The following is a 115,343-nucleotide window of genomic DNA, read 5'->3' on the forward strand; positions in this document are numbered from 1 at the left end:
AGTTACGCAAGAGCATCTATGGGCAAATGCGAAATATTTTCTCGATGAAATTATTCCGTTTGCTGCTGAGCATGACATTAGAATGGCCATTCACCCCGATGATCCGCCTTGGCCGATTTTTGGTCTGCCGCGCATCATTACAGGGCAAGATCATATTCGCCGTTATCTCCAATTGCATGACAGTCCTTATAATGGTCTTACTTTATGCACTGGATCGCTGGGCGCTAATCCGGAAAATGATATCGTGTCGATGATTCACGAGTTTGCCGATCGCATACCGTTCACGCATATTCGCAACGTACGCGTCTATGAAAGCGGCGATTTCATCGAAGCGTCACACCGGACACAGGATGGTACAGTCGATATCGCTGGTGTCGTGCAGGCTTACCATGAGGAGCAATTCGAGGGCTACTGCCGTCCGGATCACGGCCGTCATATTTGGGGTGAAGTATGTCGTCCAGGCTACGGCTTGTATGACCGCGCCCTCGGCATCATGTACCTTTGGGGCTTATGGGATGCATTTCAGAAAGCTGCCAACACGAAAGGAGCTGCTGTGAAGTGAGCGAAACGATAAATTTACCAAACCATGCCTCTATCGGGGGCAAGGTCGTCGTCATTACAGGCGGCGCAGGCGTATTATGCCGCGCAATGGCGCTGGAGCTTGGACGGCAAGGAGCGAAGATCGCCGTGCTTAACCGCACAGCGGAAAAGGGCGAGCAGGTTGCGGTAGCTATTAACGCCGCAGGCGGACAAGCTATTGCCGTTGCATGCGATGTCACCAACCAGCAAAGCGTTGCGGCAGCAGCGGAAACGGTGCTAGCCAAGCTTGGTCCTTGCGACCTGCTCATTAATGGCGCAGGCGGTAATCATCCAAGCGCCAACACGACGAATGAGACGTTCCAGCCAGAGGATTTGGACAATCCTGACGTTACATCATTTTTCGACTTAAACGTTGACGGCTTCCGCAATGTGCTGGATTTAAACTTTGTCGGCAGCCTTATTCCGACTCAGGCTTTTTCCAAGCAGATGCTTGGCAGGGCTGGCGCAGCCGTTATTAACATTTCGTCGATGAGCGCACCGTCGCCAATGACGAAGGTTCCGGCTTACAGTGCAGCCAAAGCGGCGATCAACAATTTCACGCAGTGGCTCGCGGTCCATTTGGCTGATGCCGGCATTCGCGTAAATGCCATTGCACCCGGCTTCTTCCTGACCCAGCAAAACGAGCGCCTGCTGCTGAATGAAGACGGCTCCCATACGGCGCGGGCTGGCAAAATCATCTCTCACACGCCAATGCGCCGCTTCGGCTCGCCGCAGGATTTGCTCGGCACGCTGCTATGGCTGGCGGATGAGCAAATGTCCGGCTTCGTCACCGGCATTGTCGTGCCGGTAGATGGCGGCTTTATGGCCTATTCTGGCGTCTAAGCTCATGCCTTATGCCTTGTGCCGTTAGATGAGATCAGTTGCGGATAGGCACTATGAGAGTATGGATGAGTATACGTCTTCTGGTTTGCATACACAATCTAACAAGCAGCGCCCCTCCTAAATGAAGCAGAGGCGCTGCTTGTTATTAATCGACTTTCAGTAATATATATGACATCGCTAAATTACCTGTGGCAGCGCAGCGAGCTGCTCCTTCAGCGCCGCCACCTCCTCCGCGCCAAGATCAAGCTGCGGCGCGCGCATACAGCCGGCATCTATGCCGCGAAGCTTGAGCGCTTCCTTGAAAAAGGACATATTCGCTCCGCTTCTCAGCACCTCGCAATATTGAATCGCAATGCGCTGCCATTCGCGGGCCTTATCCAAATCCTTCGCCTGGTAGGCGTTATATACCGCCACAAAAGGCTCTGGATATACACACGACACGCCAGATATCACACCGTCACAGCCCATCGCAAGCGCCGGAAGGAATAAACGGTCGGCCCCCTGCATCACGGAGAAATCGCCGCCTTGTATAGATAAATATTCATTCGTGCGCAGAAAATCAGGATAGCTGTACTTGACGCCGACTACGTTGCCGCAGCGCTCTGCTACCCTCCGGGCAACATCCGTCTTGAGATCATTAGATGCACATTGCGGAATATTGTACAAGTAGACGGGGAAGTCAGCAGGCAGGCTCGACGCTACCGTCACATAATATTGCTCCAGCTCCGCATCGTTTGCGCCAAGGAAAAACGGCGTAACTACACCAACGCCGTCAGCCCCAATATGATGGGCATGCTGCGCCAGCAAAATCGTATCACTTTGTGTTGCCGCGCCTGCATGAATAAATACCGTAACTCTTCCAGCCGCTGTTTTCACGACCGTCTCCGCAACCGCTTTGCGCTCGTCAACCGACAGCCGCACCATCTCTCCTGTCGTTCCTAGGGGGAACAGACAGTGTACGCCCTTGGAAATCAGAAATTCGGTCAGCGCCTCCACCTTTGTCAAATCCACCCGTCCTTCTTTTGTGAACGGCGTCACCATCGCCGTCGTTACACCGTACAATCGTTTCATCGTGCCAATCCCTCTTTCTATTTATCGTTTAGGTTAAGGCTATAAGTTACCGAAGCAAATGCTCAGGGTCCTTGCCTGTAAAAATGTCCAGCAGCGCCTGCGCCGTATTTAGGCCAACCCGGTAATACGTCTCAGCCGTTTCCGCTGCGGTATGAGGCGTTGCAATTAGCTTATCCAGCTCAAAAAGCACATTGTCCGCCGCTACCGGCTCCTGCTCGTACACATCAATAGCCGCTCCGGCGATACTGCCCTTTTTCAATGCGCTGTACAATGCTCGCTCATCGACTAGCGCACCCCGCGCCGTATTGACGAAATAGGCTGTCGGCTTCATCTGTTCAAATTGCTTATCACTCATCATATGGTAGGTCTCCTTGAGACTCGGCAGATGCATGCTGACGACATCGCTCTGAGCGAGCACTTCATCGGAGGAGACAAGCTTGACCCCAAGCGCCTTCGCCTTCTCTTCATTCGGGTATTTGTCGTAAGCGATGATTTCTACATCGAAGCCGTGCAGCTTCCTCGCTACCATTTGGGCAATATTGCCGAAGCCAAGCAGCCCGATTGTGCGATCCGCCAGCTCCATGCCAACCGTGCGATCCCAATAACCGCGTCTTGCCGAGCGTTCAAGCGTCGGGATGTTGCGAAGCATGGATAAAATGAGGCCAATCGTCAGCTCCGCTACTGCATTGGCGTTGCCGCCCGGCACATTGGCAACTTTGATGCCATATTCCTCTGCCTTCGCCAAATCAATATTGTCGACGCCAACGCCGAAGCGGGCAATGCCCTTAAGCTTTGGCGCCAGCTTAAAAATCGCTTCATCCCATGTATCTACGCCAGCCACAACCCCGTCGATATCCGCGACAAGCGGAGCAAGCTCCTCATACGTATGGGGCCGACCAAGCTGGTTTTCGATAATTTCACAGCCTGCCTCCTCCAGCATTCGCTTCGCATCGGCACATAGCAGCGAATAATTCGTCGCCGTCACTAGAACTTTATACTTTGTGCTCATTATTTGACTCCTCCAACGGTCATCCCGCTAACCATATATTTTGATGTAAACAAATACATAATAATGACTGGAATTGAAGCGATAATCGAGCCGCCCATCAGCGGACCCCAAGCGAATACATCGCCAACGATCATATCTGATAGGCCAAGCGTAATCGTCTTATCGCTCGTTTTCGTTACGATAACGAGGGCATATAAATATTCGCTCCAGCACAGCGTGAAGGCAAAGATAAAGGTGGCGGCAAGCCCAGGTGCAGCGAGGGGAAAAATAACGCTCCACATCGTGCGCGCCCGACTGCAGCCGTCGATCATCGCCGCTTCCTCAATCTCTCCCGGAATTGATTTAAAATAGGAGACCAGCATCCATGTCGCATACGGGATCGTAATGGTCGGGTATATAAGCATGAGACCATAAACCGAATTGCTAAGACCAATCGCATTTACCAGCATATATAGCGGAATGAACAGCACCGCTCGCGGCATCAAGTAGGCGTACAAGATTCCTCTGGATATAAAGCCGCGGCCCTTGAACTGCAATTTGGAAATGGCATAGGCAGCCAGCATGCTGAACAAAATCGACAGAAAAGATACGATTAACGATACGTAAAGGCTATTTTTAATATTTGATAAAAAGCCCTTCTCCGTCAGCAGCTTCTCATAAGCGGACCAGCTGAACACCTGCGGCCAGAAGGATGGCGTCATATTGTAGATTTCCCCCTGCGACTTGAAGGACGTATTCAGCATCCAATACAGCGGGAACAAAGCAAAGAGTAATAAAAAAGCTAAAGTTCCATAGACGAGAACCTGTTTGCCGATTGATTTATTTTCCATCCTATATCACCTAATCTCTGGATGATAGCGAGCGCTTCGTCACGTAGTTGATCAGCAGAATCAACGGCGGCATCGTCATAATGGCGATGGCGATCGCTTTTCCAAGGCTCATATTCAAAAATCCGATCGTATAGCTCAGCGTAGACAGCACCTGTGTCGCATTGGCAGGCCCGCCGCGCGTCAGCAGCCAAATAATTTCGAAATCGTTCAAGGTCCAGATCGTAGTCATCACTGCAGCGAGTATCGTAACTTCCTTCACGGAAGGCAGCGTCATATGCCAAAATCGCTTGACCGCACCCGCCCCGTCCAGCATAGCCGCTTCATACATTTCCTTCGACACGGTCTGAAGGCCAGCTAGAATGGCGATTCCCATAAACGGAATGCCTCGCCATACGTTAACCAGAATGACCGAGAACATCGCAAGGTCCGGCCTTGCCAGCCAGCCGAGCGGTTGATCAATTAGATGAGTCTTCAATAGCAGAAAGTTCAGCACCCCGCCGACATCGGAGTAAATCCACTGCCAGGTAAACACCGAGACGATAGTCGGGATCGTCCAAGGTAAAAATAAAAGAACACGGAACGTATTGCGGAATATAATTTTCTCATTAAGCACAAGCGCCATAATCATGCCAAACACCGTTTTGAACAACACGGCTACGCCGGTAAAAACAACCGTATTCCACGTCGCCTTCCAAAATGCCGAATCCTGCAGCAGCTCCAAATAATTGCCGAGCCCGATAAAAACCGCATCCGCGCCTACGACTTTATTCGTAAAGCTTAAATAAAGCGCCCAGCCGAATGGCAGCACCATTACCGCAAGCAGATAAATCAATACCGGGCTCATGAGGAAATAAGCCAGTTTATTGTTTTGGTTTGTATTCAAGCCTCATCCCGCCTTACTTAAAGGCATTGGAGGGCCAAGCGTTCTGGCCGTCCTCCGCCGAATTAATAACAGCTTACTTTACTAAACCTTATTTGCTGTAAACCTCTTGAATTTTAGCCTGCATATCTGTGATGGCCGCTTCCGGCGTGTAGCTCGTTTCAAGCAGCAGCTTCTGGAACGTATCATTGACGATGCGAAGATTGAACACTTCCCCCGCCCTCGCATTGTACTCGCCAGGATAGCCGAGGAAATTAAAGCCAGCAACAGATTCGACAAATGCTTTGTTTTTCTCATCCTGCCATACCGCTTCCTTCGCGAGCTCGTCATATACAGGTGCCGTCAGTGGAGCGCCCTTCTCAATCCATGACTTATACCAGTCTTTATCCAGCATGTAGGAGATGAATTTTTTAGCCAAGTCCTTGTTTTTCGAATCTTTGAAAATGCCGAGATTGTTGCTGATGCCTGGAATAAAGATGCCTTTAGGACCGGCCGGGTAAGGCGCGATGCCCGTTTTCTCATACAAGTCCGGGTTGTCCTTCTTAATCGTCGCGAGCACGCTGCCCGTGTTAAAAATCATCGCCGCTTGGCCGCTCAAGTAAGCTTTATTGTTGCCTGCGTCATCCCAACCGATTGCGCTTGGCGGCGTGCTTTTATCCGTTAAGAAAATATCGCGGATAAACGAAGCGGCTTGTACCGTTTCCGGCGAATCCGCAATGACCGTTTTGCCGTCCTGCGTATCGACAGACCCGCCGTAGGACCAAATAATGCCGCGAGTCAGAAATTCGGCGTCAGAGTTGCCCTTGCCATAGCCCATGCCGATGCCATATAGGCCTTTGCTTGTGTCTGTCAGCTTTTTGCCCATTTCCCTAAGCTCGTCCCATGTTTTCGGCGGCTCTGTATAGCCTGCACTGGCAAGCAAATCCTTGCGATAGTAGAGCACCTGCGTCTCGGTCCAGAAGGGCACGCCATATTGCTTGCCGCTGAACGTAATCGCTTTTTTCGTATTTTCATTAATGGCGTTATTGCCTTGCAGGCTGGCAACCACATCGCTTACATCCTCTAAAACGCCTTTTCCGTAAAATTGCCCAATTTCCTGATAGCCGAAAAAGGAAACATCCGGCACCGATTTGGATTCAATCGCCGCCGTCCACTTCGGATAAAAATCCTCGTAGGCAATCAGCTCCACATTTACGTTCACGTTGTTGTCCTCACCAAACTGCTTCGCACGCTCTGTAATTAGCGTATTTTGATCGTCAAACAGTTGCTTCTTCATCCAAAAGGTAAGTGTTGGCTTCTCGCCGCTGCCCGCTTGAGCGGTCGTCCCGCCATTGCTTCCCGTTCCCTGATTGCCTGCATTACCGCAGCCTGCCACGACAACTGTCAACAAAGAAACCGCTACTGCCTTTTTCAATCCGTTTTTCATAGAAATGCTGACCTCCCGTTTCGCTTTTTTTCACGTACAGCATCATCTTAGTTGAAGCGCTTTCATGCTTCTGTCCCTATCTTAATTCGAATAGCTAAAAGATAATATGACAACAATTTAATCGAATGATACAAAATTAACAGGATTCCGCTACAGCATTTTTACAGTGAAAAAGAGTACAAAAAAACAGCACCGCTCCATCGCTTGGATTGCGGCGCCGCTGCTATGGCCCTTCGCTATTTCATTTCTTTACCGCCCTCCAGCTTTTGCCGGTACTCCTGGGGCGTCAGGGAATAATATTTTTTGAACACCTTATTGAAATAATTCGGGTTCTGATAGCCTAGCTGGAGCGCGATTTCATAGCTTTTCAGAGTTGGATTTGCCAGCATGGATGCTGCCAGCTCCATCTTGAGCCGCAGCACATAGTCACTCACATTTTCGCCCGTCGCAAGCTTAAAGATCCGCGACACATGAACCGGATGCATAAATAGATAATCAGCGATCGCTTGCAGCGTCACATCGGTGACGAGATTTTTCTCAATGTAGCTGCGAATTTTGCCTACCGTTATTTCACGTTCATTTCTCGTATCATTTTCCATGCTTTGCCGCAGCAGCCGAAATGCTTCGTCTATCCAGCTTTTCAATGCCGTAATGGAGCGGCTTGGCAGCAGCCCGCTCATATCCGATAAGCCGGAGCCGATCATTTCCCCCAATTCACGACCGTTCTTGTGGGCAAAGGAGCAAAACGAGGCATAGATGGAGAAAAACACTTCCATCAGATGCTCCGGGGAATCCGGCCAGCCTTGATTCAGCTCGCTCCATATGCCGCCAAGCTTCTGCTCGGCCGCTTCCCAGCTGCCCGACTCCATCAAATGAATGAGCATCGGCGGCTCGTATAGGCGCTGAAGCGAATGAACTGGCTGCTGGCGGGCGATATCGCAAGCGACATGGATAAACAGCCCGCTCTGGCTGCCGACCTGACGACGCAGCGCCAGCAAAACATCCTCATACCGCTGCCTGACATCTTGCGGGAACGACCCCCACTGGCTGACGAGCACGGATACCTCTCCACTCAAATAATGATTGACGCTGAGCTGAAGCTGCGAGGCTTTGAGCTGGAGCTCCTCATCCGGGGCCTTGCCCTCATCTGATGAACCATACAGCGGCTCCTCACCCTCTCCTTGCTTGTCTGCGATAGGCGGCTCGCCAGCGCTTGCTGGAATTTCCGTAACAATGCCCACCAAATAGCCGTGAATGGTTTTACATGTCCAGAGACGGAAACGCTCCTCAAACAGCTCCTCCGCCATATTGCTCACGGCATATTCCATCAGAGACAGACTATAGAAATCCATCTCCGACAGCTTGCCCTCAAGCCGTACGAGCATCAGCGCAAAGCGTTGACCCATGGCAACTGGAATTTTGAGCGATTCCAGCTTTTCGGGCAGCCGCTCGGCTGAATATTTACGTCCCTCAAGCAATTCATTCAAGAGCTCGCCCTGAAGCTTGGGCAAGTTCTCTTGAAAGGCTCTTGCTACGCGCTGATGGAAGCTCTTCTCGTCCAGCTCCTTCTTTAATGCTTGAACCGCCCCGCCCACCTTTTCCAAAATGTGGCCGTCACTGATCGGCTTTAATAAATAGTCATATGTTTCATGGGCAATGGCCTGCTGCGCATAAGCAAACTCGGCATGGCCGGACAATAAAATGCATTTAATCCGCTTCCAGCTCCTGCGAACCTGCTGGAGCAGCTCCAATCCGCTGATGCCCGGCATCTGGATATCCGTAATCAGAATATCAATCGTATTCGTATTTAATATTTCAAGCGCCTCTACGCCAGAATAAGCTTTAAACACAGCGCCGATGCCGATTTGCTCCCATGGAAGCGTATCGGCAAGGCTGTCCACCACGCTCGCCTCATCGTCCACAAGCAAAAGTCTAAATGCCCGCTGCTCATCCATCACGCTTCCTCCTTGTCCTCCCATATAACCTCCGTTCGAAAGCCATTCAGCGGCGAAGGGGAAGCAGAGAACCGCAAGCCCGATTGACCGCCGTATAGCTGTGCCAACCGCTGATGTGTATTCCATAGGCCGCAGCCAGTGTGCTCATCCAAAGGAACAGCAAGCGACATACGCAGCTTAACCATCTCCTCCTTCGTCAGGCCGCCGCCATTATCATCAACGATGAGCCGATTCACGCCGTTATGGCGCAGCCCTTTAATTTGGACAATGCCAAATTGCAGCTGGCTTTCAATTCCGTGGACGACTGAATTTTCCACAATAGGCTGAATGAGCAGCCGCGGAATTTTCAAATCCATCATTTCCTCAGGAATATCAATTTCATAGTGCAGACGCTGGATACGGAGCTGCTGAATAATCAAATAGTTTTCCACCAGCTTAAGCTCCTCACGCACCGTCGTCATGCTATTTTCCATTCGTGTCGTGTAGCGATAGTATTCACCTAAATTTAGTGACATCGCCACGACAGCCTCCTTATCGCCAAGATTCGCCATATTTTTAATATAAAATAAACAGTTATATAAAAAATGCGGGTTGATCTGCGATTGGAGCTGCTTCAGCGTCGCTTCCTTGGAGCGCAGCGTCTCCATGTAAACCTTGTCGATCAGCTCCTGAATCTGCTCCGCCATCTCATTAAAGCTGCTGAACAGAAACTCAAATTCATTGTTAGGACGCTGCTTCAGACGGGTAGAAAACTGTCCGTCCTTGATACGCTGCACTCCCCGCACCAGCAGCACAATCGGTCGCTGAACATTGCGATACAGCAAAAGGGTAGACAAAACGCCCAGCGCCATTAATAATCCAATGGAGATATAAAACAAATTGCGGCTTGTATTAATCGGCGCAAACACGCTCGCGAGCGGCACAGCATCAACCAAATACCAGCCAAGGCTGGCGGACCTAATATAATTTACAATATACTGCTGGCGATTAATTTCAAGATTAAGGCTGCCGCTGCCCGCAAGCTGCAAGCTTTCCAGCTGCTCCATCGCCTGTGTGACAAGCCGATAGTTGCCGTTAAAGCCCATGATCGGCGCTTCGCCCGGATGATAAAGAAAAGGCTCGCGCGCCTCATCCTGCTGGAGCGAGTTGAGCATATTTTTTAAATTGGCATCGGTGAACCGCACCTCTACATATAAATTTGGCATGTCCGACTGCTGCATGCGACTGAACAGCATTTCCTTAATGCCGAACGTTGTCGCATATTCATGAACCCACTTGCCCATGTCTCTGGCTGCAAGCTTCTGCTCGTCATAATGGGCGGAATAATCCGTCGAGATCAGCTCCTTGGTGTCGCGCAAATATAAAATAATTTGATTCGTCCAAGCGCTCGTCGTCGTTTGCATATTCAGCATATCCACAAGGCGCAAGTGGCGCTGGAGCTGAACAAGCTCATCATTTTTCCCCCGGCCCTCCACATACTCTCGAATGCTGTAATCGCGGCTTGCCGAGGTGGAGTGCTTCACCAGCTGATCCACCATCATGTCGAGCTGGCTCATAAAAAAACCGAGGCGGTTAAGATTCTGCTCCTTAATCGTCGTCTGCACCACGTCTACGCTTACTTGGTTCGAATAGCCGTAAAGCAAAATAATCGGGATGAGCAGCGCAATAATCAAAGCTATCATTTTCCGAAATGTCGTCATCTTCATCGCTTTTCCTCCGCCTTACGTTATAAGTTCAATCTCCTGGTCTGCTGCGGATCACGGGAATCAACGCCATTCTACCATCATTTTCGCGCAAAAGAAAACGCTTACCTAATGTTGCATAAGGAGAAACCGCTATGTATTCAAAACAAATTGCAAAGCAAACAGGCATTTTCCGCACATGTCGCTGGTGCAGAAAAATGCCTGTTTTCGTATGCAAAATAAAAAATTGCTGCTGTCCTCCAGCAGAAAGAGATGGCCGGCGTCTACACGATGGCCAACCAAATGGAAGCTAGAAAAATAAGCTTTCACATATTACAACTGCGTGTCACATTTGGCTGAACAATTCGTCTTATTTTAAAGTTTAATGTCAAAAGCTCTCAAAATATTCTCTTCTATTAGTAGTTCTAATTTAAGCACTTCATTTTCATCATAAACATTTTCTACGAGTTTTTTAGTGAGATTAATAGCTTCAAGAGAATTTATATTTAACGGATCTGGCAGTAAATAATTTTTTACGTATTGAGTTAAGTATCTTTTTCTCCCTGAATAAAGCACATTTTGAAACTCAATTTCATGATATTTGTTCATTATTTTTGAGTTAGCTACTGCTGTTGCTAAATATAATAAATCTGAATTTCGATCATCTATAAGGGATAACCAATAACAGTTTCCATCAACCATATAACCCGTCAAATCAATCGCAAATTTAGGAGACGGGCTTATATCTGGAAAGATTACTTTAGGTTTATTTAGAGCGTTTGGATCCTGAGGAACCCAAATTTCATACCAATTCCTCTTAGCTCTTATGACATATTTTCTTCCTTCTAGTTGTTGCCTATGCATATTCAAATATTTTTGTGCATTAGGATACTTCGTTATATCAATAGCTTCTTTTTTTTCATGATTGCTAAAATGAGTATATAATATTCTTTTTTTAACCTTAGCAGAATCAATTCTCCATTTCGAAGCACTATCAGAAGATACAAGTAGAAAAAGTAAATCTCCCTCCGGGATAAACTCCTCTTTTTCCCATTTATCACTTATGAAAACATTATCAGCAGTAGTCTTTATCCCTACTCTCACCTTGAAAACATCCTCAAATTTACAGTGCGAATTTTTTCTAAGTTTATCAGCCCATTCTTTATCCTCTTTGGAAGCCATCACCCAGAGTTCCGCCGGATCTTCTGATATACCTAAATAACCAACCGTTACTTTATATTTTTTATCATTAATATTATATATACCACTGCTATTTTTATTTAATGCGTGAAAAAGGGTTTTCGCATTTACTACTTTATCATCTATATCATGATTTGCTTCCTCGTAAACCTTCATGAAATTTACTTCTTTATTTCTCTTAATTTCATTATTTTTTTTCTTCCTCCCGATAAAGATAGCAGGTAATACAGCAGCATTAAAAAGTTTTGTATCTCCTAGATCAATGACCTCTAATATTTCGTAATTATCATCCAAAAATTTGCGGGTGTCTTTCCCCCCAGTTGTAGTCAAATATCTGTTTGATGTAATTACACAGATTATACCGTCTTCCTTTAACTGTTTGGTCATCGCAACAAGAAAAACTTGGTACAAATCAACTCTACCCTTTAAGTTGAATTTTAAACTTAATTGTTGTGCTTTATCAGCCCCCATAACTTGCGTTCTAACGTAAGGAGGGTTAGCTATAATTAAATCCGCTTTTTTTATTATTCCATTTTCATGTAATGGACTTACTTGAGATGATTCAGTTTGAGAAAACAGATCATAATCTGCTTCATTCTCGAATAATTCTAAATAGTCCATATTGAATGTATCTATATTATTTTTACTATAGTTAAGATTTAATTGATCAATAGCTTCTTTACTAGTATCAATACCAATTAAATGAGAGGGGTAATTATGAAATATATTATTAACAGCTTTAAGTAACTCTCCATCCCCACAAGAAGGATCAAGAATCGTTAGTTCAGAAGGTGCATTATTTGATTGCTGTTTAAAGTAATGAAGCAATTTTTCAGCCATAAAATTAGAAAGATCAGCCGATGTATAATGTGAACCCGTCTCTTTAGTTGATAAAACATTCATATTTTATAAAACCCCTTATTTATTTTTTGAATCTATAAAATTTATCAACACCTTAATGATGCTTATTTACATCTCAAAGATGCTTATCAACATCCAAATGATGCTTATAGACTGTCGAATATAATCTTTATCTTTGGGATAATTATAACATGAACAATAACATAAAATATCAAAAAAACGAAAAAACGAATGAGGATTTTTTAAGGCAAGTAGGAAAAAAAGTGAAGTTTTTCAGGCATTTGAAAGGTATCACTCAAGAAGCACTAGCACATGATGCTGGGCTAGATCGTACTTTCCTTGGCTACGTAGAAAGGGGAGAAAAAAACATCAGTGTTTTAAATTTAAAAAACATAGCTGATGCACTTGAAGTTGAAATCTCAGAATTATTACCACAGGAGGAAACATGAAAAGGGCATACACAATCAAAAATAATATCACAGTCGACCGTTTGAGCATTTATGACGTAATTGAAATAGGTGATGAACATTATTGGTTACCTTCGAAAGAACTAGAATTTTTGCTTTCCGAACAATTAGTTGGGCTCAATTTAAATGGGCTTCCGTTACGCACACGATCTAAAGTTGTAAAATCTCATGTATGCTTAGCATTAGGCTACCCCGTTCCAAATTCTTTCAAAAAAACCCAACCGCGTTTTGCATGTCAAAATTTTGATGTTTATACTCAAAAATCAAATAATTTACAAATATGGAATGAAGAGGTTTCACCTTCGCGTCGATATGTGTTAATAAGAATAACAGATGATGATGTAATATCTCAAGTTAAGGTAGTATCAGGAGATACAATATCGGATTTAGATAAGACAGGAAAATTAACTACGAAATATCAAGCGAGCTTAAACAGACCTAAAACATTAATTGCTGAGCAATTGAGTTCGAAAGATACAGATTTCGTGCAATCAATCTATTCAGAAAATTATGAAATATCAAAAATGGTTTCTCCTTCAGCTTATCCTGAGTTTCAACAACTAATGCCCCTTGATAAAATTTTTAAAAAATTATGTGCAATTGTAGGACAACGAATACCTTATGAAGGTGCATTGCAAGAGAGGAATCGTGGCGGAAATTTACACAAGTTAGTTTGTAAGTCGTTAGGATATTCCTATTTTAATGACGATGGTAAATTTCCAGATGTAAAGCATCAGCTTCTAGAAGTTAAATTGCAGACTTCCCCTACAATCGATTTAGGTTTATTCCTGCCAAATGATGCCTCTTATTTAGATCTACCTAAAATTGCAGGTGAAAATATACGCATGTGTGATGTAAGATATGCAATCTTTTATGGCGAGTTATTTGGGAATGAAATTGAAATCACCAATTTTTACTTAGTTGTTGGAAAGGATTTCTTTAGTCATTTTAGACAATTCGAAGGTAAGAAAATTAATAGAAAGCTACAAATCCCATTAGGTAGAGAATTTTGGGAAGAAGATTAGTTCATTTCCTTACTATACTCAGTGGGGTATATGTTAATTGGCTTTTGATAAAGTAACTTTACGTATTACTATAGTCCTGTTTTGTGATGAACTAACATTCCTTACATGCAAGTAATTTAAAAAATGAAGCAAAATAGCCGTCTAGCATGGACGGCTATTTCAATTTTCACTCTAATTGAAGAATAAAATTCTACAGTTTACAGTTTAAAGCTGCCTACTTTGTTTTGCAGCTCGGAAGCAATTTCCGACAGACCGACTGCTGATGAGGAAATGCCCTCCATGGCGTCGAGCTGCTGGTTGCCAGCCTGCGTCACCTGGCGGAACGATTGTGACGATTCGTTCGCAATACCCGAAACCTCATGAACGGATGCCGCCACCTCCTCAGCACTTGCCGACATTTCCTCCGTCACAGCTGAAACATCATGAATTTGCTGGACGATCAACCTCGTGGATTGCTCAATGCTTGCCAGCGCCTGCCTCGCTTCCTCTGTTACGCGCAGTCCCCCCCGCATATCCTCCGAAACTTTGTATTTCATCATATCGTAAGTAGCTGCAACCAGCTTCGTCATCCGGCCAATCGTCTCCAGTATTTGATCCGCTGTCGTCTTCGACTGGTCTGCCAGCTTCTGCACCTCCTGTGCAACGACGGCAAAGCCTTTCCCGTGATCGCCCGCCCGTGATGCTTCAATGGCCGCATTAAGCGACAGAAGATTCGTCTGCTTGGCAATGCCTGCAATCGCTGTACTCATCTGCGTCACCTGTGCGCTAAGCTCATGCAGCTGCTCGATCTGCTCGGAGGAGCGGTCGATGGATTCGCCGATTTTTCTCATTTGGACCGTTACTTCCTGTACTTTATCGCTGCCTTCCATAACATTGTGCTCCGTCTCCTTCGACGATTGCACAATTTCAGACGAGGCTTCGGCAATTCTCGTAATGCCGATCGCCATTTCCTCCATCGTTCTGCGCGTCTCGTCCGTCATGCGCGCTTGATTTTCCGCCCCTTGTGCCGCTCCACCGATCAGCTCCGATACAAGCTCCACCGTCTTCGTATTTTCCGTTGTGCTTGCACTAAGCTGCTGGCTGGCAGCCGCTAGCTGATTCGACGAATCCGCCACCTCCATGACAATGCCGCGGAGAGAAGCAACCATCGCGTTGAAGTTGCCGGCAAGCTCCCCGATTTCGTCCCGGCGCTTCGTCTCGACTTTTTCCTGCAAGTAGCCCTCGCTTACTCTTCTGGCTGCACGGTTTAATTGCTCGATAGGCCTTGTAATAGCGCGGATAATAAAAAATAGAATGAGAAATGCCGCAACGAGCGAAATGACCATAACGAGCAGCGAGTTAAGCAATATAGGCTGTGCGGCCTCCGTAAACTCCTGAGTTGGCAGAGCCCCGACCAATTTTAGTCCGGTATCCTTATTCGTTACGTAAAAGGCTTTGCGTTCCACATTATTAATCGGATCATTGTAGAATAGCTCTCCGCTATCCTGCTCCAAAATCGTCTGAATACCTTCATTATTAATCGGCGTTCCCACTTCAATGGTAGGATGCGCTAGAATAACGCCCTGCTGATCCATTAAATAAACAAAGCCCTCTGAACCGATTTTGACATTCTGAATTAATTGCCCAATGGCCTCTACGCTCAAAGCAACGGTAACCCCGCCCTGACCATCCGCAAACGCTTGAGATACCGTAATCGTATACTTATTCGTCGTTGCTGATAGACCCGGCTGGGATACGACAACTTCTCCCGGGGCCGCCATAATCGCCTTGTACCAAGAGCGCTCACGCGGGTCGTAATCCTCCTGTCCCGGATTCGGTGATTTCATCCAGTTGCCGTTCGCGTTGCCAATCGTTACAATCTCTACCTCTGGATGGCTTGCTGTAAAATTGTCTATAAGCGCCTGAGCAGTCTCAGACCTTTCATCTACTGCTGCCGATGAGAGCAAGTAGGCTAATTGCTTTACATTGGCTTTCTCAAGCCCAATTATCTGATCGATTGAAATATCGAGCGAGGACACTGTAGAAGCTGCTGTTTGTCCCATTTTATCCTGAAGCTGAATTTTAGCGTTGCTGTAAGAAAAAAACGTAGAAACGGCCAGTGATAAAATGAGCATCAAGGAAATGTAGAGAAGGAGCCTGCTTCTGAGCCTCCTCATATAAAACTTTTGCTGCCACTGCGATTTTTTCTTCATCTCTCTCTTCTCCTTCATGATAGGATTCCCCCAGCTTGCATTTATTGTATATGTAACTATAGTCGACAGAGCTCACTTGAAAATTGATAGAATTTTCTTTGTATTTGTAACAACTTTTCAACAAAATGATTATGGTATCCGTATCATCTTCCATTCACGGTTGCTAAATCGTTCCATACTAAAAGGCATTGTTTCCTTTCTATTCCTTTTTGCATATTTCAAAAAAAAGAAAGAGGAGCAAGATTGGCTCCTCTTTCCGTTGTATGCTCATTCGTTTATGTTCGGATTATATGCGAATTAGTCGTTTCGCGGCCTAGCGGATATCGCTTGTTTTGCGCACTAAGGTATGCGCTTCTCATAGCGATGCTCCTCGCCCGTTGGATCGGTAATAACAATCGTCATATCCCATATATCGCCGACCGCAGGCACGGGAGCCTTCGACAAATACGTATATTTGTCAAAGCCCTCATAGCCGTAAGGATCAGGCCCGCCCTTGTTGAACTCAAAGGGAATGTCCCGCAATTCCCTCTGCTCGCTGTCATCCTTCGCTTGTACCGCGATAAGCGTTGGAGCCCCCATACCAGTCGGCAGCCACACATCCAGCTGATAGCTCTGCTCTTCTGGCTTAATTCGCATAGACATATGAGCTTTATCGCCCATCACATGCCAGTACACAGGCTCAGCAAAAGCAGGCTGCTCTGGCGGCGCAGTGGAAGACAGTATGCCAGCTGCGATAAAAGCAGCCAACGCCAGCAGCGCCTCTATACGCACCGCTTGCACAAATTTAGGAGCGGAGCTGCTGCCTGCTGCCCCTTTCTCCATCCCTGCCGCCAAACGCGGCATGAGGGAAAAGCGATGATAAGCGCCAATGCCGATAACGGCAGCCAGCAGCAGCGTTTTTAGCACGACCAAGCGTCCATAGCTGCTGTCTGCGAGCTCCGTCCAAGCGTTAAGCCGCTGCAAGGACAACAGAATGCCTGTTGCGGCCAGCAAAATAATAATAGGCAGCGCGACCTGTGAAAATCGCTTGATCATGAGCATTAACGCATCTCGCTGCTTCTCGACGCTAGGAAAACCAGTCTTCCAAGTAGCCCCAATGATGGCGAGGATGCCGCCGAACCATATGGCTGCGGTCCATATATGCACAATATGCGACAGCACCGCCACTGAAAGGAGACTAGAAGCATTAGCATGACCCGTTAATGGGTAAAGCACCGTTAACAGCAAAGCCATCAGCCACTTCAGCGGCGCAACCCAGCGTTCATCACGCTGCGGCGCATAGGCGAGCAGCAGTATAAGCGCCGCCAATGCAGGCCGCAGCCATGCTGCGCGTCCCACCATCGTTGTGGATAAAATCTTCTGATACAGCGCGCCGCCGCTTCCCATATCAAATGCGCTAAGCTGCTCTGCTAACAGCCATACATGGAAAAACCCTGTGGCGCCAAGCACTAGCGCCGCACCTATAAACAACAGGCGCTCGCTGCGCTTGCTAAGCAGCCGTGGTATCTCCGAGCTATCCGCACGCGACCAAAGCACATATCTGGCATATAAAAAAGCAGCTATACACGCCGCAGCGATGACCTCAACAATCCGCAGCAGCGTGTAAATAACGGTTCGCCAATCGCTCTGATGTCCAGCGTCATGATCATCCGAATGGCCGATCATATTGCCGTCCATATCCATATCCATGTCATGATCGGCTCCATGATCGCCAGACATTGAATGCCCATGCGATTCATTCGCTGCTTGCTCCGCTTCTCCCGCTGCTCCATCCCCTTCCGCCGCAGTAGGCGAATTGGGGACCCTGCTTGATGGATCAAGACCTGCTACAGCTTGCTGCTCGCTATTAGCCGTTACAGCAAACTCGTCGCTTGCCGATTTCCCTTCGCTCCCTTTAGAGGAGCCCGCAGCCTCTTCACTTCCTGCGGGTATTTCGCTGCCCCCGACTGCGGGCGATCGACCCGGTTCCGTTACCGAGCTAGTTCCGCCTTGACCGGAGCTACTGGAGGCTTCCGCTGTCCCAGCGCTCGCTCCAGTGTCACTTCCTACTCCTTTAACGCTTTCTGAGCCAGCACTTGTTACAGGATTCGCCGAGCCGCTTCCATTGCCATTCGTCTTGCCTTCTGAGGAAGTTCCTCCAGATGCCGCGTCTCCAGACACCTTGCCTCCAGAGCCGCTGCCGGTAGCGTTAACACAACCCTGCGAGCCGCCTTTACCGCCAGCGGCGGCGCTGCTACTGCTGACGCTTCCGCTGCCCGGCTGGCTAGCCGCTCCCGCTGAAGCATCCTTGCCCGCGCTCGCGCTTCCAGTTCCGGCACTAGGCGAGACGGAGGCGCTAGGCTTCGCCGTAGCCGTAGCTGCCGGTGGCGGCGAGGCGTTGCTATCACCGCCGTCAAGCGAAATCGTATCGCTTGGCTTCGTCGTCGCGAGCGGCACGCCGACCGCAAAGTGAAAGGAACCGTCCGTGACATGTGTATCCACGGACAGCACCTGCCATTTTACCTTATAGATACCTGGAGACAGCTTAGGAATCGTATAAACGAGCCATCTGTCCTTCTCCGCAGACAGCTTGCCCTTTATCGCAATGCCAGCCTCATCCTCCAGCACAATCCGGCTTAAATCGGGATCGAACTCTTCTGTATATTGAATGCGAATGGATGAAGGCGATTCGCTTAGCTCGGCATCCTGAAGCGGAGTCGAGCGCTCCATATTCGCATGCGCGTCTGCAAGGGCCGGATTGCAAAGCATGAACAGCAGCAGCGCCGCCAGCGCAAGCAGGTTTATTTTCAACTTATAAGGAATCATTCGCCTCTCCTTCCTTCTCATGCAAACAGAGCCGCCGAATGATGGCGACCCCGCTATGCGTAAACAGCACTGCGCGTTTAGGGCAGCTGCTTTCCTTTGATGTTCGCTGGCAGGCTAAGCACGTTTGCCCGCTGCCGCTTTAGGCGTTCTATTTTTTCGTATATATCAGCACAGCCGCACGGGTGTCGCCAACTGCTGGCAAAAATTCGACAACCGCTCCCGCTTTTTCAGCTGTTTGACGCAAGGACGCTGCGTTTTTGCTGCTGTAGCTTGGATCAATATACTGCTTCAGGAAGTCGGCGCTCGCGTTCGTTGAGCCTTTTACAAGGGTCAGGCTATCGCTGGACACAAGCTTCCCATCGACATATACATAAGGAATGGGGCTGACTTTACCTGCTGGCAGCTTGACGGCTGCATTTTGCACCGTGTAGGTCATCGTTGCCGTATAATTGACCTTCGTATATTCGCCCTCTTTGCTCTCGTCCGTAGACGTCGAAGCACGAAGCAAATAATAGTCGGCCGCTCCCGTCTTATAAGTCACAAAGCCATTGTCATCCGTTGTCAGCGTCTGACCTTCGGAGTTGCTGCGGCGAATGAGCGATACCTCTGCATCCGCTACCGGCTTGCCCTTCAGCAGCAGTTGCACCTTTACCTCCTGCCCTGGCACGGCAGCCGCCGGATTGAACTGTGGAACGAATTCCGCACGGTCAAGGCTTACCGGATTTGCAAAGCCTTTCAGCGCGCTGACCCGGGCAAGAAGAGGAAGATCGCTGATGGCTACGAACGATTTCGCACTGCGCATCGAGCGGCTGAGCGAGGTCGTATTCACGCTGTCCGACTCACCGGTCACAATGTAAGCGCCTGGCGATGCCGCCGAGAAGGAAGCGACAAAACCATTGTTTACGGCTGGTTCCGTCTCTGTAGCTGCTTCCCCTGTGTAAAACCGTGTTGACGTAATGTCCGTCTTCACACCTGCTGGAGAGGTCACATAAACCTTTGAGCTGTCTACGCCCCATTGGCCGGTAATGCGATAGCTTTTGTGATCATTGGAGTGGTTGCCGAAAAGCATATCCACATACGCAACCTCACCCTGCGCGATAATCGGCGCATTCGTCTGTGTCCAGCCGTCATGAGCGAACGCCGTCGCCGAGACGCTGAATGTTAGTACTGCGGCAAGCGCTGCGGCTGCCAGTTTCTTTTTCCAAACGATCATTAAAATAGCCCCCTGAGCATTGATATTGGATAACTAAATCCTATTATATCGACCTGCCCGCAGGGAAAGAATGACTACAAAGGGCTATTTCCGCACCAGCATTACCGCCAAGCTGTGAACCTTTGATGACGCTTCGCCTGCCTTGCACAAGCCCCCTTCAAAGCTCTAGTCCCGCAAATATCCTTGCTCGAACGCATATTTCGCCAGCTGTACGCGATTGTCCAAATGAAGCTTCTGCAAAATGTTTTTGAGATGGTTCTTCACCGTATGCTCGGAAATCATCAGCATGCTGGCAATATCCCGATTGCCCGCTCCCTGTGCCACACAACGCAAAATCTCCTGCTCCCGCGCCGTGAGCGGACTTTCCTCCTGCTGCCTGCCCGCTCCTGCAAGGGCAAACTCCTGCAAAATGCGCTGCGCCAGCTCCCGCGACAAAGGCGCTTCATCAAGCGCAATCGCCTTCAAATATTCGCGCCAGGCTCCGGGATTTAAATTTTTAAGCAAATAGCCTTGCGCACCTTTCTTTAGCGCCTCAAACAGATGCGTTATATCATCCGATACGGTTATAATCACGATTTTCACATAAGGGTAACGGGCTTTGATTTCCTTCGTCGCTTCTAGCCCGTCCATCTCTTTCATATTAATATCCATCAAAATCAAATCCGGCATTAGCTGCTCCGTAAGGGCAAGCGCTTCAAGCCCGCTGCTTCCCTCGCCGACCACCTCAAACAAAGGCTCCGCCTGCAAAATCGCCCGAATACCCTCGCGCGCATGATGATGGTCGTCCACAATTAATATTCGAACCGGCTGAGTCAAGCCGCATCCCTCTTTTCTCATTGACGTCTGGCCCTCGCGCCACTGCCCTGCTATTCTATGACTAGATAGAGTATACCCATTGTACACCTTTCATTGTGCCTGAAAATAACTCGTTTGAATATGGCTCGAACGGGCTATGCCTTACCTTATCTTACCTTGTCTTGTGAAAAAGTTCACAATTCCGACCTTGTTTTCAGGCATCGAATGCATTATGCTAAGACCAACAACACATTGTGAATCATTTCACATTAAACATTATGGTTGTGAAAACATTCACATACACTCGAGGAGGCCCCTACTATGAAGGTTACCGTTATTGGATGTACACATGCAGGAACTGCCGCTATAAATCAAATGATCAAGCTACACCCTGAGGCGGAAATTACCGTTTTCGAGAAAAATGACAACATTTCCTTCCTGTCGTGCGGCATCGCCCTTCATGTCGGCGGGGTCGTCAAAGATCCAACCAAGCTTTTCTACGCTTCGCCTGAGCAGCTCGCTGTCATGGGCGTTCAAACGCATATGCAGCATGAGGTACTGAACGTCGATACCGAAGCAAAAACCGTAACCGTCCGCAATCTGCTGACGAATGAAACGTTTGCCAACAGCTATGACAAGCTCGTCGTAACGACTGGCTCGTGGCCGATTATTCCGAAGCTTGAAGGCATAGAGCTTGAAAATATTGTTTTATGCAAAAACTACAATCACGCCCAAACGATTATTGAAAAAGCGAAATATGCAAGCCGCATTGCTGTCATCGGCGCGGGCTACATCGGCATCGAGCTGGTGGAAGCGTTCGAGCAGCTCGGCAAGCAGGTGACGCTGATTGATAATATGGATCGTATTTTGTATAAATATTTGGATCAGGAATACACCGACGTCATTGAAGCCGATCTCGTCGCCCATGGCATTGAGCTTGCGCTTGACCAGACCGTTACTGGCTTTAAAGGCACGAATGGAGAAGTGAAGCAGATTTTGACGACCAAAGGCGAATACGAGGCTGATCTTGTCATTATGTGCATCGGCTTCCGTCCTAATACGGAGCTGCTGAAGGGCCAAGTTGATATGCTGCCCAATGGCGCAATTATCGTCGACGAATACATGCGCACCAGCCAACCGGATGTATTCGCTGCCGGAGACAGCTGCGCCGTTATGTATAACCCAACTGGCCAGCACGCCTACATTCCGCTCGCAACGAATGCGGTTCGGATGGGAACGCTCATCGGCAAAAACCTGCTGCAGCCGCGCGTGAAATATTTAGGCACGCAAGGAACGTCGGCGATTAAGCTTTTTGACTACAATATTGCTTCGACAGGTCTAACTGAGACGGCTGCGCTTGCTGCCGAAATGAATGTGAAGACGGTCACCATTGTCGAAAACTATCGTCCTGAATTTATGCCAACGTTCGAAGAGGTCACGCTAAAAATCGTTTATGAAGCGGACAGCGAGCGTATCGTAGGTGCACAAATTTTATCGAAGGCCGATCTGACGCAAATGATGAATACGATGTCGGTATGCATTCAAAATCGCATGACGATTGATGAGCTTGGCTTCGTCGACTTCTTCTTCCAGCCGCATTACAATAAGCCGTGGAGCTTGCTTAACCAAGCAGCGCTTCAAGCGGCAGCGCCTGCCCCTGATGAGCAGGTGGAGACGCAAGCACAAGCAAGGATGGCTGCCCCTGATGCAGTAAAGACACAGGCTGCTCCGGCTGCCGAAACGATCTAACAGCTTGAGAGGCTTATGATTCAAATACAAGGGCTATATCTGGAACTAAACATTCCGGGGATAGCCCTTGTTATATGCTTTAGGCAGCATACGGATAACGATTTGTTAGTGTTATTATCCCTTTTTCCAAACCAGTTTATTATGAATGACGATGGGGGTAAGTACTAGAAAAATACCCGCCAGCACGAATACAGCTCCATAAATAATTAGAGATTGTGTGTTTAAAGGGATATCCATACCAAATACAATAATATCCATATCCCCACTTTTTGTCGGCAGCAGCATCAAATTTATGCCCCGATAACCAATATATAAACCAGCGAGGCATGCAATCATTTTAATATAAAGCCAAGATCTTCGCAGTTGCGCCGATTTAATTTCATCGATGTACAGCCAATAGCCAATTACATTGAATAAAGTGAAAATGACAATCCATTTCCATTTATTTCGAGTATGATTGACATACAAATTTGTAGTGGCCCAGACGATAAAGAGCAGCCAGTATATAATAAGCAATACACGCCCCAAAAAATAAAATTGATATGGATACTTCCATTGCATCACATCAATAGCAAAAGTTACAGTACGATCGGTGCTTTGAGCCAATAATGAATATTTATAGTTTTTAATAAGCCAAACACCGTTTGGAGTAGGAGTTTTAAATTCCCCATAAGAATTGATAGGCGTGTTCGCAGGATATATATATTCATAAGGATACTCTAGACTAGATTTTCCGGCAGGAACCCGTTTAAACCCGATTGCCGAAATACTCGTATTATTTTCCAAAATATCGACTAGGAGCTCCTCGGACATTTCATCATTATTAGCGTATGTTTTAGCCACATCAAAAACCTGATTTAATTTGTCTTGTGAAATATTGTCGTTCCATACGCTATATAGAAGTAAAATAGCAGAGCCTAAAACACCAAGTATCACAATGAGCGCTAAAAATCTCCTTGCTCGCGTACGGCGAATAACATCATTTTCGGTTAATTCCTTCTTTAGTTTATTTACATCGCCGAATTTTTCAAAGGCAGTTCGAATGCTCTCTTCCAAAGAAAGACCTTGGCTTTGCAATTCATCTATAGACTCCAGCAAGTGGACACGCATTTCTTCCTTAAGCTCTCTTACTTGAGCGGTATCCCGTACATTTTGGTATAGCTCATCAATAAATGCATCAATTTGCTTCATCATTCGACCCCTTCCAAAAAAGTGGAAAGCACTTGATTAATTTCAATCCACTCCTGTTTTTTCTGCCTCAATCGATCTACACCGCCGGTAAGAATTTTATAATACTTCCTTCTGCTGCCCCCAGACTCGCTGTCATTCCAATATGATTCAATAAGCCCGTTTTTCTCCATTCTTTTCAAAGATAAATACATCGTTCCCTCTTTTAATTCAAATTGTGATTTATGATGAGCCATCTTAGCCATCTCGTAACCGTACATATCTTTCTCAAACAACAACGAAAGAATAATAATATCGATATAGCCCTTCAAAATCTCTTTCTCAATTGGCAAAAGGTGTCACCTCCTAAACTGCATTATATATTTATATACATTGCTATGCAAGGTAGTTGATCAAAATAGACACCCAACCCGCACAACCTTTAAGCAGCAAGTGAAAAAGCACCCCCTCGCTCTCATTGAGCGAAGGGGTGCTTCGATTAGGATTGATAATACGTTCTGAAGTAAGCTCCTGAGTCGGTTTTAAGGTGAGGCGGATAATGGTTGCTTTTCAGATAGGTGCCAAAGGTCCAAAAGCGTCTGACGCTATCCTTAGTAAAATAAGTGGAGGTTGCCATCGGAACGGTAGTCAGTCCGTTTTTGTCCATCGTTTCGGGAGCGAGACGGCTGAATTTGAAAAATCCGTTCCCATTCCCATTGCCAATGGCGTTATAGAAGCCCATAAGATCCATTTTCTCCGCATGCGTCTGGATGGTCATTTCCGTGAAGGCCATGTAAACACTGTTATCAAGCTTGCCCCAAGAAGCAATAGAATCAGCAAAATAGCTTGCATAAACCCCCTTCGCCTCCCCCTTGCCCGTCACGGGAACATCGACGAAAATCATTCGGTGAAGCTTGACCGTAGCGACCTTCTTGGCTTTAATCGGGCTGTCAACCACATCAGCAAAGGAGGTAAACGGCATTCGGCTCTGCTCTACATTAATATAGGCGTCCTCATGAGAAAGCAGCAATTTCAAATCTTTTGGACTAAGCTTGCTTGGCTCCTCCACTCCGAGTCTAGGAGAATAACCGCTGTCATAGGCTTCAGCGACAGCTTCCTCAAGACTCATTCCAAGCTCCTCAAGCTTGACGAATTTATAACGTTGGCTATAGCCATTTACATACTGCTGGTAATCCAGTCCGATGCCAGGAATGCTGAGATACGGCTCTAATGTACGGGCATCAATATGCTGATCCAAGTTAATTCCAACCTTGGCAACAGCTTCGAGCCGATAGCTTCCATCTTCGTTGTAATAAGATTCCCGCGAATATTTATATTTCGTAATGCTGGTCAGGTTAGTGCCGGTTAATCCTACCTCGCGCAGCTCATTTAAAGCCTGATAGCCTTCGGCTTTGGTGCCCTCCACTCGCTTATAGCGGAGCAGACTAGCTGCTAGCTCCGCTTTCGAAATGGGATCAGCAGGCCGAAACGTGCCATCCTGCATCCCTGTAATAATGCCCGTTCCTCGAATAACGGCGATGTACGGAATTTGCTTGTCCGCAATGCCGCCTTTAAAAGTCTCAGGAGTAGGCAGCAACGTATTCACCGTATCCGCTAGCGCTTGCTTGAAGCTTTCGTCGGACGCCGCAAGTCCGCTAGCCATCCATTTCATGATCTCATAGCGGGTCACCGCCTTGTCAGGCTGGAAGCCATTGGGGTAGTCATTTTTCGCAATCATTCCAAGGGCAACAAGCTTACGCACATCGCTGCGGCTGCTATGGTTGTCCAGATCGGGAAATACCGACGCTACATTCGCCATATCGGGCTTTGGCAATTGAGTAACCCGGCTCAGCATGCTCGCCGCCTCGGCTCGTGTAAGGTTTTTATTCACCTTAACGGCCGAGCTTGACGCAAACTCTTGAACAACCTCCCTCGCAGATACCGCTTGCTCCTTAGACAAATAAACCAATGACATAAGCAGAATAATTAAGCCTGTTACACTGATACGAAAATAAAAGTTAAAAATGATGCTTCAATCCTCTCAACTTTATAATGTTATAAAAATAAATAATAAGCATAACCCCAAAATAATTTTACCCATCCAATTCTACCACTATATAGGTGTTTTTTATAGATTAAAATAGGACAAAACGCAAATGAGTAATCATCTATTAGCTCATAATTAATGTAACTTTATATGACATTAATATAACATAATCTGAAGCTGAGCTAGTAAAAAAGACTAGCTTCTACACGTAATAACATTGATCCCAGCTAGAAACCCGAAAAACACTCCTAAAAACCATCCTTTCAGCCCATTCAAAAATAAATATTGACTTACAAAGTGCTTTTAATTTACTATTCATGTTATAAAACATTACAAACACTTTCGTTTGACTGATCCACCTTTGAAAGGAGAGGTTCCCTGTGGGGATAGCAAATGAACTTGATATTTATATAGCAATTAAAGATGCCATTATTCAGCAAAAGCTTCGCCCCAGCATGCAGCTCGTCGAGGAGGTTATTGCCGAATCGTTTGGCGTCAGCCGTACGCCTGTACGCAATGTGCTGCGCAAGCTGGCCGGAGAGAAGCTGGTGACGGTTATTCCATACAAGGGAACATTCGTTGCCTGCCCTACCGTCGAGGAAGCCAAGGAAGTTTTCGAAATGCGCAGAGTCATTGAAGCTTCCGGGGTGAGGAAGGTAAGTGGAAGGCTGACTAAAGAACAGCTCAAACAGCTTAGCGAGCTGCTGGATGAGGAGCACGCGGCTCACCATAACGGAGACCCTTTGCTCGCCGTTCGGCTCTCGGGCAACTTTCATCTAAAAATCGCCGAGTTCACGGGCAACCATTATTATTTCCGCTATTTAGAGGAGCTTATTTCACTCACCTACGTCATCATCGCTTTATATGGCATGAGTAAGCACATGCACTGCAGCGATCATCGACGATTAGTGCTCTTGATTGAGCAAGGCGAGGCGGAGCAGGCGGAACGGTTAATGATCGAGCATTTAAAGGAAATCGAGGATACGCTTCAGTTTGAAGAAAAAGGAACGGCTCCTCAATCGTTAAGCGAGGTTTTCCGCTTGGCAAACGCTCCTTACGCCAGCGTGAAAGGCTGAAATAGAAGCTCATCATTTTTTTTAATTAGGATTGTATCCAATCTTGGATTAGATGTTGTGTGGAATATTCGCATATATCGTGTACAACGCAGCACTTAAATGAGGGAAGGCGAGGGATAGCTATGAAATTGATGGTGCGTAATGTAGGAAAAAGCTTTGGCGAACGGACGATTTTGAAAAATGTCGATTTGACGGTGGATGCCCATGAGTTTATATGTATACTCGGTCACAGCGGCTGCGGCAAATCTACGCTGCTTAATATGATCGCTGGCTATTTGCTGCCTGATGAAGGGGAGCTACTTGTAGATGGCGAGCTCATTGGCGGACCTTCCAAAGCCCGTGGAATGGTGTTTCAGGATCATGCCCTGTTCCCTTGGTATACGGTACTTGAAAACATCAGCTTCGGACCAGAGGTTCAAGGAGCAGGCAAAGCCGAAGCGAAGGAAATCGGCAAACAGTTTCTAGACCTGGTAGGCTTGGAAAAATATGCAGACCAATACCCTGCCGAATTGTCAGGCGGCATGAAGCAGCGAGTCGGGATTGCCCGGGCGCTCGCAAGCTCTCCCGATATTTTGCTAATGGATGAGCCATTCGGCGCTTTGGATATTTTAACCCGCGATATGATGCGCAGAGAGCTCCGCCGCATATGTGAGAAGCTGAAGCCGACTACTTTGTTCGTGACTCATAGCATAAGCGAAGCGATTTATTTGGCTGATCGTGTTGTCGTCATGAAGAACGGTGTCATTGCTGATGAATTCAAGGTCGATATTCCGCATCCCCGCACCTTCGATATGCCCGGCTTCGGCGAGGCCATGCAGCGAATCGAGCACGTTTTGATGGAGAATGAATTGGAGGCGACTATACAATGAGCGAGACATCGGGTTCTTTCACGGCCGAGCGGGCGCAAGTGGCCAAGCTTGGAGCACATAAGATCGCACGCAAGACGCAGACAAAAGCAGGATCTAGCTTTATGAAAACATCGAATTTCATTCCCTATCTGACCTTTTTCATTTTGTGGGAAGTTTTTTCTCAAATGAATATGAAGCTGGCCTTGTTCAATCCGCTTTTTCTTCCACCACCTTCACTCGTCATCGTTGATGCTTGGTCCCTAGCGCAAACCGGGCTTCTCTTTGACAGCCTGCTGTCCAGCACCTTGCGCATTGCAGCCGGTTTTGTAATCGGATGTGTGCTTGCGGTTTTCATGGGCGTATTAATGAGCAAGTTTCGCCAGGTGGAGCGCTGGATGTCTCCCCTGCTTAATCTAGTAGGCCCGATCCCGGCACTCGCCCTGCTTCCGCTCATTATTATCTGGTTCGGCATCGGTGAATTCCCGAAGGTGCTGCTCATCGCTTGGACGACTTTCCTGCCGGTATTGGTGTATACGGTAGACGGATTCAAAACGGTTCCGTCCACCCTTATTCGCTCGGCAATGAGCCTCGGCGCTTCGGAGCGTCAAATTTTCAGAAGAGTGCTGCTTCCCTCCGCTATTCCGAGCTTCATAGTAGGAGCCAGAGTCAGCCTCGGCTTATCCTTCTCCGCGCTAATCGTCTCCGAGATGATGGGAGCCAAATCCGGGCTCGGCTATATTATCGTAGACGCACGGAATTATTTTAAAATTTCCAATATGTTCGTCGCCATTATTTTTATTGGCTTGATTTATAGCATTTTCTCCGCATTGCTTAAGCTGATGGAGAACAAAGTTCTTAGCTGGCGTAAAGGAGGGATGAACGAGGCGGTTGAGAAATAGCGTGTGCACGCAGGGGAGCATGATCCACTTAAAACTGCTGGAAGCCCCGGATATTTAGCAAACTAGAGACAAAAAAAACATTGGGTATAGGGAGAGATTACGATGGCTAATCACAAAAAATGGGTTCAACAATTAATGGTCGTTTCCGCTTTGGCAGTCGTGTTGACGGCATGCGGCGCGAAGGAAGAAGCTACGAGCGCAAGCAGTGGAAACGCAAGCTCGGCCCCAACTGCCGCGGCAGCGGAAACGAGCTCGCCTGAGGCTCCTGCCGATGACACTCCAGAGACGACAACCGTTACACTCGTAGGGGTACGTGACGCCCAAATTTCCTCTCAGCAAATTATTGCCGACAAGCTGGGCTACTTTAAAGAAGCGGGCCTAGATGTAACAAGTCAGCTCATTGAAAGCGGCCCGGATATTGCACCATTGGTTGCTGGGGGCAGCGCTCCCGTCAGCATTCAGACGAACTTTATGGATATAATTTTGAAATCCTCCAATGTTCCCGTGAAAATAGTAGCCCCGCTAGCTCAAATTGCCGGAACACAGGCAGTCGTTGGCTCAAGCAAGCTCGAATTGAAAAGTGCAAAGGATCTGGAAGGTAAGACGATCGGTATTCCAAGCGGAGCAGACGTCAAGTTTGCCATTGATAATATGGGCAAGGAGCTCGGCGTTGACGTAAGCAAAATTAAATATGTGAACCTCGCGCCAAGCGACGCCGTTGTTGCTCTGCAAAATGGGTCTATTGATGCTATGGCAGCTTGGGAGCCATTCATAACGAAGGCGATTCAAGGCGGCGGCAAGTTTCTGTTCAGCGGTACGAAAAGCGAGCTTCCAGATAAAACGGGCGCTGTGAACTGGATGAGCGTACACACAACGCTGCAAGTAACGGACGAGTATTTGAAGGAAAATCCAAACACGATTAAAGCGATGCTTGGCGCTTTAGAGAAAGCGACGGCTTATATTAATGACAACCGGGAAGAAGCGATTAAAATTTTGGCGCCTGAGCTGCATTTAACCGAGGACGAGCTCAGAGAGATTATGAATCGCAATGTGTATTCGATGGAAGTCAATGATACTTACATGAACGGAAGCAACGGTCAGGCTGTAGGCGAATATTTGAAAAGTGTAGGCAACATTAAGAGCATACCTGAATTCGCATCTTACCATGATCTAAGCCTGCTCAAGGCGCTTAATCCTGCGCTAGTTACAGAGTAATAAAGCCAGCATTACAAAATAAGATGCGTTCAACAGGAAGGCTGAGCCCTTGTGGTTCTGCCTTCTATGTTTATATTCTCCTAACAGGACAGAGGTGAGCTTATGAAGGAACCATTGGATTTAATCATCCGGGACGGGTCAGTTGTTCTGAGCCATGACGTATGCCAAATGGATATTGGAATCAGCAATGGGCGAATTGTACAGCTTGCCAAGCAGCTGACGACTCCTGCTAAAAAAACGATTTCGGCCGCCGGCATGATTGTAATGCCCGGAATGATAGATGCCCATGTCCATTTGAACGAGCCGGGACTCGGAGCTTGGGAGGGCTTTGCCAGCGGCTCCGCAGCTCTTGCAGCAGGCGGCTGCACCACTTTTATTGATATGCCGCTAAATGGCATTCCACCAACCGTTACCGTTCACGCATTGGAGCAGAAGCTTGCTGCCGCGCAAGGAAAATCAGTTGTAGATTATGCGTTATGGGGCGGGCTTGTTCCGGGGCATCTCGATGACTTGCGAGCGCTCGATGAGGCTGGAGTTATCGGCTTCAAGGCCTTTATGTCTTCTCCCGGCGATCCATCCGAGGATGCCTTCCGCGAGGTGGATGATGCGACGTTGCTGGCAGGCATGAAGATTATCGCAGAGCTTGGACATGTACTAGCGCTTCATGCGGAGAGCGAGCCCATCGTAGCTGCCTTGACGAAAGAAAAGCTGGCTGAGGGCGCCAAATCTGCGGCAGATTATACAGCTTCACGCCCGGTGCGTGCTGAGCTTGAGGCGGTTAATCGGGCTCTGCTGTTCGCGGAGCAGACGGGATGCGCTCTACATTTTGTCCATATAAGCAGTGCGGCTGCTGTCCAGACGATAGCCGATGCCAAGCAGCGCGGGGTCAATGTGACCTTGGAAACTTGCCCTCATTACTTGGTGCTCACAGACCGTGATTTGGAGCGGATTGGCCCCGCGGCGAAATGTGCCCCACCACTGCGGAGTCCATCAGAGCAGGAGCAGCTTTGGGCTATGCTTGCTGCTGGACACATTGACATGATTGCCTCCGACCATTCTCCCTGCCCGAGCGAGTTGAAGCAAACGGACAATTATTTTACGGCGTGGGGAGGCATAGCTGGTGCACAAAATTCACTGGAGCTAATGATAGACGAAGGCTACACAAAGAGGGAAATACCACTCCCCATGCTAAGTCGCATGCTTTCGTTCGCACCAGCTAAGAGGTTTGGCCTTAGCGATACGAAGGGCGAAATACGGCTTGGAGCGGATGCCGACCTTGTTATGCTCCAGCTTAATGCCCCTTACACGCTTGAAGCGCAGCATCTTTATCACCGTCATAAGCATAATCCTTATATCGGCAGAACATTTGGCTGCCGGGTCATGGCTACCTGGAGCAGAGGAAGCATGGTGTATGAGGCTAAAAGCGGCATTGCCGAGCCATTTGCAGGGCAATGGTTAATCGGTGCTCCTACTTGTGCGAAGCAGGAGGCGTGAGCTTTCGCCTGTCCCTCCTATCTTAGCTGACAAAATGCAGCTGCCCTAAAATCCTCTCGCAAGATGACTCTAGGGCAGCACCTTGTTACACAGCTGTTCGTTCTGCAATATTTAGCAGCCTTGTGGCATTGTTTCAGTCAGTTCAAATGTATAATTTCCTAATACCCTTGAGAGTTCTCCGTCAGCCGAATCGCTTTGATATCGAACACTGCTAATCTATCAACTTTCCAGTTTTAACTCTTTAATATTAGGTATCCAATATTTGAGGTTATGATCTGTTTAAATAAATTCCCCAGCTAAGATACGCCTCTAACAAATCCGGTTTTAGTTCAATCGCCTTAGAATAATCATCTAAGTTTGGTCTAAGCTTGAATGTTCACGACGAAGGGGACGATAAACGTTTTCCCGCCACGCTGAAATTGCCCCCATATTTTATATAGGCCCGGCTCTGGGAACTCGGTGGCAAACACAGCTTCCGGACCAGCTGATGCCTCATCCAGTGGATGCACATGCAAATATTTTTCCAAATCGCTGCTGATAATGACGACATGGCCAACAGCGCCCAGATAAGGCTCTAAATCTTTAACGGGCTCACCTGTCGCCGCATCCTCAAAGGTGTACGTGAGCTTAGCTTCCTCTCCCGCTTTCGTCGTAGACAGCGCAAGCTTCACCTTCTGGCCTTCAATCGTTTGCACAAGCTCATCGTCTGCCTTCAGCTCGACTTTAGCAGAAGCCTGTCCCGATGCTTCCATCTCTGTACTCACCGTCTGCTGCGAAGCTCCTGTTGGTATGAAATCAGCAAACAGCCTGTATGAACCCGCCTCCGGGAACGTTTCCTTTACTGTAAACTTGCCGCCACTTTCATAACTCGGGTGTATATGCGAAAAATAGCTGAGGTCACTGCTTACCGCAATTAAATGCATGAGCTTCTCATGATTCAAGTCAAACTTCTCGATGGGCGTATCCGCAGCATCGGTGACCTTAAGCTCAATAACGGTTTCAGATCCGGCTGCCGGCTGCCCACTTTGGAAGCTCCACTTTACCTGGGCGTTTGCCTGCTCATGCTCCATACCGTCCATGTCGCCATGACCGTTATAGATCTCTGCCTTCTCATCCCCTGCTGTATGTCCACTATGCGCGTCACCTGAGTTCGAAGCCTCCGGCGCAGCTGCCGGGCTCGTCTGCTGATGACCCTCATGTTCACTTGTGCTTGCATCGCCTGTGTTTGCAGATTTTTCTCCGCATCCTGCCAGCATGCCCGCAAGAGCGATCATCGTCATATAGAGCGCTGCTTTTCTTTTTGCCATCATTCTTTTCCCAGCTCCCTTCCCCTATTTTAAAAACACAAAAAGCCGCTCCTTCTCCAAAGCCCAAACCATATTGCTATGTTCGCTTTGGAAAAAGAGGGCTGTGCAAGCTTAACTTATGCCCTTGTTATACGACGTCGAAACCAGTGTTCTCAATCGCTTCTTTAATGGAAGCCAGCGATACCTTCGCTGTATCAAACTCCACAGCTACTTGTCCCGCTGCTAAATCGACTTTGCCGCTTGCTCCCGCTTCATTTATCGCCTTCTCTACCGTGCTCACGCAGTGCCCGCAGGACATGCCTTCTACCTTAAGTGTTACGCTCTCCATCTTTATTGCCTCCTTGAGTGAATTTTATTATTTTAATAATTTCTTAACCGTAATTAACAGCTCGTCGATAACCTCATGCTCACCTGCCTGAATACGATCCACAATACAGCTCTTCATATGGCCCTCCAGCAGCAGCTTGCCCACCCCGTTTAATGCCGATTGCGCAGCCGCTATCTGAGTAAGCACATCATCGCAATACGTATCCTTCTCAATCATCGCCTTCACGCCGCGGATCTGGCCTTCCACCTTGTTCAAACGCCTAATCAAATTTGCTTTCATTTCATCGGAATGATGGCTCAAGCGCTCCATGGACTGGCCGTCGCCTGCACCGCCTGAGTCCATATGCTGATGCAAACAAGCCGATTTCGTTTCCTTGTCCATTCAAATACCTCCAGGGGGTATGTCATACGCTTATTTTTATATTAACATACCCCCACAGGGTATGTAAAGCCGTAGATAGAGACGTATTTATGGGATCAAAAAAAGCAGCAGCTCCAGACGAGAAATACGCGTCCAGAACTGCTGCCTTGGGGAGATATAGAATCATCAGTTAGTGAATTTCCTTCTTGCTAAAGTTGCCGCCGCTAACATCAGATACATGCTCAATGGCCACGAATGCACGGGGATCAATGTCATGAACGATTGATTTAAGCTTCGCCACTTCCAGACGATTGACTACACAATAGATCATTTGTGTTTCTTCTCTGGAGTAGCCGCCTCTTGCCTGAATATACGTTGTGCTTCTGCCTAAGCGACTCATAACCGCTTCAGAAATTTCCTCGTATTCAGCAGAAATAATGGTGACGGATTTGGACTCGTCGAGACCCTCAACTACAATATCCATTACTTTCGTCGCTATATAATACGTGAACATCGAATACATTGCGGAATCCCATTGGAAGACAAAGCCCGCCAAAATAAAGATGAACACGTTGACGATCATAATAAACTGACCTACCGGCATGGAAAATTTCTTCGAGGCTAAAATCGCCAAAATTTCCGTGCCATCCAGCGATCCGCCAAAACGGATAACGAGACCGATACCGCCGCCTAGAATAATACCGCCGAACAATACAGCAAGCAGCTTATCCTCTGTAAAGGCGTCTACGTGATGCAGCAGCTGCGTCGTTACGGACATGACCACGATACCGTATAAGGTAGATATTGCAAACGTCTTGCCAATTTGCTTGAAGCCGATGAACAGAAATGGCAGGTTTAGGAGGAAAATAAAAATACCCAGAGGCTTGTCTGTCAGGTGAGAGACCATAATCGAAATACCGGTAATTCCTCCGTCAATGACGCTGTTGGGGACGAGGAACAGCTCCAGCGCGACGCCCATGAGGATGGCTCCAACTGTAATGAACAGCGCTCTTTTTAAAAATTCGAGCTTTGAAAGTTTCTTGTGTGCTTTTGCCATGCTTTGCCTCCGACTATTTTCTTTTAAGACTAGCATAGAAATGGATATTTTTCAAAACAACGGTTGGAAATATTGCAAGTTAGCTTTTAACCCGCTATAATTAGACCGATCAGTCGGTCTAGTAGGAGGTCATGCAAATGGTTAAAGGACGATCGGATGGCGAAGAAACCAAACGCCGCATCGCCAGTGCAGCTAAGCAATTGTTTATGCATAAGGGCTATGGAGCCGTATCCATGAATGAAGTATGTGATCACGCTAAAGTCAGCAAAGGCAGCCTCTATCACCATTTTCCGAGCAAGGTGCAGCTTTTCCTTGAGGTGGTTGAGGAGGATAGTGAGCAGTGGCGTTTGGCATGGGATCGTAAGCGAGAGAAGCTGGCTACTGTTGAGGAACAGCTTTATGCACTTGCAGAGCATTACGCCCATGACTTTCAAAATCCGCTCATGAAAGCCATGGAGGAATTTTCGTCCAGCCAGGTGTATACCCAAGATGTATTAGATCGTCTGCTGCTTATTATGAAAAATAATTCGCAGGCATGCCGCGGCCTTATACGTGAAGGGCAGGCGAGCGGGATCTTTGTGTCCAGTGACGAAGAGGAGCTTGTGTTTATTGTCAGCAGCATGATGGAAGGCCTCGGAAAAGTCTACTTTACGCTAGACTCTGAGCAGCAGCCCGATCAGATATCAAAATTATTCCGTCAAGCAGCCAGTATGCTATTAAACGGAATACGCGCTAAGTAAGGAAGTACTGGCGCTTTTTTTTGAGATTAAATTAGACCGGTTGGTCGGTCTATAAAGGAGAATGACTAGGATGCTCTATCAAAACCGAACGTTTCGCATTATTCTTTTTTCGGATGTTATTCAGCAGCTCGCGATTTGGATCCGCAATATGGCCCTTCTCTTTTTTGTCATGGACAAAACGAACGGAGATAAGGTAGCCGTATCCTTGATGTCTATTTTTGAATATGCGCCCATTCTCATCTTCTCCATTATTGGAGGCGTGCTTGCCGACCGCTGGAATCCGAAGCGCACCATGATTGCCAGCGATGTTCTTAGTGCTGCGTCGATTGGCGTCATTTTGCTTATGCTTGCTAACGGCTGGTGGGGCGCGCTTTATGCGTCGGTATTCGTGTCGGCCATACTCAGCCAATTTTCGCAGCCTTCGTCGGCTAAGGTGTTCAAGCGACATATTCCAGAAGATCAGATTCCTGGGGCTATCGGCCTCTCGCAAAGCATGTCGTCACTGTTCCACATACTCGGCCCTATTATTGGAACAGCGATTTATCAGTGGGCTGGACTCACGATGTCTCTTCTTGCGCTGCCCGTCTTGTTTCTCGCTTCTGCAGCCGCGCTGACTATGCTGCCTAAAGAAGCACATATCGAGGAGCAGGAGAAGCTTTCATTGAAAAATGATTTGTCCTCCGGCTATCGTTTTATTGTCGCAGAGAAAGGACTGCTGCGGTTATTTCTAACCTTCGCCTTCCTCGGTCTGGCGGCTGGGCTCGTTCAGCCCCTTGAAATTTTCATCGTCACGGAGCGGCTTGGCCTTAATAAAGAAAATGTGCAATGGTTCGCTGCTGCTGACGGAATTGGCTTACTGCTAGGCTCACTCATAGCCGGTATGCTCCCCAAGCTGCTTAAGGCCAAATACTTGCTGCCAGTCGCCTTAGCCTTCCTCGGCATTACCTTTTTAGTAGAAGGCTCCTCCATTTGGCCGCTTGTGACCGGGGCCTTTCGTTTTGGCAACGGCCTATTGCTGGCCATTTTGAATACGGCAGTGGCCAGTTTCGTTATTACCCGAATTCCGGATACAATGGTCGGCAAAGTGAATGGACTAATGACACCGCTATTTACAGGGTCCATTTTGCTAGGAACGGCTTCCTCTGGACTGCTGGCTTCATCCCTCGGCTTGTTTGTCGTTTATGCAATGTCTGCTGTCCTTTGCTTTATTTCTATCGTTCCGTCACTAAAGGTCGGTTTGCAGAAGGAAGCAGCCTAGCTCATTCCCTTTCACAGGACGCTTAATCCGTTCAAGAAACGGGCTAAGCGTCCTCTTTGCGTATCCTTCTGCTTGTCAGCCCTCCAGCCACTCGCTCGCCTCCAGCTCCTTCATCGCCCATTCGCAAAAAGCTAAGGACGCCCGCGTATCCATCTTTCGTTTGCTAAGAAGCAAATATCGCCCGAGCAGCCGTGCGTTATGCTTGCGCGCATTCTCCCCGCTTACCCGCTTCTCCTCCAGAGCCCGCATAAGCCCATCGTAGCGCACAAGCTCGCTCCTGCAAAACGCCTCGCGCGTAACGAGCAAGGCTTTCGCCTTTTCTGGCTCTGACAGCCATAAGCCATACAGCTTAAAATGAAGCTCATCCCGCAGCACGGGGTTTTCCGCAGGCAGCTCTACCCATTTTCCCAGCTGCGTTAGCCCTTTGTCGGTGATGGAATATTCCTTTTTGTCCGGCTTATCCTGCTGCTCGATCCGTTCAAAGGCGATATAACCGTTCTGCTCCAGCGCAGCCAGCAGCGGATAAATTTGACTGTGGCCCGCTTGCCACAGCGGCTTGATTTTTTGAGCCAAATCATAGCCTGTCAGCGGACTTGCACTTAGCAAAGCAAGCAATCCATAGGATAATGTGTTTAATCGCATCGTATAACGACCTCCCAATATGTCATTATTGACATATAAAATGCATAGGTGTAACATAAATAATACAGATTATTATATGTAAAAGTAGACATATAAGCAATGACAGGAGGACATTTGTTTTGGAGGAGCAGACGACTACCATACGATTTTGGCCAATTATGATTGCGATATTCTTTGGAACGTTCCTTTCCGTGCTAAGCACAACGACGATTAATATTGCGCTTCCGCTGCTGATGGAGCATTTTCATTCGGAGCTTTCCACCATGCAGTGGATGGTGACGGGCTTTATGCTGGCTACCGGCGTTATTTCACCACTGGTTGGGTATTTAGGAGGACGATTCAGCTATAAGCGATTATATTTATACGCGCTAGTCGGCTTTACGCTGTTTTCGTTTTTGTGTGCGGCCGCATGGGATACAAGCTCGCTGATCGTATTTCGGATGCTGCAAGGGGCATGCAGCGGGCTGATCATGTCCTGTACGATGACGATTATTTTTCAGGTCGTGCCGAAGGAGCGCCGAGCGTTTGCAGTGAGCCTATGGTCGCTGTCGGCAATGGTCGCGCCTGCGATTGGACCGACTTTCAGCGGCTGGCTGCTGCAGCAGGCAAGCTGGCATTGGCTGTTTTTGTTCAATGTGCCGATCGGGCTGATTGCGATTATTTTGACCCAAAGGCTGATTCCTTATTATCGAATGAACATCCCGAAGTCGCTCGATATTCCGGGCGTCATGACCGTTATTCTCGGCAGTCTGGCGCTGCTCATCGCTTTCAGCGAAGGCAACAGCTGGGGGTGGAGCTCATGGAAAACGCTGCTGCTTATGGCTGTAGGCGTTGCCTTGCTAGTGCTTTTTGTTTGGCGGGAGCTGACAGCTAAGGAGCCGCTGCTGAATTTACGCGTGTTTCGCATTCGCCGCTTTACGATCATGCTGAGTATTTATGGCATGGTGACGGTCGCGCTGTATACAGGTACTTATTTGACGCCGCTGTTTTTGCAGCAGGTGCAGCTCCAAAGTCCGCTGGCGACAGGGCTGATTTTGCTGCCCTCCTCCATCATATTGGCGCTTCTAAGTCCGCTAGCAGGAAAGCTCTATCCGAAGCTTGGAGCGGTGAAAATGATCAGCATCGGCATCGTTTTTATTTTCGCTGGGCTGTTTATGCTGAGCTGGCTGCATGTGAATACGGCATACAGCTTCGTGCTATGGGGGATGATTATTCGCAATATCGGGCTTGGCTTTGCTTCCGTTCCGAGCAGCACCGCCTCCATGGAAGAAATTCCGCCCGAGTGGTCCGGCCATGCCGCCTCCATTAGCAACTGGCTTCGCAATGTGCTCAGCTCGTTCGCTATAGCCGTGTTTACAGGGTTAATCTCCAGCCGTTCCGCCGTTCACAGCAGTGAGCTTATTCAGTCTGGGGCTGCCGACACAAATACGATTCGCCTAATGTCGTTTACAATGAGCATTAATGATGTATTTGTGATTGGAGCTATTACGGTGCTGGCTGGCTTCCCTCTTTTGCTGCTGCTTAAGCAGCGGAGGGGTCGGGAAGCGGTTTTGCAGCCAAGCGGATAAGGAATGTGTGGTGCATCCCTACAGCAAAACACCAATGAAATAGGCGACTTTGCCTTCTTCATTGGTGTTTTTTGATTCAAAGCTTATAGGCTGGAGCAGCTCATTCCATTGCAGCTGCTAATATGCGTGATTGCTCTATAGAAGCTGTTGCTTTACAGCTCAAGCAGCTCTCGTTTGTGAGCATCGGGATCAGAAATAACCTGAGTAGCATGATTGAAAATGAACGTCGAGCGCTCCGGCTTGCTGTATACAGGCCACGCAATATGATCAGTCTCAGGCGTGCCCTGTTTGGCAAAAGCAATCCACGCATCCTGCATGCGCCAAGCGAGCTGCCTCATGGATTCATCGGGCATCACGCCCATGCTCTGCATATGCTCCAGCGTGTTGAACACAAAGAAGATTTCAATGCCATGAATCGATTTATGAAGCAGCGGATGCTCCGGCAGCACCCAGTCAAAGCGATACATCCATACCGGCGCATACTCGCTTTGAGCGGTGGCGAACTGCAAGGATGAACGCCAGAAGAAGGCTTCGGTCATCATTTGAGCCTGCCCGTCTGACGTTGGCGGATAAGCTGCAGCGGCGGCAGCGACGTTTTTGATATCAGGCGCCATAATGGTCAACGCTTCAGACATATTAATGTTATCACCATAGGGCATATCGGGCCTGATGAACAAATGCCCTTCATCTAAGTTCGTCCCGATCAGCAGAGGGATGTCTGCGGCAGCACCTTCTTGAATCGCCTCCAGCGGCGACTGCGGGAGCGTTGCCTCATCAAGCACGGGTTGAAACAGCAGCGCCAGTCGATCCCCTGCCTGCTCCTTCAGCTTTTCTCCCGCTGCAAAAATTTGCTCCGCTGGCACGGCTCTAAGCTTCTCAGGCTCGGATGGACTAATGCCGAGCAGCTGAAGCAGGCCCGCCCGAACGCCATCTGCCTGCTGCTGAGGAATAATTTGCGAGGCTCCGCTTTGCATAATGGCACGACTGAACAAGCCCTTCGCCTTCGCCATACTGAGCAGCGCTGCAATGCTCATGCTGCCTGCCGATTCTCCAAAAATAGTGACGGCAGCCGGATCTCCGCCAAACGCCGCAATATTATTTTTCACCCATTCCAGTGCAGCTATTTGATCGAGAAGCCCTGCATTGGATACGAAGGAGCCGCCAAGCGGCGCTAGATGCAGAAAACCAAACGGCCCCAGCCGATAATTGATCGTCACGACGACTATATTTCCGCGCTTCGCCAGCTCCGATCCATCATACAGAGGCCAGCTTCCAGCTCCGGTCAAAAAAGAGCCGCCATGAATCCATACCATAACCGGAAGCGACGCGTCTGCGGCGTCTCCAGCAACGGCTGATTCCGGAGCCCAGACATTCAAATAGAGGCAGTCTTCGGATTCTAGGCGCGTATCTGCTGCAAGCTCCAACTCTGCCCCATTTTGCCGAGGCTGTATATTTTCAGGACCAAAATGGAAGGCTTCTTTGACGCCCTCCCACCGCTCTGGCGGAACTGGCGCTGCAAATCGCAGCTCATCTACTGGCGGCTTGGCATAGGGAATCCCCTTCCAAACCGAAATTCCGTTCAACTGTTGACCGCTAACTCTGCCATCCTTTGTACTGACCTCGATCGTTGTCATGCTTCACACTCCCTCATTGCCCATGATTAATCGTTAAAATAGTTCGAACTAACGAAATGACTGAATTGTTTTTTTGGTCACATTCTTACTAATTATGATAGCAAATGAGCGTTTGCTTATCAATTTTCTCCTCGCTGAATTGAAAAAGGAATCAAAAACAAGCCCCCTTTACACAAGAATGTTGGATAAGGGAGGCTTGATGAATAGACGAAAGCGGCATGTGCCTGCACTAGATGTCCATTTTGCCGCTATATTAAGTTACTGCTTGCGTTCGTTCGTAGTCCCGTTTCTATTCCTGCTCGACTGGCGTCACTGCATAATGCAGCTCCTGCTCAAGCTCAGCAGCATAAGCTGCGCTTGTCTCCTCCGACCAGCCGAACAGCGCTGCCATCTCGGCATGGACTGCTTCCTTCCACTTCAGAACGCGAGCGCGGTCAAACAGCAGGCTGCCTGTACGGCGAATCCAGAAATCCGCAGGCTTCGTTGTCAGCTCATTCTCTAGAGCATACATCAGCTCAATGCGCAGACCGAGTGAGAGCTCTTGACCGCTAGCCGTTGCCTGCCCTTTGTATTGCGGAATAAGTCCAAACACATGATCCACATTTGTGCCAAAATGGCGGGCAAGGCGCTCTGCCTCTTCACGGGAAAGCCCCGCACGAACGCCCTCCTCCGTTTTCTTGGCAACGAAGGCCGGGAATTGCGCCGAGCCGCCGAAGTCGCCGCCCGACAGGGGCAGGTTTTTCGTACCGCTTGGGCGAATGCCGCTGCGACCTTCAGCTGTGAGCTGCGTGCTCACCGTGTTCACGACGCTTTCCGCCATTTTGCGATAGCCTGTCAGCTTGCCGCCTGCAATTGAGATTAATCCGGAGCTCGCTACGAACACCTCATCCTTACGGGAAATTTCCGAAGGGTCTTTGCCTTCTTGATGGATAAGCGGACGGAGACCCGCCCAGCTTGACTCCACATCCGAAGCCTTCAGCTTAATCGAAGGGAACATGAAATTTGCCGCCTGCAAAATATAATCCAAATCCTGCTTCGTCATGCGCGGATGCGCCTTGTCTGCCTTATAGTTTGTATCCGTTGTGCCGATATACGTTTTGCCATCGCGCGGAATCGCGAACACCATACGTCCATCCGGCGTATCGAAATAAACCGCTTGGTGCAGCGGGAAACGCGATTGGTCGAATACCAAATGCACCCCTTTGGTCAAATGAACCGTTTTGCCCTGCTTGGAGCCATCCTGTTCACGCAGCGTATCGACCCAAGGGCCTGTCGCATTGACAACTTTAACGGCACGCACCTTGCTTTCCGCTCCAGACAGCAGATCGCGCACATTAGCGCCAACCACTTTGCCATTCTCATAAATGAACGATTCAACCTTTACATACGGGATCGAAAGAGCGCCCATGTCAACAGCCTTCTTCATCACTTCAATCGTCAGACGCGCATCATCGGTGCGGTACTCTACATAATAGCCGCCGCCCTTCATGCCTTCGCGCTTCAGCAGCGGCTCTCGGCTCATCGTTTCGTCTACGCTGAACATTTTCCGGCGCTCGCCGCGTTTGACGCCTGCCAGAAAATCATATACGCGGAGGCCAAGCGAGGTCGAGAATTTACCAAAGGTACCGCCTGTATAAAAGGGCAGCAGCATCCACTCTGGTGTCGTTACGTGTGGCCCGTTCTCATATACGATTGCGCGCTCTTTACCAACCTCTGCTACAACGCCGATCTCAAGCTGCTTCAAATAACGCAGACCGCCGTGAACGAGCTTCGTCGAACGGCTCGATGTGCCTGCGGCGAAATCCTGCATATCTACAAGAGCCGTCTTAAGGCCGCGCGTCTGGGCATCAAGTGCAATTCCTGCTCCTGTAATGCCACCGCCAATAACGAGCAAATCGAATGTTTCCTCGCCTAGACTACGGTAAAGCTGTTCCCTATTTAATGCGCTAAAAGCACCCTGTTTTGCCGTTCCTGTCTGTTTGCTCATCGTCTTCTCCACCTTTTCAGCTAGTTCTGGTCCAATATCCTGCTTAAAAAAGGAAAACGAAAAAACCGCAAATACCTTAAGCTGCGCAACATCTAGCGCAATGCAAAAGGTTTCTGCGGTGTCTCCGTTTCTCCGACCGAATATTAACTTATGCCCACATTATAGCACAACGGGGCCTGCTCGTAAACAGACTAAAAAAGGGAAGCGCGATGGAAAACCTAACCTTTCACGCAGCAAAGAGCCTTGTTCATCCTGTTATTATATTTTCGAGCAGCTATTCCTAATCGTCAAGGTCGTAGGAATGACGACCTTTTTCGGAATAGATCGCTTCGTGGTCAGACGTTCCGCGAGCAGCTCCACCGCCGTCTCGCCCATATATTCCATATGCACCTTGACCGTCGTCAGCGGCGGCTGAACAAATTCCGAAATCGGAATATCATTGAAGCCCACGAGCGACACCGTACCTGGAACGTCAATTCCCGCCTCATGGAGCGCGCGCAATGCGCCTACAGCCATGGAGTCATTTTCGATAAAAAAGGCTGACGGAAGCTCCCCGCTCTCTATTGCACGGGACATCTGAACATAGCCATCCTCCGAAAACAAATTTTCACCGGTGAATATATATTGGGGATGAAATAGGTTTTTAGCTATCAAGTAGTCCCGCAGCGTCACTTCACGTTCATCCCGTACCCGCTTATTATTGACCATATTATGCCCGCCAATGTATCCAATTCGCTGATGACCCATATCTACAAGATAATCCAGCACTTCCGTAACGGATTTGCGTAAATCAATAATGACAGAATCAAAACGCTGATCATCTGGTGAAGAATCGACGAATACGATTTTGTCCATAGAAGCCGGGAACATATCCAAATCTTCCTTCTCGAAACGTCCAATCGCAATCATGCCATCCAATTCGCCGACCCATTCGCTATAATACGAGCGCTCCTGACGGAACAGCTTGACAACCTTCATTTGACGCTGAAAGCATTCCCGCTCTACTCCAAGACGTACCGCCATATAATAAGGATCAAGCATCTCTTCCTGATCGGAATACCAGTTCACAATGCCGATCCGTGTTATTTCCTTCGCTGCTGCCCCATTACGCTCGCGCAGTGTTTTATAATTCAGCTCTTGTGCAATTTCGAATACCCGCTTGCGTGTATCGTCTCCAACCGATAGAGAGGGATCATAATTCAATACCCTTGATACCGTCGCAATGGACACGTTCGCCAGTTGCGCAATATCTTTAATTGTAGCCACTTCATCATACCCTTTCCTGCCTTAAGATCCAGAGAATGTACATCCGCTGCATCATCAGGCTTTACCGCCACCTAACTAACAGGGATCTATTACAATACTAGCATATGGACTCAGGTTATGTCCGCGAAAATGCTTATGCTCGGCCGTATGATTCATAATAAACCACAATTGGCGCTTGCCGTGCTCCCGCGCATAAACTTCCACACCCTGCTCACTTTCAATATGCCAGATATCCTGTCGAGTTACAATGTCTTTAGATAAATGCTCCATTACATCATTATGGACGCCGCAGCCGATATAATAAACCAGCCCTTGTCCGTAACGATTGCGTGTAATAGCAGCTTGTGGGAAAAAGGGATCATCATAGCTGTATAAGCACTCAGCTGTCTTCGGAATAACCATATCGCGCCATACGGTTGCTGTCGTTTGCAAGCCCTCAAACTCACCGCTGCCGATCAGACGAACCTTGGTACCCTCTGCCAAAGATTCAGAATCCTGTATTTCGACACCACACATATCCGCCACATAACCCGGAAGCGGCAGCTCGAAATGAATATTGTTATTGCGATCCTTAAGTCCTGTACGGAAGGAGAAAATAACGGTACCGCCTGCCTCCGCAAAACGGCTAAGTCGCTCACCCAGCTGCTGATCAATGATTTGCAGTGCCGGAACAAGCAGCACCTTATAGCTGCTAAAATCCCGCGCTGCCGGAATGACATCTATTCGGGCATTACGATTATAGAAGGGCGTGTACAAGCGAAGCAGCTCATTCGTAAAATCAAACGCTGCGCTTTGCCTTTGCGAGCGCCACGACCACACATTATCATAGTCATAAAGCACCGCCACATCCGCTTGAATTTCTGCTTGGAGTGCATTTGCATAAGGAGCAATTCCCTCGAATACCGCCTTTGCCTCATCGAATTTACGGCCATAGCGACCATCGTGATCGACGATGCCGTAGCAGAACTGCTCGGCACCGCGCGTCATGCCGCGCCAACAAAAATACAGCATGTTCGTGCAGCCATGCGCAAACGCTTGAAACGACCACATTTTCGCCTGATCAGGCTTCGGCAAATAGCCAATGACATCGTGACCCTGCATGCCCATCAGTTGCTCGACAATCCAGAAGTTTTGCCCCTTTAGTCCGCGGTTAAAATCATGCCCGAGGGCAATCGCCGCTGGCGTAATCGGCTCTGTCAGTCCGCCCCAAACCGGATAATTGTCGTACGAGACAAAATCCATCGTTTTCACATTTTCCTCATGATCGAACCATTTGCCGAAGAAGCCGCCCGACACATTTGTCGTTACTTGCTGGTGCGCTCCCTTATGCTTGTGAACGATGGCCGTCATTTCCTGAGCATAACGATTGAGTGAATCCGAACGGAAGCGCGCCCAATCGAGCTGTAAGGAAGGATTATGCGTCGTGATCGTTTTGACGGGCATTGGAATTTCAGCAAAATCGTTATACGTCTGCCCCCAGAAAATCGTGCCGTACGTTTCATTAAGCACAGCAATATCGCCGTATTTGTCAGCCAAATAAAGCTGGAAGCTCTGATGGCACTGCGCACAGTAGCACATATCGCTGCCCTCATGGCCGAATTCATTATCTACCTGCCAGACGACAATGTCCGGCTCGCTGCTGTAATGCTCCACCAGCTTGCGCGTTATACGTCCGCTGTACGCGCGGTATTCCTTTGAGTTGTAGCAGTATTGGCGTCGCCCGCCAAAAGCACGTGCTTGACCATTTTCATCCTCAGACAAAATCGTCGGATATTTATGCGCCAGCCAAGCCGGAAAGGTCGCCGTTGGTGTGCCAAACATGACCTTCAGACCCTTCGACTTGATCTGCGCCAGCGCTTTGTCATAGAAGGAAAAGTCGAAAACGCCGTCCTGCTTCTCCATGCCATGCCAGCCGAACTCACCAATACGCACCATATTAGCGCCCAAGCTGATAATGCCGGACAAGTCCGACTCCATCAGCTCCTCCGGCCAATATTCAGGATAATAATCTACCCCGACAAACATAATAGGTTCCTCCTAACGAAAGTAAGGCTCTAGCTGTCTATTCCTTGACGGAGCTTCCGAGCATCCCTTGAATGAAGTATTTTTGCAGCATTAAGAAGAAAAGAATAATCGGGAAGGTTGCGAGCGTTACCCCTGCCATTACTTGACCATAATCAATGCGCGACAAGCCGAATAGGCTCGAGAGCGCAACTGGCATTGTATACATATCCTCGGAGGTTGCAGAAATGAGCGGCCAGAGGAAATTGTTCCATTGGTACATGAACAAATAAATTGCCGTTGCGGCTAGCGCAGGCTTGGAGGACGGCAAAATGATTTTAGTAAACAGTCCCCACTCGCTCACACCATCAATTCTTCCAGCTTCCATCATAGCGTTCGGGACAGCCATCATGTTCTGACGCATGAGAAAAATCGCAAATGGATAGGCGATATTTGGCAAAATCAATGCTTTGTAGGTGCCTAGCCAGCCCCAAGCTGCCATCATTTTAAATACTGGAATAACAATTGCATGGTAAGGAATCATCATGGAAAGCAGAAATATACCGAAAATGACCGTCTTCCCTTTGAAATTAAACTTTGCGAATACATAACCAGCCATCGTGGAAACGACAAGCGCCAGTATCGTATAAACAATCGTTACAAACAAGGAGTTGAACATAACCCGGCCAATGCCGATCGACTCGTTCAAATTCCGGATATTTTCGAACAATTGGTTACCTGGCAAGAGAACAGGCGGTTTAGCAAAAATTTTACCGCTCTCATTCGTGCCTCCAATAATCGCCCAATAGAAGGGAAATAAGGAGATAAAGGAGCCAATAAGCAAAATCAGAGTTGTTATAGAGACGCGTACACGTTTGGCTACCATTTACTCATCCCCCGTTACTTTAAATTGAATGTAGCTGAGAATGCCGATCAAAATAACGATGACATAAGCAAGCGTTGAAGCATAACCGAAGTTGAAATAACGGAAGCCCGTCTGGTACAAATACATGCCGATTGTAATCGTCGCATCACTTGGACCACCTTTAGTAAGGGTATAAGGCTCCTCGAACAATTGCAGCGTACCGATTGTCGACAAAATGGCCGTGAACAAAATAATCGGCTTCAGCTGCGGAATGGTAATGTTGAAAAACTGGCGTACGCGGGTTGCGCCGTCGATGCTTGCTGCTTCATAGAGGGATTCCGATACGTTTTGCAAGCCTGCCAAATAAATAACCATATTGTAGCCCGTCCATCTCCAGGTCATAGCGATAATGAGCGATACCTTCGCCCAAACGGGATGGGACAGCCATGGAATCGGATCAATGCCTACTGCTCCAAGCAGTTGATTCAAAATTCCGTCATTCATTAGAATGATGGAAAAAATGATTGATGCTGCGATAAGGGACGTTACAGCCGGCATGAAAAAAGCCACTCTGAACAGCGCCTTGAAGCGCTTAAGGGAATTAAGCAGCGTCGCCAGCAGCAGGGATGTAAACAGCATGAGCGGCACTTGAACGATCAAAATAATAAACGTGTTTAACAACGCTTTGCCAAATATTTTATCGCTGAACAGCTTAGCGTAATTGTCGACACCAGTAAATACAAGTTCTCCGCTTACGCTGGTCTGGAAGCTCAGCAATAGCGAATAAACGATTGGGTAGCCCATAAATATCGCGAATAGCACGAGTGCCGGGGTAAGAAACAAATACGGAACAAATACTTTTGTTCTCATACTCACCCTTCTTTCTATGTTAGTTTTAGAAGCTTAAGGCGAAAAAGTGTCTGCGCTGCGTAAAAAGCTTGGCTTCCGATCGCCATTACCCTTGAATTTCTCCGAACTCATTTCCCAAGGTGGAAATTCAAGGGTAAAAGCATATGCTTACGAAGCTGCTTTCCTACGGAAAGCTTTAAGCGAACGCTAACGCTTCTCCAGCACAAGCTTTTTACTCCGCTGCGACATTTTCGCCATAAGCTTCATTTTGTAGGCAATTGAAAAACAGGAGATAGCCTTCCTGTTTTGCAGGTTTAATAATCAGGAAATTAGAGCTTAAGATAATAGGAACCTCTGAGAATAGTGTCATCAGAGAATAATGACATGACAGAATAATGGCATAAGTGAATAAGAGATCCAGGCGTAAGCGCTGAATCTCTTATCGGACTGCTTTTTTAAGCGTATTTGATTCTTAAAATGCTGGCTTGTTTAAGCCCGGTTACAGGCTGCTACAGGCTAGGCACCGAGACCGTATTACGTATTAACCGCCGTTAACTTCGCGGCTTGTGCGATCCTTCAGACGAGCTGCCGCTTCCTTCAAAGCATCAGCTGCCGGCTTGCCGTTGAATACATCGGATTGTGCTTTAACCGATTCATCAAGAGCAACGGAGTAATCTTTTGTGTAGTAAGGAGTTGGTACCGCATTCATCTCTTGTGCGAACAGCATCCAGATGTTTTGGTTGCTGAAAAACTCAACGCCCGTTGTGAAAACATCCTCGTTATAAACGCTAGTCAGCGATGGGAACAAGCCGTATTTCTCCATAGCTACTTTTTGAACGTCAGGTGTCAAAGAGAAGTATTCCATGAAGCTGTATGCTGCATCTACATTTTTGCTAGTGGAAGTCAAAGCCCAGCTGCTTCCGCCAAGGTTAGCTGCGCGGTTGCCGCCTTTTTCAAAGGCTGGAACCTGCATTACGCCCCATTTACCGCTCAAATCCTTCGCTTGATCAGAAATTGTACCTGTGTACCATGCGCCGAAAGCAATGGAAGCGATCGAACCGTCAACCGTTGCGGAAACCGTGCCATCCCAGCCGTTAACGTCCTTGATCAGACCAGCATCGTCGAATTGCTTTAACGTTTCCAACGCTTTCACATATTTCGGGTTGTTGAAGTCAATATTGCCGTCTTTGTCAAAATAGAAGGCGCCTTGCTCATTGAGCATAATACGAAGCGTTGCATCATCTTTGAATTTATCTGCTGGGAACAGCTGTGCACCTGTTTTTTCTTTAATCAGCTTACCTGCTGCGAGGTAGTCATCCCAAGTTTCAATTTTGGAAGCATCCACGCCCGCTTTCTCAAACAGATCCGTGCGATAGAATACGCCAGTTGGACCCGCATCAAAAGGGAAGGCATAGCTTGCGCCATCTTTTTTCGTCAGCTCTTGCTTGAACGTCGGGAACTCGGAAAGCTTAGCATCAAAGCCTTTTTCCGAAAGGTTCACAAAGCCTTTAGGGAATGCGTCCAGGTACCCTTGCAGCCTGTCATCTTCTACAAGCACGATATCAGGAAGGCCAGCGCCGCCAGCTGCGAGGCCAGTCGACAACTTATCATATACATCAAGGCGACCAATGTCTTGAACCTCAAGCTCAACATTCGGGTGATCCTTCTGGTAAGAAGTAACCGCTTCATTTAAAGCGCCTACATTTACATTCCAAGCCCAAGCTGTCAATTTCACTTTTTCACTGCTAGCCGTGCTGGCAGGACTTGCATTGCCTGCTGTACCAGTGTTGCCTGTGTTGCCTGTTCCGCTGTTGGTGCCGCATGCTGCAAGCACGGTTGACAACAAAAGCAAAGTAGCCGCTGATTTAAAAGATTTCTTCATGTGTAATTCCCCCTCAGAAATATTGTGCCTGTATTTTTGTGCAAGAACGAAAATGATGCGGTTTGCATCCTTCCATCCCAAGGCAAGCTTTCTTTTTTTGAAACCGCTTGCATTGCCTGAGTAAAATATTATTACGTTTTTTACTTAAAGTCAACTTAAAATTTTACTTGTTTTTTAACTTGTTTTTATTGGTTATTTACCTCATTTTCATAATTATCGTGTCCAAAACAAACAAATATAAAGATATTTTCGAAAATAGGTTATACTGAACAGGTTACAAGCCTATACATTTCACAAATGGGAAGGATGCTGCACAATGGCGAGGCTCACGACTTATTTTTTCTCCGAGGATGCTAAAGCACAGGCTGATTTTTATATTCAGGCGCTTGGAGGCGAAATCATTTCCATGATGAAATTCGGTGATTTGCCGGATACGCAAGAGGATGTAAAGGATAAAATTCTTCATTTGGAGATGAAGGCCGCCGGTATAAGCTTCATGCTTTGCGATGCCGTGTACCAGACGCTGACCCATGGAAGTGCCATTAATCTAAGCTTGGAATTTGAAGGAGAAGCGGAAGCACACGACGCATTCCATAAATTATCAGAGGGCGGAACGGTGAAAAAAGAGCTGAGTCCAGAATTTTGGGGCTCGCTGTTCGGACAGCTGGAGGATAAATTCGGCATCCAATGGATGATTACGACGGCTGCAAAGATAAGCGCAGTTTAGCTTTACTTAAGCAGAATTTCTATAAAAAAAGCAAACTCTTTCGCTTATTAAGGAAAGAGCTTGCTTTAATGTTATTTATCGGATAAATCTATTCCTTCTTATAGCCTTCATCCACCAAATCAAGACGTCCTGTCTCTGGATCAATTACGAAGCCATGTACAGGAATATGAGCAGGCATTAGCGGATGGTTGCGAATAATGCCGATGCTGTCCATAACGCCTTCCTCTACCTTGTCGAACCCCTTCAAGAAACGATCCATCTTAATACCCGAGCTCTCAAGCGTCTCAATAACGACTTCAGAAATCCCGTTTTGCTTAAATTTGCTGACCATGCCCTGCGTGTCCAAATTATTCATACCGCAGCCGTGATGCCCGATAACGAGTACTTCCTCAACGCCTAGCTCATAAACAGCAACCAAAATACTCCGCATCGCACTACCGAATGGCTGGGTCAAAATGGCGCCTGCGTTTTTAATGATTTTGGCATCGCCATTGCGCAAATTCAGCGCGTTCGGCAGCAGTTCAACGAGCCTAGTGTCCATGCACGTCAAAATCGCCAGCTTTTTCGCTGGAAACTTATCCGTTAGAAACTGCTCATATCGTTTTTCACCAACAAATTTCTCATTATATGACAATAAATCATTTACAACACTCATTCTTCATTTCCCCCTCTGCAATTGCTAAAGATGCCTTGTACATGAAGACTTGCTCATACAAAAAAAGAAGAGCAGCAGCTCCCCCTTCTTCATTATCCTGCATCGCTCATGCCATCTAAGTAAGCTTGTCTCACACAGGATCAGAAAAGCTAAACTTACTTTAGCATAAGTCGCATTATATGGGCAATAGCAAGAATTAGGCTACAGCTCTACCATCGCTTTAATGACCTTCGATTCAGGTTTCAGCCACTCGTCGAATACGCCAATTAAGCCTTCAAATGACGAACGATGTGTAATTAACCGCTCTACTTTAATACTGCCGCTGGCTACCGCTTCTATTACGATGTCAAAATCCTCACGGGTTGCATTACGGCTGCCCATCAGCGTCAGCTCACGTTTATGAAATTCTGGATCATGAAAGGCAATGTCCGCTTTCACGAGTCCAACATAGACCAGCTTGCCGCCATGCGCTGTCAGGCCGAAGGCATCCGTCATCGAGCGGGCATTGCCCGTTGCGTCAAATACGACGGTCGGAAAGTCTCCCTCCGTCAGCTCGGCGATCCGCTCTTGCGGCTGCTGCAAGGCATGAACCGTTTCATCAACATCAGCCCAATCCTTGCAAAAAGCAAGCCGCTCCTCATTAATATCCATCGCAATAACCCTTGCTCCCCGATGCTTCGCAAACGCCATAACGCCAAGCCCTATCGGCCCTGCACCGATGACGAGCACGGTCTCGCCCGCCTCCAGCTCCGCACGGCGAACGGCATGGGCGCCGATGCTGAGCGGCTCCAGCATGGCCGCCATATCCAGCGACAAGCCATCCGTCTTGATCAGGTGGGTTGCAGGTACCGCGATCAGCTCGCGCATGCCGCCATCCTTATGAACGCCCAGCACCTGCATGGCGGTGCAGCAATTTGTTTTGCCGCGCCTGCATGCGATGCAAGTACCACAGTGCATATAAGGGATGACACTAACTTGATCCCCTGGCTCAAGCCCGGTCACCTGTTCGCCAACTGCTTCTACAATTGCCGCCAGCTCATGGCCGAGAACGCGCGGATATTGGAAAAAAGGCTGGTTTCCTTTATACGCATGCATATCTGTGCCGCAAATACCGATGCGGCGGATGCGAATAATCGCATCCCCTGGGCCAGCGGCAAGTGACCCTTCACCGCCGCCGCCAAAAGCAGGCTGCTCCTGAACGGTCAGCTTGAGAACGTCCGGCTGCTCACATACGATTGCTTTCATGATGTCGCTCTCCCTTGCCCAGCGCCGCCGCTGATGTGCTCGTTATATTCCGGCAAGCCGCTGACCCAGCTTTCATCTGCAAAGGGTGCCAGCAATTGAAGCACTTCCTTAAGCAGACGCTCGTCCATAGGCTCCTCTATCCATGCCGTATTGCGACGGATGTTTTCCGGATTCGCGGTGCTAACCAGCGTCGTCGGAATTTGCTCATTCGCTACGGCAAACTGCATCGCCAGCTTCGCAATATCTGTTCCTTGCGCTGCACAATGCTCGGCAGCACGCAGACAGGCAGCCTTCAGCTCGGCGCTTGCCGGATGCCAGTCTGGCGTTCCTCTTGTACCAAGCAGACCCATCGACAACGGCGATGCGCTCACCAAGCCGACATTGTGCTGCTCAATAAGCGGCAGCAGGCCCAGCAGCGACGTATCATTTAATGAATAGTGGCAATAGGATAAAATAACATCGACTTCCGTATGCGGCAGCCATTTTTCGAATAGCTGCAGCGGCAAGCCAGAAATGCCATAGTGACGGATTTTACCCTGCTCCTTGAGCTTTTGCAGCGCTGGAATTCCCTGTGCTGCATGCTCAGGGGAAACAAACTCAATATCGTGAAGGAACATAAAATCAACGTAATCCGTATTAAGCCGCTGCAAGCTTTCTTCCAAGGAGCTCATAATTCGGCTCTCGGAAAAATCAAAGCTGTCCACGCCATATCGGCCCGCTTTAGTCGAGAGCAGAAACTGGTCGCGCGGCAGCTCCTTAATCGCCTTGCCGAGCACCGTCTCCGCCTTTGTCATCCCGTAATATGGCGAAACGTCGATATAGTTGATTCCTGCATCCAAGGCGGTATGAACGGTGCGAATCGCTTCTTCCTCATTCGTTTCCCTGAATACAGAGCCGAGGGAAGACGCGCCGAAGCTGAGTACGGATACATCCAGCCCGGTTTTTCCTAGTTGTCGATACTTCATCCTGTTCCCTCCGATTACAAAATAACGCCGTCTTTGAAAATCGCAATTTCCTTAAAGCCATTGCGTTCATTATTCGTCTTTGCCTCGCCAGAGGCAAGCGCCAGCAATTGATCCCACAACTCATCGGTCAGCTCATTCATCGTCTTGCCTTCAAGCAGCTGTCCTGCGTTGAAGTCGATCCAGTTCTTTTTGCGTCCCGCCAGTTCGCTGTTCGTCGCAATCTTCACCGTTGGCACCGGACCGCCGAACGGCGTTCCCCGACCTGTCGTAAACAGCACGATATGTGCGCCGCCTGCGGACAATGCCGTTACCGATACGAGATCATTGCCCGGCGCCTCCAGCAAGTTCAGGCCAGTATGCGTAATTCGCTCGCCATAAGGAACTACGTCCTTCACCAAGGCGTGACCGCCCTTTTGCGTGCAGCCGAGCGACTTTTCCTCCAAAGTACTGATGCCGCCAGCCTTGTTGCCCGGCGAAGGATTTTCATAAATTTCCTGATCATGACGGATAAAATATTGCTTAAAATCATTAATTAAATGTACGATTTTGCCAAAAATCTGCTCATTTTCAGCGCGATTCATCAATATCGTTTCGGCGCCAAACATTTCCGGCACCTCGGTCAAAATCGCTGTGCCGCCCGCCTCAATCAAGCGATCCGAAACCGTCCCAACTAGCGGATTAGCGGTAATGCCCGACAAGCCGTCCGAGCCGCCGCATTTGAGCCCCAGCTTGAGCTTAGCAACCGGTACCGGCTCTCGCTTGAAGCGCTCTGCGAATTCGACGAGAGCGTCGATTTCCTCAAGCGCAGACTCCAGCTCGTCTTCAACATCCTGCGACTTAATAAACTTGACGCGCTCTGGATTGTAGTCCCCGATTGCCTGCTTAAACAGGTCGATCTGATTATTTTCACAGCCGAGTCCCATGACGAGCACGCCTGCCGCATTCGGATGGTTCACAAGCGAAGCGAGCAGCTTCTGCGTGTGCTGGAGATCGTCGCCAAGCTGTGAGCAGCCAAACGGATGAGCAAAATGATAAATGCCATCAACGCGTCCCGCATACATCGCATCAGCCCGCCGTGCTACGATTTCACAGGTTTTGTTAATGCAGCCGACCGTATTAATGATCCAAATTTCATTGCGGATGCCAACCTCGCCGCCATCGCGCACATACCCTTGAAACGTCTGGTTGGCACGATTCGTCGAGCTCTTAGCTGGCGCTGCCGATTCCTCGCGACCCTTGGCCGGATCATACGAATATTCCAGAAAGCCTTTGAGTCCAGTTCCAATATTATGCGTATGCACCCAGCTGCCTGCCGGAATATCCGATTTGGCGATGCCGATGGAATAGCCAAACTTGAGCACATGTGCGTCCTGCGGGATTGGCGTCGAAGCAATTTTATGCCCTTTGGGCACATCCTCAAGCAGTTCCAGCTCCCTGCCGTTTTCAAGCGTCAGCTTATCTCCTCGGGAAAGCGGCGTAAGCGCTATAACGACCTGATCCTTCTCATTTAACCGAACCCAGTTATTCATGCTGATCACGCTCCAGTTCCTCTAGTTGGGAAGCTACCGCTTCTACCAAGCCCGGTACGTCCTGCAAGTTGCGTCCCCACAGCTCGCTTAAGGCCAGCAGCCGCTCTGCCTGTGCTTGTGCCGAGCCCGCCGCTGCTGCGCCTTGTCCCGTTTCTTCCGAAGCCCACGCCGCTGCAAGCGCCGCTAGTGCCCCAGCATCGTCGCGTACTGTATACGCATTTCCGAGCAAATCCGTACCTGTATATGCGCCTGCTCCATCGCTCTCTACTTTATAGTAGCGCAGCAAGCCGGCAAAAGCGCGCACCAGCCGTGCTGGCACTAGCTGGCCGCGATCAGCATAATCCAGCAGCGATGGCAGCAGTCTGACCTTGAACTTACTGATGCTGTTCATCGCAATATCTGCAAGCCGGTGGCGAATGAACGGATTGAGAAAGCGCTCATAGACCGCAGCGGCATAATCCTTCAGCTCACCCTCAGGCAGCGGCAGTGCCGGAATAATCTCCTTCTCTACGGCCTCACGAACATAGGGGCCAAACTCCGCATGCTCCATTACCTCGCGCACCTGCTCCAGTCCATGGACGAGCGCAAGCGGTGTCATTAGCGTATGGGCGCCATTCAGTATGCGTACCTTCCGCAGCTGAAATGGCTTCAAATCGTCCACAAAATGCACATTAAGCCCTGCGCTGCGCAGCGGCAGCTGCTTATCCAGCTCCGGCCCCGCTTCAATCGCCCAAAAATGGTATGGCTCCGCTGTCGTCAGCATCGGGTCCTCATAGCCCCACTCCGCAAACCATTGCTGCGCCTGCTGCTCATCAGGGTAGCCCGTCACGATTCGGTCTACAAGCGAGTTAAGGAAGCGATTATGCTGCTCCACCCATTGCTTGAACGACTGCGGGAAGCCCCAATCCTCGCTATAGCGCAGCACACAAGCTTTCAGCTCGTCGCCATTGCGCTCCAGCAGCTCGCATGGCAGGCAAATCAACCCGCTATCCGCAGCGCCTTGGAATGCGAGAAAACGGCGATACAGCAAATAAGCAAGCTTGCCCGGGTAAGACTGAATCGGCTGGCCTTCCAGCAGCGGCTCCGGCCTGTAGGCAAGTCCCGCTTCTGTCGTGTTGGAGACGACGAATCGCAAATCCTTGCTTTCCGCAAGCTTCACTAGCGACTCCCATTCCGAATAGGGATCAAATGCCTTTGCAAAAACGGTGACCACTTCCTTACGCTCTACCGCAGCGCCATTTTCCAATCCTCGAATGACTAGCGTATAAAGACCATCCTGCTTGGCCAAAGCGTCAATTTTCGGCTTGCCGCCTGGACGCGGCTGCGTCACCGCGACTCCGCCGCCGAACAGACCTTGCTTATGGCATTCCTGAAGCATCCAATCCGCAAAGCCGCGCAAAAAGTTTCCTTCGCCAATTTGCAGCACCGTTATTGCGCCTGCTTGAACCGCCTCGTACCGTTCATTATCTTCCTGTGTCAAAAGCTTCTTATTTAACTGGCTCATAGTTTATAAAACTCCTTTGCATTTAGTCCGAAAAGCTTGCTTCTCTCTGCTTCTCCCCATGAGGCTGGCAGCGCCTGCTCCAGCACATCCACAACCTCATCGTAGCCTGCCGCCAGCAGACAAACCGGCCAATCACTGCCGAACATGACTCGGTCTGGTCCGAAGGCCTCCAGCACATGGCGAATATACGCGATAAAATGCTCGGGCCGCCAGCTGTCATGACTCGCCTCTGTGACCATTCCCGACAGCTTGCAATACAGCTTCGGATATCGCGCCAGCTCCGTTATTTGGCTGCGCCAAGGGTCAAGCTCGCCCGCCGCAATTCGCGGCTTCGCCAAATGATCAATAACACCGCGCAAATTCGGCACCTGCTTCATAATCTGAACGAGCGAATCAAGCTGATTCGAGGTGAGGAGCAGGTCAATAGGCGTATCCCGCGTCTCATACTCCCTCATCGCATTAACGAACGTCTGCTGCAAAATCACTTCCGCATCCTTCAGCTCTTGGATCATCACGCGGAACCCCACGAACCGCTGATGACGAGTAAACTGCTCGAAGTGACTTAAATGCTCGGGATCAAACAAATCGAGATAACCGACAACACCCGCAATCGACTCCGTGCGGTCGCTCAGGGCGAGTAAATATTCGGTCTCTGCCAGCGTTGGAGCGGCTTGCACCGCGATTGTATGGCTAATGCCATGCCGATTCAGGCTCGGCTGCAAATGCTCCGGCCCATAATCGCGGTAAAGCACAGCAATCTCGGGTGTAATCCAGCCGTAATCGCCCCGCTCAATTGCCCAGTAATGCTGATGCGCATCAATCCTCATCGTTGCTTCCCCCTATAAGATGATATTTTCAAATGAATATAGACGTGTAATTGTTAACGTTTTCAAAGCAGTATCCGCTCTTATACCGAAACCTGCTCCCACTGCTGTTTATTCCTTTGCTCTTATTATAAATGCCAATAATGACATTAAAAATAACGTATTCCTGCATATTTGTACTGTATTTTGATTTTTGTTATGCTGGACTATAGAAGCCTATCGCGCTTGACCTAGACTGCCGCAAGGAGGTGTCGTTTCACTTATGAAGCCGTTTCGCAAGCCGTTCGAGGTTGGCAGCTCATTCCCTTTCGATCTCGTCTACCGTGACCGCAAGCATTGGCAGACCGAGCTGCCCGATCATCTGCATGACTGGTATGAGCTTGTCTACATTTATGAGGGCAAGGGCACTTTTTTTATCGACCAAACCTTTTACGATATGAAGCAGGGCGATTTATTCATTATCCCGGGCAATACGATACATCGCTCCTTTCCCGATAAGGAGGAGCCGGTGACATCGACGGCGATTTTCTTCAGTACCTTATTCGTCCAAACCGCATCGTTCGGGGACAGCTTCTCCTATTTGCGCTGCTTTGACCATGCTAAAAAGCATAAACGCTACAAATTTGAGCCGACTATGCAGGAGCGGCTTAAGCTGGAGCGGCTCATTGATGAGCTAGAGCTTGAGCAGCGTGAGCAGCAGCCCGGCTATCGGCAGGCGGTATTGCTGCAGCTGGAGCATATATTGCTGCTGATGAACCGCCGGATTATTGCGAGCAGCCGCGAATATGCGAAGGCGGATAGCCCATTGATCGGCCCGCTATGGATGCGAAGCATCCTTCACTATATTGATGAGCATCCCGAGAGCCCGCTGGGCTTGTCCGTATTGGCGCAAATGGCGGCGGTCACGCCGGCCCATTTTTCCCGCGTATTTAAGCAGCTCACCGGTATGAATGTCACCGACTATGTGACAGCGAAGCGCATTATTCGCGCCAAGGAACTGCTGCTGGCAAGCGACGACAACGTTCGGCTCATCGCCGAAGCCTGCGGCTTTGAGAGCCTGCCCCATTTTCACCGCATGTTCAAAAAGGTAACCGGGCAAACGCCTGCCGCATATAAAAAAGCGACGCCAGCCGAATAAAGTAACGGCAGAGGCATTCCCGGTATTAGTCGGAAATAGCTCTGCCGTTATTCAAGCATCAGCTTAGCTGCTCTGCGCCAAGCCCGATTTTTTTGAGCAGCTGGATCAGCAGCTCTTTCTCCGAATCATCAATGAAGGACAGATTACGTGAAATCATCTTCGCATGTTTTGGGAAAATTTCATTAAACAGCTGTGTACCCGCTTCCGTAAGGGCAGCATTGGAGGCTCTGCGATCGGTCGGGCTTGGGTGCCGCTTGACGTATCCCTTTTTCTCAAGCTTGTCTACGACATAAGTAATGCTTCCGGTTGGGATGGAGAAGGTTTCGCTGATTTTCGTAATCAGCTGCGGCCCCTTGCTGTATAATAGCTCCAGAATAATGAATTGCTCCGGCTCAACGCCATGGCTTGCGATGTCTTTTTTTACATTTCCAAACACAGCCATCGACGCTTTGCTCCACACGCGGAACAGCCGCAAATCCAGCTCGGTACGCTCATCGGCTTGATCCATTTATCCAAAACCTCCTTCCCGTCTAAAATAACCCCGATGCCGCGATTTAATTAGCGACATGAATTTTTCCTGCATCCTCTGACTGTACCACTATAAAATCTTTATTTGCAAATCAAATTTCCTGCTCGGTCAGAACAATTAAGAAACCTAATGAATAACGGCGGTAATATTTCTTTGCATAGAGTATTGACTGTTCAACCAAACAGTATTACAATCCATACATAGGAACTGACTGTTCAATCAAACAGTATTGGAGACAGATCAAGTGATGACTAAAACACAAGCGCCCCATCAAGAAGAACGAAGAAGTGCCATCTTGCAAGCAGCATTCACGCTATTCGGACAGACAGGCTACACAAAGGCAACCATGAAAGACATTGCAACCAAGGCGGGAGTAGCGCAAGGGCTGATCGGCTACCATTTCAGCACGAAAGAGACGCTATTAGTCGAAGTGGTCAGAGAGTGGATGATTAACAAAGGCTTGAAGGAGGCCTATGCAACCTTGGATCTGAACGCAGCACCTGCAAAGATTCTTCAGCAGGGGCTACTCCATGTCGTTGAATTTCGCAAAAATAACCCGGAGTGGTTCACATTATTAATCAGTCTTTGGACAGAAAGCGTGAACAACGAAAAGCTCGCCAAAGAGGTGCAGGAGCTGTATAAGGAAATGAAGCTCAGCATTATGGAAATCATTAATCGCATGGAATTGCAGCTAGAACAGAGTGAAAAGGAAACTTTAGCCTCACTAATACAAGCTGTTTTCGACGGATTGACGCTTCAAGCTCCTGTACTGCTGTCTCCAGAGCCGCTCTCCTACGAGCAGGTGTCAACGGGAATCGGATGGCTGCTTAACGGAATTCAAACTACAAACGACAACAAAGGAGAATAAACCATGAATGGGAAATTGATTAGAATCGAAGGCTTGATCGTTCTGGCACTAGGCACTTACTTCTACTTTTCCAGCGGATACAACTGGATAATCTTCCTATTGCTGCTGTTGTTTCCTGACTTGTTTATGTTCGGATATGCAATCAACAAAAAGATCGGAGCTTATGTGTATAATATTGCCCATACGTATGCCACGCCTTTGCTGTTTTTACTGGCGGGACTGACTTTCTCGGTCGACTTCATCACTATGATCAGCTTCATCTGGATTGCTCATATTGGCATGGACCGAATGGTCGGCTACGGACTTAAATACGAAACAGATTTTAAAGATACGCATATCCAAAGAATATAACATTCGCACATCGCATGCACTTCGCTTCTGCCAGCTTATGCTGGCTTACGCTGGCGATTCGGACACCGATGGCTGTACGGTTTGGCTTTCCAAGGCCTCAAAATAAGCTTCCGCCAACGCCTTAATGCCGCGCTCGATCTGCTCTGCGGTGCAGAAGCTGAAGCACAACCGCAAATGATGCGAGCCTTGCCCGTCGGCAAAAAAAGCATTGCCTGCCACAAAGCTGACGCCCTTCGCCAGTGCACCTGGCGCAAACTGCCTCACGTCTACCTGTTTTTCAAACGTCACCCAGACGAAAAAGCCACCATCGGGTGCCTGCACCGCAATATGCTCCGCAAACTCCCTTTCGAGCGCTTGAATCATCGTATCGCGCTGCAGCCTATAGCGCTCGGTCAGCTTTTCAACCTGCTCATCGAATCCATAATGCTGCAGCAATTCGCCGACCACCTCTTGGGTAAAAGGATTGAGTTGGCTTCCCAGAGACAGCGTCGCCATATGCGAAATAACCTCCGGCGCGGCGATTGCCCAGCCGAGGCGCAGCCCAGGACCCAGCGTCTTCGAGAACGTACTAACGTAGATGACCTGCTCCGGTGCAAACGAATAAATCGCGGGAAGCGTATTGCCGCTAATGTTCAGCTCGGCATAAGCATCATCCTCAAGGATGATGAAATGGTAGGCCCTCGCCAGCTCCGCAAGCCTTTGCCTGCGCTCAAGCGACAGGCTGACGCCCGTCGGGTTATGATAATTCGGCATACAGTAAAGCAGCTTCGGTATCGGCTCATTGCGCTCAGCCGCCTGCCTTAAAGCCGTCTCCAGCAGCTCGACCTGAAGCCCCTGCTCATCAACAGGGATTGATCTGATGACAGCACCCGCTGCACGGAAAGCCTGCAGGCCATTAAAGAAGGTTGGCGCTTCTACCCAAGCCTCGTCTCCCGGGTTAAGCAAAATTCGCGCAGTCAGATCAATGCCTTGAATAGCGCCAAAGGTCGGAATAAAGTTTTCCTCCTCGGCATAAATGCCGAACTTGCGGGAGCGTGCCAGCACCCAATCCCTGACGCGGGCTGGCCCCTTCGCTCCCGAATAATGGAGCGCATCCGCCCTGTCCCATTTCAGCGCTTTCTCCGCCGCTGCTTGCAGCTCCTCAACCGGCAGCAAATCCGTTGCCGGAAAACCATAGGACAAATGAACATGCTGCGGGTCCGTCACCTTCGTTCCACCAATTGATCGTGCGGGCAAGTTGCGGGCAAAACGATAAGCTGCTGCTTGATCTCCCATATGAAAAAGCCTCCCCATATATCCGATTATTCCGATTATTTTATATAAATTTAACTTATCACTCCATATATGCAGCGGTCAACGGCAAGGATAATAGACATTTTCTATTTCATCATTGAAATTTCAAGCAATCGAGAGTAACTGAGTTTTTCACTGGCCCAAAAAAAAGCATTCAGGCGTGCTGCTTGCGCAGCAGCACCTGAATGCTTTACTAAAAAGAGCCTTGCAACCTGACTTACAGGCTCGCCGTCAAGATGCTCTTGACTGCTTCCTTGTCCAAGCTCTTGAAGGAGCCGATTGGGCCAAATACGGTCGCTTCCGCCGCCATTCGGTCGATATTCTCGCCGTTAATGCCCAGCTCGCCGAGTGTTGCAGGCGCGCCAATGCGTGTAAAGTAGGCTCGTGTCGCTTCAATACCTGCAAGCGCCACTTCCTCATCGGTTTTGCCGCTCGGATCAACGCCCCAAACTCTTACTGCGTATTGCACGAAGCGGTCGACACGCTCTTGATACACATGCTTCATCCAGTTCGGGAAGATGATCGCAAGCCCTGCGCCATGGGCGATATCATAAATCGCACTTACCTCATGCTCAATGCCATGCGACGCCCAGTCCGTCACAACGCCAAGCGGCAGCGTGCCGTTAAGCGCAAAGGTGCCGGCAAGCAGCAAGTTTGCTCTGGCTTCATAGTCAGAGCCATTTTCGATTGCTTTTTCACCGTTTTCAATAACGGTTTGCAAAATCGATTCAGCAAAGCGCTCCTGCAGCGGCGTATCGGTTGTCAGGGAGAAATATTGCTCAAACACATGAGACATAATATCGACGATGCCGTTTGCTGTCTGATCCTTCGGTACGGAGTACGTCAGTTTCGGATCAAGAATCGAAAACTTCGGATAGACATGCTTGCTGCCAAGACCGCGTTTTTGCTGGATTTCCCAGTTGGAAATAACCGCGTTGCCGTTCATTTCCGAGCCCGTAGCAGCAAGCGTCAGCACAGTACCGATAGGCAAGGCCTCTTGGATGACCGCTTTGCGAATTGTGAAATCCCATACGTCGCCATCGTACAGCGCCCCAGCTGCAATCGCCTTGGAAGCATCCAGTACGCTGCCGCCGCCAACGGCGAGCACAAATTCGATTTTTTCACTGCGGCAAATGTCAATGCCTTTATTAATTGTCGTCAGACGCGGATTAGGCTCCACGCCGGACAGTTCATGAACGGTTGCGCCAATGCTATTTAATTGGGAAATCACTTCGTCATAAAGCCCCGAACGCTTGATGCTTCCACCGCCATATACGAGCAAAACTTGCGTCCCATATGGCTTGACCAGCTCTCCAAGCTGCTGTACCTTCCCTGCTCCGAATACGAGCTTGGTAGGGTTGTACAATTCAAAATCTTTCATAGTCAGTGAAACCTCCCGATAATTAAAATAAGTGAACGATTGTATTATAACACTTTCACTGAGTTTTCTAAAGTTATAGACGTTTCGTACTTAACTCGCCTGTATTCTGCGCGCTGCACAGCTTCATGAACCATACAAACGCATAAGCAGGATGCCTGCGAACGCGGCACATATCCCGATCGTCTCCAATTTTGTGAAACGCTCCTTAACGACAAAGCGTGTATACAGCAGCACAATCAGTACATTAAGCGCCGTTACCGCCGACACCAGCCCCGCCTTCCCCACATCAAAAGCCGTCACAATAAACATCATACCGACCGCATTGGTAATACCGACCGCCATCCCGACGGAAAACGTGCGGCGGAAGCTCCAGCCCCGTTTGTTCACCAAGTCAGCTGAATGGCCTGCTGCCAGGGAGGCAAAGCGCAGCGAGCGCATATCGCGCAGCCACCACAGCCCAAAGCAGATCGAGCCGCTGCTGAACATGCAGACAAGCGTCGGAAACAACGGCGCATCCATTAGCGTCGACCATTTTCCCGACAGATCGTTTCCGGCAAACAGCAGCATCGCCAGCAGCCCCCATTGCGCTCCTTGCAAATTGCCACGGGTAATATCATTGGAATAACGCACCAGCAATATACCCGCGATAATGATAATAAAGGAGCTCAGCTGCGCCATATTCAGCGTCTCTCCCCATACCGCGAAGGCGACAACGACAACAATCGCCGAAGGCAGTGCGGTCAATATCGCAACAAGAGAGGCTTTGCCCACGGCAAAGCCCTTAAACATGCTTGCATTCGCCCCGAAAGAGAACAGCCCCATCTGCACCCCAATGAGCGATGACACGGTGAAAGCCTCCCCTGTTGCCAGCGTACAAGCTAGTGTAATCAGCGCTCCTGAGAAAAACACTCCACACAGCAGCGCATTGCGATTAAGCGCCTGCTGGCTCGTCCAATGATACAAAATCCCCCGCAGCCCAAAGCTCGTCGCCGCCAGCAAGGATAATAAAAGCCACATGAATGCCATTCCTCCATCTCTGTCTGCCCACACATACTTTCCCTATCATGACAGCTGAAGGTCAGATTGTAAATGCACGAAAATAAGCCGTTTATCTCTATTCAACCTTAGGTCTTCCGGCCTGCACATTGTGGACAATCCTCCCTGTTTATATGTGGATAAGTGTTATAGGAAGCGGAAAACACTTAACTTGAATACTGTTGATAATGTGTACAACTCTGTGGATATGTTGAAAAAGAGAGCCTTCATCGCCAATCGCTGGCAGATGGAAATGTGCATATTTTCACGTTTTTCTATGCATGTGACATAGACAAACATGGAATGAACATGGCCGTCACATGATGGGCTGGCTGCCGCATATAATAGCTTAAAGAGTTAACGGCAGAGGAGATGCTATAGGATGGCCAATAAAGCGCGCAAGGTCGCCATTGTTGGAGTTGGTCAGGTCGGTTCTAGCTGCGCCTATTCCTTAATTAACCAGTATATTTGCGATGAGCTGCTGCTCATTGACCGCACGTTTGATCGTGCTTACGCACAGGCGCTCGATTTATCGCACAGCATGGATTTTGTCCATGGTCGAACGAAGGTTGCTGCCGGGACGCTGGAGCAGTGCGGAGATATGGATGTGATTCTTTTATGTGCAGGAGCGTATCCAGTGGGCAGCGATGATCGACTGGATGTACTGCATACGGTGCGCGAGATTTATGAAACGATGATTCCTCGCATTATGAACAGCGGCTTCAACGGAATTTTTGTAGCGGCCGCCAATCCTGTGGATATTGTGACGTATGTCGTGTGGGAGCTGTCCGGCATGCCGCGCTGCCAAGTGATTGGCACCGGAACGTCGATTGATTCCTCACGGCTCAAAACGCTGCTTTGCGAGCATTTTCCCGTTGATGCCCGCAGCGTGCAGGGCTATGTGCTAGGGGAGCATGGCGAGTCACAGTTTCCCGCTTGGTCGCATGTGACGGTTGGCGGAAAGCCGCTGCTGCATATTTTAGCGCAGCATCCGGAGCGCTTTGCAAATGTGAAGCTTGGAGCGCTCGCTGAGCAGACCCGCAATGCCGGGTGGGAAATTTATACGCGCAAAGGCTCGACCAGCTTTGGCATCGGTAATGCGCTGGCGCATATTACCCGCTCCATTTTAAGCGACGAGCATCGCATTATTGCCGTGTCCGCCATATTAAACGGCGAATATGGCCAGCGGCATGTATGTGCCGGCGTACCTGCCATTATTGCCCGCTGCGGGGTTAAGGAAATCGTCGAGCTCAAGCTGACGACGCGGGAGCAGCGGCTGATGGAGCGCTCATGCACAATAATACGTCAGGCGATTGAGAGCCTATCTTTAGTAACCGAGAAAGAATAGCCTACATTTAAAAAAACGGATTGATTTTTCTAATCGTATTCGATATGATAGCTGTTAATTAACATCAAGGAACGGGAGAGTAACCTAAATAGGAGCCATTTCAAGCGAGCCGGAGCAGTGAAAGCCGGCAATGGACGGTTAGGTGAAGCGCACCCGGGAGATGGCGGCCTGAAGCGAGCAATCGCGCTAGGGACGTCCGGTTCAGCACCGTTACAACGGCGAGATGCCCTTCCTTTATTTTGTTCGGAGGCGGCAACAAGAGTGGTACCGCGGGGATAACAGGCCTCGTCTCTTAATTGTAGAGACGGGGTCTTTTTTGCGTGCTGCTCTGCTCTTGCCTGAACATGTATATTGGAGAGGAAGATGATGATGCTGTTAATGGACAAAATAGCGCTAGCTCTGGCGAATGTACTCGCTCTGCCCGAAGCAGAAATTCGGCCCTTACTGGAATATCCGCCCGATGAGAAGCTTGGCGACGCCGCTTTCCCCTGCTTTACATTAGCCCGCACGATGAAACAAAGCCCTGCTAACATCGCCGCACAGCTGGAGCCCCTCGTAATAGACGCGAGCTGGAGCGTTAAGGCTGCCGGCCCCTATTTGAATTTCAAATGGAATAGGGAGCTGACAGCGGCGCAGCTTATCGCAGATTGGCAAAGCGGAAGCCTCATGCACGCAGCCATTGGGAATGGCGAGCGCATCATTATCGACATGTCTTCGCCCAATATTGCGAAGCCGTTCGGCATTGGACATTTGCGCTCGACGATGATCGGCAATGCGCTGTACCACATTTTGCGCAAGGTTGGCTATGAGACGGTCAGCGTCAACCATCTCGGCGATTGGGGCACGCAATTCGGCAAGATGATTACCGCCTATCTCAAATGGGGCGACGAGCAGCAGCTTGCAGCCGATCCCATTAAAGGCTATTTGGAGCTGTATGTGCGTTTTCATGAGGAAGCGGAGAAGCACCCCGAGCTGGAGGATGAGGCGCGCGGCTGGTTCGCCAAGCTGGAAGCTGGCGATGCTGAAGCGATTCGCTGCTGGAGCCAGTTTATTGCCGACAGCCTGAAGGAGTTCAACAAGCTGTATGCCCGGCTCGGCGTGAGCTTTGACCATTTTCTCGGCGAAAGCTTCTATAACGATAAAATGGATGCCGTTGTGCAGCAGCTTCAAGAGCAACAGCTGCTGGAGGAAAGTGAAGGCGCACAGGTCGTCCGGCTGGATGAGCATGAGCTTCCGCCTTGTCTCATTCGCAAATCCGATGGCACCTCCATCTATGCGACAAGGGACCTCGCGACTGCGATATATCGCCATGATGAGATGAAAGGCAGCAAGCTGCTATATGTCGTCGGCTCGGAGCAATCGCTGCATTTTCGCCAGCTATTTCTCGTGCTTGAGAAAATGGGCTTTGCATGGGCAGCAGCCTGCAAGCATATTCCCTTCGGACTCATGAAGCTGGATGGGGAAAAAATGTCCACCCGCCGCGGCAAGGTCGTGTTTTTAGAAGAAGTACTGGATGAGGCGGTGCAGCGGGCTTTACAGAAAATAGAGGAAAAGAACCCTGCACTAGCAGGAAAGTCTGAGGTGGCCGAAGCCGTTGGCATTGGCGCCGTCGTATTCGGAGATCTCAAAAATACGAGAATGCTTGCGGTCGATTTTGTACTGGAGGATGTCCTTAATTTTGAAGGGGAAACGGGCCCTTACGTGCAATATGCTTACGCCAGAACGCAGCGGATATTGGCAAAAGCGGAAGGCAGCGACGTGACTGCTGCCCCTCAGTCCGCCGATTATGAGTATGTTACAGACGATTATGCCTGGCTGCTGATGAAGATGCTTTTGCGCTACACAGCCGCCCTAGGGGACGCTGCCAAGCGGCATGAGCCGTCTATTCTCGCCAGATATTTGATCCAGCTCGCGCAGGCGTTTAATCGTTTTTACCATCATGACAAGGTACTCGCTGGAGACGCTGGCGAACGGATCGTTAAGCTTAAGCTGGTGCAGATTGCTGCCGATGTGCTTAAGGAAGGCCTAGAGCTGCTCGGTTTGAAAACGCCGAAGGAAATATAAATAAAAATGCAAAAAAACAGGCATCCACCAGCCAGAGGCGGGGTGCCTGTTTTTGAAATCTTTTTCAAACAAGTATTAGCTATTCGTCGGCTCCGGAATAAGATCCTTCTCGATGATCTGCTGATTGAAATGAGCGATGTTCTTCTCAAAGCAATTGCAGTAGTAGTCTTTCCGGCACAATGGACAAGGTACGTTCAGCATCCGCGTAACGCCTGTTAATCTCCATACTGGCTTCTGGCTGTAGAACAAACGCGCCTTGGAACCTTCACTAAGTGTCATGATGTACTGATATAACCCTGAGGCAAGATCTTTGTCGGCTAAAATAACGTTCTTAATCTGCAGTTTCGAATTCAAGATTTTCACCCTTACTGTTCGTATTCAAGATTGTGTAATAATACCCTTTATAGCGCGTTAAGTCAATATTTCTGCGGCCAAGACCATCGTTTGGGTATAAAAATCTTCATGCGAAAGTAAGGAAATCCCGATTCGATGTATTCATTTTTAAAACGCGACATGTTTGGTTTATGCTCTTACACTTTTTTTCTCAAAGCAAAGATAAATACCAGATAGGCTATGATTAGAGCAAGATTGAACAGGGGGAGAATCATTTTCCAAAGCTCATTCGGAGCCATTACAAACATTAGAAGTCCCCCTGTAAATAACAAATAGATGTTTTGCATTCTTCTTCTTGGTGTTCTTCCAGCCCTCACAATACTGAAAATGACCCATAATGTAATCAGCACATAAGCGATTAAAGCAATTAAATTAAGCATGAATTCACCGCCTAGTATTAAAAGAAATAATACATCTCATTTTCTAAAGGTTACGTTTCACACAAAGTTATATTATAGCTTTCCTATATAACTATACGCATTACCTAAATATGACTTTGCACTACTCCATTGATTAACAACATTCCCTGCAAGCAATGCTGCTACTCCTCCACCGACAATGATAGCTCCAATTGTACTCCATGATAATGCCGCTATTGTTCCCCCTACTTCTATCCATAAACTCATTAAAGCAGTATCAAACGTGCTGAATTGCATAGCGAACAAATCAACCCCATTTTTCGCGGTAGCAAACCATTGATTAGAAGCTGTAGCCTGCTTCTGAATATTGCTTCCTTCAGGATCAGGTTTTGCATGATCACCTACCCAATTATAATTCATGCTTTCATAGCAGGCAAAAGTATAGCTAGTCATTGAATTATTACTGTAATAATGACACACGGATGGTATACCCGCTTTATCAATGGCCCTCAGTCCCATGCTAGGCTCTTTATCATTCATTAGTTCCCCGTTTACATAAACCTTATAGTCATAAGTAGCAAATATCGTATTTACCGTTAGAGTGTCCGTAAATATCTCAGTATAATTTTTGTTATTCTCATATTCAGGATTAAGATTGAATTTCTTTGACTCTGTAATAACATTCTTTACACCTTGTGAGCCTTCGCTCCTTTCTATAGTCGTAACAGTGGTGACAGATCCTAAAATTTCTCCTTCGATTGTCTTAAATTCTGTTTCATCCGATATCACATGTATATTTGAATTCTCTGCAAATACGACTGAAACAGCATTTGAAAAAACCAACGTCATAATCAACAAAAAACTTATAAACTTTTTACTCAAAATCCATTCACTTCCTTTTATTACCAATCATACTTCCCTCCGAATTTTAATCCAATAAGACAAAAGAACTATATTGATTTCATTGAATTTCTATTTCAAAGTAATCACAAACGTAACAAAACCATTCTGCTCCTGTGAATAAGTCGCGGCGACGATTTTTTTGCCGGAAGGGCTCCAGCCGAGATCGTCGGATAAATACGGGACATCGAGCTTAATCGGCACCGTATCGCCGCTGATGGCATCCGCCACAAACACGCCGTTGTCGCCGCCACTCCCTTCCGATGTCAGGCTGTAGGCCAGCTTCTTGCCATCTGGCGACCAGCTTGTGCCGAATACCTGTGTCGCGCTGCCGAGCTCAATCGGCTCATTGCCCTTTGCATCGGTAAGCATCAGCGTCCGCGTCGTGTTCGTGGTGCGCTTCACCAAAGCGAGCTGCTTGCGCTCTGGCGATGGAATGACCCAGACGACGTCCGTGACCAGCTTCTCTCCCTGCTTGCTGCCATCAGGTAGAAAATACAGCACTTCATTCACAACATAATAAATGCCGCCCTCTCCGGGCATCGCCGTAAAAATCCTCTGCTCGCTATCATATATCGTCTCTAATGCTCCATCTACGCCCGCCTTGATCACTTTGCCCTCAATTGTCATAAACATAACATGCGTAGCATCCATCCACATGCCCGTGCTCGTATCCATCACATCTGAGCCTAGCTCTACCGACTCTCTCGTCTCCACATTCATAATATAGCCGTGGGCACTCTCCTCGTTATTCAGCTTATAAAATAAATATTTTCCATCTGGCGACGGCTTCGCAAAGCCCTGATGAGCGGGCTGCTCATGCAAGGCTTCGTCCTGCTTCGTCACCAGATTATACACATATAAATTATTGGGAAACATCATCTCTCCCTCAGAAGCTATTTTCTGCTCCTTCTCATTGCGCTTGACGGTGATCAGCTGTTCCTCGGTCATAAAGCTAATACCCCGCGTTTTATCCACTTGGGCAATTTGACTGACAGCTACCTTCGTATCGGTCGATTGATCCGGCTCGACGACGGTAATCGTTTTATCCGGCTTTTGTATCGTTTCGCGTGCTGGCGCATTACCTTTACTACAGCCCGCAAGCAGCAGCGCCACTAAGCAAGCAGCCACACCTGTATTAATCCATTTAAAATGGCTTTGCTTCATTTCCTATTTCCCCTCTCCCTAATGGCTATCGGCTAATTATAATCAGCGCATGTTTCCGCCTCGTCTCCAGCTTGTTTCGGGTCTGTAAACCTTTTACCATCATTAACCGTTATATAGAGGAAAAAAGACCTTGAACGTCGTTCCCTCCTCGCTCGACCTAACCAGCACAAGCTCACCCTGCTGCGCCTCTGCCAGCTGCTTAACGAGCGATAGGCCGAGCCCCGTTCCTCCCGAAATACGGGAACGATCGCGGTTGACCGTATAGAAGGGCTCAAAAATTTTGTCATGAGCCTCCGCCGGGATGCCGATGCCCGTATCCCGCACCACCACATTAGCCCGATTTCCGTCCACATGCAGCGCGACCACAATTTGCCCACCAGGGCGATTATATTTAATCGCATTATCAATTAAGTTGATGAATATTTGCATCAGGCTCTCCCGATCTGCCCAAATAAGAGCAGGCTCCAGCTGCGTGTGCAGCATCAAATCAAATTTTGCCGCCTTGCCCTGCATGCGCGTGCACAAATCTAGCAGCAGCTCATCGAGCTTCAGCACCTCTGCCTGCTGCTCAAATTCATATTTTTCCAGCGCCGCCAAATGCAGCACCTTCTCAACCAAATCGTACAGCCGCCCGGATTCCTTGCCCATGCTTTGAATGGCCTCATCAATGAGCCTCGGATCATCCCGGTACATATCCAGCAAATCCACATAAGCTCGAATCGACGTGAGCGGCGTCTTGAACTCATGGCTAATATTTCCAATAAATTGCTTCTGCTGCTGCTCCAATTGCTGGAGCTTCAGGATGGCGAGCGTAAGCTTGCGCTGCTCCTCCTTCATCTCCTCAATATGCCGTTCAATGGCGCTGCTCATAAAAAAAATATCCTGGCTTAAGTCGCCCAGCTCATCGCGCCTTCGTACGGGAATTTGCTGCAAGTACCGCCCTTCGCGAATGCTGCCTGCCGCACTTCTCAGCCGAGAAATGACAGCGGCTAGCCTATAAAAGTACCCGTAGCCCATGGCCGCCCCTGCCACCACGGCAATAATGCCCGCGGTTTGAAACAGCTCGCGGATTGTCTGGGCGAACTGATGGTCATTTTTCAACGAATAATGAAAGCTGACCACACCGAGCAACCCGTCCTCACCCTGCAAAGGTGCAAAATAGATCAAGGAATCTCCCGCCGTTTGATAGGCGATTTTGCCGTTAAGGGCGTATTGCAGCGTATCAGACAAATTTGTTCCTTTTTCTCCGCCAATGGGAATGGAGCTGCCAGCTTCTTCGCCCTGCGTGTCATAGAGCGTCGTCTGCATGCCGCTGATCATAGAAATATAGAGAGCGAGCCGCTGCCCTCTTAAGGGCATGAAGGCTTCGCGCGCAAGCCGCGGCTCGCTAGTAGCGAAGCTTTGGCGAACGTATTGTGCCGCTACCTCGCTCTGCTTGGCCAGCAGCTTCTCGGTTCGCTCCTGCTGATCGCGCTCGATTCCGCTTTGCACCATCATGCTCAGTACGCTCACGGTGAGCGCCAGCAGCACAACCAGCACAATGCTCATCCGCAGCTTCAAGCTGATTCTCATGACGGCTCACCGGATGGTCCCGGCTTATTCGCGTTCATCGACGCGCCTGCCCTTGAAGCTTTGTAGCCGATGCCATAGACGGTCTGGAGCAGCGTCTGGCTTGAATCGCCAAGCTTTTTGCGCAGCCGCTGGATATGAATGTCTACCGTGCGCGTCCCGCCCGCGTATTCCATATCCCAGACCAGATCAAGCAGCTCCTCACGGGTATACACCCGTTCGGGATGTGATAGCAGCAGCGCTGCGAGATCGAATTCCTTCGGCGTCAGCTCAAGCGCAGCACCGCCTGCTGTAATGAGCCGCTGCTGCATATGCAAGCGAATGCTGCCCAGCTCATACACATCTGGCTCCTCCTCGCGTCCAGCCAGCTTCTGGGTACGGCGCATCAGCGCCTTCGCTCTTGCGACAAGCTCGCGCAAATCAAACGGCTTCGTCATATAATCGTCGGCTCCCAGCTCAAGCCCCAGCACCTTGTCGACGATATCATTTTTGACCGTGAGCAAAATAATGCCGACGCCATGACGATTTTCCAGCTTCCGGCATACTTCATAGCCGTTCATGCGCGGCATCATAACGTCCAAAATAATAACATGCGGCTGGAAAACAGCGACCTTCTCCAGCGCCTCTTCCCCATCTCCAGCCGTCTCAACCAGATACCCCTCGCGTCTGAACGCGTATGCAACGGCGCTGACGATACTCGCTTCATCGTCTACGACCAATATTTTTTTATCCAGCATTTGACCTGTCATGCGTCACCGCTCCCCCCGCGCCTGTCTAACCCATATTACCCTTTAACATAAAGCATAATGCAGCTATACATCGCCAATATATCGAACTTGTTTCCAACTTGTAAACAACGCAGCTTCACGCGCTTAAAATAATGAAATAGTTGGGTTTAACAAATGGGTTTAGGGTAAGACCATTTAGCTCATCTTAACAGAATACGGATTTGCAGGGTTTGTCCCTGAACTTCATTATACATTTCGGGAGGGTTTCGATGATGGCGAATGAACAAACGAAGACAGGCAGCGGCAGACTGGCAGGCAAGGCTGCCCTTATTACCGGAGCCGGCTCCGGTATCGGCCGTGCCGCGGCACTGCTGTTCGCCAAGGAAGGCGCCAGTCTGGCACTGCTTGATGTGAATAAGGACGGGCTCACCGCAGTCAAGCAGGAGGCAGAAGCTTACGGCAGCACCTGTGCAACAGCCGTGACTGATATTTCAAGCGAGGAAGCGATCGAAGCGGCATACAAGGTCGCACTAGACAAGCTGGGCCAGCTCGACATCGTTTATGCCAATGCCGGCATTAATGGCTCCATGGCTCCCATTGAGCTAATGAAGCTGGAGGATTGGAGCAAGACGATCAACATTAACTTGAACGGCACATTTTTGACCGTGAAGCATGCTATTCCGGCGCTCAAGGAAAAGGGCGGCAGCATTTTGATTACGAGCTCCATTAATGGCAACCGCGTCTTCTCGAATATTGGATTCAGCGCATACAGCAGTACCAAGGCAGCACAGGTCGCATTCACGCAGATGGCGGCGCTGGAGCTGGCCAATTACCGCATTCGCGTTAATGCCATTTGTCCCGGCTCGATTAAGACGAATATTGATAAAAGCACGAAACGCTCGCCTTATTTGGAGGACGTACAAATTCCGGTCAACTTTCCTGAAGGCGATCAGCCGCTGGAGAAAGGCCCCGGCTCGCCCGAGCAGGTCGCCCAGCTTGCGCTGTTCCTCGGATCGGATGACTCGCATCATATTACAGGCACAACGGTTTACATTGACGGAGCAGAATCCTTGCTCCACGGCTAGTTTGGCCAACCGCTTGATAGGAGAGGAGAAACGACTATTTATGCTAAGAGAAGCCATTCACCATACCCCAAGCCACAAGTGGGCCTACGCCTATGATCTAAGCACATATCACATTCGGCTGCGCACGCGAAAAAATGATGTGGAGGACGTCGTCATGGTCGCCGGAGACAAATACGACTGGAACGGCAACCTTCAAGAAATTGTTATGGAAAAAATCGCCTCCGATCAGCTGTTTGATTATTGGGAGGGCGTTATCATTCCGAAATACAAACGCTTCTCCTACGGCTTCCGCCTGCATGCTGGCACCGAAACCATGTGGAAAATCGAGACCGGATTTTATGCGCAGCAGCCGACGCCTCCGGGCGGCTATTTTGAGGTGCCCTACATTCATGAGATCGACTTATTCGACGCGCCAGACTGGGCGAAAAATGCGGTGTTTTATCAAATCATGGTGGACCGCTTCAATAACGGCAACAAGGAGAACGACCATGATTATGTCAGGCCATGGGGTGAAACGCCAGATATTCATTCACATTTTGGCGGCGACATGCAGGGGATATTAGATAAGCTGGATTACATTAGCGATCTGGGCGTAAATGCCATTTATTTGACGCCATTATTCACCTCGCCCTCCAACCATAAATATGATACGGTCGATTATCATACGATTGATCCGCAGTTTGGCGATCTTGAGCTGCTTAAGAAGCTGGTTAACGCGTGCCATAAGCGCAGCATTCGCGTTGTGCTCGATGCGGTGTTCAATCATGTAAGCGAGCAGTTCCCCCATTTTCAGGATGTGCTGCAACACGGAGAAAAGTCCAAATACAAGGACTGGTTCCATCTGAATCATTTTCCGGTAGCTGTTCAGGATGGCAAGGCGAACTATGATACGTTCGGCTTTTATGGCAACATGCCCAAGCTTAACACCGCCAATCCTGAAGTGAAAAAATATTTGCTCGACGTCGCTGTTCACTGGATCCGCGAGGCGGACATTGACGGCTGGCGGCTCGATGTCGCCGACGAAATCGACCATCATTTCTGGCGGGAGTTTCGCGGCGCAGTCAAGGCCGTGAAGCACGACACCTACATTATCGGCGAGGTGTGGGGAGATGCGCTGCGCTGGCTGCAAGGCGACCAATTCGATTCGTCGATGAACTATCCCTTTACGAACAGCGTGCTTGATTTTTTCTCAAGCAGCGGCAGACATGCAGCGGATTTTGCCGAGGAGGTCAACCGGCTGCTCATTCGTTATCCGCAGCAGACGAACGAAGCGCTGCTCAACCTGCTGTCGAGCCATGATATTCCGCGCTCCTTGACCAGAATGGGCGGCGATAAACGGCGGGCGAAGCTGGCAGCCGTGTTTATGATGACGTCGATGGGCGTACCTTGCATTTTCTATGGCGATGAGGTTGGTCTGCAAGGCGGCAGCGACCCGGATTGCCGCAAATGCATGGAGTGGGACGAGGCCAAGCAGGATCGGGATTTGCATGATTTTTATCGAATCATCATTTCGCTCCGCAAAAAGCATGAGGCGCTGCGCTGCGGCCGCTTCCGCTTCTTGCAGGCGAGCAGCGATAACGGCACCTTCGTCTATGAACGGATGAACAATAAGCAGCATTTCACGATTTGGATGAACAATACAGAGGAGGATGTATTTCTCGCCCACCCGATGCTGGCTGGCGGTTGGCGTGATGCTCTTACTGAGGAGGAAGTGGCAACATTCGAGAACCAGCTTCGCATTGAGCTTGAGCCGATGGGCTACCGAATCCTGTACCGTGATATTTAGCTGGAGCTAATAAGGAGTGACATGCTTCTCAAATTTGAGAGCGTGTCACTCCTTATTTATTTTATTTGGACTATATGAATATATGAATATATCAATATTTTAATACGCAACACATTTGACTAAAAATAGTTTATATGGTATTTTTTAGGCAAGGATGCTGGCCGGCTCTGAATAGATACTTTCCTTCAAGGAGGTAGTTATGTTAAAAAAGTTTCTAAAGACATCACTATTAACTATTGCCCTCACGCTAACTGTTTCATCTGCCGTTTCCGCAATGCCAATTGACCAAGACATTACGGAGCCTAATAACAATACCCCTCTTACAACCTATCAGTACTCACAGAACGTTTTTACATCTTGGATTCAATCCTCAACTGATGCAGACTTCTGGAATTTTATATCGCCTAAAACCGGTCTTCAGGAGATTTGGCTGCTGCCTCCTGCCGGAACTACGTATTTATTTGCCGTTTATGATTACCCGGGCGGAACACCTTTAGCATTTACTTATGCAAATTCAGCCAACGGAATTTCATCTTTATATGTTAATTTACAAACAGGTAAAAAGTATACTGTACTTGTAATGTCTCTGAATGGAACTTATGACGAAAATAACCCTTATTATATTGGTCACCCATTGCTGTTCCCTTTCTAAACCGCTGATTTAAGCAAAAACAAGCCAATGCCTTCATAAAGTATAACCTTTGTAAAGGACATTTTGAGAAAAACGAGGCAAGTTGTTAAAGCTGCTGTCTGTAATTCACAGGCGGCAGCTTTTTTAATTGGTATTGCCTGTTCAGTTCGATTTCCATATAAACAAAATACCCTATGAGATGGGCTTTTTCGAAGCGTCCAGCTTATAGGGTATTATCAGGATTTACTGACGGCCTTTCCATTTCTGCTTAAGCTTAATCGTTAAAGGATAATTCGTCTCATAGTCAAAATCATCTGCGGCAATAGCCGGATTTTCATCATAGCCCGATCCGTAAAACAAGAGCTCATACTGATCGCGCCAACTTATTGACTCAGCTCTTCATAAAGGGTCATGTATTGCTTGGCCGACGCTCCCCAGCTGTAATCGCCGGCAAAGGCGGCTTTCGTCAGCTTGCTTCGATGAGAATCATTCCACCAAATATGAATGGCATAGCGAATCGTATTCAGCATATCTCGACTATTATAATTGGCGAAGGAGAAGCCGTTGCCTTCTCCCGTCCATTCATTGTAGCTGTGAACGGTGTCCTTCAGCCCGCCAACCTCGCGAACGATAGGCAAGCTGCCGTAACGCAGCGCCAGAAGCTGGCTGATACCGCATGGCTCGAATAGCGACGGCATGAGGAACATATCGGATGCGGCATATATACGGCGAGCTACGCCATCATCAAAGCCGATCCATGAAACCATTTTGTTAGGATAACGATGCTGAGCGGCGCGGAAAGCGTGCTCAAGCTCGGGCTCACCTGTGCCAAGCAGCACGAGCTGAATATCCTCTGTTTGCAGCAGCTCGTCCAGCACCTCCAGCACAAGCGGCAGCCCTTTCTGATCCACAAGCCTGCCGACCATGCCGATGAGGGGAATCGCATCGTTGATCGGCAGTCCAAGCTCCTGTTGGAGTGCCGTTTTGTTTTGCTTTTTCAGCTTGAGGCTGTCCTTGTATGGGAATGGAATGCACGGATCGGTCTCCGGGTTATAGCTGCGCGCATCAATGCCGTTAACAATACCAAGGAGCCGCTCGCCTTTCGCTCGCAGCGTGCCATCCATGCCGTAGCCAAATTCAGCTGTGCGGATTTCATTGGCATAGGTCGGGCTAACTGTCGTTACCCGGTCAGCAAGCTGAATGCCCGCCTTCATAAAGCTAACCAAGCCATGATATTCGACTCCGTCCGGTGTGAACATCTCATTTTGCAGGCCCAGCCAATCGCCCAGCGCATGATGAGAATAGTTGCCCTGGTATTGCAAATTATGAATGGTGAATACTGTCTTCACGCGAGAATATTCCGGCCGATGCCAATAATGATGCTTGAGCAAAGCAGGAATCATGCCCGTATGCCAATCATGGCAATGCAGCACATCCGGGATGAAGCCCATCACTGGCAGCGCATCTAGCACCGCCCGGCAGAAAAAAGCATAGCGCTCGCCGTCATCCCCATAGCCATAAGCCGAGCCTCTACGGAAATAATGCTCATTGTCGATAAAATAATAAACGACGCCTTCATGGACAAGCTCCTTAATGCCGCAGTATACATGGCGCCAGCCTACCGATACATAGATGAATCCAAGCTCCTTCATCTGTGCCCGATATACGTCCTTCACCGACGCGTAAAGCGGCATAATGACTCGCACATCCGCGCCCTTCTCATTCAATGCTTCCGGCAGAGAGCCTGCTACATCAGCAAGGCCGCCCGTCTTCATAAATGGCACGCATTCCGCTGCCGCAAACAATACGTTCATGCTTTTCATCCCCTGCTCTTTGGATTCGTAATGCTGCAATGCCGCTCTAACGGGAACGCTTCACCTTTACCCGCCGCAAAATGAGGATAGATAACGGCGGCAGCGGCAACTCTACGCTGTTTTTCTTATCATGCCAGTTGATACGCTGGGATGCAATAGATCCACCCTCCCGCAGCAGCTCCGCTTGATAGCCCGACCCGCCATATGCAGGCTCGTCACTGTTCAGCACGATCTCATATTCGCCTGCGCTTGGTACGCCAATACGATAAACGGGATGGGCGTAATCGGTAAAATTGCACAGCATGATAAGCGCTTCACCCTTGTGGCTTGCTAATCTGCGATAAGAAAGGACGCTTTGCAGGTGATCCTCGTGCTCAATCCATTCGAAGCCCTTGTAATCATGGTCCAGCTTCCATAGCGCTTTCTCCTGAGCATACAGCTGATTCAGCCTGCGAGTATAAGCCTGCATCCGCCAATGAGGCTCATAATCCAGCAGCAGCCAGTCAAGCTCCGCATCGTCCTTCCACTCGATGAACTGGGCAAATTCGCCGCCCATGAACAGCAGCTTTTTGCCCGGATGAGTCATCATATAACCGTAGAACAGCCGTAGTCCGGCGAATTTTTGCTCGTAGCTGCCGGGCATTTTGTTCAGCAGCGATTTTTTCCCATGCACGACCTCATCATGAGACAGCGGCAACGCATGATTGTCCTGCCATGCATACCAGATCGGAAAGGTCAGCAAATTATGGTGATTTTTCCGTTCGAAGAAATGCTGCTTCGCATAGCTTAGCGTGTCATTCATCCAGCCCATGTTCCACTTATAGTTAAAACCAAGCCCGCCTTCATCAACCGCCTTCGTAACGCCGGGATAAGCATGCGATTCCTCGGCCATCATAAGGGCATGCGGGTAATATTGAAAAACGGTCTTATTCAGCTGGCGCAAAAAAGCGATGCCTTCCAGATGCTCCTTGCCGCCGAATGCATTCGGACGCCACTGGCCTGGCTTTTTATCAAAATCATGATACAAAATGCTGGTAACCGCATCCACGCGCAAGCCATCAATATGAAACAGGTCGAACCAAAACAATGCATTTGAAATTAAAAAACTGCAAACCTCCGGCTTTCCGTAATCAAAGGCGAGCGTTCCCCAGCCGGGCTTCTCGGCAATGAGCGGGTCCTCATTTTCAAACAAAGCCGAGCCGTCAAAGCGGCGTAAGCCATGCGCATCCTTGGCAAAATGCCCTGGCACCCAGTCGAGAATGACACCAATTCCCCTTTGATGGCACTGATCTACCAGCTTCATTAATTGCTGTGGTTCACCGTAGCGACTAGTTGCGGCATAATAGCCAGTTGGCTGGTAGCCCCATGATTTATCGTATGGATGCTCGGTTAACGGCAGCAGCTCCAGATGGGTGTAGCCCATGTCCGCTACATAATCGACCAATTGATCAGCCAGCTCGCTATAGGAAAGCAGCGTATCATCCTTATGCCTGCGCCAGCTGCCAAGATGCACCTCGTAAATGTTCATTGGACGGGCATACGGTGTTTTTTTTCCGCGCATCCACGCCTCATCCTGCCATGCATAGCCGCCGAGCGACCAGACGCGGGATGCCGTTTGCGGCCTTACCTCGGCATATACCGCATAAGGATCGGCTTTGAGCAGCCTCTCACCATTTTGGGTAACAATTTCATATTTATACAAAGCGCCCTTCGGCATATTCGGGAAGAAGCCCGTCCAGATGCCGGACCTGTTAAGCCGGGTTAGCGGCTCATTGCCGCCGTGCCACCCGTTAAAATCCGTCGCCAGACGAACCTCCCGCGCTTCCGGTGCCCAGACGTTAAAGCGAGTGCCTTCGATTCCATGCTCGATTGCTTGATGAGCGCCCATTTTGCGGTAGCTATGAGCCCATGTTCCTTCATGAAACAGAAAAATTTCTTCTTCGGACAATGTGGAGATTTCCATCCATTTCACCCGCTTTATGTTCGCAATGAACGTATAGTAAAGCACACGAAAGCTAATATTAATCTTAAAATTGGTTTGACTCCATCGTTTCAAGCGCCCTTCAGTCGTTTAAAAAAACCTTACAACAACCCGTCTCGGACGGCCTGGAGGGAAAAAGCCTAATGCATAATACCGATTGTATCGCTATGCTGCTAGCTGGAGGACAAGGAAGTCGTTTAGCGCCGTTTACAGGTCAAATGGCCAAGCCCGTCATATCTTTTGGCGATCGCTTCCGCATGATTGATTTCCCATTAAGCAATTGCATTAATTCAGGCATTCGCACCATTGGCGTGCTCACTCAATATTGCTCCGATTCGGTTCACGACCACATTATGGATGGAGAAGCCTGGCTTCGCTCAACCGCGACGAAGCATTCTGGTGAAATTACGATGCTGCCAGCTACTCGTGTATCAAGCTCAGGCTGCTATACGGGAACGGCCGATGCGATTGCGCGCAATGTTGCTTATGTGGACGAGCATCATCCGGAGCATGTGCTTGTTTTATCAGGCGACCACATTTACCAGATGGATTATCGCCCCATGCTGGAATTTCACAAGGCAAGCAAGGCAATGGCCACCATTGCCGTCAAGCAGGTTCCATGGCGTGAGGCTCATCGCTTCGGCATTATGCATACGGATGAGCAGTCACGCATTGTGAAGTTTGAAGAGAAGCCGGCAGCCCCGGAAAGCAATCTGGCTTCTATGGGCATCTATTTATTCCGCTGGCAAGATTTGAGAAGCATGCTGCTGGAGGACGCTGCAAACCCTCAATCAAGCCATGACTTTGGCAAAGATATTATTCCCGCCATTTTGGCCGCAGAGGAAAGCTTGAACGCTTATCCATATGAGGGCTACTGGCGTGATGTCGGCACCGTAGAAAGCCTTTGGGAAGCGCACATGGAGCTGCTTGACGGCGAGATGAATCTAACTACAGAAGCTTGGCCTCTTAGGTCCAAAGAGGTTCATCCCGTACGAGCACCCTATGTCAGCCCGCAAGCCGTGCTGAGCAACAGCATTGCCCACCCTGGCTGCACCATCGAAGGCCGGATTTCACGCTCGGTGCTGGGCGCAGGAGTCAGCATTGGAAAAGGCAGCGGCATCGCCGAAAGCATCATCATGCCCGGTGCAAAAATTGGGCGCAATGTTAGGATTCATCGAGCCATTATTGGCGAAAACGCCGTTATTCATGACGGCGCAATCATCGGGGAGAGCAATCACGGAGACATAGCCGTGGTTGCCCCCGGCGAAGCCATTGTGGCTCAGCTAATAAATAGCAGCAGCAGATTGAAGGCGCTTGAACAATTAGAGCAGTATGAAAATTCTGCGACAGAGCTTATTGGTACTGGAGAAAAACGATTCAGCAATAGCGTCATGCACTATTAATGTTTGTGTTGTGAGTGGTTGTCTTGCAGCATGGCAGCTCGAACGCTGCTGTATCCCATTACTTTCGACAAGATGCACGCGTTACCCTGCTTGCCAAAGCAGCAAAATATTTAGCGGCTTCACAAGGTGAAACGGTTGTCGTTCTCTTGTTCTCTTCTGGCCGCGCAGCGCATTCCTTCCCAAAAATACCCCTCGACCCACGAAGCAAGGCGGGCCGAGGGGTATTTGAGGTTGTTAATGATTGTTTTCCTTATTTGGCTAGACTAAAGGAAATTACTATCGGGCTACAGGGAGAAAATACTTCTTCTGGTGCAGCACTGGTCGTCTATAAGACATCGTCATCTGCTAACTCATCCGCTTGGCGTTCGTAATCTTCTAAATTAGCTGGGATCTTTAATCTTGCTTTATCACCGTCAAGGATTAGTAAGCAACCAGCGATCCCTAGTTAATATGCGGTATAAAACCTGCTCTACCTGATATATAGAATAGCCTCGATTTATGAGCCTAATCCGACAGTGCCCGCATGATGTTGGATTTCGCCTCTGCCGCAATCGCTTCATTCCCGTCGTCGACCGCTTGCATTAAGATTAGTATGGGGATGTATACCGCGATCAGCCGCGCCAGCAGCTTCGTTTCCTCGTCCGCTCCTCCGTACGCTTCGAAAAACACGCCGCGAGCGTAAGGTGGTAAAAAGCTATAAGCAACGCTCAAATCGCAAGCTGGATGGCCCACGCTCAGATCGCCCCAATCAATGATGCCGGAAACGCTCCCGTTCTCATTCACAAGCATATTTTTGAAATGAAGATCGCCATGCAGCAGTGCATTCACCGCCTGGACACGGTCCTTTTGCAGCCCGCTAATATACGCTTCGATTACACCGAGCTCCTCCGGCGACAAGTGTTCAACCAGCTTCGATAGAAAGCCCTCCATTTTCACTTTGCGCGATGCTATGTCCGTCAAGTTTCGATGATCTTGCTGAACTCCGCACTTCAGCGCCGCCTGCACTGGAAACTCATGCAATCTCCGCAAAAATTTCGCCAGCGTCTCTGCCGATAAAGCTCGGCGTTCTTCCGTCAAACCGATTGGGAAATCTCCCTGCACGAGGGCATAGCCAAGAAATGGTGCCGGGTATTCGTCACTTGCTTCGCCATAAAACAACGGTTTAGGATAGGGGATGGTTATATATGCCTCCAGCTTCGGCAGCAGCTTCCCTTCTATACGAATCGAGTCAACTGCAATCGTTCTTCTGGGAAACCGAAACACGTACTCGTCACCGATGAGAAAAACCGTATTGTCCCAGCCCCAGCCCAATCGCTTCACTTGCTTCGATGACAGCTGAGGGAATTGTCTTCCGATCAGCGTTCGCACCTGCTCTTCGTTAACCTCCCACTCCGCATCCCATACATTCGTTCCTCCCATGAATTGTCTGCCCCCTCGTTCCTTACGTTATTTAGATGTTTACATTCCCTGTAAGTTACGCATAACTGCCCGTTAGTTCAATAAAAAGAACGCTCCCACGCCTTCGCTAGGGCTACGTCCTCCTCATTATATCTCATTTCCAATCACCTATTAAAGAACGTATGCGGTTAGCATGTAGTGCTTAAACAGGGGACTTATCTTAACCTAAGCACTAAGAAAACCTAAGCACTAAGAAAACTCTTTATTTTCTTTCCACAGCTAATCCGAAATTGTCAGCTGGCTGAGCTGCTCGTTCCATTGAACCGTGAGCCCCAAGCCTTGCTCCAGCAACTGGTAAGGAACGGCCGTTGCACCGGAATACACAATTGGAGCCTCTGGCAGCTCAAACGTTACATTGCCTGCTTTCGCCTCGGTATCGCCTATGCGGAAGGCTGCGAAGCGTTCCTTGTATTTAAGCGTATAAATTCTAAAGCCCTCATTATTAACAACGGCGTTCATCGTTATGCCTAATGCTTTAGCCGCATCTTTTATAGGCACATATACCGTCTCTCCTTGCGGCAGTGTAGGGTAAATGCTGTTTAACCATTGCCCATTTATGATCGTATCAACCGCCGGTCTTGCCAGCATAGGCGTATAAACCATGCCATCGCTGCGCACGGATGGTCCGCCCGCTTCATAGAACTTGTTGTGTCCCCATCCCCATGCCTTGCCATCCTCGTCAATGGCAACGCCGTGGTCTTCCCCGGCTGCGATATGCTTGATCCGTGTCAGTCCTCGCACTTTGCCCTGCTTTCCAGTTGAGGTCTGTCCATAAGCAAAAACCTCGCCACCTGTCGTCAGCAAAAGCAGGCTGTCCGCACTGCCGCTTATCTCCTTCAGCGTAAGTATCGGATACAGCGCTTGTTTTTTGCCATTTTCATCCATACTCCACGCCTTTCCTTTCGTATCTAATGCCAGCACACCACTGTTAGACGCAACGATGGAGGTTACGCCAGACAAGCCGGATAGCTTAGTCGGAGCTGTAGGCTTAATCGTCTCCGCACCCTCTCGGGGTGTTGCCACAGGCTGCCAGCTCCATACCGTTCCATCCTTCTTCACCGCATAAGCCTTAGGATAGCCGTATGCAATCTGCACGACTTGATTTAAGCCCTTCACGGCAGCTGGTTTTCCAAAGCTGAGCTTTCCGGTATCGCCTTGCTGCTTCGTCCATGTTGAGACCGTACCATCGTTCAATAAAGCTATATCATAGCCATAACCGCCTACCACCTTCGCTACGCCAGCAGCACCCGCCACCTGTCGAAGTCCATTTTGCTCTTGTCCGCTGCTGTCATTGTGTCCCCAGGTCCAGACGGTTCCGTCAGCCTTTACCGCCATATAGTTTTGATCACTCTTATTGATATGAATATAGACAATATCGGAAAGTCCGGCATAACGTACGGGCGCTACTGTATTGCGGAAGCCTGGATTCCCCTCGAGTCCAAGCTCTCCCCACAAATTGCGTCCCCAAGCCCAAACCGTGCCGTCGCTGCGCAGCGCAATCGTATAGTTATGGGCGGCTTCTATTTGCGTAAAGCTTCTTGCGGCGGCCTCAACAGCTTGGACAGCCTGCTTCTGCTCCTGCCCTTGCAATTGGCTCGCCGCTGCTTGCTGCCCACTGGCAATCGCTGTACTGTGCGGGCCACCCGTCCATACAATCGCTGCTAGAAGCGTAAACGCCAGCAAGCCTCGCCAAGCCTTTCCGCTCTTGTTAGACTTCCTCGTCGAAGTTGTGTTGAGCATCTTCATCCCTACCTCCAATGACCATTTATAAGCTGTCTATATGGACGGTGTTCCCAATTGGAAGGTTGCAGCTTGATGGCTGCCTGGCTATTTGTTTATTCAGTCATTAGATTGATAGTCGAGTAGGCGGCAAAAATCAGGCATCCATTTCCAGTACAGAGCTGCTGCTGATCAGCGTGCCAACATGGCTGCCATGGCAAATCGCCTTCATCGAGCCCGGCTTGTCGAAATTAAACACATGAATCGGCAAATTATAGTCCCGCGCCAAAATAAAGGCCGACTGGTCCATCACCTTAAGCTGCTGCTCCAGCACATCATTATAGTGCAGCGATTTGAATTTTCGCGCTCCCTTATGCAGCTTGGGATCAGCGTCAAGCACGCCGTCTACACCCTGCTTGGCGACTAGCAGCGCGTCGCACCCTACCTCAATCGCCCGCTGCACCGATGGATAATCCGTCGTCACATACGGCTGCCCGTTGCCGCCAGCAAAAATGACGATATACCCCTTCTCCAAATGATGCACCGCACGCAAGCGGATGTAAGGCTCGGCAACGCTGCTGACAGGCAGCGCCGTCATGACGCGCACTTCCTTCTTCGTTCTGGCTTTCAGCACGCCTCTGAGCATCAGGCTGTTGATCACCGTCGCCAGCGTACCGATATTATCCGCCTCCGCACGCTCAATGCCCCAGCTCTCGCCCATATTGCCGCGAAAAATATTGCCGCCCCCAATAACAAGCGACACCTCTACGCCCATCTGCACGACGGACAACACCTCGCTCGCGATATGCTCCAGCTTGTCAGGCTCAAAGCCAAACTCGCTTCCACCTGCAACCGCTCCTCCGCTCAGCTTAATCAGCACTCTTTTATACCTGTTGTTCATCATTGATCATGCACCTCCAGTTAGATTAACGACCGTTTGAAAAAAGGCATAAAAAAACACCAAAGCATCAAATGCCTTGGTGTTTCAAAGAAATGGGAATAGAAAGGCGCTTCGGAATGGACGGGCAAAAACGGCTGCGCCATTGCCTTGGCTTTCTTTCCATACTCCCATCTCCTTCCTTTATTCCTGCTTGATTTCATCCTATTCTACGCCAGCGCTATGCAAGTTGCAATAGTAGCCTAGACTTAGGGCTTGCGATGCGCCTCCGAAATGACGCTATTCCTCATAAATCATTTTGCGCGTCATACCGCCATCGACAACGAGATTAATGCCATTAACGAAATCATTGCCCGAATCGGTCAAATAAAAACACGCCTTTGCGATGTCCTCTGGCTTGCCGACCCGCATGGATGGATGCTGGCTGTGATCCTTCGCCCGCAGCGCTTCATAATCGCCAGTCTCGATCCAGCCGGGGCTGATCGCATTCACGCGAATATGATCAGGACCAAAAGAAACTGCCAGGGCATGCGTCAGCGCCACAATGCCGCCCTTGGAGGCCGCATATGCCTCTGTATTCGGCTCAGACATTTGGGCGCGGGTCGAGGCCATATTGACGATGGCTCCGCCTCCGTTGCCGCGCATCAGCTTTGCGGCTTCCCTTGCGCATAGGAACGTGCCGCGCAAATTCGTATGGAGCAGCGCATCCCACTCTTCTACAGCAAGGTCGTATGGCGATTTCCACACCGCATAACCCGCGTTGTTAATTAATACATCGAGGCCGCCATAGGTCTTGCCTATAAAAGCGAACATCGCTTCAATTTCCGCTGGCTGAGCCAAATCAATGGGGTAGGCGGCAGCTTTGCCACCCTGCTCTTGCAAATGAAGCGCCGCCCTCTCGGCTCCTTCGCTGTCGCGATCTGCCGCAATAACGAAGGCGCCCTGCCTCGCATAGGCTTCGGCAACTGCAAAGCCGATGCCACGCGCGGCGCCGGTTACCAGCACTATTTTTCCACTATAGTCCATAACTAAGCTGCCTCCACTCTGCATCCCTTTACCTCCATGTGCACAAGCAGCCGATCAGATTGGCTCTGATCGGCTGCTCCCGCTGTTTAAGCTGGATTAAGCGTTATAAAATTTCAACAGCTCGCTGACAATCGCTTCCTGCGTGCCTTCAACGCGCGTCTGGCGCTGCGTTTTCTCGAACAAGGACGAAATTTGCTCAGGGAACGTCTGCTCAATGCTGCAAAGACGTATCGCTTCATCGAACTTGGCCGGATGAGCCGTCGCCAGCGAAATCGTTACATCGCCGCTTTGTGCACATTGATCCGCTGCCGCCACGCCGCAAGCAGAGTGAGGATCGAGCAAATAATTCGTTTCTGCGTTGTATTTGCTGATCGTATCGAGACATTCCTGTCCGCCAACGCCATGAGCGCCGAACTCGGCTTGTACCCGCAGCAGATCCTCGCCAGAAATAACGAGCTTGCCCTCCTTGCGGAATTGGTTCATCAGCTCCGTAATCAGCTGTGGATTTTCACCTAATACATAATACAAATAGCGCTCGAAGTTGCTTGCCACTTGAATGTCCATCGAAGGGCTGTATGTGCTGCGGAAATCTCCCGGCATATACACACCTTCCTTAATGAAACGCTCCAAAATGTTATTTTCATTCGTTGCCAAAATCAGCTTGTTCACTGGCAGACCCATGCGCTTCGCAAGGTAGCCTGCGAAAATATCACCGAAATTGCCCGTCGGCACGCTGAAATTAACCTCCTGCACATCCTGCTGCTTCGCAACCTGAAAGTATGCGTAGAAATAATAAACCGTCTGCGCCAAAATACGCACAAAGTTAATGGAGTTAATGGCGCACAGATGGTTCGCGGACTTAAATTCCAAATCGGCGAACAAATCTTTAATGATGCGCTGACAGTCGTCAAAATTGCCATCGACCGACAGATTCAAAACGTTGTCATCCGGCACTGTCGTCATTTGCAGCTCCTGCACCTTGCTGACTTTGCCATGCGGATGCAAAATACAAATTTTGATGCCTTCTTTGCCGCGCACGCCTTGAATGGCCGAAGCACCTGTATCGCCAGAAGTCGCGCCAAGAATATGGATCGTCTTGCTTTGCTTGCGGGATACATACGTATATAATTCACCCATAAATTGTAATGCAATGTCCTTAAAGGCAAAGGTTGGGCCATGGAAAAGCTCCAGCACATACAGGTTGTCCTTCAAACGGCGCACAGGCGTTACACCCGGATCACGGAACGTACCGTAGCTGGCATTCACCATTGCCCGCAAATCCTCCGCCGGAATTTCATCATTCGTGAAAAAGCCGAAAATCTCCAGTACCAGCTCCTGATAAGACAGATTCTGCCACGCCTTCAGCTTTTCAGCCGAAAAAACAGGAATTTCATTCGGAACGAGTAAGCCTCCATCATCTGCAAGCCCCATTAGAAAAGCGTCGATAAATCCGATTTTACCTACATTTCCTCTTGTACTAATATACTCCACCGGGTAATCCCTCCGAGATTCTTTTGTAACATCATACCATCGTTTCCGGTTAAAATCGAATGGATTATTGAAATCCCACCTGTATTTCATCACCTAAACGCCATCGCTGCTCTTCGCGAAACGACCAGCTATTTCCGCGCGGACGATATAATTAGTTCGAATAGCTGCGATAAGGTATCGCGGCGCTCCTCCTGCTCCATCCGTTTAATGTAAGCGGCGCGATTTTGGTAAACGTCTTCGACCGTCGCCAGCAGCGTAGCTGGCGTCACCTTCTCCTCATGCAGCACCTCGCAAAAGCCGGAAGCCTTAAACGAAGCTGCGTTAAGCAGCTGGTCGCCCCGGCTCTGTGCTTTCGTAAGCGGAATGAGCAGCATCGGCTTGCGCAAATGCAGAAACTCAAAAATCGCGTTCGAGCCGGCGCGGGATAGTATAATATCGCTCATCGCCAGCACATCGGGAAGCTGCTCGTTAATGTATTCGAACTGCTTGTAATCCGCTGTCTCAAGCGCAGGCTCCACCTGTCCCTTGCCGCATAAATGCACGATGCTGAATTGGCGGGTCAGGTCGCTAAGCGCGCTGCGAACCGCCTTATTTATCGCCCGCGATCCGAGGCTGCCGCCCATAATGAGCAGAACGGGCTTCGCCTCGTCCGTCTCTACGCGCGACGCACCCTTTGCTTCTACTGCTGCTATTGCTTTTGCTGCTTCTATCGCAGGCTCTTCAGCTCTCACGCTTTTTCCCGAAATGTTCACGACCAGCTTGGCGGAATGAGCCGAATAAGCGGCGCTCCCTTGTGATGCCTGCCCTTGCGATGACTGGCCTAGCGTCTGTAAGCTGCCTGCTGCACCTGAGGCTGTTGAGGCTTCTGCATCTACTGCATCGGCTGCATCGGCTACGGGCAGCAGGCCGCAGTAGGCTCTGCCACGCGAGGCTATACCCTGCCTCAGCTCATCACGGATGACTGCGCCGACATAATGCGCCTTGCCTGCTGGCAAGTGCTGCGCGGTCTCGGGAAAAGTCGTACACACGCCCGTCGAGAAAGGGATCGCAATGCGATTGGCCAGTCCCGGTGTCAAATCCGATTCATGAATAAGCACCGGCACCCGATTAAGCCATGCGCCCAGCACAACCGGGACGGACACGAAGCCGCCCTTGGAAAAAATAACGTTCGGCTTCTCCTGCTGAATGAGCCGATAAGCTTGAAAAACCCCTTTGATGACCTTGAAGGGGTCCTTTACATTTTGCCAGTCCAAATAGCGGCGAAGCTTGCCTGTGGCAATACCATGATATGTAAGCTGCTCTAGTGGAGCAGTAAGTTGCTTTTCTATGCCGTTTTCCGATCCAATATAATGGATCTGCCAGCCAGCCTCCGCGAAACGGGGAATCAGCGCCAAGTTAACGGTCACATGACCTGCCGTCCCTCCGCCTGTAAACATAATTTTCCTGCCCATTGTCCATAACCTCCGGTTCCTTGCTGCCCGTTCTCTTCCTTGCTCTATATATGTATGACGAAAAATCTGAAAATTGTCAACTCATCTGTCTTATACTCTATGCTCAAAAATCATATGGACGGAGGCATCGGACAATCGGAGCAGCCTGATGAGCGGTGCTCCTGCTTTAATCCCGCTTCGCAGCCGGCTCTTTCACAACTGCTGGAGCCGAAAAAGCATCCGCTCCATCTTCCTCTACGTAACGCTTAAGCGCACCAAGCTTATTTTCCCAATAAAGCTCGTAGAAAGTGAGCCAGCGCTTTAGCTGCTGCAAAGGCTCCGCATCGAGCCGGTAACGGGTTTCCCGGCCAACCTTGCGCTCCTTGACCAATCCCGCCTCTGCCAAAATTCGCAAATGCTTCGATACCGCCGTCCGGCTCATCTCATAATGGCTGCTAATGACGGTGACGGGCATCTCCTCATCTACAAGCAGCCGAAGCAGGCTGCGGCGGGTCGGATCGGCAATCGCTTGAAACACCTCTGCCTTCGGCTCCGCCGCTGCATCGCTACTGCGCTTCGACATAAGTAGCCAGCCTTTGCTGAATGCCCGTCCAGCCTTTGTCCATATGGCCGCGCACGATTTCATGCGGCTGTCCGAACTCCGTCACCATTCCCTCATTCCATCCTCCATGAATGAGCGTAAACTCCGTGTGTTCTCCCACAGCCTTTAGCTCAAAGGAGAGTGTCCAATCCTTGCCCCATTTGAAGGAGAGGCGGTTAGGGGGATCAATGACCGTCACCTTGCAGGAGGACTTTCCGAACGCGCCAGCCTCCAACTGAAACTCATAGCCCTCCTCCGGCTGAAAATCATTGGGCATAAACCATGCGGCGATGCCCTCTGATGTTGCTACTGCCTTCCACACTTTGTCTATTGGCGCTTTAAGCACCAGCGTCTGCCGGATATCCGGCAGCGTTTTTGCCGCTTCGCTGCTCATTGCTGATCGTCTCCTCTTATAATTGCATTATCATCTAGGTATCTATTATCTAGGTACTATCTTCTATCTTTTAGGTGCTATTTTTTAGGTGCTATCTTCCAGTTCTCTATCTTCTAGGTACTATCTTCTAATAATCTATCATCCAGTTATCGGCTAAAGCTCTTGCGGACTCCAGATCCGTTATATACGCAAAATCATTACAATTTCGATTCTATCGGACACCAGCGCTCTTATTTGTGATTTTAAACCTCATTTACGGCTTTATTCGGCAAATAACGGCTCTCCTGTCCGCTGCCTTAGATAATTTCACTCTCTATAACAAATAGCGGAATCTGTGTCCGAGAGTTCGGACAGACATTTGATTGCCTGCTATCCTTTCAGCTGTTGCACATCTACGCCGCTAGTTATTGTGGCTAGTTTTGCAGCCAGTTTTGCCGCCAGTCATACAGCTAGTTTTGCTGCCAGTCATGCAGTCAGTTTTGCCACCAGTCATACAGCTAGTTTTGCCGCCAGTCATACAGCTAGTTTTGCTGCCAGTCATGCAGTCAGTTTTGCCACCAGTCATACAGCTAGTTTTTCCGCCAGTCATGCAGTCAGTTTTGCCACCAGTCATACAGCCAGTTTTGCCGCTAGTCATGCAGACTAGTTATACCGCCAGTCATACAGTCAGTTTTGCTACCAGTCATGCAGTCAGTTTTGCCGCTAGTCATACAGACTAGTTTTGCCACTAGTCATGCAGCAAGTTATGCCACTAGTTATTCAACTACTTATGCGGCTGGTCATTTGTATGCATACGAAACCAAAAGGTTTCCTAATGGATTATACGAAACCTTTTGGTTTCATGTCAATAAGCACTGCTCCACATCGTTTGACTACAATCATCCTGTATGATTTTGATTATCGGCGCATAAATATGGTTACATAGATAACATGAGACACTACAACAGCTGACACAAGCCACTCATTGGCAAGCAGCGCAAACACAAAGAGAAAGGCAGTGATCAATATGGGTTTTCTATGGACATTAATTATAGGAGGCATTATCGGTTGGCTCGCAGGAATCATCGTTGGACGTGACGTTCCCGGAGGCATCATTGGAAATATTATCGCAGGCTTTATCGGAGCATGGCTTGGAGGCTTGATCTTCGGCGAGCTTGGTCCAGTCATCGGCGGCTTCTATTTCATTCCAGCGTTAATTGGCGCAGTTGTGCTGGTGTTCATTCTCAGCCTAATCTTAGCTGGACGAAGAAGACGATCATAATCGTTTAAAACGAATATTTTTGAACAAGTAAATGTGGAATAACTAAACAACCTGACGCCAGAAGGCATACTGTCAGGTTGTTTGGTTTTTTAGGATATTTTTTTCGTAAGCATTAAACGACCATTAGCGACAAAACGACGTGTCGAAAAACGAATATCGTGTCATATTTTGTAATAATATATACTTTATTTTTCACTATGCTCAAAAAATATATTTATTCAAGAAATTGTGCAAATTACAAGACTTGTGTTGCTGCTCTGAGGTTGTTAATCTAGACATAGGCCTAAATAATCAGCCGCTGAAATCTAGCCTTTTTCGCCATTCGGCGGGGGCTGGAATCGGTTGTAATTGGTTTTTAATATCTGTAAAATGTTTGTAGTTACCGAAGGTTAATAGGAGGTCCTCATGTTTGCTAAACGCCTTAAACAACTCAGAAAAAAAAGAAAATACTCCATGCAGCAACTAGCGGATACCGTAGGCGTGGCTAAAAGTACCTATGCAGGCTATGAATCCGGCTATCGGCAGCCTACTTTGGAGACCATTCAAAGCATTGCGAAGAAATTAAATACGACATCCGACTATTTGCTAGGATTAACGGACTATCCTGACCAACAGGAGCCTAGCAACAATGCCAAGGAGTTTTTCAACCATGAGCAGCTTCATTGGGACGGTGTTCCGCTGGAGCAGGAGGATTTAGAGCTAGTTCGGATGCTGCTCGAACGCGTTGTGCGCGACCGCACTTCATCCGGCGACCCTTCGCAAAATCCATCCTAGTCGCTGCCCCTTATCCGCTTGCTTGAACAGCGTTCAGTTTGTTGATGGCGCTGCTGCGAATTTCCGCTTTAATGGATTGATATTCCTGCGTCCACGTTGATTTTTTAGCAAAGGCTATGCCAGCTTCTTTATATTCTGATTCAGCCTTGTTAATTAATGCTTGGTATTGTTTATCGCAAGAAGCCTCTGCAGCAGCAATTTTCCCCAGCAGCTCCCCTTGCAATGCCTTTTCATCCAGCTCCGAGCTTTTATTTATTGCCGCTACGACCTGAGTCATTAATTGATTGGCATTGCTGACGCATTTTTCTTTTAATGCGGATAGCTGTGACTCGTATTTGCTGCCTAGTGCTTTAGTCTTGCTCGGATCAGCCTTTGCCGTACCGGCAGTCGTATCGCCCTTCCCCGTATTCGCCTTCTCACCTGACTGCTTGCCCTCGACCTCCTCGTCTTTCTTGGTCTGCTTTGCTTTTTCCAAAATCGCCTTGCGCTTCGCATCGTCCTTCTCGCCAACCGCTTCAATCGGATAGTTTACATCTACAATCGCCAAGTATTTTCCATATTGCTTCGTAATGGAGCGCAGGGCGTCGATTTCCTCTGTCGTCAGCTTTGCTAGCAGCAAATCGCGTATGGCCTGCTTTTCCTCCGTCGTCAGCTCCTCGTCCGATTGCCCCAGCAAAATATACATTTCTCGGAATGACAATCCTGAGTTTAGCAAAATAGCCGCTACGTCCAGCGCGTCATCGCTTTTGATTGTTTTGCCTGCAATTTGCTCCGCTTTGCCAACCGCACTATTCAGTGAGGACGGCAGCTCAGCCTGATTGCCTGACCCTCCAGAGGCTGGCGCCGCTCCCTCCTGCTCCGCTACTAAGGAGGCACGACGCTGCTGGATATCCTCCAAGCTGATTGAACTGACTTTCCAATAGAAAAAACCAACGGTGCCAATCAGCAAAATAGCAATCGTTGCTGTCGTTATTAAAATCGTTTTCCAAATGCGCTTCTTCATCCTGTATCCATCCTTTCTTACACGAAAAGAGCCCAGCAAAGGTGTGGTCACCTTTATCCAGCATTTGGGTCATCATGCAGCAGATTAAAGCTTGAACAGCTTGCGCTATAGCTTGATCAAACGATGCAGCATGACTGCTGCCACTGCTTCGGCAACAGCCTCCCCGCTGTCTCAAGGTACAGGTGCCGCTGTTTCATCGCCCTCACTTCCCTCTTGCGCTCCCGCTGACTCTGCCCTGCCACTCAAATATTCGCTAAAATTGAAATATGGCGCATTCACAATATATCGGTCAATGCCGCTGCCCGTTTGCAATTTGGAGAAGCTTTCACCGAGCACCTTCCATACCGCTTCACGGCGAGTCAAATAGTTTTGCATCACCTCAACCGGCGGCTTAAAAATGATATAGCCCTGTTCCGCCGTCATATACGGTGTAACGTCGAATGTGTTCTCCTGCTTCCAGGTCGTCTGGAGCAATTGTACCGCTTGGCCTAGCAGCACTTGCTGCTGCTCGGACGTCGACTGCGGCCACTGTGCAAGAATCGTATTCATTTCCTTGTTGTAATCAGCTAGAAGTTCGTCCTCCGGCACTTCAGGCTCTTCCTTGCCGAGCGTCACTTCCTTCTCGAAAAGCACTTTACCAAGCAGGCTTGCCCGCAGTGTCGCTTTCGCAGAAACGACCGAGCCCGGTATCGTCACCACGCCCGACTGCGCAACCTTTACATCCTTGCTGCCTGCTGCTCTGGACCAGACCAGCAGCTCCTTTGGAACCTCACGACCAAAAATCGAGAGCTTATACGTATGCTTTCGACCGTCATGGTCGATTTCAACCGTCTCCTTCGCACCTGAACGCATATATGCAATCATCATGGAGCGAATGGCCGGAACTTCCTTCTTAAGCTGCTCGCGGAAGTTGGTGACCGTATCCACTATGTCTTTTTTCGTAATGCCCAGCTTGGTCAATACAGCACTCACTTTGTAGGTCGAGGTATCGGACAGCACCGTTTCGAGCGCATCGCCCAGCAGCCTCGTCTGCTCGCCCTCGCTCGCCATTAGGAGCAATAGTTCGGTGTTGCTTTTTGCCGAGACCAGCGAGGTCGTTTTTTGCTCCAGTGCATTCATAAACTGCATCGCATCATCGACCGTGAGATGATTTTGCCTGGCGAGTGCTGCTACTGCCTGCAAAGCACCGCTGTAGGCGGGATTTTTGCGAATCGCCTCCAAATTATCAAAAGAAGGGTCATATTGCAGACTTCCCGCCGCTACCATAAAGTCGAAAAGCGGTTGCTGAACGGAGGGGTCTATTTTGCCAGACAGCTTATTCCATATCGGTGCAATCAACTGGCCATTGGCTTCAAAGCTGAGCGTTGCCATTTCGTCACGCAGGTCTCTGACCTCCTGTACGTCAGCCGGATCGCCCATTTGCAAATACTGATGCAGCTCCAGCAGGCGCTTGATAAAATCACTGCTGTAAAAGGAATCAGCAGCACCCGCATGCGCCATCTGAACAAAGCCAAGCTTCTCTAGCACGCCCCGCTCGCTGAGCGGCAATCCAGACAGCGCCGTACCCGCAACAGCTGCCGCCAGGGCAGCCGATGCGATTTTTGTCGTAAGCCTCATTGACGTCCTCACCTCTTCTTTTTTTGATTAAAAACCTAATTAGAAGGCTAGAAGGCTGTTAAAAAGGAACTGCTTTGCGTTCAGGCTGCGTTGGTGATGCGGACTATAAGGCCGCTATTTTCCGATTTTCATCCCTTTAACTGATCTCGCGGACTGTGGAGCCGTTATTCTCCAAAACAGAGGGTACTATCCCGCTTCTCAGAGCAAATAACTGCTTCTCAGTCCGCAAGTATCACCGAAAACGGGGATTTTTCAGAAATAACGGCCTCACTGTCCGATCAAGCTTCAGGCTGACATTGCCGTGTCCCTTTCCGCTTCAGTTTCGGTTTCCGTTTCCGTTTCCGTTTCCGTTTCCGTTTCGGTTTCCGTTTCCCTTGCCGCTTCCCTTTCCGTTGCCTCCTGCCATCCGAGCCATTGCTCATCGAAAGAACCAGATACCTATTAAATCAATTCATGTATTGCAATGTCTTCGATATTCATCATAGGTCTGCCCACCGGATAGTAGGCAAACAGCGTGCCTTCCAGCTGCTCTTTGCTAATCGCATTGCGGCCATCAATGAGAATGGGGCTCGCCATGACGCGCTCCACTTCCTTGAGATTGAGCTTCGTATAGTCCTCCCATTCCGTGAGCAGACAAACAGCGTCGCATTGCTTCGCTGCATCAAGCGCGGAATCGCACCATTCAATAGCTGGGTGATTCAGCAGGGAACGGAAATTTTCGACCGCTATAGGGTCAGTTACATGTGGAATTGCGCCAAGCGCAAGCAGCGACTCAATAATTTCAATCGCGGGCGCTTCTCTTACATCATCGGTTTCCGGCTTAAATGCGAGGCCCCAAATAGCAATGCGTCTGCCATGCATGCTGCCTAGCGCCCGTTTGAGCTTGTCGATAACGCCGTAGCGCTGATGCTGATTGACCTCTACGACCGACTTGAGCAGCTTGAAGTCATATTCGACGTTGCCCGCTATTTGAATGAGCGCCTTCGTATCCTTCGGGAAGCAGGAGCCGCCATAGCCGATGCCGGCGCACAGGAAGGAGGAGCCGATCCGGCGGTCGAGCCCCATGCCGTGGGCAACCTCCGTCACGTCCGCCCCTACCTTTTCGCAAATGTTGGCAATTTCATTGATGAACGATATTTTCGTAGCTAGAAACGCATTGGAGGCGTATTTGATCATCTCGGCGCTGCGAATATCCGTCATAATCAGTTGGTCGGTAAACGGCCTGTGCAGGCTTGTCAGCACGTCTGCTGCACGCGTGCTCTCCGAGCCGATCACGATGCGGTCTGGATTCAACGTATCCTTGACGGCTGAGCCCTCGCGCAGAAACTCAGGAACGGAGGCGATATCGAACGGGTACTCGCTAATCGCTGCCACAATGCCGCGAACGCGTTCGTTCGTGCCGACCGGCACTGTGCTTTTCACAACAACGACCTTATAGCCGTTGAGCGCATAGCCGATTTCACGTGCTACCAGCTCGACGAACCGCATATCTGCCTCGCCATTCGGCAGCGGCGGCGTGCCTACCGCAATAATGACAACCTCCGCCAAAGCCATCGCTTCTGTCAGATCATCGGTGAAGGAGAGGCGTCCTGCCGCTGTATTGCTATCGGCCAGCTCCTTGAGCCCCGGCTCATAAATCGGAATTTCACCGCTGCGGAGGCGCTCGATTTTGCTTGCATCCTTATCGACGCAAATGACATGATTGCCCTTCTCCGCATAACATACGCCTGATACCAATCCTACATATCCCGTTCCTATCACTGTTACGTTCATCAAGCTCCAGCTCCTATCATTTCATTTGAAATATTCTATTATAAAATCGTCTCCATATCGTAGAGCAGCGCCGTACGAATGGCTGCCAGCCTGCGCCTGCAGCGCACCTCGCTCCGTTCCCTCGCTCCGTAATAAAGCCGCAGCGACGTTCCTGCTCCAGTAGGCTGCAATGCGCACCAAGCTCCATCCTCAAAAACATATTTGATCACATTTGCTCCGAGCTCCTGATTGGCGGCTTCCTTGCTGAAGTCCAGCGCCTTCACGCCGTGCTCCTCGGAATCATAAATACTGCGAATCCGCAGCGAGGAAAGCTTCTCCGGCACTTCGCCCCGCAGCTTGCGCATTACATTGCGCAGCCGCTGCGAGCCTTCAAGGCCGGGAAAGGACAGGCTGACATGATCCTCCAAATAAAAGCCATAGGCCTCATAAAGCTTGTACAGCTGATCCCATAATGTCAGGCCGCGGCTTTTATAAAAAGCCGCCATCTCTGTTGTGAGCAGCAGCGTCTGCATGGCATCCTTATCTCTGACGAACGCCTGCGGCAGGCAGCCGCCCGTCTCATCAAAGGCGAAAAAAAACGTTCTCGCCCCGAGCTGCTCTTCTTCCGCTATCCGAGCGGCAATATGACGGAAGCCCGGCGGCGTCTCTACGATATGAAGACCGTAGCGCCTTGCTATCGCTGAGCTAAGCTCCGTCGTTAGCAGCGACTTGTAAAACGCAGCTGGGCAAACCGGCTCATTGGCCCGCTTCTGCGTGCAAAGATATTCGAGCAGCAGACTGCCCAGCTGGTTCGCAGACAGCAGGCGGCACTCGCCGCTTTTGTCCCTTGCCATTGCGCCAAGCTGCTGCGATTCGGGATCGGTCGCCATAATTAGATCCGTCTGCTTCCGCTCGGCCAGCAGCAGCGCCTGCCTGTAACAATCGGGATTGGTAGGATCAGGCTCATCAATGGTCGGGAAAAGCGGGTCGGGCTGAAGCTGCTCCGGCACGCTCTCCACATCGCGATAGCCCATTTGCTTCAGCAGTGCAAGCGGCGTCTGCCCCCCGCCTCCATGCAGCGGCGTATAAATGACGCGCAGCCGCGTGCGTCCAGCTCGAAAGGCAGTCGGGCGAACGATAATGTCCGCAAGCTTGCTGTGGTAAGCCTTGTCCACCTCGGTACCGATGAGTACAAGCAGCCTTTGCCGCACCGCCTCCTCCGCATCCATCAGCGGAATCGCAACCTCCTCCTCGATGCCCTCCATACGCCTTGCTACGGGCTGGTTGTATTCCGGCGTCATAACAGCGCCATCTGAGCTGAACAGCTTGACGCCGTTGTAATCATAAGGATAATGGCCGGCTGTAATCATCAGCCCGGCTGCCGCATGCAGAAAACGGACGGCGAAGGAGAGCTCCGGCGTAGGCCGAGCCTGCTCAAAAAGATAGACCTTCACGCGGTTTTTGGCCAGTACGAGCGCTGCCTGCTCCGCAAACACCCGCGATAAAATTCGACTGTCAAAAGCAATCGCAACACCACGCTGCTTCGCCTCCTCGCCGCCGCTGCGAATTTCCCCAGCAAGCGCAAGCGCGATGCGGCGTACCGTGTAGATATTCATCCGGTTCGTTCCTGCGCCCACCTTCTCCCGCACGCCTTCAGGCCCAAGGTGAAGATGCTTGTAGAAGCGGTCGGTCAAATCGCCAGCTCCAAGCTCCCCGAGCTCTTTTCGAAGGTAAAAGGGCAGCTCTGCTTCCCTCCAGCGCTCGTATCTCCGATCAATCGCATAATCCAGCTGCTCTGCAATAGCATTCATCATCCTATTAGCTCCTTCAAATCATGCAATATTGCATAATGTCATTCCAGTCCGCTTCCAGCCTAACGCTCTCCTCTTCTACAAGCTGCGTTCCTCTCATCACCTCAATCATTTCCATTGGCGTCTTCGCAAGCAGGCAGTGTCTGCTGCCCAGAGGGATATTAATAATGTCGCCGGCCTTTACAGTTCTCAGCTCGTCATCGAGCATCATTTCGCCTTCACCGGACAAAATCGTCCATACCTCGCAGCGATTGTTATGATAGTGATAGCTGAAGTTTTTCCCTCTATCGACACAGACACGCTTCGTCATAACCTCGCTGCCGTCTGGATATTTCAAATAATCGAGCACGATATAGTAGCCCCATCTGCGTTCCTCGTACATCGGGCGCTTGTCGCGATTTTTCAGCACCTCTTTAATACGCGGACTGGATGCCTTGTCGGACACCAGAATGCCGTCAGGGCTTGCAGCGACGATGGCATTTTTGATGCCAAGAATCGTAATTGGAATACCCAGCTCGTTAATGACATGCGTATCCGTTGCAAGCTCAGTTGTTATATGCTCGCCAAGCTCCGACGTTCCCATCTCCTCCGTCAGCGTATTCCAGGTGCCAAGGTCCTTCCAGCAGCCGTCAAAAGGAAGCACGGCAACCTGCTTCGCCCGCTCCACGACCTCGTAATCGAAGCTTGTCTTCACCAGCGTGCTGTATTGTTTGACGAGCTCATCGTATTGAATAGGAATCCGCTTCTCGATCAGCAGATTAATCAAATAGCCGAGCTTAAAGGCGAACACGCCGCAGTTCCATAGCGCTCCGCGCTGCATCAGCTCGGATGCTTCCTCCTCGCGCGGCTTTTCAGTGAAATGACGGACAAGCCGGTACGTGCGGGCGTTGCCTGCTTCTGCGCCCGACCCTTCCGCCTCCATAATGTCGCCTGCCGCATTAATAATTAGCTTGGGCTCGCCTGCCTCCGGCACGATGTAGCCGTATTTCTCCGATGGGAAGGTCGGCTTGACGCCCATTAGTGCCATATCGCAGCCAGAATCGTGAATGACCTGCTCCAGCTCGGTTATTTTTTGGAAGAAGGCATTCTCCACATAGGGATCAACCGGAAGAATAGTTACGACTTCATCCAAGCTGACTCCGGCAGCGGAGTACAAATAAACCGCCGATAAAGCGATAGCCGGGAACGTGTCCCGCCGCTCCGGCTCCATAATAAGCGGCACTGCCAAGCCGGCATGCACGCGAATCATTTCCTCCTGCGCCTTGCCGGCGGCGATATAGGATGAGCGCTGCAGCCCCGTCTCGCCAAGCTGGCGCCACACCCGCTCGACCATTGATTCCTTTAGCCCGCCGGGTCCATTCAAAATTCGCAAAAACTGCTTCGACCTCGCATCATTTGACAGCGGCCACAGACGTTTACCTGAACCGCCGGATAGAAGAATCAGCTTCATTGGTTTTGCTCCTCCTTTTGCAATTGAAACTATGGTGAAAGAGATGCTGCGTTGCATGAAAAGCTTGGCTTCCAATCGCCATTACCCTTGGATTTCTTTGAATCGCCTAATTAGGCGGAAATTCAAGGGTAAAAGCGAGCGCTACCGCTTCGCAAGGGCTAGCTTTTCATTCCACTATGCTTTTTCACCATGCTTCAAAATGCTTCAATAATAGCGGCACTAGCTTTACGCTGCTTTCTCTACCTTTTTCTTCACCTGCCGCAGCAAGAGCAGCATCGACAGCATCGCTTTTTTGCCGCCCTCGAAACGGGTCAGCACAGCCAGCAGCCCCGATAACACGCTGCCTCTTGCCGTCCAATTTTGCTCCAGACTGAGCTGCACGAGCCGCTTCGCCTTATCCATGTCCCGCTCATTTACAATGGCGGAAACGCCGAGATTGAACAGCTTGAGCGCGAGGCGCTTCGATCTTTTCAGGAAAAATAGGGCATGCACGCCGTAGCGGTCAATCAGGTCGCGCCCTTCGCGAATCCGAAGCTCGGCGCACTGCCTGCCGAGCTCGGCAAGATATTGCTGCACCATCATTTTCTCAACGGAGCCGCTTACGCCGTCAGGCAATGTGTATCTGCGATACAGCAGCTTCTGGACGAGCGCAAACTCCGTGACGAGCCCCATCCGCAGCCATAAATCGTAATCCTGCGTGAACTTGAACAGCTCGCGGTAGCCGCCCGCCTGCTCGTAAGCCTCACGGCGGAACGCAACCTCGCCGTGGGTGTAGAAGTTATTTTGCAGCAGCTGCTCCATGCCCCTGACTCCCGGCTTATACTTGTTATAAATCGTCGTTGTGTTCGTCACCTTGTTGACGTTCTCGACAATACAGCCAACGACGCCTACCTCCGGCCTGCTTTGCAGCACCTTTACCTGCTCCTCTATACGCTCCGGGAACGAAATATCGCCAGAGCCGTGAATGGCTACGACTTCACCCTTGCTCTGCTTCACCGCTTCGATGACCGAACGGGTGAAGCCGCGATTGCTGTGGCTGATCAGCCGAATGCGCGGATCTCGGAAAGCTTCCAGCGCCTGCAACGTACCGTCCGTCGAGCCGTCATCAACCAAAATAATTTCCGTATTCGCATACGTCTGGTCAAGCAGGCTTTGAATCGACTCCGCCACTTGATTGACCCGGTTGTAATACACCGTGATAATTGATACCAGCATGTCCTCAGCTCCGTTATCCTTGGCCCTTTAGCGGCTTCGCAGCTTCATGAAACGAACGCCGATAGAGCCGATTTTACTTTTGATTTGCGCCCAGTCCTCTTTGTTTAAAATCAATAGCCTGAACAAGCTAAGCGATTCACGCCTTGCATATAAAATAATAAAAGCGACGCCCGCATACATGTAGCTAATGCTGGAGGAAATCGACGCCCCAACCGCCCCGTATTGGGGAACGAGAAGGAAATTAAGCAAGACGTTCATAATGAGCGCAATAACCGATACCCGCAGTGAGAACAGCGGCGCGCCTCTGCCCGACAGGTCGGAATGAATCAGCTTGAACAGCACCATGGCGATGATGCCCGGCAGCAAGTAGCGAATAACCTGCCCCGATTCGGCAAAATCAGCGCCATACAGCAGGCGGATAAACAACGGCGACATGAACCAGAAGAAGACGCCGAACACGAGAAGCATAGGCATAATGACGCGTATCAGCTTCGCCGTCCGTTCGACCGCCGCCTGACTGCTGCTTGAGCTTGCACTGCGTGAAAATAAAATGAGCCCAATAGCGGCTGGAAGCTGCCAGATGAGCTCGGCGAGATTTGTGCCAACAGAATAGATGCCGACCTCGATGACATTCGTGAATCGCTCCAAAATAATGACGTCCACCCGATAGTTAAGCTGAATGATGAACAGCGCAAGCGCAAAGGAGAAGCCCTGCCGCATCATCTGCTGCGGAATGGGGTGAATATATTTGAGCTTGAATTTCACTTCGCCAAGCAGCAGCTTCATGGAGTAGCCTAACGTGAACGCCGCCATCAGCAGCTGCGTCAGCGCTGCTCCGAGTACCCCCATGCCAAGCGCCCAGACGAGTGTGAGCAAAATGATGAAATTAAGCGCCGTCTTCATAATTTCGACCTTATTAATGCTGCCAATATTGCCTTTGCCCTGCATAATGCCGCGTAAATATTGAATCGCAAGATTAACGGGCACCGTCAGCGTACAAATGGCCAGCAGCTCCCAGCTGTACTCTCCTCCATACTGGAGCAGCAAAATGCCCATGACGACAGCCACACTGAGGGAGGAGGAAATGAACCACATAAATAATAAGGTCGATACAATATCGTTATAGTTAAATAATTTTTTACCGATGAGATAGGCAGCCGCCTGCCGAATGCCAAGATCGGCGATTGTCACAACGAGCGCAGGGATGACGAGTATCGCCGTTATCATCCCTTTGCCTTCGGGCCCCAGCAGCCTGGCTGTCAGTACCGAAACGATAAAAGCTCCGAATAATACAAGCAGCCGGGTGCCAATCGTCGTTAAAATCTGGAACAGCATGCTAGTGATTCACCTTCATAATTTGCGCGCCCAGCGCTGTGAAAATTTCAGTGAAGTTGCCGTAGCCTCGCTCCAGCTGGTACAAATTCGTAATTCGGCTTGTCCCAACAGCCGCCAGTGCAGCAACCGCGACCGCTGCTCCGCCGCGAATATCGGTCGCAACCAGATCGGTGCCGTACAGCTCGTCAACACCGTGAATGACCGCCGTCTGTCCCGCCGCCCCATTGACGCAAAGAAAACCGCCATCCTTCACCTCGATGTTCGCGCCCAGCTTGTTCAGCTCGTAGCAGTAGGAGAAGCGTCCATCGAGAATCGTCTCCCTCATCTCGCTCGTTCCGCTGGCATTCATCATTAATACGGTATGCAGAGGCTGAATATCAGTATGGAAGCCCGGATAAGCCGCTGTCGTGACATTCACGGCTTCCAGCGGACGATTCCACTCCACATAAATGCCGTTGTCGATCTCTTCTATTTTCAGGCCCGCCTGCCGCCATACGGCTACTTCGGATTGTAAAATGCGGGTCGTTGCATTGCGAATTGTAGCTGAGCCTTTCGTTGCACCGACCGCTGAAATAATCGTTGAGGCGATTATGCGGTCGCTCATCACCGTAAAGTCTGCGCGATGCAGCCGCTCTACGCCTGTAATTTGCAGGCTGTTAGATGACAGCCATTCGACATTCGCCCCCATATCATTCAGCAGCTTGATGACGTCCAGCACCTCGGGATTGCGAGCAGCATTATGCAGCTCAACAACCGCTTGCGAACGAACGGACGCAAACAGAACGTTCAACGTCCCGCCAAAGGTTGGATAGGGGAACGTAATAACTGTCCGCTCCTTCGGCTGGCTTTCGCGCAAGTGAAGCCCTAGCTCGCTCTCCTCCATCGCGAAGCCAAGCTCTTGCAGTGCGCTGACGTGCATGTCATGCTTACGGCTGCCAATATTGCAGCCGCCCGGCAGCGGCAGGAACAGCGAGCTGCGCCAGTGTGCCGCAGCTCCGAGCAGCAGCAGGGAGTGGCGAATTTTCCCCGCCAGCTCAGCATTCAGCGTGCCTCCCATCCATGCGCTGCCCTTGCAGTGAAGCTCGTCGCCTCGGATCTCGACGTTCGCACCGGAATCGTTCAGCAGCTTGATCAGCTTGGCTACGTCATTTAGCTCAAGCGGCACATTATGCAGCACGACCTCCTCATCGGAGAGGCAGGCGGCCACAATAGCGGGCAGCGCCGAGTTTTTGGCACCGGGAAGCGACACCTCACCTGATAGGGGATAACCTCCCTCGATTAATAAATAAGGCTCCGAAATCCTTTTTGTGCCGAGCGCTCTTGAATGAGCTTGTACCATACGCTTCCTCTCCCTTTTGTTTTTTTATTTATACGAACAGCACTTCCGGCTCCATTTGGATGCCGAGCTGCTTGGCTACTGTCGTCTGCATCAGCTCAATGAGCCGCTTGACGTCACTTGCTGTTGCACCGCCTTGATTTATAATCCAGTTCGCGTGCACTGTACTAATCTGCGCCCCGCCAATAACAAAGCCTTTAAGCCCAACCTCTTCAATTAGTTTGCCGGGATGCGGGCCTTCGGGCGGGCTTTTGAAGGTGCTGCCCACCGTTTTAACATTAATGGGGAACTTGCCCTTGCGGATATCTGCCGCACGCTTCGTCGCTTCCATCACCTGTGCTGGAGCAGTTGCGGGTTCAGCACGGAATCGCGCGCTCACAATAATGTGGCGACGATCCAGAAACCAGCTCCGGCGGAAGGAAAACTGCAGCTCCTCGGCGCTGCTCGTCATCACCTCGCCCGTGTCGCTGACATGCGTGACGCTGCTGACAACATCGCCGATTTCCTTGCCGAGGCAGCCAGCGTTCATGACGAGCCCGCCGCCTACACTGCCGGGGATGCCAGCCATAAAATCAAACCCAGCGATGCCTTCGTTCGCCATGGAATACGCAAGCCTTGGCAGCGCTACTCCCGCTTCGGCATATAGCTCGCCATCCTGAAGGCCGTATTCCTTCAAGCCTTTGCCGACATGCATGACGACGCCATCAAAGCCCTCGTCGCCTGCAAGCACATTCGAGCCATTGCCGATAATGAGCAGCTTCCAGCCCAAACGCTCACAGATCGCCGTTACAAAACGAATGTCCTCCACGCTTTTCGGAACGACGTAATAACGGCAAGGGCCGCCGACGCTCATCGTCGTAATGCGGCTCAGCGGAACATTCGCTTCGTGCACAATATGTTCGAACAAGCTCTCCACTCCTCTATCCTCGTCTTTGTCGATCAATATTGCTGCATGACCGGACGCAGCCAGCAACAGCGGCTCACCTATGCCGCTAAGCGGCATAACTGCGCTGCGCTCAGCTGCACTCAGCTACACCTTGCTGCCCACGCTTTGAGCGGCTTTGCTAGTTTTGCCGCTCGTTTTGCTGCTTCTCGGCGTGGCAGTTGCGCTCAGCGCCGATGCTTCTGGCAGGCCCGCTGTCCGCAGCGCCTCAGGTGTGCCTGCACCTTTGATATGCGCCTCCACGACGGCAAGCATCGTATCCATGCGCGATTCCCAGTCATGCTTTTTCGCTTCAGCGACGCGGTCCATGATCAACTGCTCGTAATTGCCAAGCAGCCGCTCATTCAGCGCCAGCCCCAGTTGCTTGTCGAAGGCAGCGGCATCTGCTGCAACATAGCAGTAGGAATAATAATCCCGAACCGCTGGCAGCGGCGTCATGACAACCGGCTTGCCTGCTGATAAATATTCAAAAAATTTCATCGGAAACATATTCGTCGTATATTCGTTAATGACGTTTGGCAGCAGGCAGGCATCGAAGCCCTTCAAATAACCCGGCAGCTCGCCGTACGGCTTCGGCCCGATCAAATGAATGTTCGGCGTCTGGCCAAGTCGATCTGCATCGGTCCATGGATCACCCTCCCCTACCTGTCCAATGAACACAAAATGCACATGAGGGTTGCGGGACGCGACCTTTTCGATCAATGCCAAATCCAGCTTGTAGCCGCTAATAGCTCCAATGAAGCCGACCTTGGGGCCCTTCATCTGCAAAAGCTCCGTGGGAATGTCCGTATCCGGCGACAGCGCCTTGTTAAAATGATTGAATTCCGCTACATTCGGGCTGTAGTAGGTGCTTTCGTTAATCGCCCTGCGAGTCTCATACAAATTGGGAGCGGTAGCAAACACGACATCAACCTCCGCCACCAGCCGTGCTTCCTGCTCCTTAATAATTTGCTCGGGCATGCCGGGCTGCGCGGAAATTTCATCTACACAGTGGTAAACCGACAGCTGCTCGCGCATATTCAGCAGCGGCTGCGTCAGCGGATTGTAGGTCCACAGCACATAATCCTCCATCCCAAGCCTCCGGGCAAAATGCTTTACATATTGCCGGACAATAAAAAAGTTCAGCTTCCGAACGAAGCTGAACCGCTGATAAGGGATGACGATTGGAGACCATACCCATAGATTTGTTTTTTTGTGCTGCAGCCCGCTAAAAAATTGACTGAGCCGCTTTAGGATGCGCTTCATATCCTTGCCATTGCTTGATGGCTTGCGGAGGCCGAGCGAATTCAGATACAGCACCTGATGTCCGCGGCCCGCAAGCCTGTCGGCAATATGCTGCTTATTCGTCCAGAAGGGGTTATCCCAATCGGCGGTTGACACAATAATAAATGGCTTAGACATGCTGCTTCTCTCCAATATATTGTTTATAGAGCTGCTCCAGCTTCTCCGTCTGCAAGCGCAAATCGAACTGCTGCTCAACAAAGGCGCGGCCATTTTGCCCAATGGCAACGCGCAGCGGCTGGCTGGCTACAAGCATATCGAGCTTTTCCTCCAGCTCCTCGGCGCTGCGCTCCTCGACCAAATAGCCGGTTTTGCCATTTTGCACCGCATCCTTAATCCCACCGCTGCTGGTTGCAACTACGGGAAGTCCTGTTCCTGACGCCTCCAGTATGACCATCCCAAGCCCCTCCTGATCGCCATCCTTCGCCGTTACGCTCGGCAAGCAGAAAATATCCGAATCGCTGAGCCGCCGCAGCACCTCCTGGTGGGGAATGCTGCCGAGGAACGTAATTCGCCCGCTCCCGGCTCCCGTTGCAGCAAGCTCGGTCAGCTCCTGCCTCAGCGGTCCGTCTCCGGCAATGACGAGGCGCACATGCTTGCGCCGGGCTGCCAATCGGTGGAATGCTTCAATTAAATAGGCGATGCCCTTCTTCTCGGTCAACCGGCCAACGGTCATAATCGTAATCGTCTCACGCTCCGGTGCCTCTCGATAAAAAACCTTATTCAAGTCGATGCCGATGTAATGGATTTTGATTTTTTGCTCGGGCACCCCATGCGCTATCAGCTTCTGCTTAATATGGTTCGATACGGCAAGAAACAACGTCGCGTCCCGCACAAGCCGCTTAAACTTCACATAATAGACGAGCCAGGAAAGCGGCCCAGGCATCAGCTTCGGAAGCCGTGTAATATCGTACCCGTGAAACGTGGCAAACAGCGGAATGCCGCGCTCCTTGCAGACGGGAACCGCATATACCGCATCTACCCCGAAGTGGGCATGCACAAGCTCAATATCACGCTGCTCAACGATTCGATTAATATGGCGGGTCGAGGTCAATGTCAGCGTGTAAAGCAGCTTCGTCAGCTTCTTCTGAAGCGACGAGCCTGCTGCACCCACAATCGTATTGATGCTCCATTGATTAGGGAATTTATCGCGATTCGCGACCTCCCGGGTAATGACCTCCACCTGCACATTCCGATATTGATTCAGCTGCTCATAAATAAACGTTTCCGATGCAGGCAAAAAGGTATTTCTCAGTACGCCAATCCTCATCATTTCCCTCCAACTTCTGCCGTCTGCAGCTTCAAAGCCCGCTCCTGAACCGCTTGCCCTTGCCGCTCCACGCCTGATTTCCGCTCTTCCCTCTAATATCGTTGCCGCCTTGCGCTTCATCGCCATCCTCGCGCTGCTCGTACAAAATAAGCCCCGCAACAAAGAAAAACACCGAAGCGACCCGCAGATCATGCAGAAAAAAATTATCAAACATCCCTTGCACGATAACGAATAGCGCTGCCCCTGCTACACAGCTGTCAAGCGCCGAGCCCGTGCAATAATAACGGCGTATGCCGCGCCACAAAATACCGAAAAGCAGCAAAATGAGGGCAATCAGTCCGAACAAGCCGCTCCACGTCCACATAATGACAAACAAATTATGCGGCGGGTATTTGCTGCTGAAGCCAACTGTCGCTGCGTAAAAAGGAAAAATTCGCTCCCAGCCGCCATAGCCAAGGCCCAGCAGCGGATGCTCGGCAAAATTTTGGATGGTAAACTTCCAAATATAAGCCCGGGGATCGCCCTCAATCGCATCGGCATTCAGCCTGCTCGTTAAATTCGTAATAATGTCGCCTGTAACGATAAAAGGAATGATCGCTGCGGGTATGACAAGCAGCAGCGACAGCTTGAGCAGCTTTTGCACGCGGAACCGGATGCACACATAAGCCAGCACCACAATGCCAAGCGCGAGCACACCAGCTCGTGATTGCGTCGCCAGCATAGCTCCTAAATAAATGAAGCAGATGCCGAGCTGCAGGAGGCTGCCCTTGCGAAGCAGCAGCGATAGCGCAATACAAAGCATTATGCCAAAAAAAACTGAAGCCACATTCGTATTCACGAATAAGGTTCCCGCTTTAAAAGGGTCCAATATGTTAGCTTTAATATCTACATTAATTAACGCCGCCAGCGTATTCGGCTCGATTAAGAAGCTCGCGAGCTTCGACCTTAAAAATTGCAGCTCCTGGTCAGGCGCAATAATAAAATAAATGTTCAGCACGCCAATCGGCAAATACACATGCTGAATACCGCGCAGCGTCTGCTCAGCGGAGAGCCCGCGAGCCCGGTAATAGTAGCCCGCAAGCAAAGCGAGCAGACCTATGCTGGAATAGGCAATCAGCTTAAAGCCGAGTACCCGATCCGGGGCATAAATAAGGCCCACCGCCATCGCGATAAGCACGGCGACATAATATTTAACAAGCCGCTGTGTACGAAAATAATACATCAGCTTTCCTTGCGACGCTGAGCGAAGCAGAAGCATAACCAGCACGAGACTCGACAGCGTTACCGAAACCGCAAGCGGCAAATACAGCTGGTAGGCCAGCAGCGCCGGGATGACGACATAATAAATAGCGCCCTTCCTAACCGCGACATAAGCGAGCGCTCCAGCAGCAACGAACAGCAGCACGTAAACATGCTGCACGGAAGCGAGGCATATAACGCCCATTGACAGCAGCATTGCAACATAAAGCGCCAGCTTGTTCGGCAAACGGGCAAGCATCGAGCTAGGCCTGCACTTTCATCGGATTAAACCGTTCATTAAAGCTGCCGCTGACAATGCTGGAAATGTGGTACAAAAACGCCTCCACCGAAAACTGCTGGGCGTTCTGGCGGCAGTTCGCATCCGTCATCATCCAGGAAAGCAGCTCAAACTGCCGTACCGCATTAATGACTGAATCCGCATCCTGCCTCTCAAAAAATAAGCCGGTAGGATTGTTGTCGCCCAGCCCTTTGACGATATCCTGAGCTCCGCCCTTGCCGTAGGCAATAACTGGCGTTCCCGCTGCCTGTGCTTCGACCATGCTAATGCCAAAGTCCTCTTCACCTGCAAAAATAAAAGCTTTGGCTTGCTGCATATGCTTGAGCAGCACGGCATTCGGCTGGTAGCCGAGCAGCTTGACGTTCGGCGTTGCCAGCTGCTTCAGCGTCTTCATCTCCGGGCCGTCGCCAATGACGATCAGCTCCTTGTCCGGCATTTTGGCGAAGGCCTCGACGACCAGATCAATCCGCTTATACGGCACAAGCCGCGAGGCGGTAAAATAATACTCCTTCCGATCCTGATTGGAATGATTGCCGAACGCCTTCACTTCAACCGGCGGATATACGACCTGTGCCTGACGGCGATAAATTTTGTGAATGCGCCGGGCGATATAAGACGAGTTCGCAAGAAACACGTCCACCCCGTTCGCTGTCCGCACATCCCACATCCGTATTTGGTGCAGCAGCAGCTTGGATGCGAGCTGCTTTAGCTTGCCAAGCTCGCTTAAATATTGATGCTGCAAATCCCAAGCATAACGAATCGGGGTATGCACATAGGAAATATGAATTTGATCAGGCCCCGTAATAATGCCCTTCGCGACCGCATGCGAGCTGGAAATGATAACATCATAGCCAGAGAGGTCAAACTGCTCGACCGCAAGCGGCATAAGAGGAAGATAGGTTTTGTACATTTTTTTCGCAAAGGGCAGCTGCTGGATAAAAGTTGTCATTGGCTTTTTCCCCTTCAGCATATGGCGGTCCTTCTCCTCCAGAAAATCAATGACACAGAACAGGTCCGCGTCAGGGTAAATATTCAGCAGTTGTTCCACTACCTTCTCTGAGCCTGCATAGGTTACCAGCCATTCATGAACGATAGCGACTCTCATAGGGCAAACTCCTTTGTCTTATGGCAGAAAGGGGAATGCTTCGTGAAAAGGATGGTCTCCCGCCGCTACCGCTCCTCCAACCACCCTTTTCACTCCGCAAATCCTTTTTTCCATTTTTTTGTTTTCAATAAGCGCCTTTGCGCAGCAGCACAATAATGACTGTGCGATACAATATTTTCAGATCCAGCCATACGGACTGGTTGTAGACGTAAAACAGCTCCAGATCGACGCGCTCAGGATACCCAACATCGCTGCGGCCGCTCACCTGCCAATACCCCGTTACTCCCGGCTTAACCGATAGGAAGGGCACTGCCTTCTCTCCATATTCCTTCAGCTCGTCACGCACGATCGGGCGCGGTCCTACCAGGCTCATCTCGCCCTTCAGCACATTGATGAGCTGGGGAAGCTCGTCCAGGCTTGTTTTACGCAGGAAGCTGCCGATTTTCGTGACGCGCGGGTCCTCGGATGGATCAAGCTTGTAGCTGTTGTCGATGTATTTTTTGTACAATACCGGGTCGGCGCGCAGCCGCTGCTCGGCATCATGCAGCATGGAACGAAACTTAATAATACTGAACGTATTGCCCTTATGTCCGATACGCTTCTGCTTGAAAAAAACCGTCCCCTTCGGATCGCTGATCTTAATGAGCAATGCGACGAGCATGAACACTGGCAGCAGAAATATAATTCCCGCAAGCGAGCAAACGACATCAATCATCCGCTTCGCTGCGGCTTGCAGCGAGAGAGTCAGCGTGCGGGCTTCCGACTTGTATTGCGGCCGATTTACACTCATACGCTATCCCTCCTCATTGCTTGCAACTGGCTGGCCTGCTGCTGCTCGACAATTTCCTCAAGCGCCGTCATCAGCGGAAGCTTAAGCTCCTTATTACGCAAAGCGAAGTCAATCGTCGTTAAAATAAAGCCAAGCTTCTCTCCGACATCGTAACGTTTGCCTTCAAAATCATAAGCAAAAACGCCTTCGCTTTCATTCAGCTTTTGAATCGCATCTGTCAATTGAATTTCATCGCCCGCGCCCTTCTCTTGCAGCTCCAGAAAATCAAAAATGTCCGGCGTCAGCACATAACGACCCATAATCGCCAAATTGGAAGGGGCATGTCCAGGCTTCGGCTTCTCGACGAAACGGTTAACCTGCACGAGCCGGCTGCCTTCAACATCCATCCCAACCGGATCAACAATGCCGTAACGCTGTGTCTGATCGACCGATACAGTCTGAACGCCGATGACCGATTTGCCCGTCGCATCATATTGTTCAATGAGCTGTCTTGTGCAGGGCACCTCGGATTCTACTATGTCATCGCCGAGCAGGACGGCGAATGGCTCGTTGCCAATAAATTTGCGGGCGCACCATACCGCATGTCCGAGCCCTTTCGCTTCTTTTTGACGAATATAATGGATCGTTACATTGGAGGAACGCTGCACCGCTTGCAGCAGCTCCAGCTTACCTTTCTCAATCAACGTATGCTCCAGCTCAAATGCGATATCAAAATGATCCTCAATGGCCCGCTTCCCTTTGCCTGTTACGATAATAATGTCTTCGATACCGGATGCGATGGCTTCTTCGACGATGTATTGAATCGTCGGCTTGTCGACAATCGGCAGCATCTCCTTCGGCATTGCTTTCGTTGCAGGCAAGAAGCGCGTTCCAAGTCCAGCTGCAGGAATAATTGCTTTTGTCACTTTTTTCATCATCCATCACCCTATCCTTCTTCGATTTTTTTAATTCATGTTGGAAGCAGTTCATGGGAGTTAAAAGTTCCAGCTATACTCTCGTGTGCCCGGCTCCTCTCCTATACATGATCGTATAGCTCGAACTTCTAAATGCTTTCACTCCTTGTCGCCCGTTTTTCTGCACATAATCATGGTGGAGGAGAGTGGTGAAAGGGAGTCGGCGCTGCGTGAAAGGTTCGGATTATGATCGCCCCTTTCACCCAAACTCCTCACAAATAAATTAAAGGGCATCTAACCCCTCCTCACCCCACACCACCGACGCTCAACGTCTAAGGCCGCTTACGGCCCACAGCATGATCGAGTGCCTCCAGTGATAAAGGTGCAGGAGACATTACCCAAGCAAAAACGAATTCATCGTCCTTCTGGGACGTACGAAAAGCTTTGTCGAAGAATTCTAAGCGGATATAATTGTGAAACTTATTAATTCTTATATTTTCAAAAAAACAAATCGCTAGCCGTTTTTTGTAGCGCTTCACTTACGGTTTAAAAATAGTGATGAAAATGGCGGAGCGGAATGAAAGGCTTGGACTGGAGAAGCGTAGCGTTCGTTTTTACCCTTGCATTCCCCCCTATTAGGGGGCTTATTCGAGGAATGCAAGGGTAATGGCGATCGGAAGCCAAGCCTTTCATGCAGTGGAGCCTTTTTCATTCACGCTTTTAAAGCCCCAATCAAGAGATTACAAATACTCAAAGCGCAGCCTCACCCTCACTGATAGTAATATAAATACCCTTCCGAGCTGCTCCGCTTGATTTTATTGAGCACTACCCCTAAAATCCTCGCTTTCACATGCTCCAGGCTCGCCTTCGCTTTAATCGCGGCTTCCTTCTTTACGGTGCCTGAATCAATAACGAGGACGACGCCGTCGGACTTGGATGCTACAATTTGTGCATCCGTTACGACCATGATCGGCGGGGTATCGACAATGATTATGTCGTAATGCTCCTTCATTTTTCCCAGCAGCTGGTCCATTCGCTTGGATGCCAGCATCTCCGAAGGATTCGGCGGAACGGGTCCTGCTGGTAAAAGGCTAAGTCCGCTCACCGAGGTGGTCTGGATCGCAGTCTCCCATTCCTTCTGATTGCTCAGCACCGAGGTTAAGCCAACCTGATTGGATACCCGGAACAGCTGATGCTGCGTCGGCTTGCGCATATCGGCATCAATCAGCAGCACCTTCTTGTTCGACTGGGCATAGGTGACGGCAATGTTCGCCGAGGTTGTGCTTTTCCCTTCATTCATCTTCGTGGAGGTGACCATCAGAATGCGAATTTCTTCCTCTAGGTTAGAGAAATCAATATTCGTTCTAAGAATGCGATAAGCCTCCGATATCGGCGACTTGGGGTTCGTTTCCGTAATGAGCGGCCAATCAGGCTTCGAACGTGACATTATTTTTCCCCCTCATCGGTTGGTCTATGGAATTGTCCTTGTGCTTGCCTAGATCAGCCTCGCGGATTTTCGGAATGAGCGACAGCGTCGGCAAGCCAAGCACCGCCTGAATGTCTTCCTCTGTCTTAATCGTATCGTCTAGATAATCAAGGAGCAGTGCGAATCCAATGCCTACCAGCATAGAGAGTGCAATCGCAATTGCAATATTAATCGTTGGCTTAGGCGATACAGGTGGCGGCGTGAGCGTATGGTCGGCTTCGTATAAAATGGATACATTATCAACCTGCATCAAGCTCGGCAGCTCCTGCATGAACACCTCCGATACTGCATTCGCAATGTTCGCCGCCCGGCGGTAAGAGGAATCCTTTGCAGTGACCGACATCACCTGCGTATCGTTCACTGAGGTTACGCTAATCCTCTCAATCAGCTCACCCGCTGTAAGTCCAAGCTCAGGATGCTCCAGAGCAACCTTGCCCATCACCCTTGGCGTTCTTATAATTTCCTTGTACGTCTTCACCAGCTGAATGTTGGAGTTGATTGTGCTTAAATCCAGCTTGGCGATTATATCGTTCTGACTGCCTGTCTGATTAACGATCAGCTTGGTCGACGCCTCATATTCCGGCTGTTGAAAATAATAAGAATAGATGCCTGTAGCTGTCCCCGCCATGCAGATGAGCGCTGTTATCAACCAAATTCTTTTTTTCACAACATGCCAATATTGTTTTAATTCCAATGCATATACCTCCACGAAAAAATGTTATTCAAAACGCGACCTATTAAATAAAAAAAAGAGGCGCTTACCCTTTTCGCCGCCCAGCTGCCCGGCCCCTATATGCCATTTTCAGCATGGGGTGAGCAGCCATTTTTCACCTTGCTCTATCGTTCAACAGTGTTATCCTTTTACGAAATTACTCGGTATGAGCTTTTTCGACTTGATTATATTCATAAAGAATAACTTTTTCAAGATGTTTTAAAAATTAATTTTCTGAATTTTCAAAACATTAATTTAAAATATAGAGAAGCTTTATAGTTTTCCTCATTCCTTCTCTATACTTCTACGCGAAACGGCAGCTTTGCCGCCAGTAGCTGGCTTACGGCTGTTTACGCTTGCATAGAGGCCCTTTTCACCAGCCGGCGCTCCGATAAAAATTGCTGAAATGAGCCACCTTCAAGGACGTAATCCATCATATCTTCAAACGTGCCATTAATTCCTTTTTTACGCAGCAGCAGCGTCAGCAATTCCGCTAAATCAATACGGGGCCTCGCCTCAGAGGGCATATATTGCCTTTCTTCATAATCGAATGCCAGCTCCTGCTTAATCGGATATTGCGCCATAAGCAGCCATTCCGTCAGACTTTTTTCTGCGCATTTTTCTGGTTCGGGTGCAAACATAGGGTCGTCCGCAAGCTTTTTGAAAAAGGCCTTCGCCTTTAAGGCCCGCTGCTTTCGCTGCATAAGCTCGTGAAGATCATCAGTAATTTGTTCGGGCTGCTTGCCCATAACGCCGTAATCATCCACCCGTCTGAGTGATTGTTGATTCGTTACCATCCTAATCCCTCCACCTCTTTTTTGAACATATAAGCAGGCAACCTATCCAATGTGCTCTTTTTAGTGTGTCGTATATTACGCGTATTGAATAATTATAAAAGAAGAAAAACGAAAAGAATGTCAGTTTGTGTCGAATTAAATAAATTGATCATTTAGCCCATTAACTGCCCCACGCGTCCTATATCCAATTTGAGTAATTGTTCGAGGTATTGTATAACCGTGCTTTATTGTCTACAAAAGGCCCTTTTCCATATAGGTACAGCGGTTAAGCTGCATGACGCAAAATGAGAACTTTATGGCGTCTTAGCGTCGCCATAAACAGCTCTTGCTTCGCAGGCAAACGGCAGCGAAGCATGTCAGATTATTTTATAGGCGCCGTGCGGTTTGACGGCGTTTTTGACCTTTGCTTTATTTTCAGAAAAATGAACAAAAAAACGCTTGCACTCTGAACCAATGTTCTGAGCTTTGCAAGCGTTCTAAGGTTTCAATACTCTATTCCATAATGCCTGATTCCATAGCCGCATAAGGCTAGTTAATTAGTTTGAATAATAACCAAATGAAGAGAATCCAGAAGGGCAGCGCGAGAAGAATGCCGTTCAATATCCCAACTTTAAGGCTTCCTTTGCGAAAGAACATGGTATGCCGCCTCCTTCTATTATACTGTATAGTTTTATTATACCCCATTCCTTTCCTCCTATACCGATCCAATAAGCATGCGTGACAAATTGGAAGCTTTAGATAGTCGTGAAGGGTATAGGCGTCTGGACCGCATGACTCATTATTTTAAAATGCTTCTGCTCTACGACTGCCAATGTTTGAAGGACAGAAATTTAGGGTATAAGCTTATGGGCCATTCGGCTCATTATGCTATAAATATTGGATTGCAAGTATGGAAAATAGTAGAATAGTTAGGTAGATGCAAACTAAAATCCTTCTATAATAAAGGAGAATCCGATGAGCAACGAACAAGAATATCGCTTTCAGGTAAATTTAAGCGGAATGATAAATATACTTTCCAACCATTTATATAGCAGTCCTAATGTTTATTTGCGTGAGCTACTGCAAAACGCGACGGACGCTATTACAGCACGCGGACAGCTTGAGCCTGGTTTCACTGGAAACGTGACGGTAGAAATAGCAGGCAGCGGCAGTGGGGCAACAATGACGGTTGAAGACAACGGCGTAGGGCTGACCGAGGAAGACATTCATCAGTTTCTAGCCATGATTGGACACTCCTCCAAGGTCGGTCACAATTTTATTGCAAAAGAGACCTCATTTATCGGCCGCTTCGGCATCGGTCTGCTGTCCTGCTTTATGGTCAGCGACGAAATTGTCGTTCTGACCCAGTCGGTGAAGGGCGGACCGTCCATGGAATGGCGCGGCAAACCGGATGGAACGTATACGATTCGCCAGCTAAGCACCAAGCTATCGCCGGGAACGAAAATTTATTTGCGCTGCAAGCCAGACAGCGAGCCTTATTACGAGCCGCAAATGGTTGAGGAGCTATTGTTCTATTATGGCGCTCTGCTGCCCTATCCGGTTAAACTTCATGCCAATGGAGACGCAAAGACGATTAATGAATCGCGGCCGGACTGGATTATGCAGCCAGAGCTG

At 49.5% G+C, this 115,343-nt stretch carries 98 protein-coding genes and 1 other annotated feature (2 of these 99 only partly in view); of the genes, 27 read left to right on the forward strand and 71 right to left on the reverse strand.

What is annotated here, in order from left to right; genetic code table 11:
* A protein-coding gene (gene uxuA, locus V5J77_RS22260) for a mannonate dehydratase (RefSeq protein WP_338553027.1) crosses the window boundary here: on the forward strand, positions 1-562 show its 3' portion. The gene continues 524 nt to the left of window position 1, outside the view; 562 of the gene's 1,086 nt are visible here — the last part of the coding sequence; its start codon lies off the left edge, out of view; it ends in the stop codon at positions 560-562.
* Complete coding sequence (locus V5J77_RS22265) at positions 559-1,422, forward strand: SDR family oxidoreductase (protein WP_338553028.1); 864 nt, start codon at positions 559-561, stop codon at positions 1,420-1,422. The genes uxuA and V5J77_RS22265 overlap by 4 nt, the downstream gene beginning before the upstream one ends.
* A gap of 177 nt (positions 1,423-1,599) precedes the next feature.
* Here V5J77_RS22265 and V5J77_RS22270 read toward each other — a convergent pair whose 3' ends face one another.
* The 8 genes from V5J77_RS22270 to V5J77_RS22305 form a co-directional block, all read right to left on the reverse strand.
* Complete coding sequence (locus V5J77_RS22270) at positions 1,600-2,493, reverse strand: dihydrodipicolinate synthase family protein (RefSeq protein WP_338553029.1); 894 nt, start codon at positions 2,491-2,493, stop codon at positions 1,600-1,602.
* A 46-nt stretch (positions 2,494-2,539) separates the two neighbouring features.
* Positions 2,540-3,502, reverse strand: coding sequence for a phosphoglycerate dehydrogenase (locus V5J77_RS22275; RefSeq protein WP_338553030.1), 963 nt, complete (start codon positions 3,500-3,502; stop codon positions 2,540-2,542).
* On the reverse strand, positions 3,502-4,332 hold the full coding sequence (locus V5J77_RS22280; protein WP_338553031.1) for a carbohydrate ABC transporter permease: 831 nt from the start codon (positions 4,330-4,332) through the stop codon (positions 3,502-3,504). Before V5J77_RS22280 ends, V5J77_RS22275 begins: the two co-directional genes overlap by 1 nt.
* A gap of 10 nt (positions 4,333-4,342) precedes the next feature.
* A complete protein-coding gene (locus V5J77_RS22285; RefSeq protein WP_338553032.1) occupies positions 4,343-5,215 on the reverse strand; it encodes a sugar ABC transporter permease in 873 nt (290 codons plus the stop codon).
* An 88-nt stretch (positions 5,216-5,303) separates the two neighbouring features.
* Positions 5,304-6,638, reverse strand: a complete 1,335-nt coding sequence (locus tag V5J77_RS22290; protein WP_338553034.1) for a sugar ABC transporter substrate-binding protein — start codon at positions 6,636-6,638, stop codon at positions 5,304-5,306.
* 236 nt (positions 6,639-6,874) lie between these two features.
* The gene (locus V5J77_RS22295) at positions 6,875-8,593 is read right to left on the reverse strand and encodes a response regulator (RefSeq protein WP_338553035.1); all 1,719 of its coding nucleotides are present in this window, start codon (positions 8,591-8,593) and stop codon (positions 6,875-6,877) included.
* A complete protein-coding gene (locus V5J77_RS22300; protein WP_338553036.1) occupies positions 8,593-10,299 on the reverse strand; it encodes a histidine kinase in 1,707 nt (568 codons plus the stop codon). The genes V5J77_RS22295 and V5J77_RS22300 overlap by 1 nt, the downstream gene beginning before the upstream one ends.
* Positions 10,300-10,650: 351 nt before the next feature.
* On the reverse strand, positions 10,651-12,378 hold the full coding sequence (locus tag V5J77_RS22305) for an N-6 DNA methylase (RefSeq protein ID WP_338553037.1): 1,728 nt from the start codon (positions 12,376-12,378) through the stop codon (positions 10,651-10,653).
* Positions 12,379-12,527: 149 nt separating this feature from the next.
* Between V5J77_RS22305 and V5J77_RS22310 the strand changes: the two genes are divergently transcribed.
* Together V5J77_RS22310 and V5J77_RS22315 are read left to right on the forward strand one after the other, a co-directional pair.
* Positions 12,528-12,785 (forward strand): helix-turn-helix domain-containing protein, encoded by a 258-nt coding sequence (locus V5J77_RS22310; protein ID WP_338553038.1) that lies wholly within the window; start codon positions 12,528-12,530, stop codon positions 12,783-12,785.
* Positions 12,782-13,828 (forward strand): restriction endonuclease, encoded by a 1,047-nt coding sequence (locus tag V5J77_RS22315; protein ID WP_338553039.1) that lies wholly within the window; start codon positions 12,782-12,784, stop codon positions 13,826-13,828. Before V5J77_RS22310 ends, V5J77_RS22315 begins: the two co-directional genes overlap by 4 nt.
* Before the next feature lie 197 nt (positions 13,829-14,025).
* On the opposite strand, the gene V5J77_RS22320 is transcribed toward V5J77_RS22315, so the two are convergent.
* The 4 genes from V5J77_RS22320 to V5J77_RS22335 form a co-directional block, all read right to left on the reverse strand.
* The gene (locus tag V5J77_RS22320) at positions 14,026-16,038 is read right to left on the reverse strand and encodes a methyl-accepting chemotaxis protein (RefSeq protein ID WP_338553040.1); all 2,013 of its coding nucleotides are present in this window, start codon (positions 16,036-16,038) and stop codon (positions 14,026-14,028) included.
* Positions 16,039-16,359: 321 nt separating this feature from the next.
* The gene (locus tag V5J77_RS22325; RefSeq protein WP_338553041.1) at positions 16,360-18,825 is read right to left on the reverse strand and encodes a CopD family protein; all 2,466 of its coding nucleotides are present in this window, start codon (positions 18,823-18,825) and stop codon (positions 16,360-16,362) included.
* Positions 18,826-18,973: 148 nt separating this feature from the next.
* Positions 18,974-20,038, reverse strand: a complete 1,065-nt coding sequence (locus V5J77_RS22330) for a DUF4198 domain-containing protein (protein ID WP_338553042.1) — start codon at positions 20,036-20,038, stop codon at positions 18,974-18,976.
* Positions 20,039-20,203: 165 nt separating this feature from the next.
* Entirely contained in the window at positions 20,204-20,875 is a 672-nt protein-coding gene (locus tag V5J77_RS22335; RefSeq protein ID WP_338553043.1) for a response regulator transcription factor, read from the reverse strand.
* A gap of 279 nt (positions 20,876-21,154) precedes the next feature.
* Here V5J77_RS22335 and V5J77_RS22340 point away from each other — a divergent pair, with 279 nt between their 5' ends.
* Positions 21,155-22,582 carry an FAD-dependent oxidoreductase gene (locus tag V5J77_RS22340; protein WP_338553044.1) on the forward strand — a complete coding sequence of 476 codons (1,428 nt, stop codon included), beginning with the start codon at positions 21,155-21,157 and terminating at the stop codon, positions 22,580-22,582.
* A 114-nt stretch (positions 22,583-22,696) separates the two neighbouring features.
* On the opposite strand, the gene V5J77_RS22345 is transcribed toward V5J77_RS22340, so the two are convergent.
* From V5J77_RS22345 to V5J77_RS22355, 3 genes are all read right to left on the reverse strand, one after another.
* Positions 22,697-23,776 (reverse strand): permease prefix domain 1-containing protein, encoded by a 1,080-nt coding sequence (locus V5J77_RS22345; RefSeq protein WP_338553045.1) that lies wholly within the window; start codon positions 23,774-23,776, stop codon positions 22,697-22,699.
* Positions 23,773-24,102: a PadR family transcriptional regulator gene (locus tag V5J77_RS22350; protein ID WP_338553046.1), complete on the reverse strand. Its 330-nt coding sequence runs from the start codon at positions 24,100-24,102 to the stop codon at positions 23,773-23,775. Before V5J77_RS22350 ends, V5J77_RS22345 begins: the two co-directional genes overlap by 4 nt.
* Positions 24,103-24,248: 146 nt before the next feature.
* Positions 24,249-25,724, reverse strand: coding sequence for an S-layer homology domain-containing protein (locus tag V5J77_RS22355; protein WP_338553047.1), 1,476 nt, complete (start codon positions 25,722-25,724; stop codon positions 24,249-24,251).
* A gap of 452 nt (positions 25,725-26,176) precedes the next feature.
* On the opposite strand from V5J77_RS22355, the gene V5J77_RS22360 reads away from it, so the two are divergent.
* From V5J77_RS22360 to V5J77_RS22380, 5 genes are all read left to right on the forward strand, one after another.
* Positions 26,177-26,872 carry a GntR family transcriptional regulator gene (locus V5J77_RS22360; RefSeq protein WP_338553048.1) on the forward strand — a complete coding sequence of 232 codons (696 nt, stop codon included), beginning with the start codon at positions 26,177-26,179 and terminating at the stop codon, positions 26,870-26,872.
* 122 nt (positions 26,873-26,994) lie between these two features.
* A complete protein-coding gene (locus V5J77_RS22365; RefSeq protein ID WP_338553049.1) occupies positions 26,995-27,741 on the forward strand; it encodes an ABC transporter ATP-binding protein in 747 nt (248 codons plus the stop codon).
* Entirely contained in the window at positions 27,738-28,619 is an 882-nt protein-coding gene (locus V5J77_RS22370; RefSeq protein WP_338553050.1) for an ABC transporter permease, read from the forward strand. The genes V5J77_RS22365 and V5J77_RS22370 overlap by 4 nt, the downstream gene beginning before the upstream one ends.
* Positions 28,620-28,721: 102 nt before the next feature.
* Positions 28,722-29,834 carry an ABC transporter substrate-binding protein gene (locus V5J77_RS22375; protein ID WP_338553051.1) on the forward strand — a complete coding sequence of 371 codons (1,113 nt, stop codon included), beginning with the start codon at positions 28,722-28,724 and terminating at the stop codon, positions 29,832-29,834.
* A 102-nt stretch (positions 29,835-29,936) separates the two neighbouring features.
* Positions 29,937-31,328 carry an allantoinase gene (locus tag V5J77_RS22380; protein WP_338553052.1) on the forward strand — a complete coding sequence of 464 codons (1,392 nt, stop codon included), beginning with the start codon at positions 29,937-29,939 and terminating at the stop codon, positions 31,326-31,328.
* A 362-nt stretch (positions 31,329-31,690) separates the two neighbouring features.
* Here the strand turns inward: V5J77_RS22380 and V5J77_RS22385 are convergent, their stop codons facing one another.
* The 4 genes from V5J77_RS22385 to V5J77_RS22400 all read right to left on the reverse strand — a co-directional run bounded on the left by V5J77_RS22385 (position 31,691) and on the right by V5J77_RS22400 (position 34,380).
* Positions 31,691-32,638, reverse strand: coding sequence for a hypothetical protein (locus V5J77_RS22385; RefSeq protein WP_338553053.1), 948 nt, complete (start codon positions 32,636-32,638; stop codon positions 31,691-31,693).
* Between the two features lie 124 nt (positions 32,639-32,762).
* On the reverse strand, positions 32,763-32,963 hold the full coding sequence (locus tag V5J77_RS22390) for a copper ion binding protein (protein ID WP_338553054.1): 201 nt from the start codon (positions 32,961-32,963) through the stop codon (positions 32,763-32,765).
* Positions 32,964-32,990: 27 nt separating this feature from the next.
* Entirely contained in the window at positions 32,991-33,305 is a 315-nt protein-coding gene (locus tag V5J77_RS22395) for a metal-sensitive transcriptional regulator (RefSeq protein WP_338556994.1), read from the reverse strand.
* A gap of 208 nt (positions 33,306-33,513) precedes the next feature.
* Complete coding sequence (locus tag V5J77_RS22400) at positions 33,514-34,380, reverse strand: YitT family protein (RefSeq protein WP_338553055.1); 867 nt, start codon at positions 34,378-34,380, stop codon at positions 33,514-33,516.
* A 137-nt stretch (positions 34,381-34,517) separates the two neighbouring features.
* On the opposite strand from V5J77_RS22400, the gene V5J77_RS22405 reads away from it, so the two are divergent.
* Complete coding sequence (locus tag V5J77_RS22405) at positions 34,518-35,120, forward strand: TetR/AcrR family transcriptional regulator (RefSeq protein WP_338553056.1); 603 nt, start codon at positions 34,518-34,520, stop codon at positions 35,118-35,120.
* A 70-nt stretch (positions 35,121-35,190) separates the two neighbouring features.
* Positions 35,191-36,378, forward strand: a complete 1,188-nt coding sequence (locus tag V5J77_RS22410) for an MFS transporter (protein ID WP_338553057.1) — start codon at positions 35,191-35,193, stop codon at positions 36,376-36,378.
* 75 nt (positions 36,379-36,453) lie between these two features.
* On the opposite strand, the gene V5J77_RS22415 is transcribed toward V5J77_RS22410, so the two are convergent.
* On the reverse strand, positions 36,454-37,020 hold the full coding sequence (locus V5J77_RS22415; RefSeq protein WP_338553058.1) for a PadR family transcriptional regulator: 567 nt from the start codon (positions 37,018-37,020) through the stop codon (positions 36,454-36,456).
* A 119-nt stretch (positions 37,021-37,139) separates the two neighbouring features.
* Here V5J77_RS22415 and V5J77_RS22420 point away from each other — a divergent pair, with 119 nt between their 5' ends.
* The gene (locus V5J77_RS22420) at positions 37,140-38,588 is read left to right on the forward strand and encodes a DHA2 family efflux MFS transporter permease subunit (RefSeq protein ID WP_338553059.1); all 1,449 of its coding nucleotides are present in this window, start codon (positions 37,140-37,142) and stop codon (positions 38,586-38,588) included.
* 152 nt (positions 38,589-38,740) lie between these two features.
* Here the strand turns inward: V5J77_RS22420 and V5J77_RS22425 are convergent, their stop codons facing one another.
* From V5J77_RS22425 to V5J77_RS22455, 7 genes are all read right to left on the reverse strand, one after another.
* On the reverse strand, positions 38,741-40,222 hold the full coding sequence (locus V5J77_RS22425) for a carboxylesterase/lipase family protein (protein WP_338553060.1): 1,482 nt from the start codon (positions 40,220-40,222) through the stop codon (positions 38,741-38,743).
* 289 nt (positions 40,223-40,511) lie between these two features.
* Positions 40,512-42,209: an FAD-dependent oxidoreductase gene (locus V5J77_RS22430; protein WP_338553061.1), complete on the reverse strand. Its 1,698-nt coding sequence runs from the start codon at positions 42,207-42,209 to the stop codon at positions 40,512-40,514.
* 258 nt (positions 42,210-42,467) lie between these two features.
* The gene (locus tag V5J77_RS22435) at positions 42,468-43,475 is read right to left on the reverse strand and encodes a LacI family DNA-binding transcriptional regulator (protein ID WP_338553062.1); all 1,008 of its coding nucleotides are present in this window, start codon (positions 43,473-43,475) and stop codon (positions 42,468-42,470) included.
* A 75-nt stretch (positions 43,476-43,550) separates the two neighbouring features.
* Positions 43,551-45,500 carry a beta-galactosidase gene (locus V5J77_RS22440; protein WP_338553063.1) on the reverse strand — a complete coding sequence of 650 codons (1,950 nt, stop codon included), beginning with the start codon at positions 45,498-45,500 and terminating at the stop codon, positions 43,551-43,553.
* Positions 45,501-45,537: 37 nt separating this feature from the next.
* On the reverse strand, positions 45,538-46,362 hold the full coding sequence (locus tag V5J77_RS22445; protein ID WP_338553064.1) for a carbohydrate ABC transporter permease: 825 nt from the start codon (positions 46,360-46,362) through the stop codon (positions 45,538-45,540).
* Entirely contained in the window at positions 46,363-47,211 is an 849-nt protein-coding gene (locus V5J77_RS22450) for a sugar ABC transporter permease (protein ID WP_338553065.1), read from the reverse strand. It lies immediately after the preceding gene.
* A gap of 520 nt (positions 47,212-47,731) precedes the next feature.
* Positions 47,732-49,072, reverse strand: coding sequence for an extracellular solute-binding protein (locus V5J77_RS22455; protein WP_338553066.1), 1,341 nt, complete (start codon positions 49,070-49,072; stop codon positions 47,732-47,734).
* A 316-nt stretch (positions 49,073-49,388) separates the two neighbouring features.
* On the opposite strand from V5J77_RS22455, the gene V5J77_RS22460 reads away from it, so the two are divergent.
* Positions 49,389-49,799 carry a VOC family protein gene (locus V5J77_RS22460; protein ID WP_338553067.1) on the forward strand — a complete coding sequence of 137 codons (411 nt, stop codon included), beginning with the start codon at positions 49,389-49,391 and terminating at the stop codon, positions 49,797-49,799.
* A gap of 88 nt (positions 49,800-49,887) precedes the next feature.
* Here V5J77_RS22460 and V5J77_RS22465 read toward each other — a convergent pair whose 3' ends face one another.
* The 6 genes from V5J77_RS22465 to V5J77_RS22490 form a co-directional block, all read right to left on the reverse strand.
* On the reverse strand, positions 49,888-50,454 hold the full coding sequence (locus V5J77_RS22465; protein ID WP_338553068.1) for a carbonic anhydrase: 567 nt from the start codon (positions 50,452-50,454) through the stop codon (positions 49,888-49,890).
* Between the two features lie 201 nt (positions 50,455-50,655).
* Positions 50,656-51,699 carry a zinc-binding alcohol dehydrogenase family protein gene (locus V5J77_RS22470; RefSeq protein WP_338553069.1) on the reverse strand — a complete coding sequence of 348 codons (1,044 nt, stop codon included), beginning with the start codon at positions 51,697-51,699 and terminating at the stop codon, positions 50,656-50,658.
* On the reverse strand, positions 51,696-52,664 hold the full coding sequence (locus tag V5J77_RS22475) for an aldo/keto reductase (protein WP_338553070.1): 969 nt from the start codon (positions 52,662-52,664) through the stop codon (positions 51,696-51,698). The genes V5J77_RS22470 and V5J77_RS22475 overlap by 4 nt, the downstream gene beginning before the upstream one ends.
* A gap of 14 nt (positions 52,665-52,678) precedes the next feature.
* On the reverse strand, positions 52,679-54,193 hold the full coding sequence (locus V5J77_RS22480; protein ID WP_338553071.1) for an altronate dehydratase family protein: 1,515 nt from the start codon (positions 54,191-54,193) through the stop codon (positions 52,679-52,681).
* Positions 54,186-55,697 (reverse strand): tagaturonate reductase, encoded by a 1,512-nt coding sequence (locus V5J77_RS22485; protein WP_338553072.1) that lies wholly within the window; start codon positions 55,695-55,697, stop codon positions 54,186-54,188. Before V5J77_RS22485 ends, V5J77_RS22480 begins: the two co-directional genes overlap by 8 nt.
* A complete protein-coding gene (locus tag V5J77_RS22490; protein ID WP_338553073.1) occupies positions 55,694-56,524 on the reverse strand; it encodes an amidohydrolase family protein in 831 nt (276 codons plus the stop codon). Before V5J77_RS22490 ends, V5J77_RS22485 begins: the two co-directional genes overlap by 4 nt.
* Before the next feature lie 259 nt (positions 56,525-56,783).
* Between V5J77_RS22490 and V5J77_RS22495 the strand changes: the two genes are divergently transcribed.
* Positions 56,784-57,659 carry an AraC family transcriptional regulator gene (locus V5J77_RS22495; protein WP_338553074.1) on the forward strand — a complete coding sequence of 292 codons (876 nt, stop codon included), beginning with the start codon at positions 56,784-56,786 and terminating at the stop codon, positions 57,657-57,659.
* Positions 57,660-57,717: 58 nt separating this feature from the next.
* On the opposite strand, the gene V5J77_RS22500 is transcribed toward V5J77_RS22495, so the two are convergent.
* The gene (locus tag V5J77_RS22500) at positions 57,718-58,167 is read right to left on the reverse strand and encodes a MarR family transcriptional regulator (RefSeq protein WP_338553075.1); all 450 of its coding nucleotides are present in this window, start codon (positions 58,165-58,167) and stop codon (positions 57,718-57,720) included.
* A 268-nt stretch (positions 58,168-58,435) separates the two neighbouring features.
* Between V5J77_RS22500 and V5J77_RS22505 the strand changes: the two genes are divergently transcribed.
* Together V5J77_RS22505 and V5J77_RS22510 are read left to right on the forward strand one after the other, a co-directional pair.
* Positions 58,436-59,056 (forward strand): TetR/AcrR family transcriptional regulator, encoded by a 621-nt coding sequence (locus tag V5J77_RS22505; protein ID WP_338556996.1) that lies wholly within the window; start codon positions 58,436-58,438, stop codon positions 59,054-59,056.
* 3 nt (positions 59,057-59,059) lie between these two features.
* Positions 59,060-59,407: a DUF4260 domain-containing protein gene (locus tag V5J77_RS22510; RefSeq protein WP_338553076.1), complete on the forward strand. Its 348-nt coding sequence runs from the start codon at positions 59,060-59,062 to the stop codon at positions 59,405-59,407.
* 45 nt (positions 59,408-59,452) lie between these two features.
* Here V5J77_RS22510 and V5J77_RS22515 read toward each other — a convergent pair whose 3' ends face one another.
* The 3 genes from V5J77_RS22515 to V5J77_RS22525 form a co-directional block, all read right to left on the reverse strand.
* Positions 59,453-60,682 carry a PLP-dependent aminotransferase family protein gene (locus V5J77_RS22515; protein ID WP_338553077.1) on the reverse strand — a complete coding sequence of 410 codons (1,230 nt, stop codon included), beginning with the start codon at positions 60,680-60,682 and terminating at the stop codon, positions 59,453-59,455.
* Positions 60,683-60,917: 235 nt separating this feature from the next.
* Positions 60,918-62,081 (reverse strand): iron-containing alcohol dehydrogenase, encoded by a 1,164-nt coding sequence (locus V5J77_RS22520; protein WP_338553078.1) that lies wholly within the window; start codon positions 62,079-62,081, stop codon positions 60,918-60,920.
* Positions 62,082-62,204: 123 nt separating this feature from the next.
* A complete protein-coding gene (locus tag V5J77_RS22525) occupies positions 62,205-63,098 on the reverse strand; it encodes an EamA family transporter (protein ID WP_338553080.1) in 894 nt (297 codons plus the stop codon).
* A gap of 400 nt (positions 63,099-63,498) precedes the next feature.
* On the opposite strand from V5J77_RS22525, the gene V5J77_RS22530 reads away from it, so the two are divergent.
* Together V5J77_RS22530 and argS are read left to right on the forward strand one after the other, a co-directional pair.
* Positions 63,499-64,464, forward strand: a complete 966-nt coding sequence (locus tag V5J77_RS22530; RefSeq protein ID WP_338553081.1) for an L-lactate dehydrogenase — start codon at positions 63,499-63,501, stop codon at positions 64,462-64,464.
* A 58-nt stretch (positions 64,465-64,522) separates the two neighbouring features.
* Positions 64,523-64,760: a binding site (T-box leader), on the forward strand.
* Between the two features lie 73 nt (positions 64,761-64,833).
* Entirely contained in the window at positions 64,834-66,528 is a 1,695-nt protein-coding gene (gene argS, locus V5J77_RS22535) for an arginine--tRNA ligase (RefSeq protein ID WP_338556998.1), read from the forward strand.
* 75 nt (positions 66,529-66,603) lie between these two features.
* Here argS and V5J77_RS22540 read toward each other — a convergent pair whose 3' ends face one another.
* From V5J77_RS22540 to V5J77_RS22565, 6 genes are all read right to left on the reverse strand, one after another.
* A complete protein-coding gene (locus tag V5J77_RS22540) occupies positions 66,604-66,882 on the reverse strand; it encodes a hypothetical protein (RefSeq protein WP_338553082.1) in 279 nt (92 codons plus the stop codon).
* 176 nt (positions 66,883-67,058) lie between these two features.
* Positions 67,059-67,301 (reverse strand): hypothetical protein, encoded by a 243-nt coding sequence (locus tag V5J77_RS22545; protein ID WP_338553083.1) that lies wholly within the window; start codon positions 67,299-67,301, stop codon positions 67,059-67,061.
* A 72-nt stretch (positions 67,302-67,373) separates the two neighbouring features.
* Entirely contained in the window at positions 67,374-68,189 is an 816-nt protein-coding gene (locus V5J77_RS22550; protein ID WP_338553084.1) for a hypothetical protein, read from the reverse strand.
* A gap of 63 nt (positions 68,190-68,252) precedes the next feature.
* Positions 68,253-69,347 carry a hypothetical protein gene (locus tag V5J77_RS22555; RefSeq protein ID WP_338553085.1) on the reverse strand — a complete coding sequence of 365 codons (1,095 nt, stop codon included), beginning with the start codon at positions 69,345-69,347 and terminating at the stop codon, positions 68,253-68,255.
* 102 nt (positions 69,348-69,449) lie between these two features.
* A complete protein-coding gene (locus V5J77_RS22560; protein ID WP_338553086.1) occupies positions 69,450-70,919 on the reverse strand; it encodes a HAMP domain-containing sensor histidine kinase in 1,470 nt (489 codons plus the stop codon).
* Positions 70,916-71,650: a response regulator transcription factor gene (locus V5J77_RS22565; RefSeq protein WP_338557000.1), complete on the reverse strand. Its 735-nt coding sequence runs from the start codon at positions 71,648-71,650 to the stop codon at positions 70,916-70,918. The genes V5J77_RS22560 and V5J77_RS22565 overlap by 4 nt, the downstream gene beginning before the upstream one ends.
* Positions 71,651-71,913: 263 nt before the next feature.
* Here V5J77_RS22565 and V5J77_RS22570 point away from each other — a divergent pair, with 263 nt between their 5' ends.
* From V5J77_RS22570 to V5J77_RS22580, 3 genes are all read left to right on the forward strand, one after another.
* Positions 71,914-72,729 (forward strand): SDR family NAD(P)-dependent oxidoreductase, encoded by an 816-nt coding sequence (locus tag V5J77_RS22570; RefSeq protein WP_338553087.1) that lies wholly within the window; start codon positions 71,914-71,916, stop codon positions 72,727-72,729.
* Positions 72,730-72,769: 40 nt separating this feature from the next.
* Positions 72,770-74,515, forward strand: coding sequence for an alpha-glycosidase (locus tag V5J77_RS22575; protein ID WP_338553088.1), 1,746 nt, complete (start codon positions 72,770-72,772; stop codon positions 74,513-74,515).
* Between the two features lie 199 nt (positions 74,516-74,714).
* The gene (locus tag V5J77_RS22580; protein ID WP_338553089.1) at positions 74,715-75,167 is read left to right on the forward strand and encodes a hypothetical protein; all 453 of its coding nucleotides are present in this window, start codon (positions 74,715-74,717) and stop codon (positions 75,165-75,167) included.
* Between the two features lie 362 nt (positions 75,168-75,529).
* Here the strand turns inward: V5J77_RS22580 and glgA are convergent, their stop codons facing one another.
* Positions 75,530-76,960, reverse strand: coding sequence for a glycogen synthase GlgA (gene glgA / locus V5J77_RS22585; RefSeq protein WP_338553090.1), 1,431 nt, complete (start codon positions 76,958-76,960; stop codon positions 75,530-75,532).
* Between the two features lie 46 nt (positions 76,961-77,006).
* On the reverse strand, positions 77,007-78,923 hold the full coding sequence (gene glgB, locus V5J77_RS22590) for a 1,4-alpha-glucan branching protein GlgB (protein WP_338553091.1): 1,917 nt from the start codon (positions 78,921-78,923) through the stop codon (positions 77,007-77,009).
* Between the two features lie 161 nt (positions 78,924-79,084).
* On the opposite strand from glgB, the gene V5J77_RS22595 reads away from it, so the two are divergent.
* Both V5J77_RS22595 and V5J77_RS22600 read left to right on the forward strand, forming a co-directional pair.
* Positions 79,085-80,344 carry a glucose-1-phosphate adenylyltransferase gene (locus V5J77_RS22595; protein ID WP_338553092.1) on the forward strand — a complete coding sequence of 420 codons (1,260 nt, stop codon included), beginning with the start codon at positions 79,085-79,087 and terminating at the stop codon, positions 80,342-80,344.
* Positions 80,345-80,367: 23 nt separating this feature from the next.
* Positions 80,368-80,715 (forward strand): hypothetical protein, encoded by a 348-nt coding sequence (locus V5J77_RS22600; protein WP_338553093.1) that lies wholly within the window; start codon positions 80,368-80,370, stop codon positions 80,713-80,715.
* Between the two features lie 133 nt (positions 80,716-80,848).
* Here the strand turns inward: V5J77_RS22600 and V5J77_RS22605 are convergent, their stop codons facing one another.
* The 8 genes from V5J77_RS22605 to V5J77_RS22640 form a co-directional block, all read right to left on the reverse strand.
* Positions 80,849-81,763, reverse strand: coding sequence for a phosphotransferase (locus V5J77_RS22605; protein ID WP_338553094.1), 915 nt, complete (start codon positions 81,761-81,763; stop codon positions 80,849-80,851).
* Between the two features lie 258 nt (positions 81,764-82,021).
* The gene (locus V5J77_RS22610; RefSeq protein ID WP_338553095.1) at positions 82,022-83,548 is read right to left on the reverse strand and encodes a stalk domain-containing protein; all 1,527 of its coding nucleotides are present in this window, start codon (positions 83,546-83,548) and stop codon (positions 82,022-82,024) included.
* Positions 83,549-83,678: 130 nt separating this feature from the next.
* Positions 83,679-84,422: a UMP kinase gene (pyrH, locus tag V5J77_RS22615; RefSeq protein ID WP_338557002.1), complete on the reverse strand. Its 744-nt coding sequence runs from the start codon at positions 84,420-84,422 to the stop codon at positions 83,679-83,681.
* 276 nt (positions 84,423-84,698) lie between these two features.
* Positions 84,699-85,445, reverse strand: a complete 747-nt coding sequence (locus V5J77_RS22620) for an SDR family oxidoreductase (protein ID WP_338553096.1) — start codon at positions 85,443-85,445, stop codon at positions 84,699-84,701.
* Positions 85,446-85,541: 96 nt separating this feature from the next.
* Entirely contained in the window at positions 85,542-86,936 is a 1,395-nt protein-coding gene (gene thrC, locus V5J77_RS22625) for a threonine synthase (RefSeq protein ID WP_338553097.1), read from the reverse strand.
* 128 nt (positions 86,937-87,064) lie between these two features.
* Complete coding sequence (locus V5J77_RS22630; protein ID WP_338553098.1) at positions 87,065-88,387, reverse strand: glycosyltransferase; 1,323 nt, start codon at positions 88,385-88,387, stop codon at positions 87,065-87,067.
* A 166-nt stretch (positions 88,388-88,553) separates the two neighbouring features.
* The gene (locus V5J77_RS22635) at positions 88,554-88,949 is read right to left on the reverse strand and encodes a metalloregulator ArsR/SmtB family transcription factor (RefSeq protein WP_338553099.1); all 396 of its coding nucleotides are present in this window, start codon (positions 88,947-88,949) and stop codon (positions 88,554-88,556) included.
* Positions 88,933-89,361 carry an SRPBCC domain-containing protein gene (locus V5J77_RS22640; RefSeq protein ID WP_338553100.1) on the reverse strand — a complete coding sequence of 143 codons (429 nt, stop codon included), beginning with the start codon at positions 89,359-89,361 and terminating at the stop codon, positions 88,933-88,935. Before V5J77_RS22640 ends, V5J77_RS22635 begins: the two co-directional genes overlap by 17 nt.
* Before the next feature lie 1,006 nt (positions 89,362-90,367).
* Here V5J77_RS22640 and V5J77_RS22645 point away from each other — a divergent pair.
* On the forward strand, positions 90,368-90,622 hold the full coding sequence (locus tag V5J77_RS22645; RefSeq protein ID WP_338557004.1) for a GlsB/YeaQ/YmgE family stress response membrane protein: 255 nt from the start codon (positions 90,368-90,370) through the stop codon (positions 90,620-90,622).
* 405 nt (positions 90,623-91,027) lie between these two features.
* Positions 91,028-91,396, forward strand: a complete 369-nt coding sequence (locus V5J77_RS22650) for a helix-turn-helix transcriptional regulator (protein ID WP_056033790.1) — start codon at positions 91,028-91,030, stop codon at positions 91,394-91,396.
* A 10-nt stretch (positions 91,397-91,406) separates the two neighbouring features.
* Here the strand turns inward: V5J77_RS22650 and V5J77_RS22655 are convergent, their stop codons facing one another.
* From V5J77_RS22655 to V5J77_RS22740, 18 genes are all read right to left on the reverse strand, one after another.
* The gene (locus V5J77_RS22655; RefSeq protein ID WP_338553101.1) at positions 91,407-92,399 is read right to left on the reverse strand and encodes a hypothetical protein; all 993 of its coding nucleotides are present in this window, start codon (positions 92,397-92,399) and stop codon (positions 91,407-91,409) included.
* A gap of 171 nt (positions 92,400-92,570) precedes the next feature.
* A complete protein-coding gene (locus V5J77_RS22660) occupies positions 92,571-94,016 on the reverse strand; it encodes a hypothetical protein (RefSeq protein ID WP_338553102.1) in 1,446 nt (481 codons plus the stop codon).
* Positions 94,017-94,457: 441 nt separating this feature from the next.
* Positions 94,458-95,789, reverse strand: a complete 1,332-nt coding sequence (locus V5J77_RS22665; protein ID WP_338553103.1) for a UDP-glucose/GDP-mannose dehydrogenase family protein — start codon at positions 95,787-95,789, stop codon at positions 94,458-94,460.
* Positions 95,790-95,827: 38 nt separating this feature from the next.
* Complete coding sequence (locus tag V5J77_RS22670) at positions 95,828-97,582, reverse strand: phospho-sugar mutase (protein ID WP_338553104.1); 1,755 nt, start codon at positions 97,580-97,582, stop codon at positions 95,828-95,830.
* Between the two features lie 13 nt (positions 97,583-97,595).
* Entirely contained in the window at positions 97,596-99,029 is a 1,434-nt protein-coding gene (locus V5J77_RS22675) for a sugar phosphate nucleotidyltransferase (RefSeq protein ID WP_338553105.1), read from the reverse strand.
* A 225-nt stretch (positions 99,030-99,254) separates the two neighbouring features.
* Complete coding sequence (locus V5J77_RS22680; RefSeq protein WP_338553106.1) at positions 99,255-100,244, reverse strand: glycosyltransferase; 990 nt, start codon at positions 100,242-100,244, stop codon at positions 99,255-99,257.
* 27 nt (positions 100,245-100,271) lie between these two features.
* Complete coding sequence (locus V5J77_RS22685) at positions 100,272-101,579, reverse strand: oligosaccharide flippase family protein (protein WP_338553107.1); 1,308 nt, start codon at positions 101,577-101,579, stop codon at positions 100,272-100,274.
* A 1-nt stretch (position 101,580) separates the two neighbouring features.
* Entirely contained in the window at positions 101,581-102,918 is a 1,338-nt protein-coding gene (locus tag V5J77_RS22690) for a UDP-N-acetylglucosamine 1-carboxyvinyltransferase (protein WP_338553108.1), read from the reverse strand.
* Between the two features lie 28 nt (positions 102,919-102,946).
* Positions 102,947-103,918, reverse strand: a complete 972-nt coding sequence (murB, locus tag V5J77_RS22695; protein ID WP_338553109.1) for a UDP-N-acetylmuramate dehydrogenase — start codon at positions 103,916-103,918, stop codon at positions 102,947-102,949.
* 27 nt (positions 103,919-103,945) lie between these two features.
* Positions 103,946-105,259, reverse strand: a complete 1,314-nt coding sequence (locus tag V5J77_RS22700) for a glycosyltransferase (RefSeq protein WP_338553110.1) — start codon at positions 105,257-105,259, stop codon at positions 103,946-103,948.
* The gene (locus V5J77_RS22705) at positions 105,252-106,535 is read right to left on the reverse strand and encodes a glycosyltransferase (protein ID WP_338553111.1); all 1,284 of its coding nucleotides are present in this window, start codon (positions 106,533-106,535) and stop codon (positions 105,252-105,254) included. Before V5J77_RS22705 ends, V5J77_RS22700 begins: the two co-directional genes overlap by 8 nt.
* Positions 106,441-107,907: an O-antigen ligase family protein gene (locus V5J77_RS22710; RefSeq protein WP_338553112.1), complete on the reverse strand. Its 1,467-nt coding sequence runs from the start codon at positions 107,905-107,907 to the stop codon at positions 106,441-106,443. Before V5J77_RS22710 ends, V5J77_RS22705 begins: the two co-directional genes overlap by 95 nt.
* 4 nt (positions 107,908-107,911) lie before the next feature.
* Entirely contained in the window at positions 107,912-109,051 is a 1,140-nt protein-coding gene (locus V5J77_RS22715) for a glycosyltransferase family 4 protein (RefSeq protein WP_338553113.1), read from the reverse strand.
* A gap of 124 nt (positions 109,052-109,175) precedes the next feature.
* Complete coding sequence (locus V5J77_RS22720) at positions 109,176-109,766, reverse strand: sugar transferase (RefSeq protein WP_338557006.1); 591 nt, start codon at positions 109,764-109,766, stop codon at positions 109,176-109,178.
* A gap of 71 nt (positions 109,767-109,837) precedes the next feature.
* The gene (gene galU, locus V5J77_RS22725) at positions 109,838-110,755 is read right to left on the reverse strand and encodes a UTP--glucose-1-phosphate uridylyltransferase GalU (protein WP_338557009.1); all 918 of its coding nucleotides are present in this window, start codon (positions 110,753-110,755) and stop codon (positions 109,838-109,840) included.
* A gap of 748 nt (positions 110,756-111,503) precedes the next feature.
* Positions 111,504-112,181 (reverse strand): CpsD/CapB family tyrosine-protein kinase, encoded by a 678-nt coding sequence (locus tag V5J77_RS22730; RefSeq protein WP_338553114.1) that lies wholly within the window; start codon positions 112,179-112,181, stop codon positions 111,504-111,506.
* Positions 112,162-112,914, reverse strand: a complete 753-nt coding sequence (locus V5J77_RS22735; RefSeq protein ID WP_338553115.1) for a Wzz/FepE/Etk N-terminal domain-containing protein — start codon at positions 112,912-112,914, stop codon at positions 112,162-112,164. Before V5J77_RS22735 ends, V5J77_RS22730 begins: the two co-directional genes overlap by 20 nt.
* Positions 112,915-113,282: 368 nt before the next feature.
* On the reverse strand, positions 113,283-113,729 hold the full coding sequence (locus V5J77_RS22740) for a hypothetical protein (RefSeq protein ID WP_338553116.1): 447 nt from the start codon (positions 113,727-113,729) through the stop codon (positions 113,283-113,285).
* A gap of 954 nt (positions 113,730-114,683) precedes the next feature.
* On the opposite strand from V5J77_RS22740, the gene V5J77_RS22745 reads away from it, so the two are divergent.
* On the forward strand, positions 114,684-115,343 hold the 5' portion of the coding sequence (locus V5J77_RS22745; RefSeq protein ID WP_338553117.1) for an HSP90 family protein. Its footprint extends 1,155 nt past the window's final position; 660 of the gene's 1,815 nt are visible here — the first part of the coding sequence; the start codon lies at positions 114,684-114,686; the stop codon falls past the right edge of the window.

The sequence above is a fragment of the Paenibacillus sp. KS-LC4 genome (assembly GCF_036894955.1).
Lineage (GTDB): Bacteria > Bacillota > Bacilli > Paenibacillales > Paenibacillaceae > Pristimantibacillus.

Bases quoted from the DNA above. Each gene is read 5' to 3' on its own strand.
- V5J77_RS22595 (WP_338553092.1), top strand. From the start codon at position 79,085: ATGCATAATACCGATTGTATCGCTATGCTGCTAGCTGGAGGACAAGGA.
- V5J77_RS22530 (WP_338553081.1), top strand. From the start codon at position 63,499: ATGGCCAATAAAGCGCGCAAGGTCGCCATTGTTGGAGTTGGTCAGGTC.
- glgB (WP_338553091.1), bottom strand. From the start codon at position 78,923: ATGGAAATCTCCACATTGTCCGAAGAAGAAATTTTTCTGTTTCATGAA.
- V5J77_RS22605 (WP_338553094.1), bottom strand. From the start codon at position 81,763: ATGGGAGGAACGAATGTATGGGATGCGGAGTGGGAGGTTAACGAAGAG.
- V5J77_RS22315 (WP_338553039.1), top strand. From the start codon at position 12,782: ATGAAAAGGGCATACACAATCAAAAATAATATCACAGTCGACCGTTTG.
- V5J77_RS22640 (WP_338553100.1), bottom strand. From the start codon at position 89,361: ATGAGCAGCGAAGCGGCAAAAACGCTGCCGGATATCCGGCAGACGCTG.
- V5J77_RS22380 (WP_338553052.1), top strand. From the start codon at position 29,937: ATGAAGGAACCATTGGATTTAATCATCCGGGACGGGTCAGTTGTTCTG.
- V5J77_RS22705 (WP_338553111.1), bottom strand. From the start codon at position 106,535: ATGGCGATGAAGCGCAAGGCGGCAACGATATTAGAGGGAAGAGCGGAA.
- V5J77_RS22740 (WP_338553116.1), bottom strand. From the start codon at position 113,729: ATGGTAACGAATCAACAATCACTCAGACGGGTGGATGATTACGGCGTT.
- V5J77_RS22630 (WP_338553098.1), bottom strand. From the start codon at position 88,387: ATGGGCAGGAAAATTATGTTTACAGGCGGAGGGACGGCAGGTCATGTG.
- V5J77_RS22430 (WP_338553061.1), bottom strand. From the start codon at position 42,209: ATGAGCAAACAGACAGGAACGGCAAAACAGGGTGCTTTTAGCGCATTA.
- V5J77_RS22270 (WP_338553029.1), bottom strand. From the start codon at position 2,493: ATGAAACGATTGTACGGTGTAACGACGGCGATGGTGACGCCGTTCACA.
- V5J77_RS22665 (WP_338553103.1), bottom strand. From the start codon at position 95,789: ATGAACGTAACAGTGATAGGAACGGGATATGTAGGATTGGTATCAGGC.
- V5J77_RS22460 (WP_338553067.1), top strand. From the start codon at position 49,389: ATGGCGAGGCTCACGACTTATTTTTTCTCCGAGGATGCTAAAGCACAG.
- V5J77_RS22485 (WP_338553072.1), bottom strand. From the start codon at position 55,697: ATGAGCCAGTTAAATAAGAAGCTTTTGACACAGGAAGATAATGAACGG.
- V5J77_RS22635 (WP_338553099.1), bottom strand. From the start codon at position 88,949: ATGTCGAAGCGCAGTAGCGATGCAGCGGCGGAGCCGAAGGCAGAGGTG.
- V5J77_RS22475 (WP_338553070.1), bottom strand. From the start codon at position 52,664: ATGAAGTATCGACAACTAGGAAAAACCGGGCTGGATGTATCCGTACTC.
- V5J77_RS22580 (WP_338553089.1), top strand. From the start codon at position 74,715: ATGTTAAAAAAGTTTCTAAAGACATCACTATTAACTATTGCCCTCACG.
- V5J77_RS22520 (WP_338553078.1), bottom strand. From the start codon at position 62,081: ATGAAAGATTTTGAATTGTACAACCCTACCAAGCTCGTATTCGGAGCA.
- V5J77_RS22715 (WP_338553113.1), bottom strand. From the start codon at position 109,051: ATGAGAGTCGCTATCGTTCATGAATGGCTGGTAACCTATGCAGGCTCA.
- murB (WP_338553109.1), bottom strand. From the start codon at position 103,918: ATGCCGCTTAGCGGCATAGGTGAGCCGCTGTTGCTGGCTGCGTCCGGT.
- V5J77_RS22450 (WP_338553065.1), bottom strand. From the start codon at position 47,211: ATGAGAACAAAAGTATTTGTTCCGTATTTGTTTCTTACCCCGGCACTC.
- V5J77_RS22340 (WP_338553044.1), top strand. From the start codon at position 21,155: ATGAAGGTTACCGTTATTGGATGTACACATGCAGGAACTGCCGCTATA.
- V5J77_RS22445 (WP_338553064.1), bottom strand. From the start codon at position 46,362: ATGGTAGCCAAACGTGTACGCGTCTCTATAACAACTCTGATTTTGCTT.
- V5J77_RS22440 (WP_338553063.1), bottom strand. From the start codon at position 45,500: ATGTTTGTCGGGGTAGATTATTATCCTGAATATTGGCCGGAGGAGCTG.
- V5J77_RS22300 (WP_338553036.1), bottom strand. From the start codon at position 10,299: ATGAAGATGACGACATTTCGGAAAATGATAGCTTTGATTATTGCGCTG.
- V5J77_RS22320 (WP_338553040.1), bottom strand. From the start codon at position 16,038: ATGAAGGAGAAGAGAGAGATGAAGAAAAAATCGCAGTGGCAGCAAAAG.
- V5J77_RS22680 (WP_338553106.1), bottom strand. From the start codon at position 100,244: ATGCTGGTATCAATTATCACGGTGTATTACAACCGGGTCAATCAAGTG.
- argS (WP_338556998.1), top strand. From the start codon at position 64,834: ATGCTGTTAATGGACAAAATAGCGCTAGCTCTGGCGAATGTACTCGCT.
- V5J77_RS22620 (WP_338553096.1), bottom strand. From the start codon at position 85,445: ATGGACTATAGTGGAAAAATAGTGCTGGTAACCGGCGCCGCGCGTGGC.
- V5J77_RS22415 (WP_338553058.1), bottom strand. From the start codon at position 37,020: ATGCGATTAAACACATTATCCTATGGATTGCTTGCTTTGCTAAGTGCA.
- V5J77_RS22525 (WP_338553080.1), bottom strand. From the start codon at position 63,098: ATGTGGCTTTTATTATCCTTGCTGGCGGCGACGAGCTTTGGGCTGCGG.
- V5J77_RS22575 (WP_338553088.1), top strand. From the start codon at position 72,770: ATGCTAAGAGAAGCCATTCACCATACCCCAAGCCACAAGTGGGCCTAC.
- V5J77_RS22345 (WP_338553045.1), bottom strand. From the start codon at position 23,776: ATGATGAAGCAAATTGATGCATTTATTGATGAGCTATACCAAAATGTA.
- V5J77_RS22490 (WP_338553073.1), bottom strand. From the start codon at position 56,524: ATGAGGATTGATGCGCATCAGCATTACTGGGCAATTGAGCGGGGCGAT.
- V5J77_RS22690 (WP_338553108.1), bottom strand. From the start codon at position 102,918: ATGGTACAAGCTCATTCAAGAGCGCTCGGCACAAAAAGGATTTCGGAG.
- V5J77_RS22385 (WP_338553053.1), bottom strand. From the start codon at position 32,638: ATGATGGCAAAAAGAAAAGCAGCGCTCTATATGACGATGATCGCTCTT.
- V5J77_RS22570 (WP_338553087.1), top strand. From the start codon at position 71,914: ATGATGGCGAATGAACAAACGAAGACAGGCAGCGGCAGACTGGCAGGC.
- V5J77_RS22400 (WP_338553055.1), bottom strand. From the start codon at position 34,380: ATGGCAAAAGCACACAAGAAACTTTCAAAGCTCGAATTTTTAAAAAGA.
- V5J77_RS22470 (WP_338553069.1), bottom strand. From the start codon at position 51,699: ATGAAAGCAATCGTATGTGAGCAGCCGGACGTTCTCAAGCTGACCGTT.
- V5J77_RS22390 (WP_338553054.1), bottom strand. From the start codon at position 32,963: ATGGAGAGCGTAACACTTAAGGTAGAAGGCATGTCCTGCGGGCACTGC.
- V5J77_RS22515 (WP_338553077.1), bottom strand. From the start codon at position 60,682: ATGGGAGATCAAGCAGCAGCTTATCGTTTTGCCCGCAACTTGCCCGCA.
- glgA (WP_338553090.1), bottom strand. From the start codon at position 76,960: ATGAACGTATTGTTTGCGGCAGCGGAATGCGTGCCATTTATGAAGACG.
- V5J77_RS22495 (WP_338553074.1), top strand. From the start codon at position 56,784: ATGAAGCCGTTTCGCAAGCCGTTCGAGGTTGGCAGCTCATTCCCTTTC.
- V5J77_RS22655 (WP_338553101.1), bottom strand. From the start codon at position 92,399: ATGAAGAAGCGCATTTGGAAAACGATTTTAATAACGACAGCAACGATT.
- V5J77_RS22275 (WP_338553030.1), bottom strand. From the start codon at position 3,502: ATGAGCACAAAGTATAAAGTTCTAGTGACGGCGACGAATTATTCGCTG.
- pyrH (WP_338557002.1), bottom strand. From the start codon at position 84,422: ATGAACAACAGGTATAAAAGAGTGCTGATTAAGCTGAGCGGAGGAGCG.
- V5J77_RS22365 (WP_338553049.1), top strand. From the start codon at position 26,995: ATGAAATTGATGGTGCGTAATGTAGGAAAAAGCTTTGGCGAACGGACG.
- V5J77_RS22560 (WP_338553086.1), bottom strand. From the start codon at position 70,919: ATGAGAATCAGCTTGAAGCTGCGGATGAGCATTGTGCTGGTTGTGCTG.
- V5J77_RS22280 (WP_338553031.1), bottom strand. From the start codon at position 4,332: ATGGAAAATAAATCAATCGGCAAACAGGTTCTCGTCTATGGAACTTTA.
- V5J77_RS22710 (WP_338553112.1), bottom strand. From the start codon at position 107,907: ATGCTTGCCCGTTTGCCGAACAAGCTGGCGCTTTATGTTGCAATGCTG.
- V5J77_RS22425 (WP_338553060.1), bottom strand. From the start codon at position 40,222: ATGACAACGATCGAGGTCAGTACAAAGGATGGCAGAGTTAGCGGTCAA.
- V5J77_RS22645 (WP_338557004.1), top strand. From the start codon at position 90,368: ATGGGTTTTCTATGGACATTAATTATAGGAGGCATTATCGGTTGGCTC.
- V5J77_RS22325 (WP_338553041.1), bottom strand. From the start codon at position 18,825: ATGATTCCTTATAAGTTGAAAATAAACCTGCTTGCGCTGGCGGCGCTG.
- V5J77_RS22480 (WP_338553071.1), bottom strand. From the start codon at position 54,193: ATGAATAACTGGGTTCGGTTAAATGAGAAGGATCAGGTCGTTATAGCG.
- V5J77_RS22335 (WP_338553043.1), bottom strand. From the start codon at position 20,875: ATGAGAAAAGAGGGATGCGGCTTGACTCAGCCGGTTCGAATATTAATT.
- V5J77_RS22465 (WP_338553068.1), bottom strand. From the start codon at position 50,454: ATGAGTGTTGTAAATGATTTATTGTCATATAATGAGAAATTTGTTGGT.
- V5J77_RS22720 (WP_338557006.1), bottom strand. From the start codon at position 109,766: ATGATTGATGTCGTTTGCTCGCTTGCGGGAATTATATTTCTGCTGCCA.
- V5J77_RS22730 (WP_338553114.1), bottom strand. From the start codon at position 112,181: ATGTCACGTTCGAAGCCTGATTGGCCGCTCATTACGGAAACGAACCCC.
- V5J77_RS22290 (WP_338553034.1), bottom strand. From the start codon at position 6,638: ATGAAAAACGGATTGAAAAAGGCAGTAGCGGTTTCTTTGTTGACAGTT.
- V5J77_RS22555 (WP_338553085.1), bottom strand. From the start codon at position 69,347: ATGAAGCAAAGCCATTTTAAATGGATTAATACAGGTGTGGCTGCTTGC.
- V5J77_RS22545 (WP_338553083.1), bottom strand. From the start codon at position 67,301: ATGCTTAATTTAATTGCTTTAATCGCTTATGTGCTGATTACATTATGG.
- V5J77_RS22650 (WP_056033790.1), top strand. From the start codon at position 91,028: ATGTTTGCTAAACGCCTTAAACAACTCAGAAAAAAAAGAAAATACTCC.
- V5J77_RS22330 (WP_338553042.1), bottom strand. From the start codon at position 20,038: ATGATCGTTTGGAAAAAGAAACTGGCAGCCGCAGCGCTTGCCGCAGTA.
- V5J77_RS22370 (WP_338553050.1), top strand. From the start codon at position 27,738: ATGAGCGAGACATCGGGTTCTTTCACGGCCGAGCGGGCGCAAGTGGCC.
- V5J77_RS22305 (WP_338553037.1), bottom strand. From the start codon at position 12,378: ATGAATGTTTTATCAACTAAAGAGACGGGTTCACATTATACATCGGCT.
- V5J77_RS22410 (WP_338553057.1), top strand. From the start codon at position 35,191: ATGCTCTATCAAAACCGAACGTTTCGCATTATTCTTTTTTCGGATGTT.
- V5J77_RS22700 (WP_338553110.1), bottom strand. From the start codon at position 105,259: ATGTCTAAGCCATTTATTATTGTGTCAACCGCCGATTGGGATAACCCC.
- galU (WP_338557009.1), bottom strand. From the start codon at position 110,755: ATGAAAAAAGTGACAAAAGCAATTATTCCTGCAGCTGGACTTGGAACG.
- V5J77_RS22295 (WP_338553035.1), bottom strand. From the start codon at position 8,593: ATGGATGAGCAGCGGGCATTTAGACTTTTGCTTGTGGACGATGAGGCG.
- V5J77_RS22500 (WP_338553075.1), bottom strand. From the start codon at position 58,167: ATGGATCAAGCCGATGAGCGTACCGAGCTGGATTTGCGGCTGTTCCGC.
- V5J77_RS22670 (WP_338553104.1), bottom strand. From the start codon at position 97,582: ATGATGAATGCTATTGCAGAGCAGCTGGATTATGCGATTGATCGGAGA.
- V5J77_RS22455 (WP_338553066.1), bottom strand. From the start codon at position 49,072: ATGAAGAAATCTTTTAAATCAGCGGCTACTTTGCTTTTGTTGTCAACC.
- V5J77_RS22505 (WP_338556996.1), top strand. From the start codon at position 58,436: ATGACTAAAACACAAGCGCCCCATCAAGAAGAACGAAGAAGTGCCATC.
- V5J77_RS22375 (WP_338553051.1), top strand. From the start codon at position 28,722: ATGGCTAATCACAAAAAATGGGTTCAACAATTAATGGTCGTTTCCGCT.
- V5J77_RS22660 (WP_338553102.1), bottom strand. From the start codon at position 94,016: ATGAGGCTTACGACAAAAATCGCATCGGCTGCCCTGGCGGCAGCTGTT.
- V5J77_RS22395 (WP_338556994.1), bottom strand. From the start codon at position 33,305: ATGGACTCAGGCGGTGCAGGCGACGGCCAGTCCATGGAGCGCTTGAGC.
- V5J77_RS22510 (WP_338553076.1), top strand. From the start codon at position 59,060: ATGAATGGGAAATTGATTAGAATCGAAGGCTTGATCGTTCTGGCACTA.
- V5J77_RS22675 (WP_338553105.1), bottom strand. From the start codon at position 99,029: ATGAAGCTGATTCTTCTATCCGGCGGTTCAGGTAAACGTCTGTGGCCG.
- V5J77_RS22685 (WP_338553107.1), bottom strand. From the start codon at position 101,579: ATGCTGTTCCAGATTTTAACGACGATTGGCACCCGGCTGCTTGTATTA.
- V5J77_RS22310 (WP_338553038.1), top strand. From the start codon at position 12,528: ATGAACAATAACATAAAATATCAAAAAAACGAAAAAACGAATGAGGAT.
- V5J77_RS22610 (WP_338553095.1), bottom strand. From the start codon at position 83,548: ATGAAGATGCTCAACACAACTTCGACGAGGAAGTCTAACAAGAGCGGA.
- V5J77_RS22405 (WP_338553056.1), top strand. From the start codon at position 34,518: ATGGTTAAAGGACGATCGGATGGCGAAGAAACCAAACGCCGCATCGCC.
- V5J77_RS22355 (WP_338553047.1), bottom strand. From the start codon at position 25,724: ATGTCATTGGTTTATTTGTCTAAGGAGCAAGCGGTATCTGCGAGGGAG.